The sequence below is a fragment of the Streptomyces cyaneochromogenes genome (assembly GCF_003963535.1).
Taxonomy (GTDB): domain Bacteria; phylum Actinomycetota; class Actinomycetes; order Streptomycetales; family Streptomycetaceae; genus Streptomyces; species Streptomyces shaanxiensis.
Genome location: NZ_CP034539.1, coordinates 5585904 through 5701246 on the forward strand (window position 1 = coordinate 5585904; position 115343 = coordinate 5701246).

At 71.2% G+C, this 115343-nt stretch carries 93 protein-coding genes, 2 tRNA genes and 2 pseudogenes (2 of these 97 cut by a window edge); 59 read left to right on the forward strand and 38 right to left on the reverse strand.

Annotated features, from left to right (window positions below; all coding sequences use genetic code 11):
* The 3 genes from EJ357_RS25400 to EJ357_RS25410 all read left to right on the forward strand — a co-directional run.
* Positions 1-213, forward strand: the 3' portion of a protein-coding gene (locus EJ357_RS25400) for a hypothetical protein (RefSeq protein WP_228472596.1). Its footprint begins 174 nt before the window's first position; 213 of the gene's 387 nt are visible here — the last part of the coding sequence; the start codon falls outside the window, past its left edge; the stop codon is at positions 211-213.
* 436 nt (positions 214-649) lie between these two features.
* Positions 650-1429, forward strand: a complete 780-nt coding sequence (locus EJ357_RS25405) for an esterase/lipase family protein (RefSeq protein WP_175647525.1) — start codon at positions 650-652, stop codon at positions 1427-1429.
* A gap of 256 nt (positions 1430-1685) precedes the next feature.
* Positions 1686-1976, forward strand: a complete 291-nt coding sequence (locus EJ357_RS25410; protein WP_126393908.1) for a DUF3303 family protein — start codon at positions 1686-1688, stop codon at positions 1974-1976.
* A 21-nt stretch (positions 1977-1997) separates the two neighbouring features.
* Here EJ357_RS25410 and EJ357_RS25415 read toward each other — a convergent pair whose 3' ends face one another.
* From EJ357_RS25415 to EJ357_RS25430, 4 genes are all read right to left on the reverse strand, one after another.
* Positions 1998-2648, reverse strand: a complete 651-nt coding sequence (locus EJ357_RS25415; RefSeq protein WP_126393909.1) for a phospholipase D-like domain-containing protein — start codon at positions 2646-2648, stop codon at positions 1998-2000.
* A 27-nt stretch (positions 2649-2675) separates the two neighbouring features.
* Entirely contained in the window at positions 2676-5324 is a 2649-nt protein-coding gene (locus tag EJ357_RS25420) for a dolichyl-phosphate beta-glucosyltransferase (RefSeq protein ID WP_126393910.1), read from the reverse strand.
* On the reverse strand, positions 5321-6022 hold the full coding sequence (locus EJ357_RS25425; RefSeq protein WP_126393911.1) for a GntR family transcriptional regulator: 702 nt from the start codon (positions 6020-6022) through the stop codon (positions 5321-5323). Before EJ357_RS25425 ends, EJ357_RS25420 begins: the two co-directional genes overlap by 4 nt.
* Positions 6023-6222: 200 nt before the next feature.
* On the reverse strand, positions 6223-7578 hold the full coding sequence (locus EJ357_RS25430) for an aspartate aminotransferase family protein (RefSeq protein ID WP_126393912.1): 1356 nt from the start codon (positions 7576-7578) through the stop codon (positions 6223-6225).
* 193 nt (positions 7579-7771) lie between these two features.
* Here EJ357_RS25430 and EJ357_RS25435 point away from each other — a divergent pair, with 193 nt between their 5' ends.
* The 5 genes from EJ357_RS25435 (at position 7772) to EJ357_RS25455 (ending at position 14032) form a co-directional block, all read left to right on the forward strand.
* The gene (locus EJ357_RS25435) at positions 7772-8419 is read left to right on the forward strand and encodes a DJ-1/PfpI family protein (protein ID WP_126393913.1); all 648 of its coding nucleotides are present in this window, start codon (positions 7772-7774) and stop codon (positions 8417-8419) included.
* Positions 8416-8874: a MarR family winged helix-turn-helix transcriptional regulator gene (locus EJ357_RS25440; protein WP_126393914.1), complete on the forward strand. Its 459-nt coding sequence runs from the start codon at positions 8416-8418 to the stop codon at positions 8872-8874. Before EJ357_RS25435 ends, EJ357_RS25440 begins: the two co-directional genes overlap by 4 nt.
* A gap of 92 nt (positions 8875-8966) precedes the next feature.
* Positions 8967-10892: a serine/threonine-protein kinase gene (locus tag EJ357_RS25445; protein ID WP_126399999.1), complete on the forward strand. Its 1926-nt coding sequence runs from the start codon at positions 8967-8969 to the stop codon at positions 10890-10892.
* Positions 10893-10948: 56 nt separating this feature from the next.
* On the forward strand, positions 10949-12487 hold the full coding sequence (locus tag EJ357_RS25450; RefSeq protein ID WP_126393915.1) for a PstS family phosphate ABC transporter substrate-binding protein: 1539 nt from the start codon (positions 10949-10951) through the stop codon (positions 12485-12487).
* Between the two features lie 114 nt (positions 12488-12601).
* The gene (locus EJ357_RS25455; protein WP_126393916.1) at positions 12602-14032 is read left to right on the forward strand and encodes a M28 family metallopeptidase; all 1431 of its coding nucleotides are present in this window, start codon (positions 12602-12604) and stop codon (positions 14030-14032) included.
* Positions 14033-14200: 168 nt separating this feature from the next.
* Here the strand turns inward: EJ357_RS25455 and EJ357_RS25460 are convergent, their stop codons facing one another.
* Positions 14201-14953 carry an SLATT domain-containing protein gene (locus EJ357_RS25460; RefSeq protein ID WP_126393917.1) on the reverse strand — a complete coding sequence of 251 codons (753 nt, stop codon included), beginning with the start codon at positions 14951-14953 and terminating at the stop codon, positions 14201-14203.
* A gap of 341 nt (positions 14954-15294) precedes the next feature.
* On the opposite strand from EJ357_RS25460, the gene EJ357_RS25465 reads away from it, so the two are divergent.
* The 5 genes from EJ357_RS25465 (at position 15295) to EJ357_RS50275 (ending at position 17697) form a co-directional block, all read left to right on the forward strand.
* The gene (locus tag EJ357_RS25465; protein WP_126393918.1) at positions 15295-15639 is read left to right on the forward strand and encodes a YbaB/EbfC family nucleoid-associated protein; all 345 of its coding nucleotides are present in this window, start codon (positions 15295-15297) and stop codon (positions 15637-15639) included.
* 92 nt (positions 15640-15731) lie between these two features.
* Positions 15732-16331 carry a recombination mediator RecR gene (recR, locus tag EJ357_RS25470; protein WP_030053254.1) on the forward strand — a complete coding sequence of 200 codons (600 nt, stop codon included), beginning with the start codon at positions 15732-15734 and terminating at the stop codon, positions 16329-16331.
* On the forward strand, positions 16324-16986 hold the full coding sequence (locus EJ357_RS25475) for a DUF5063 domain-containing protein (protein ID WP_126393919.1): 663 nt from the start codon (positions 16324-16326) through the stop codon (positions 16984-16986). The genes recR and EJ357_RS25475 overlap by 8 nt, the downstream gene beginning before the upstream one ends.
* Before the next feature lie 163 nt (positions 16987-17149).
* Positions 17150-17566, forward strand: coding sequence for an SsgA family sporulation/cell division regulator (locus tag EJ357_RS25480; protein WP_126393920.1), 417 nt, complete (start codon positions 17150-17152; stop codon positions 17564-17566).
* Positions 17563-17697, forward strand: a complete 135-nt coding sequence (locus tag EJ357_RS50275; RefSeq protein ID WP_267132808.1) for a hypothetical protein — start codon at positions 17563-17565, stop codon at positions 17695-17697. Before EJ357_RS25480 ends, EJ357_RS50275 begins: the two co-directional genes overlap by 4 nt.
* A 224-nt stretch (positions 17698-17921) precedes the next feature.
* Here EJ357_RS50275 and EJ357_RS48450 read toward each other — a convergent pair whose 3' ends face one another.
* Entirely contained in the window at positions 17922-18530 is a 609-nt protein-coding gene (locus tag EJ357_RS48450; RefSeq protein ID WP_175647526.1) for a hypothetical protein, read from the reverse strand.
* Positions 18531-18820: 290 nt separating this feature from the next.
* Here EJ357_RS48450 and EJ357_RS25490 point away from each other — a divergent pair, with 290 nt between their 5' ends.
* Entirely contained in the window at positions 18821-19012 is a 192-nt protein-coding gene (locus EJ357_RS25490; RefSeq protein ID WP_126393921.1) for a hypothetical protein, read from the forward strand.
* A 162-nt stretch (positions 19013-19174) separates the two neighbouring features.
* A complete protein-coding gene (locus EJ357_RS25495; RefSeq protein WP_126393922.1) occupies positions 19175-19702 on the forward strand; it encodes an SgcJ/EcaC family oxidoreductase in 528 nt (175 codons plus the stop codon).
* Here the strand turns inward: EJ357_RS25495 and EJ357_RS25500 are convergent.
* The 4 genes from EJ357_RS25500 to EJ357_RS25515 all read right to left on the reverse strand — a co-directional run bounded on the left by EJ357_RS25500 (position 19668) and on the right by EJ357_RS25515 (position 23804).
* Positions 19668-21056 (reverse strand): sensor histidine kinase, encoded by a 1389-nt coding sequence (locus tag EJ357_RS25500; protein WP_126393923.1) that lies wholly within the window; start codon positions 21054-21056, stop codon positions 19668-19670. The genes EJ357_RS25495 and EJ357_RS25500 overlap by 35 nt on opposite strands.
* A complete protein-coding gene (locus EJ357_RS25505; protein WP_175647527.1) occupies positions 21053-21760 on the reverse strand; it encodes a response regulator transcription factor in 708 nt (235 codons plus the stop codon). Before EJ357_RS25505 ends, EJ357_RS25500 begins: the two co-directional genes overlap by 4 nt.
* Before the next feature lie 102 nt (positions 21761-21862).
* The gene (locus EJ357_RS25510; protein WP_126393925.1) at positions 21863-23050 is read right to left on the reverse strand and encodes a cytochrome P450; all 1188 of its coding nucleotides are present in this window, start codon (positions 23048-23050) and stop codon (positions 21863-21865) included.
* Positions 23040-23804: a cyclodityrosine synthase gene (locus tag EJ357_RS25515; RefSeq protein WP_188142311.1), complete on the reverse strand. Its 765-nt coding sequence runs from the start codon at positions 23802-23804 to the stop codon at positions 23040-23042. The genes EJ357_RS25510 and EJ357_RS25515 overlap by 11 nt, the downstream gene beginning before the upstream one ends.
* 277 nt (positions 23805-24081) lie before the next feature.
* Between EJ357_RS25515 and EJ357_RS25520 the strand changes: the two genes are divergently transcribed.
* The 4 genes from EJ357_RS25520 to EJ357_RS25535 all read left to right on the forward strand — a co-directional run bounded on the left by EJ357_RS25520 (position 24082) and on the right by EJ357_RS25535 (position 28689).
* Positions 24082-25359 (forward strand): aspartate kinase, encoded by a 1278-nt coding sequence (locus tag EJ357_RS25520; RefSeq protein ID WP_126393926.1) that lies wholly within the window; start codon positions 24082-24084, stop codon positions 25357-25359.
* The gene (locus tag EJ357_RS25525) at positions 25359-26423 is read left to right on the forward strand and encodes an aspartate-semialdehyde dehydrogenase (protein ID WP_126393927.1); all 1065 of its coding nucleotides are present in this window, start codon (positions 25359-25361) and stop codon (positions 26421-26423) included. Before EJ357_RS25520 ends, EJ357_RS25525 begins: the two co-directional genes overlap by 1 nt.
* A gap of 401 nt (positions 26424-26824) precedes the next feature.
* Positions 26825-27508, forward strand: coding sequence for a SigE family RNA polymerase sigma factor (locus EJ357_RS25530; protein ID WP_175647528.1), 684 nt, complete (start codon positions 26825-26827; stop codon positions 27506-27508).
* A 149-nt stretch (positions 27509-27657) separates the two neighbouring features.
* A complete protein-coding gene (locus EJ357_RS25535) occupies positions 27658-28689 on the forward strand; it encodes a hypothetical protein (protein WP_126393928.1) in 1032 nt (343 codons plus the stop codon).
* Between the two features lie 90 nt (positions 28690-28779).
* On the opposite strand, the gene EJ357_RS25540 is transcribed toward EJ357_RS25535, so the two are convergent.
* The gene (locus EJ357_RS25540; RefSeq protein WP_126393929.1) at positions 28780-29589 is read right to left on the reverse strand and encodes an SURF1 family protein; all 810 of its coding nucleotides are present in this window, start codon (positions 29587-29589) and stop codon (positions 28780-28782) included.
* Positions 29590-29633: 44 nt separating this feature from the next.
* Positions 29634-30008 (reverse strand): nuclear transport factor 2 family protein, encoded by a 375-nt coding sequence (locus EJ357_RS25545; RefSeq protein ID WP_126393930.1) that lies wholly within the window; start codon positions 30006-30008, stop codon positions 29634-29636.
* A 162-nt stretch (positions 30009-30170) separates the two neighbouring features.
* Here EJ357_RS25545 and EJ357_RS25550 point away from each other — a divergent pair, with 162 nt between their 5' ends.
* Positions 30171-31994: a S9 family peptidase gene (locus tag EJ357_RS25550; RefSeq protein WP_126393931.1), complete on the forward strand. Its 1824-nt coding sequence runs from the start codon at positions 30171-30173 to the stop codon at positions 31992-31994.
* 289 nt (positions 31995-32283) lie between these two features.
* On the opposite strand, the gene EJ357_RS25555 is transcribed toward EJ357_RS25550, so the two are convergent.
* Positions 32284-34215 carry an NAD-binding protein gene (locus tag EJ357_RS25555; RefSeq protein ID WP_126393932.1) on the reverse strand — a complete coding sequence of 644 codons (1932 nt, stop codon included), beginning with the start codon at positions 34213-34215 and terminating at the stop codon, positions 32284-32286.
* 204 nt (positions 34216-34419) lie between these two features.
* Here EJ357_RS25555 and EJ357_RS25560 point away from each other — a divergent pair, with 204 nt between their 5' ends.
* From EJ357_RS25560 to EJ357_RS25575, 4 genes are all read left to right on the forward strand, one after another.
* The gene (locus EJ357_RS25560) at positions 34420-35466 is read left to right on the forward strand and encodes a permease (RefSeq protein WP_126393933.1); all 1047 of its coding nucleotides are present in this window, start codon (positions 34420-34422) and stop codon (positions 35464-35466) included.
* The gene (locus tag EJ357_RS25565; RefSeq protein ID WP_126400009.1) at positions 35463-36188 is read left to right on the forward strand and encodes a TIGR03943 family putative permease subunit; all 726 of its coding nucleotides are present in this window, start codon (positions 35463-35465) and stop codon (positions 36186-36188) included. Before EJ357_RS25560 ends, EJ357_RS25565 begins: the two co-directional genes overlap by 4 nt.
* 76 nt (positions 36189-36264) lie before the next feature.
* Complete coding sequence (locus EJ357_RS25570) at positions 36265-37479, forward strand: amidohydrolase family protein (RefSeq protein WP_126393934.1); 1215 nt, start codon at positions 36265-36267, stop codon at positions 37477-37479.
* Positions 37480-37587: 108 nt separating this feature from the next.
* Positions 37588-37788, forward strand: coding sequence for a ferredoxin (locus EJ357_RS25575; RefSeq protein WP_228472597.1), 201 nt, complete (start codon positions 37588-37590; stop codon positions 37786-37788).
* Positions 37789-37791: 3 nt separating this feature from the next.
* Here EJ357_RS25575 and EJ357_RS25580 read toward each other — a convergent pair whose 3' ends face one another.
* The 8 genes and pseudogenes from EJ357_RS25580 to EJ357_RS25620 all read right to left on the reverse strand — a co-directional run bounded on the left by EJ357_RS25580 (position 37792) and on the right by EJ357_RS25620 (position 50079).
* A complete protein-coding gene (locus EJ357_RS25580; RefSeq protein ID WP_126400015.1) occupies positions 37792-38550 on the reverse strand; it encodes a glycosyltransferase family 2 protein in 759 nt (252 codons plus the stop codon).
* A gap of 320 nt (positions 38551-38870) precedes the next feature.
* Positions 38871-43049 carry a WD40 repeat domain-containing protein gene (locus EJ357_RS25585; protein WP_126400017.1) on the reverse strand — a complete coding sequence of 1393 codons (4179 nt, stop codon included), beginning with the start codon at positions 43047-43049 and terminating at the stop codon, positions 38871-38873.
* Between the two features lie 564 nt (positions 43050-43613).
* Positions 43614-45059: an FG-GAP-like repeat-containing protein gene (locus EJ357_RS25590; RefSeq protein ID WP_126393935.1), complete on the reverse strand. Its 1446-nt coding sequence runs from the start codon at positions 45057-45059 to the stop codon at positions 43614-43616.
* 242 nt (positions 45060-45301) lie between these two features.
* Positions 45302-46591, reverse strand: a complete 1290-nt coding sequence (locus EJ357_RS25595; RefSeq protein ID WP_126393936.1) for a TerD family protein — start codon at positions 46589-46591, stop codon at positions 45302-45304.
* 109 nt (positions 46592-46700) lie between these two features.
* Positions 46701-47452, reverse strand: a pseudogene (locus EJ357_RS25600) (beta-galactosidase); the annotation flags it as partial.
* 393 nt (positions 47453-47845) lie between these two features.
* Positions 47846-47919: transfer RNA gene (locus EJ357_RS25610), tRNA-Pro, on the reverse strand.
* Positions 47920-47952: 33 nt separating this feature from the next.
* On the reverse strand, positions 47953-48762 hold the full coding sequence (locus EJ357_RS25615; protein WP_126393937.1) for a Pr6Pr family membrane protein: 810 nt from the start codon (positions 48760-48762) through the stop codon (positions 47953-47955).
* A gap of 390 nt (positions 48763-49152) precedes the next feature.
* Positions 49153-50079 carry a metallophosphoesterase gene (locus tag EJ357_RS25620; RefSeq protein ID WP_126393938.1) on the reverse strand — a complete coding sequence of 309 codons (927 nt, stop codon included), beginning with the start codon at positions 50077-50079 and terminating at the stop codon, positions 49153-49155.
* A gap of 264 nt (positions 50080-50343) precedes the next feature.
* On the opposite strand from EJ357_RS25620, the gene EJ357_RS25625 reads away from it, so the two are divergent.
* Positions 50344-50808 (forward strand): GatB/YqeY domain-containing protein, encoded by a 465-nt coding sequence (locus tag EJ357_RS25625; protein ID WP_126393939.1) that lies wholly within the window; start codon positions 50344-50346, stop codon positions 50806-50808.
* Positions 50809-50985: 177 nt separating this feature from the next.
* Here EJ357_RS25625 and EJ357_RS25630 read toward each other — a convergent pair whose 3' ends face one another.
* A complete protein-coding gene (locus EJ357_RS25630; RefSeq protein WP_126393940.1) occupies positions 50986-53274 on the reverse strand; it encodes a transglycosylase domain-containing protein in 2289 nt (762 codons plus the stop codon).
* A 500-nt stretch (positions 53275-53774) separates the two neighbouring features.
* Between EJ357_RS25630 and wblA the strand changes: the two genes are divergently transcribed.
* Complete coding sequence (gene wblA, locus EJ357_RS25640) at positions 53775-54110, forward strand: transcriptional regulator WblA (RefSeq protein WP_175647529.1); 336 nt, start codon at positions 53775-53777, stop codon at positions 54108-54110.
* 66 nt (positions 54111-54176) lie between these two features.
* Here the strand turns inward: wblA and EJ357_RS25645 are convergent, their stop codons facing one another.
* Together EJ357_RS25645 and EJ357_RS25650 are read right to left on the reverse strand one after the other, a co-directional pair.
* Positions 54177-55574, reverse strand: a complete 1398-nt coding sequence (locus EJ357_RS25645; RefSeq protein WP_126393941.1) for an ArsA family ATPase — start codon at positions 55572-55574, stop codon at positions 54177-54179.
* A gap of 52 nt (positions 55575-55626) precedes the next feature.
* Positions 55627-56604 carry an ArsA-related P-loop ATPase gene (locus tag EJ357_RS25650; protein ID WP_126393942.1) on the reverse strand — a complete coding sequence of 326 codons (978 nt, stop codon included), beginning with the start codon at positions 56602-56604 and terminating at the stop codon, positions 55627-55629.
* A 106-nt stretch (positions 56605-56710) separates the two neighbouring features.
* Between EJ357_RS25650 and EJ357_RS25655 the strand changes: the two genes are divergently transcribed.
* From EJ357_RS25655 to EJ357_RS25665, 3 genes are all read left to right on the forward strand, one after another.
* Positions 56711-56872 (forward strand): DUF4177 domain-containing protein, encoded by a 162-nt coding sequence (locus tag EJ357_RS25655; protein WP_003975360.1) that lies wholly within the window; start codon positions 56711-56713, stop codon positions 56870-56872.
* Positions 56869-57336, forward strand: a complete 468-nt coding sequence (locus EJ357_RS25660; RefSeq protein WP_093908654.1) for a RidA family protein — start codon at positions 56869-56871, stop codon at positions 57334-57336. The genes EJ357_RS25655 and EJ357_RS25660 overlap by 4 nt, the downstream gene beginning before the upstream one ends.
* 82 nt (positions 57337-57418) lie before the next feature.
* Positions 57419-58246 carry a nucleotidyltransferase domain-containing protein gene (locus EJ357_RS25665; protein WP_126393943.1) on the forward strand — a complete coding sequence of 276 codons (828 nt, stop codon included), beginning with the start codon at positions 57419-57421 and terminating at the stop codon, positions 58244-58246.
* Between the two features lie 7 nt (positions 58247-58253).
* On the opposite strand, the gene EJ357_RS25670 is transcribed toward EJ357_RS25665, so the two are convergent.
* The 3 genes from EJ357_RS25670 to EJ357_RS25680 all read right to left on the reverse strand — a co-directional run bounded on the left by EJ357_RS25670 (position 58254) and on the right by EJ357_RS25680 (position 60815).
* On the reverse strand, positions 58254-59084 hold the full coding sequence (locus tag EJ357_RS25670; protein WP_126393944.1) for an MBL fold metallo-hydrolase: 831 nt from the start codon (positions 59082-59084) through the stop codon (positions 58254-58256).
* Between the two features lie 49 nt (positions 59085-59133).
* Positions 59134-60000: an NUDIX hydrolase gene (locus EJ357_RS25675; protein WP_126393945.1), complete on the reverse strand. Its 867-nt coding sequence runs from the start codon at positions 59998-60000 to the stop codon at positions 59134-59136.
* Positions 60001-60140: 140 nt separating this feature from the next.
* Positions 60141-60815: a Crp/Fnr family transcriptional regulator gene (locus tag EJ357_RS25680; RefSeq protein WP_053750087.1), complete on the reverse strand. Its 675-nt coding sequence runs from the start codon at positions 60813-60815 to the stop codon at positions 60141-60143.
* A 252-nt stretch (positions 60816-61067) separates the two neighbouring features.
* Between EJ357_RS25680 and nth the strand changes: the two genes are divergently transcribed.
* From nth to EJ357_RS25695, 3 genes are all read left to right on the forward strand, one after another.
* Complete coding sequence (gene nth, locus EJ357_RS25685) at positions 61068-62117, forward strand: endonuclease III (RefSeq protein ID WP_228472598.1); 1050 nt, start codon at positions 61068-61070, stop codon at positions 62115-62117.
* A gap of 106 nt (positions 62118-62223) precedes the next feature.
* Positions 62224-62919: an NUDIX hydrolase gene (locus EJ357_RS25690; RefSeq protein WP_126400025.1), complete on the forward strand. Its 696-nt coding sequence runs from the start codon at positions 62224-62226 to the stop codon at positions 62917-62919.
* A gap of 90 nt (positions 62920-63009) precedes the next feature.
* The gene (locus EJ357_RS25695; protein ID WP_126393946.1) at positions 63010-64209 is read left to right on the forward strand and encodes a MarP family serine protease; all 1200 of its coding nucleotides are present in this window, start codon (positions 63010-63012) and stop codon (positions 64207-64209) included.
* A gap of 70 nt (positions 64210-64279) precedes the next feature.
* On the opposite strand, the gene EJ357_RS49520 is transcribed toward EJ357_RS25695, so the two are convergent.
* The 6 genes from EJ357_RS49520 to EJ357_RS25725 form a co-directional block, all read right to left on the reverse strand.
* The gene (locus tag EJ357_RS49520; RefSeq protein ID WP_078662374.1) at positions 64280-64462 is read right to left on the reverse strand and encodes a hypothetical protein; all 183 of its coding nucleotides are present in this window, start codon (positions 64460-64462) and stop codon (positions 64280-64282) included.
* 127 nt (positions 64463-64589) lie between these two features.
* A complete protein-coding gene (locus tag EJ357_RS25705) occupies positions 64590-65540 on the reverse strand; it encodes an alpha/beta fold hydrolase (protein ID WP_126393947.1) in 951 nt (316 codons plus the stop codon).
* Positions 65537-66034 carry a phage holin family protein gene (locus EJ357_RS25710; RefSeq protein WP_126393948.1) on the reverse strand — a complete coding sequence of 166 codons (498 nt, stop codon included), beginning with the start codon at positions 66032-66034 and terminating at the stop codon, positions 65537-65539. Before EJ357_RS25710 ends, EJ357_RS25705 begins: the two co-directional genes overlap by 4 nt.
* A 77-nt stretch (positions 66035-66111) precedes the next feature.
* Complete coding sequence (nhaA, locus tag EJ357_RS25715) at positions 66112-67551, reverse strand: Na+/H+ antiporter NhaA (RefSeq protein ID WP_126393949.1); 1440 nt, start codon at positions 67549-67551, stop codon at positions 66112-66114.
* Between the two features lie 247 nt (positions 67552-67798).
* Positions 67799-69757, reverse strand: coding sequence for an acetate--CoA ligase (acs, locus tag EJ357_RS25720; protein WP_126393950.1), 1959 nt, complete (start codon positions 69755-69757; stop codon positions 67799-67801).
* 359 nt (positions 69758-70116) lie between these two features.
* On the reverse strand, positions 70117-72732 hold the full coding sequence (locus tag EJ357_RS25725; RefSeq protein WP_126393951.1) for a bifunctional SulP family inorganic anion transporter/carbonic anhydrase: 2616 nt from the start codon (positions 72730-72732) through the stop codon (positions 70117-70119).
* Positions 72733-73032: 300 nt separating this feature from the next.
* Here EJ357_RS25725 and EJ357_RS25730 point away from each other — a divergent pair, with 300 nt between their 5' ends.
* Positions 73033-74379: a polysaccharide deacetylase family protein gene (locus tag EJ357_RS25730; protein WP_126393952.1), complete on the forward strand. Its 1347-nt coding sequence runs from the start codon at positions 73033-73035 to the stop codon at positions 74377-74379.
* On the opposite strand, the gene EJ357_RS25735 is transcribed toward EJ357_RS25730, so the two are convergent.
* Positions 74369-75379 (reverse strand): ATP-binding protein, encoded by a 1011-nt coding sequence (locus tag EJ357_RS25735; protein ID WP_126393953.1) that lies wholly within the window; start codon positions 75377-75379, stop codon positions 74369-74371. The genes EJ357_RS25730 and EJ357_RS25735 overlap by 11 nt on opposite strands.
* A gap of 147 nt (positions 75380-75526) precedes the next feature.
* On the opposite strand from EJ357_RS25735, the gene EJ357_RS25740 reads away from it, so the two are divergent.
* Positions 75527-76351, forward strand: a complete 825-nt coding sequence (locus tag EJ357_RS25740) for a Fic family protein (protein ID WP_126393954.1) — start codon at positions 75527-75529, stop codon at positions 76349-76351.
* A gap of 426 nt (positions 76352-76777) precedes the next feature.
* Here EJ357_RS25740 and EJ357_RS25745 read toward each other — a convergent pair whose 3' ends face one another.
* On the reverse strand, positions 76778-77611 hold the full coding sequence (locus EJ357_RS25745) for an HAD family hydrolase (protein WP_126393955.1): 834 nt from the start codon (positions 77609-77611) through the stop codon (positions 76778-76780).
* Between the two features lie 582 nt (positions 77612-78193).
* Between EJ357_RS25745 and ssd the strand changes: the two genes are divergently transcribed.
* From ssd to EJ357_RS25780, 7 genes and pseudogenes are all read left to right on the forward strand, one after another.
* On the forward strand, positions 78194-79297 hold the full coding sequence (ssd, locus tag EJ357_RS25750) for a septum site-determining protein Ssd (protein ID WP_228472599.1): 1104 nt from the start codon (positions 78194-78196) through the stop codon (positions 79295-79297).
* Between the two features lie 518 nt (positions 79298-79815).
* The gene (locus tag EJ357_RS25755) at positions 79816-81036 is read left to right on the forward strand and encodes a TadA family conjugal transfer-associated ATPase (protein ID WP_126393956.1); all 1221 of its coding nucleotides are present in this window, start codon (positions 79816-79818) and stop codon (positions 81034-81036) included.
* Positions 81029-81889 carry a type II secretion system F family protein gene (locus EJ357_RS25760; protein ID WP_126393957.1) on the forward strand — a complete coding sequence of 287 codons (861 nt, stop codon included), beginning with the start codon at positions 81029-81031 and terminating at the stop codon, positions 81887-81889. The genes EJ357_RS25755 and EJ357_RS25760 overlap by 8 nt, the downstream gene beginning before the upstream one ends.
* A gap of 69 nt (positions 81890-81958) precedes the next feature.
* The gene (locus tag EJ357_RS25765; protein ID WP_126393958.1) at positions 81959-82747 is read left to right on the forward strand and encodes a type II secretion system F family protein; all 789 of its coding nucleotides are present in this window, start codon (positions 81959-81961) and stop codon (positions 82745-82747) included.
* Positions 82748-82852: 105 nt separating this feature from the next.
* Positions 82853-83062 carry a DUF4244 domain-containing protein gene (locus EJ357_RS25770; RefSeq protein ID WP_126393959.1) on the forward strand — a complete coding sequence of 70 codons (210 nt, stop codon included), beginning with the start codon at positions 82853-82855 and terminating at the stop codon, positions 83060-83062.
* A gap of 109 nt (positions 83063-83171) precedes the next feature.
* Positions 83172-83501: a TadE family type IV pilus minor pilin gene (locus EJ357_RS25775; RefSeq protein ID WP_126393960.1), complete on the forward strand. Its 330-nt coding sequence runs from the start codon at positions 83172-83174 to the stop codon at positions 83499-83501.
* 14 nt (positions 83502-83515) lie between these two features.
* Positions 83516-83935, forward strand: a pseudogene (locus tag EJ357_RS25780) (Rv3654c family TadE-like protein); the annotation flags it as partial.
* Here the strand turns inward: EJ357_RS25780 and EJ357_RS25785 are convergent.
* Positions 83883-86519 carry a DEAD/DEAH box helicase gene (locus EJ357_RS25785; protein ID WP_228472600.1) on the reverse strand — a complete coding sequence of 879 codons (2637 nt, stop codon included), beginning with the start codon at positions 86517-86519 and terminating at the stop codon, positions 83883-83885. The pseudogene EJ357_RS25780 and the gene EJ357_RS25785 overlap by 53 nt on opposite strands.
* A gap of 82 nt (positions 86520-86601) precedes the next feature.
* On the opposite strand from EJ357_RS25785, the gene bldG reads away from it, so the two are divergent.
* The 17 genes from bldG to EJ357_RS25870 all read left to right on the forward strand — a co-directional run bounded on the left by bldG (position 86602) and on the right by EJ357_RS25870 (position 111827).
* A complete protein-coding gene (gene bldG, locus EJ357_RS25790; RefSeq protein WP_003975386.1) occupies positions 86602-86943 on the forward strand; it encodes an anti-sigma factor antagonist BldG in 342 nt (113 codons plus the stop codon).
* A gap of 120 nt (positions 86944-87063) precedes the next feature.
* Entirely contained in the window at positions 87064-87501 is a 438-nt protein-coding gene (locus EJ357_RS25795; RefSeq protein ID WP_126393962.1) for an ATP-binding protein, read from the forward strand.
* A gap of 315 nt (positions 87502-87816) precedes the next feature.
* Entirely contained in the window at positions 87817-90222 is a 2406-nt protein-coding gene (locus EJ357_RS25800) for a sodium-translocating pyrophosphatase (protein WP_126393963.1), read from the forward strand.
* 220 nt (positions 90223-90442) lie between these two features.
* The gene (locus tag EJ357_RS25805) at positions 90443-91027 is read left to right on the forward strand and encodes a small secreted protein (RefSeq protein WP_175647845.1); all 585 of its coding nucleotides are present in this window, start codon (positions 90443-90445) and stop codon (positions 91025-91027) included.
* A gap of 136 nt (positions 91028-91163) precedes the next feature.
* On the forward strand, positions 91164-92768 hold the full coding sequence (locus EJ357_RS25810) for a DUF7059 domain-containing protein (RefSeq protein ID WP_126393965.1): 1605 nt from the start codon (positions 91164-91166) through the stop codon (positions 92766-92768).
* A gap of 128 nt (positions 92769-92896) precedes the next feature.
* On the forward strand, positions 92897-93901 hold the full coding sequence (locus EJ357_RS25815; RefSeq protein ID WP_126393966.1) for an ArsR/SmtB family transcription factor: 1005 nt from the start codon (positions 92897-92899) through the stop codon (positions 93899-93901).
* Positions 93902-94049: 148 nt separating this feature from the next.
* Positions 94050-95075, forward strand: coding sequence for an ABC transporter ATP-binding protein (locus EJ357_RS25820; protein WP_126393967.1), 1026 nt, complete (start codon positions 94050-94052; stop codon positions 95073-95075).
* Complete coding sequence (locus tag EJ357_RS25825; protein WP_175647530.1) at positions 95072-95959, forward strand: ABC transporter permease; 888 nt, start codon at positions 95072-95074, stop codon at positions 95957-95959. Before EJ357_RS25820 ends, EJ357_RS25825 begins: the two co-directional genes overlap by 4 nt.
* A 35-nt stretch (positions 95960-95994) precedes the next feature.
* Complete coding sequence (locus EJ357_RS25830) at positions 95995-96786, forward strand: ABC transporter permease (RefSeq protein ID WP_126393968.1); 792 nt, start codon at positions 95995-95997, stop codon at positions 96784-96786.
* Positions 96787-96970: 184 nt separating this feature from the next.
* Entirely contained in the window at positions 96971-99526 is a 2556-nt protein-coding gene (locus tag EJ357_RS25835) for a serine/threonine-protein kinase (RefSeq protein ID WP_126393969.1), read from the forward strand.
* Positions 99527-99712: 186 nt separating this feature from the next.
* On the forward strand, positions 99713-99910 hold the full coding sequence (locus EJ357_RS25840; protein ID WP_126393970.1) for a hypothetical protein: 198 nt from the start codon (positions 99713-99715) through the stop codon (positions 99908-99910).
* A gap of 250 nt (positions 99911-100160) precedes the next feature.
* Positions 100161-102983 (forward strand): type I DNA topoisomerase, encoded by a 2823-nt coding sequence (gene topA, locus EJ357_RS25845; RefSeq protein ID WP_126393971.1) that lies wholly within the window; start codon positions 100161-100163, stop codon positions 102981-102983.
* Between the two features lie 231 nt (positions 102984-103214).
* Positions 103215-106478, forward strand: a complete 3264-nt coding sequence (gene tmk / locus EJ357_RS25850) for a dTMP kinase (RefSeq protein WP_126393972.1) — start codon at positions 103215-103217, stop codon at positions 106476-106478.
* A gap of 195 nt (positions 106479-106673) precedes the next feature.
* On the forward strand, positions 106674-107879 hold the full coding sequence (locus EJ357_RS25855; protein WP_126393973.1) for a DNA polymerase III subunit delta': 1206 nt from the start codon (positions 106674-106676) through the stop codon (positions 107877-107879).
* A 192-nt stretch (positions 107880-108071) separates the two neighbouring features.
* Complete coding sequence (locus EJ357_RS25860; RefSeq protein ID WP_175647531.1) at positions 108072-109772, forward strand: alpha/beta hydrolase; 1701 nt, start codon at positions 108072-108074, stop codon at positions 109770-109772.
* Positions 109773-109975: 203 nt separating this feature from the next.
* A tRNA-Thr gene (locus EJ357_RS25865) sits at positions 109976-110052 on the forward strand.
* Positions 110053-110417: 365 nt separating this feature from the next.
* Positions 110418-111827 carry a Tat pathway signal sequence domain protein gene (locus EJ357_RS25870; RefSeq protein ID WP_126393974.1) on the forward strand — a complete coding sequence of 470 codons (1410 nt, stop codon included), beginning with the start codon at positions 110418-110420 and terminating at the stop codon, positions 111825-111827.
* Positions 111828-112006: 179 nt separating this feature from the next.
* Here EJ357_RS25870 and EJ357_RS25875 read toward each other — a convergent pair whose 3' ends face one another.
* Entirely contained in the window at positions 112007-114382 is a 2376-nt protein-coding gene (locus EJ357_RS25875) for an ATP-binding SpoIIE family protein phosphatase (RefSeq protein WP_126393975.1), read from the reverse strand.
* A gap of 266 nt (positions 114383-114648) precedes the next feature.
* A complete protein-coding gene (locus EJ357_RS25880; RefSeq protein ID WP_126393976.1) occupies positions 114649-115080 on the reverse strand; it encodes a hypothetical protein in 432 nt (143 codons plus the stop codon).
* A gap of 261 nt (positions 115081-115341) precedes the next feature.
* Here EJ357_RS25880 and EJ357_RS25885 point away from each other — a divergent pair, with 261 nt between their 5' ends.
* Positions 115342-115343, forward strand: partial view of an RNA polymerase sigma factor gene (locus EJ357_RS25885; RefSeq protein ID WP_126393977.1) — a 2-nt sliver only. It continues 631 nt past the right edge of the window; only 2 of the gene's 633 nt are visible here; the start codon is cut by the window's right edge — 2 of its three bases fall inside, at positions 115342-115343; the stop codon falls past the right edge of the window.

A 115343-nucleotide genomic window follows, 5' to 3' on the forward strand; every position in this document is an offset into this window, starting at 1 on the left:
CTGTACCCGTCGGCCGCCAACTGCCCGGACGTGCAGACCACGGTGAGCAACCCGGCCCAGGTGTGGGTGTACTGCCAGGAGGAGGGCGCGCAGAGCGTCGGCGGCAACCCGTACTGGGTGTGGGTGCGAACCCCGAGCGGCCACCACGGCTACATGGCCAGCTACTACATCAGCAACACCACCAACTGGATCGACGGCGTCCCGGACTGCTGACGAGGCCTTCCGGCCCGAACCGCGGGTTCCGTGCCTGCGCAACCCGCGGCGGCACCAACTACCGCAGCCTCCGCACCGCCTGGTGGTGGTAGCCGCTCTGAAGGAACGGCTCGACCGCGACATTCCGGGCCCCGATTTCCGTAATCCGCAATTCCGGTTGGTTCGAAACTCCGTACACGCGGACAGGAAGTTGACAGCCGTCTGAAAGGGTCCGAAAAAATCTCCCCCCGGAGCAACCTGACATGAACACGCGCCCTCATTCATGTCGAGAAGGACACGGGGAGGGCCGCACTGAATTGCGGTCCGCTGCTCATGGGGGAAAGTCTTGTCGCAGAACAGACTTGTTCGTGCCCTGGTCGCCACGGCGACCGCGGGAGTCATGATGGGAATCGCGGCAGGTGAGGCCAGTGCGGCCACTCCGTCCCGTTCCCCGGGCGTGAAGAATGCCGTGTATTTCGTGCACGGGATCAACGCGAAGCATCTCGAAGTCAACAATGCCAAGCAGGACTGCAAGAAGGTCTTCGGCAAGGCGATGTCCGACCTTCGGGCGAAGGGCTGGAAGGGGAAGTTCGTCACCTGGGGGTACTACAAGAAGGACGTCAATTGCACCCGTAAGGTGAACGGGAACCTGGACACCCGAATCCAGGAGCTCGGTCGCCTGCTCGCCTGGGACATCTACAAGAATTACTCCAGGCACGGAAAGAAGGTCGACGTGGTCGGCCATTCCATGGGCGGCCAGGTGATCCGCGCCGCCATCACCGGCGTGAACAAGTACGGCTCATCGAGCAAGTGGCCGGACTACCTCTACGTCGAGGACGTGGTCACCCTCGCCAGCCCGTTCAAGGGCGCCGGCATCGCGCGCTTGTGCTCCCTCCAGTCGCACAAGCAGTGCAGCGACCTGAAGCCGGGCAGCGGCTTCCTCTCGTGGGCCGGGCAGAACCCGCAGTCCAGGATGAAGACGGACTGGACCCTCATCGGCTCCAGTGACGACGACACCGTCCACAGCGGCTCCGCGATCGGCATGAAGGCCAAGCACAAGGTCGTCTACTACAGCGGCCAGGGGCTTGAGCACAACGGCATCCAAAAGGCCGGCGGCAACAAGGTCTACAAGTACAAGTACTCCGACAACAACGGCGCACGCTGGTCGACGAACAGCGAGCGGCGCGCTCCGCTTCGCTACACCTACGAAGCGTTGAGGCACCCCTCGGTCTGGTAGGCCGGTGAGATGAAGGCGGCCCAGGCCCCTTGCCGGAGACGGTGAGGTCTGGGCCGTCGGGGTTCGTGGAGTCACGATGCGGATGGTGGGCGGTCGCGGGTCGTCGCGGACAGCCGCGAGACCCGCCCAGACCGCCCGCCAGGAAACCGCGCCTGCGGCGGCCGGCGGTCCCACCCGATGGAGCTGTGAACGGGCGAAGTGCGCGCGGCGGCCCTAGCGTGAGGTTGCAGGGGGCGATCGGAAGAAGGTGAGTGTCATGCGCGTACTGCTGCAGGCCCATGTCGACACGGAGAAGGCCAACGAGGTCATCCGCAGCGGCAAGATGCCCCAGGTCATGCAGGAGATCATGGAGGCGTTCAAGCCGGAGGCCTCCTACTTCAGCCCGGACAACGGGGTCCGCACGATGTTCCTGGTCTTCGACATGCAGGACTCCGCACAGTTGCCACCGCTCACCGAGCCGCTCTTCGAGAAGTTCGGCGCCAAGGTGGACTACACACCGGTGATGAACCTCGAGGACCTGCAGAAGGGGCTGTCCCAGCTGAAGTAGGGCCGAACCGAACCGCGAACGTCAGCTGAACACGATCATCGACCCCTGCGCCAGACTCCGCGTCGCCGCCGCGTGCAGCCCCAGCCACACATGCCGTTCGCGGGCGAAGGGGCTCGGGTCGTAGGGAGCGGGGACGGCCGGTTCTTCCAGGGCCGTGGGGGCCGCGGGGGCCTGGGGGGCCGCCGGAGGGTTGGCCGGATCGATGCCGATCACCGGGGCCACGAACTCCAGCTCGCGCAGGAGTGACTGCGAGGAACCCAAGGGACCGCCGCCGGCCAGGAGTTCCTCGCTGGAGAGCGGGGCCGGGAAGTCGACGGGGACGTAGGCGCCCGCGTGGTCGTAGTGCCAGACCAGGTGCGACTGCTGGGCCGTCGACTCGAACATCTCCAGCAGCTGCTCGTAGTCTCCGCCCAGGTCGTCGACCGGGGTGACCGCGAGCCCGCAGACCTGGAGCAGGTAGGCGCGGCGCAGAAAGTGCAGGGCGTCGTAGTCGAAGCCCGCGACCGGGGCGACGTCACCGGACAGGCCCGGCATGTACTGGTACACCGGCACCGGCGGCAGCCCGGCCTCGGTCAGCACCTTGTTGTATTGCGCGAGTTCCTCGGCGAAAGGGTTGTCGGGGGTGTGGCACAACACGTCGACGAGCGGCACCAGCCACAGGTCACAGGCCAAAAGAGGGCTCCTCACGTAGCACAGTGGTCAGGGAAGGGTAATCGGTGCGGGTCGGGGACGGACCCCCTGTGCGAGCTCATCGTCCTGATCCGAGCCCTGAGCGAGTCCCTGAGTGAGTCCGTGGGTGGGTACCTGCTGGTGCAGGTCCCATACCCACACTCCGTCGACCCATCTCCCCGGCGCGCCCACCAGCTTCTCCACGGTCTCACGCAGCGCACCGTCGTTCGGCTGCGGAGCCAGCACCAGCACGCCCGCCCGCCAGTACGCCAGATCTGCCCGGGCCTGCTCCCGCCAGGACTCGGCGGCCGGCGGGACCTCGCCCGAGTTGCGCACCTCGCGCAGCAGGCTGGAGGTGAGACGGGGCTCGGCGCCGTAGATGCCGATCCGCTCATCGCCGTAGGGCCCGTTGAAGTAGCCGCCCGCCAGCTTGAAGCCGAGGCCGGCCTCGGTCTGCCAGTGCAGTGCCTCCGCGTCACCGGGGTCGGGCAACGGCACCGGCACGAGCGACTCGCCCTCGCGGACGTACGACTTCCAGGTGCCGTCCGCGATGAACGCGGGCACGTCGACGCGGTCGACCGCCCTCAGCGGGGCCGGGATCAGGGGGAGCAGGGCGAGACCGACGCCCAGCAGGCCGACGTAGCGGGTGTGCGGGGCGCGGGCCGTGAGCAGCCGGTCCACGGCGAGCGCGAGCAGTATGCCCAGCGCGGGGGCGCAGATCATCGCGACCCGGCTCTCGATGACCGCCTCGAACAACGGCTTGTCGGCGAGGAGCTTCCACGGGCCGGGGACGGTGAGGTCCGTCAGCGGGATGCGGAACTCCCGCCCGAGGGACAGAACCGCGGCGGCCACGGCCGTGAACGCCAGCGCCCTGACCAGGGCCCGCTCCCACAGCCGTACGAGGATCGCGAAGGCGAGCAGGACCAGCGGCCAGCCGTAGAAGGCGTTCTGCTCGGTGGTGTTGAAGGCCAGGGCGTTCGCGGTCTCCGCGTCGCCCGCGAGCCAGGAGCGTTCGGCGAAGGAGAGCAGGGCGAGGGGGCTGTTGAAGGAGCGGGGGTTGTGCTCGATGTCGCTGTAGCTCCGCGGTCCGGCGAACTGCCAGACCAGGGGGTACACGACGAGGGGGAGGCAGACGGAGGCGCCGATGAGCAGGCCTCTGAGCAGGGGCCGCCAGGACGTGCGTGCGGTGTCGCGGCGTACGACGGCGTAGGCGGCGGCGAAGAGTGCCATGCCCAGTGCCGCCAGCAGCAGCGCCTCCTCGCCGAGGAAGACCTGGTACGCCGCCATCAGGCCCAGTGCGACCCCGTCCCGGACGACCCGGGTGCCCGTGCACAGACGCAGGGCGCGGTCGATGATCAGCGGGATCATGAACAGGACCACGAAGTTCGGGTGCGCGTGGGCGTGGCTGACCATCGGCGGGGCGAAGGCGGCCAGGGAGGCGCCGGCGAAGGCCGCGATCCGGCCGCGTACGACGTACTTGACGATCAGCCAGTACCAGGCGGCGGCCGTGGCAGCCAGGCCCAGCGTCATGACCAGGCTGAGGGTGACGGCGGGGCCGGCGGTCAGGGTGAGGGGCGTCAGGGGGACGGACAGCCCCGGCATGACCGTGTTGGCCATGAGGTTGACGCCGTCGGGGAAGCCCTGCAGATCGGTGAACAGGGGGTTGCGCAGGTGGGCGACGTTGTCCGCGGTGACCGCGAAGAACCACTCCCACTGGTTCTGGTCGCGCAGGGAGTCGGGGAGGTAGCGGTGGGCCGGGTCGAAGAAGCGGGCGGAGTAGAGGGCCACCGACATGAGGAGGAAGAGGAAGGTGGCGAAGAGGTCGGCCGGGCGCAGGGAGCGGGCGGATATGCGGGTGATCTCGGCGAGGGTGCGGGCGTAGTCGAGGGGGGTGACCTTCGAGCCCGGCCGGTGGGACCAGCGGACGGGGACCTCGGCGATGGGGAGGCCGGCGCGGTGCAGGTGCCGTAGCACCTCGACGTCGATGGCCCAGCCGTGGACGCGGGAGGCGGCGTAGGCCTCGCGGGCGCGGTCGCCGTCGTACAGCTTGAAGCCGCACTGGGTGTCGCGGATGCCGGGGACGGCGGTACGGCGTATGAGGAGGTTCCCCGCGCGGCCCAGCAGTTCGCGCACCCGGTGCTGGCGGTCGCCGATCGTGGCGCCGGGGACCGAACGGGACCCGATCGCCGCGCAGTTGCCCTCGGAGAGGGCCTTGTCGAGCCGTTCCAGTTCCTCGATCGGCGTCGCGAGATCGGCGTCGGTGACCAGCACGCGGCGGCCGCGGGTGGCGGCCACGCCGAGGCGGAGGGCGTGGCCCTTGCCGCGGTTGCGGGGCGCGGTGACGAGGTGGATACGCGGGTCCTGGCGTGCGCGCTCGGCGACGAGGTCGCGGGTGGCGTCGGTGGAGCCGTCGTCGGCGACGACGATCTCCCAGTCGGGCCAGTGGGCGTCGTCGGCGGTGAGGTGGTCGGTGAGGGCGTCGAGGGTGTGGGTGAGGCGCTGTTCCTCGTTGTAGGCGGGGATGACGATGGAGAGGTCGGGGAGGCCGGGGAGGGCGGAGTCGCCGGTGCGGTCGGGGAGGGCGGAGTCGCCGGTGAGGTCGGTGCGGTCGGCTGAGTCGGTGAGGTCGGGGCTCTTGGCGGGGTCGGGGGTCTCCGGCCGCTCCCGCTCCTGGCTCATCCCGACGCCAGCCGCTCGATCAGGGCGAGGGAGTCCGCGTCCTGCGCGGCGATGATCGAGCGGGCCGCGGGCAGGTCGCGGCGCATCAGGGCGTCGACCAGGTCGGTGTGCCGGGACCACAGGTGGCCGCGCAGGTCGTCGAGGCGGCGCAGGTGCTGGACCGCGCAGACCCAGGACTGCACGCGCAGCCGGTGCAGGAAGTCGGCGAGGTAGGGGTTGCCGAAGAGGGCGCCGAGTTCGCGCCAGAAGCGCAGGTCGTAGCCGATCAGTACGGTGAGGTCGCCCGCGGTGGCGGCGCGCTGGGCCTCCTCGGCGCGGCGGCGTACACCGACGACGGCGGCGAGGACGCGGGGGTCGTCCGGGTCGCGGTGGCCGGGGCGGTCGCCGGCGAGGACCTGGAAGATGCCGTCGATGACCAGGCCGCGGGCCTCGATGATGCCGCGGTAGTCCTCGACGGAGTACTCGTGGACGCGGAAGCCGCGGTGCTGGTCGGCTTCCAGCAGGCCCTGCGCGGAGAGATCGACGAGGGCCTCGCGCACGGGGGTCGCGGAGACGCCGTACTGCTCGGCGATCTCCTTGACGGTGAACTCCCGGCCTGCCTGGAGCCGTCCGGCCAGCACCTCGTCCCGCAGGGCGTCCGCGAGCTGCTGCCGCAGGGTGCTCCGGGTCACGGAGCCGTTGCCGCTGGTGCCGGGCATGGTCAGGGCGTCTCCCGTCGTCGCGATGAGGTGGCGTGCGCGTATATGTCTACGAGCACGCCACCTTACGCGTTCGGTTTGCGGGGACGTTTTCTGCGGGGCTCGCCTTTTTCGCCCCCGCCCCAACGGGCTGACATGCCGGGACCGGCGTTGAGAAGGGGAGCCCGAGGGCCTTTTGAGTCCAGCCTCGCGGCCAGTGGCTACTGCGTGAACTCGTCCGCCACAGCCAGCGCGGCGTCCAGCGCCGTCAGGCCCTCCTTCAGCTCGGCCTCGGTCGCGTTGCACGGCGGTACGACGTGGGTGCGGTTCATGTTGATGAACGGCCAGATGCCGGCCGCCTTCGCGGCGGAGCCGAACGCCGCCATGGGGGCGTTCGCCTCGCCGGCCGCGTTGTAGGGGACCAGCGGCTCCCGGGTCTCCCGGTTGCGTACCAGTTCGAGCGCCCAGAACATGCCGACCCCGCGCACGTCGCCCACGCTGGGGTGACGTGCGGCCAGCTCGCGCAGGCCCGGTTCGATCACCTCCGTGCCCAGCCGGGCGGCGTTCTCGACGACGCCCTCCTCGGCCATGACCTCGATCGTCGCGACGGCGGCCGCGCAGGCCAGCGGGTGCCCGGAGTAGGTCAGACCGCCGGGGTACGGGCGCTTGCCGAAGGTCTGCGCGATGGCTCCCGAGATGGCGACACCGCCCAGCGGCACGTACCCGGAGTTCACGCCCTTCGCGAAGGTCATCAGGTCGGGGGTCACGTCGAAGAGGTCCGCCGCGAACCACTCACCGGTCCGCCCGAACCCCGCCATGACCTCGTCCAGGACGAAGACGATCCCGTACTTGTCGCAGATCTCCCGGACCCCGGCGAGGTAACCGGGCGGCGGCACCATGATCCCGGCCGTCCCGGGCACCGTCTCCAGGATGATCGCGGCGACGGTCGACGGCCCCTCGAAGGCGATCGTCGTCTCCAGGTGCTCCAGCGCCCGCGCGCACTCCTGCTCCTCGGTCTCGGAGTAGAAGCGGGAGCGGTAGAGGAAGGGCGCCCAGAAGTGCACGACACCGGCCGCGGCGCTGTCGGACGCCCAGCGGCGCGGGTCACCCGTGATGTTCACGGCCTGCTGGGTGCCGCCGTGGTAGGAGCGGTACGCCGACAGCACCTTCGCGCGGCCCGTGTGCAGCCGCGCCATGCGCACCGCGTGCTCCACGGCGTCCGCGCCGCCGTTGGTGAAGAAGATCTTGTCCAGGTCGCCCGGCGTCCGCTCGGCGATCAGCCGAGCCGCCTCCGACCGCGCCTCGACCGCGAACGCGGGCGCGAAGGTCGTCATCCGCGCGGCCTGCTCCTGTATCGCGGCGACGACCTTCGGGTGCTGGTAGCCGATGTTCGTGAAGACGAGCCCGCTGGTGAGGTCCAGGTAGCGCCTGCCGTCGTAGTCCCAGAAGTACGACCCCTGCGCACCGGCGACGGCGAGCGGGTCGATGAGCTCCTGCGCGGACCAGGAGTGGAACACATGCGCACGGTCCGCGGCCTTCACGGCGGCGCCGACCTCGGGATTTGGCTGAGGGGTCATGCGGGCGAGCGTAGGAGCGGGGGGCGGGGGCGAGATATCGGCGTCATGTCTGTGGTCGGGGGGTTTTAGCGACAGGTTGTCGACAGGGGAGGCGGGCGGATGGGGGTAGGTCCCGCGGGAGCACTCGGCGTCATTGACAGCAAGCTGTCTAAGTGACAGCATATTGTCATCTTCGAGGCGTCCAGGAGGAGCCATGAGCAGCAGCACCGGCACCACCCGCAAACCCGTGTACCTCGCCGTCTACGACACCTACGCCGACTGGGAGACCGGTCACGCCACGGCCTACCTCGCGCGCGCCGGGTACGAGATCCGCACCGTCGGCCCGGTCGGGGACAACGCGCAGGCGCAGGGCGTGCGGAGCATCGGCGGGCTGAGCGTCCGGCCCGACCTCGCCCTGGACGACGTACGGCCCGAGGACGGGGCCCTGCTGATCCTCCCGGGCGCCGACCTCTGGGACACGTCCGACGACCTCGCGCCCTTCGCCCGCAAGGCGCGGGAGTTCCTCGACGCCGGCGTGCCCGTCGCCGCGATCTGCGGGGCCACCGCCGGGCTGGCCCGCGAGGGACTGCTCGACGACCGATCCCACACCAGCGCCGTCTCCTTCTACCTCGCGGCCACCGGCTACGGCGGCGGCGAGCGGTACGTCGAGACCGACGCCGTCACCGACACCGGCGACGGCACGCTGATCACCGCCGGGCCGACCGAGCCCGTCGCCTTCGCCCGGGAGATCTTCCGGGTGCTCGGGGTGTACGAGGGCGAGGTGCTGGACGCCTGGTACCGGCTGTTCCACGACTCCGACGCGGAGGCGTACGCGGTGCTCGAGAAGGCGGGAGCCGCATGAGCCGCGAACGCCAGGACCTGCTCAGCCGCAGCGCGCTCGGTGTCTTCAGGCTCAACGGCCAGTTCCTCGCGGTCGCCGAGGAACTGGCCCGGCCCGCCGGGCTGACGGCGGCCTGGTGGCAGGTCCTGGGCGCGGTGCTCGGTGAACCCCTCCCCGTCTCCGGCATCGCCCGTGCCATGGGCATCACCCGGCAGAGCGTGCAGCGCATCGCCGACCTGCTGGTGGCCAAGGGGCTGGCCGAGTACCGGCCCAACCCCGCCCACCGCCGCGCCAAGCTCCTCGCGCCGACCGAGGAGGGGCGGGCGGCGGTCTCCCGGATCGACCCCGGTCACACGGTCGTCGCGGACAAGCTGGCGGAGGCCTTCGGGGAGGCGGAACTCGCCGATGCCGTACGGGTTCTGGAACGGTTGTCGAAGGTGCTCGACGACCTCGGCGTTCCTGTTACGGAACCGTAGACGCCGACCCGCTCACCTCCCCATATGCCGCACTATCGTGGGGCCGTCGCGTAGGCGGGGGTTTGCGTAGGCGGGGTGGGGGCGTGGGTGCGATGGAGAAGCCGGGGGCCGGGGATCCGACGGGGATCCCTCCGGGTGTTGGGCACCGGGGGCGGATCGGGGCGTACCGGTTGCTGGCGCGGCTGGGCGCGGGAGGCATGGGGGAGGTCTATCTCGCCCGGTCGGATCGCGGCCGTACCGTCGCCGTGAAACTCGTACGGCGCGAGCTGGCCGCCCAGGAGGAGTTCCGGGCCCGCTTCCGGCAGGAGGTGCGGGCCGCGCAGCGGGTCGGCGGGTTCTGGACCGCGCCCGTGCTCGACGCGGACACCGAGGCCGAGGTGCCCTGGGTCGCCACCGGGTATGTCGCCGGGCCCAGCCTCCAGCAGGTCGTGGGACGCGACCACGGGGCGCTGCCCGAGCGTTCGGTACGGATCCTGGCGGCGGGCCTGGCGCACGCCCTCCAGGACATCCATGCCGCCGGGATCGTGCACCGGGACCTGAAACCCTCCAACGTCCTGGTCACCATCGACGGGCCCCGCGTCATCGACTTCGGGATCGCGCGGGCGCTGGAGACGGTCGACGAGAGCGGGCTCACGCGCACCGGCGCGCTCGTCGGGTCACCGGGGTTCATGGCGCCCGAGCAGGTGCGCGGGGATCGGATCACGCCCGCCTGCGACGTGTTCTGCCTGGGCTCGATCCTCGCGTACGCCTGCACCGGCAACCTCCCGTTCGGCTCCGTCGACAGCGGCGCCCACGCCGTGATGTTCCGGATCGCCCAGGAGGAGCCCGATCTGGACGGCGTGCCCGAGGGCATCGCCGAGCTGGTCCGGGACTGTCTGCGCAAGGACCCCGGGGCCAGGCCGACGCTGGAGCGGATCCTGGCGCGTACGGGGGCCGAGGACACCGTCTCGGACGGGCGGTCCCGGGATCCCTGGCTGCCGAGTGCGCTGGTGGCGCAGTTGGGGCGGCATGCGGTGCGGTTGCTGGACGCGGAGGATCCGGTGGGGCCGGGGCCAGGACAGGGGCAAGGTGGTGCGGGTGCGCCGGAGGCGGGCTCCGTGGAGCCGACCCCCGCCGCCTCCCCCGAGCACGCTCCCGCCGCCGGCGCGACACCGCCGGACCAACTCCCCACCATCGCCGCCACACAGAACGGCCGGACCTCCCCGCAACAACACCCGCAGCAGCCGGCGTACGGCTACCCGCCGGCCCCACCGGCCGGCCCGCCCGCGCCGTACGGCCCGAGTCCGTCGTACGGCCCGAACTCGCCGTACGGACCCGCTCCGTCGTTCGGCCCGAACCCTTCGTTCGGCCCGTCTCCGTCGTACGGCCCCACCCCGCCGTACGACCCACCCCGGCCGTACGACCCGACCCCGCCGTACCTCACCACCACCCCACCCGAACCACCGCACCGCAGCGGCCGTTCCACCCTGGCCCTCGTCCTCGTCGCGCTGGTCGTCGCGCTCGCGGCCGGTGGCTCGGTGTACGCCCTCATGAGCGGCGGCGGTGACGACAGGGCGGGCGGTGATCCGACCACCACCCCGACCGTCACGACGACCACCACCGGCGATCCCACCGGCCCCAGCCCGTTGCCCACTCCCACCCCGACCCCCTCGAAGCCGCCGGACGGCGTGATCCCGGCCGACTACCTGGGCACCTGGACGGCGTCGATCGACAACGCGGCCGGTGAGAACACCCGTCGGCTCACCATCCGGCAGGGCGAGGTGGGCGACACCGTCCTCTCCCTCGTCGCCGACGGCCCGGCGGGCACCGGTACCTACCACTGCGAGTTCGAGGCGCCACTGGCCGAAGCGCCGGGCGACGAGGGCCCGGTGGCGATCGGCCCCTCCACCGTGACGGCCGGCGAGCCGGCCACCGCGTGCTCGCCGGGCGAGGCCACCGAGATCACGCTGCTGCCCGACGGCAGGCTGGAGCGCGTGAACCCGAGCAGCGGGGAGAAGCTGACGTACACCCGGCGGTAACCCCAAATGCCCTTGCTTGTAAGGCCGTTGAGGTCAGGCGAGCCTAGTGTGACCCGGTGGAGTGGCTGAGCGCGGAGAACATCGTGGCCGTCGGCACCGCGGTGCTCGGCGTCGTCGCGTCCGGTGTCATGGTCTGGTACGAGCGGAGGGTGCCGCGCAAGAAGCGCATCGGCTACCGCGTCCAGATGGACAACCCCATAGGCGACGACGTGCGTTCGGGCCGGGCCAACGTCCGGCTCGGCCTGTTCGACGCGGACATGGACGACGCGACCCTCGTCCTGCTGCGCGTCGAGAACGACGGCTCGCAGAGCATCGACCGCGACGACTACACCGGCCCCGAACCCCATGGCCTCACCGCGGTGTTCACCGACCGCACCATCCGGGGCGTCTCGGTCACGCAGCCGACCGACATCGACCACCTGATGGACCACTTCACCGCGCAACGGGGCTTCGGCTACGAGGACAACCGGCTGCGCATCCCGCGGGTCCCGCTCAACCCCGGCGACCACTACAAGCTGCTGGTGATGCTCTCCGGCGGCGACGTCGGCCGTGACATCCGGGTGCGCGGCGGTATCCGGGGCGGCGAGGTGCACCCCAACCGCAGCGCGACACCGGACGACAAGGCACCGGTGTTCAGCCTCCCGGCGAGGATCTTCACCGGACTGCTCACGCTCTCCGTCCTCGCGCTCGCGGGCATCGTCGTCTTCCGCGACGGCAATCCGATCGAGTGCGAACAGGGCGAGCTGACGGTGATCGGCTCGACCGCCTTCGAGCCGGTGATCGAGGCGCTGGAGGAGAGTTACGAGCACAAGTGCGCGGGCGCCGAGATCGACGTCGAGACGCGCGGCAGCGAGGCCGGCGTCGCCGAACTCGCCGCTCTGGCCGACCGGTCGAAGCCGGGGGCTCGGTCGGTGATCGCGTTCTCCGACGGCCCGCTGGGCGACCGGCTGGGCCTGAAGGGGAAGAAGGTCGCGCTGTCCGTGTTCACGCTCGTCGTCAACGACGGGATCGACCTCGGGCCGGCCGGTCTGACCGTGCGGCAGGTGCGGGACATCTACCAGGGCAAGTACCGGCGGTGGGGGGAGGTGATCCCCGGGGCCGGCAAGGAGACCGCCGACCTGCCCATCGTCCTCGTCAGCCGGAGCGACAGCTCGGGGACGCGGCAGGTCTTCCAGGACCGGGTGCTCGGGCAGTGGGAGCAGGCGCAGAGCACGTCACTGGACTGCCGGCCGCCCAAGGGCGCGGTCACCGTCGTGACGCGGTGCGAACTCGCCGGCACCAGCGAGGTCCTGGACAAGGTCGCCGAGCAGCCCGGCGCCATCGGGTACAGCGAGCTGGGTGTCGCCGCCCGGCACGAGGGCGTGCGGACGGTGGCGCTCGACGGCGACCGCGCGAACGTGGACGAGATCGAGCGCGGCGACGGCGCCTACCCGTACCGCGACATCGAGTACGCCTACACCTACGGCACACCGCCCGACGACTCCCTCGCGGCCGGGTTCCTCGCCTACCTGGACAAGGAGAGCAGCCGGCAGGTGATCCGCACCCGGGGCCATCTGCCGTGCGGGACTCCGGTAGGGGTACGGCTGTGCAACTGAGGCGCTCTTGCTGTCTGTTGGTGCATCTGTTGTTGTGTCCACAACCATGACGAGCGAACGCATGGGCGGACGGCGGACGGACGCCGGTCGGCATCGGCAGCCTCGGGAGGACACATGCGTCCCAGCCCCACCAGGAGAACGGTTCTGACCACGACGGCGGCGACGAGCGCCGCGGCGTTGGGAGCGGCGGCTCCGGCAGCCGCGGCACCGCGACCGCCGGCCGAGGACCACTCGTCCAGCGACCCCCACCCACCCGCCACCACCCAGCGCCCCACCCGCGAACTGCGCGCCCTCCTCCGCGAGATCGACCCGGCCCGCATCGAGGCCACGACCCGCAAACTGGTCTCCTTCGGCACCCGGCACACCCTCTCCGCCCAGGACGACTCCGCGCGCGGCATCGGCGCGGCCCGCGACTGGCTGGCGGCGGAGCTGAGGTCGTACGCGGCGGCCTCCGGTGGCCGGATGACGGTGGAACTCCAGTCGTACGTCCAGGAACCCGCCCCACGCATCCCTGCCCCGACCCGCATCACGAACGTGATCGCGACACTGCGCGGCGCGGTGACGCCCGACCGCGTCTACGTCGTCTCCGGCCACTACGACTCCCGCGTCAGCGACGTCATGGACGCCACCTCCGACGCGCCGGGCGCGGACGACGACGCGTCGGGCGTGGCCGTCGTACTGGAGCTGGCCCGTGTGCTGGCCAGACGCCGCCCGGCGTCGACGATCGTGTTCGCGGCGGTGGCGGGGGAGGAGCAGGGCCTGTACGGGGCGACGTACATGGCCCAGCGGTTGAAGGCGGCCGGCGCGGACGTCCAGGCCATGTTCACGAACGACATAGTCGGCAGCTCGACTGCGGACGACGGCACCCGCGACCCGTACACGGTCCGCCTGTTCGCCGAAGGCGTCCCCTCCTCCGAAACGCCCGAACAGGCGGCGATCCGCCGCTCGGTGGGCGGCGAGAACGACTCTCCGACACGCCAGCTGGCGCGCTTCGTGAAAGACGTGGCGGAGAACGACGCGACGGCCGCGCACATCCGGATCATCTACCGCAGGGACCGCTACCGCCGGGGCGGCGACCACATCCCCTTCCTCGAACGCGGCTACCCGGCGGCCCGCTTCACCGAACCGGCCGAGGACTTCGCCCACCAGCACCAGGACGTCCGTATCGACGACACCGGCAAGCAGTACGGCGACCTGCCGGAGTTCTGCGACTTCGCCTACACGGCGAGGGTGGCGCGAGTGAACGCGGCGACCCTGTGGACCCTGTCCCAGGCCCCCGGCACCCCCACCGGCACCAAGATCCTCACCACCGACCTCACCAACGCCACCCACCTGACCTGGACGAGAGGCCCGGAACCCGACCTCACCGGCTACGAGATCGTCTGGCGCGAAACGACGTCCCCCCACTGGACCCACGTCCTCCCGGCGGGCGACGTGACGACCCACGAGATCGACCTGTCGAAGGACAACGTGTTCTTCGGGGTGAGAGCGGTGAACCGGGCGGGACTGCGGAGCCCGGTGGCTTTCCCGAGCCCGCAGTCCTGAAACGGGACTTCTCGTTTCCGACCCAGGCAAAGTCAGCCTGTTGGGGGTGCCCCCTCTGGGGGAGTTTGAGGACGAGGCCCGTTCAGGGCCGAAGCGGGGGTCTGGGGGCGGCAGCCCCCAGGGACGGGACGGGTAGGGGCGGCGGGGGCGAGACAAACCCACCTCACCTCATCGCGGCTCGGGCGGCCGCTGCCGGGGCATGTTGGGCCGCGCCCCGTTCCCCGGCGGCACCGAGAACCGCCCCACCCCCACCCCCGCATCCTGCCGCCCCCCACCGGCCACCGCCGACTGAATCCCCATGGGCGCGGACCCGGTCCGGAACTCCACCATCCAGTCCGCCGTCTCCGCCCGCACCAACTCGGTCACGTCTTCCGAGAACCGCCGCAACACCCCCAGGCACCGCTCCGCCGCCTCCCCGGCCGTCCCCTCCGCCGGCCCCAGAACCTCCCGCACGCTCTCCGTCGCCCAGTCGAACTGCAACACCTGCAGCCGCCGCTGCACCGCCTGCGCCGTGGCGACGTCCCTTATCCACCCGGACGTCACGCCGAAGAACCGGTCGACCGCCACACACGCCACCCCCAGCAGCAACGAGAGATACCCCCAGGGCGCCGTCCCGCTCGCCACCCCCGTCAGATCCAGCAGCGGAAGAGCCGCCCCCACGACCGCCCCCACCGCCGCCCCGCCCCGCAACGCCCGGGCCCCCCGCCGCTTCCACACCCGATCCGCGAGATACCACGCGGCCGTGTTCAGCGCCCCCCGCTCCACCCACCGGTACACCTCGTCCAGCCGCATCGCGGGCTCCCCCCAGTCCCCGTGCGGAAACGACCGCCCCGTCAGATCACCCGGCCGCAGTCCGGCCGCCCCTTCGCCGCCCCGCCCGTCCTTCGGCGACCTCTCGGGCTGCATCTCCGGCTGACCCACCCGGCACTCCCTACTGTCACGGAGCGTGACATCCCATGCGGACCACGTGGTGAAATCGACCCCCGCAGTGCACGGAACGTCACGCAACACCTGAGGCTGACGCGCCGGAACCCTTCCTACCGCCCAATGGGTGGCGAAGAGATGCCTTTCGCCACTTTTCCGCCCGGAAGTGGGCCTTGATCAGGTATAGGACGGCCATTCCTCCAGGTTCTCTCTCACTCGAAAGAGTGCTGGGGCGACGGCCGCCCGGACCACGTAGGCTCGTGCTGAACGGCAAGGCCGAGCGGGAATCCCGTACGGACAACCCGTGCAGGCACGCGTAGAGACGCAAGGAGCTGATCGTGATCCCCGGTGGTGGCCAGCCCAACATGCAGCAGCTGCTCCAGCAGGCCCAGAAGATGCAGCAGGACCTGGCGAGGGCGCAGGAGGAACTGGCTCAGACGGAGGTCGAGGGCCAGGCGGGCGGCGGCTTGGTGAAGGCCACCGTGACGGGCTCCGGGGAACTCCGCGGGCTGAAGATCGACCCGAAGGCGGTGGACCCGGAGGACACCGAGACCCTCGCCGACCTGGTCATCGCGGCCGTACAGGCGGCCAACGAGAACGCGCAGACGCTCCAGCAGCAGAAGCTCGGACCGCTCGCCCAGGGCCTGGGCGGCGGCAGCGGCATTCCGGGCCTGCCCTTCTGACGTTCCAGGCGTTCCCCGGCGTGCCTTTCTAAGAGGGGCCGCCGCCAACTACCGTACGTACCGTAAGGAACCCCAGGAAGGACGGCAGTCCGTTGTACGAAGGCGTGGTCCAGGACCTCATCGACGAGCTCGGGCGGCTGCCCGGCGTCGGTCCCAAGAGCGCGCAGCGGATCGCCTTCCACATCCTCCAGGCGGAACCGACGGACGTACGGCGCCTCGCCCAGGCCCTGATGGAGGTCAAGGCGAAGGTCCGCTTCTGCGCGACATGCGGCAACGTCGCGCAGGAAGAGCTGTGCAACATCTGCCGGGACACGCGTCGCGACCCGGCGGTGATCTGCGTGGTCGAGGAGCCCAAGGACGTCGTCGCGATCGAGCGGACCCGCGAGTTCCGCGGCCGCTACCACGTCCTCGGCGGCGCGATCAGCCCGATCGAGGGTGTCGGACCGGACGACCTGCGTATACGAGAACTTCTCGCGCGGTTGGCCGACGGGACGGTCACGGAACTCATCCTGGCCACCGATCCGAATCTCGAGGGCGAGGCCACGGCCACGTACCTCGCGCGCATGATCAAGCCCATGGGCCTGAAGGTCACCCGCCTGGCCAGCGGCCTCCCGGTGGGTGGCGACCTGGAATACGCGGACGAGGTCACCCTCGGCCGCGCCTTCGAGGGGAGACGACTCCTAGATGTCTGACGCCACGCTGCACGCGACCGAGCCGAACCCGGACGACTTCGCGGTCCAGATCTCGGACCAGATCGAGAGTTTCCTGGTCGCCGTCACCGAGGTCGCGAAGGGCGACGAGCCGGGCTCGACCGTGCCCTTCCTCCTCCTGGAGGTCTCCCAACTCCTCCTGGCCGGCGGCCGCCTGGGCGCCCACGAGGACATCGTCCCCGAGGAGCGCTACGAGCCCGACCTGGGTCCGGAGCCGGACGTCGACGAACTCCGCGAGAACCTCGCCCGTCTGCTCGACCCGGTCGACGTCTACTCCGAGGTGTTCGACCCCTACGAGCCGCGCAAGGCCCCGGTCCCGGCCCGTATCTCCGACGACCTGGCCGACGTCATCACCGATCTGCGCCACGGCATGGCCCACTACCGCGCGGGCCGCACCGCGGAGGCGCTGTGGTGGTGGCAGTTCTCCTACTTCTCCAACTGGGGATCGACCGCGTCCGCGACCCTGCGCGCACTGCACTCGGTCCTGGCCCATGTCCGCCTGAACCAGCCCCTGGAGGAGCTGGACGGCCTGGACACGGACCAGGGCGTGATGGGCGACGAGACGCTGGAATTCGAGGCCGGCCGGGTGATGGAGCAGGAGATCGGGGAGCAGTTGGGGCTGCGGCCGGCGAAGTGACCCCGGTGTCCCGTCAGGTCCATGTGGTCCATGTGGTCCGTGTGACGCGGGTTACAGAAAAAGGCTTCTGAAGTGGCGTAATGCTCGGGCCCCTCGGGGGGTCTCACTGGCACACCGGTCGGTCCACCCGCCCGGTGCCCCGCCCCCCGAACGGAGCCCGACCATGTACGTCACCCTGGAGCAGCCGACCGGCGCTCGCCTGATCACCGCCGCGGACCAGGACATCGCGATACCCGCGACCCTCCGCTACACCTCCGCCGACCCGCTGGCCGTGCACATCGTCTTCCCGCCCCACGTCACCCTCGACGGCGAAGGCGCGACGTGGACGTTCGCCCGCACGCTCCTGGGCGAAGGACTGAGCACCTCCGCCGGGCTCGGCAGCGTGCGCGTCCGGCCCTGCGGTGAGTCCCACACGTACGTGGAGTTCCACTCGCCGCCGGGCGCGGCAGTGCTCCGTTTCACCACTGCGGACCTGTACCGCTTCCTGGCCCGCACCTACACCGTGATCGCCCCCGGCGAGGAGACCGTCGGGGCGGAGCTGGACCACGGCCTCGTGGCGCTGTTCGGGGGGCGGGTGTGATCCGCGGCCCGCTGGGCGGGGGTCCGCTAGGGGCCCGTCGGCTGCACGACCTGGAGACCGTGCGCGCCTACGCCCGTGCGCTCGGCACCCGCGTCACGGTGCCCCGCGCCGACCGCGTGCGGCGTCCGTGACCGACGCCGCCACAGTGGCCTCCACCGCCCCCTTTCACGTCCGAACTCCTTCATGATGGAGGCATGGCGACTCGGTCAAAGGCGTTGGTGTGGACGGGAATCGGGCTCTGCGTCGCCGGGGCCGCGGGGTTGGTCACGGGCGGCGTGCTGGATGTCGACGCCGCGGATCCGTGGGCGAGCGTGGCCGGGGGAGCGGGGGGCCTGCTCGGCCTGGCGGTGACGCTCTACGCCCTCCTCGGACCGACGCCCACGCCCACACCGACGCCCACACCCGCAGCCACATCCACGGATGGCGTGACCGCGAGCGGTGCCCGCTCGGTGGCCGCGGGCGGCAGCATCGGGTCGGTCGCGACCGGGGACGGGGCATCCGCCGTACTGCCGCCCACCGCAGTACCGCCGTCCACGCCGCCCGCCTCGCCGTCCCGGCCGTCCCACGGGCCCGTCACCGCGTCGGGGGAACGTTCCGTCGCCGCGGGCGGCAGCATCGGGTCGGTGTCGACGGGGGACGGGGCATCCGCCGTGCCGCCGCCCACTGCCGCACCGCCGGCCACCGCCGTAGCTCCGTCCACGCCGCCCGCCTCGCCCTCGCGGCCCGCGAACGGCAACGTCACCGCCTCCGGGGAGCGTTCCGTCGCGGCCGGGGGTGACATCGGGTCGGTGTCGACGGGGGACGCGTGAGCGGGGTCGGCGAGGGACGCGTGGACGGCGTCGGCGAGGGGCGTGCGGGCGGGGCCGTTGAGGCGTCCGGGGAGCGTGCGATCGCCGCCGCCGGGTCCATCCGGCAGGCGCTCACCGGGGACGGCGCGGTCGCCTACCACGTGGAGAAGTCCCATCGTCCTGCTGCTCCGTGAGGCGGGGGAGCCGCGGCGGGCCCGGGAGCCGGCCCTGCCTCTTCTCGCCGAGCTGGACGAGGCTTTCGACGCCGAGGCCGCCGGCCGGCTGCGCGGGTACCTCGCCCCGCTCTTCACCCCGGACGCCGGGGGTTGAGCGCCGGCTCCCTGGTGTAGCCCGCTACACCCTCCCTTCGGGAGACCGCTCCCTCGTCGCTGACCTCGGGACACGGAATCGTCGATCGCACCAGGTCAACGGCCGCCGCAGCGGCCCCGTCCCGAAGGAAACCCCGATGAAGGCGCTGCTGTCCTCCCGCCCCGTCCTGTGGTTCCTGTTCCTCTTCAACGCCGTCGTCGCCGCGGCCGCCCCTTTCGTCGTCGACGGCACGCAGGGCGTCATGACCGCCGCCGGCATGGGCGTCGTATCGCTCGGGGCCGGGGTCGAACTGGTGCGTGGCCGCGGGAAGAGGGCCGCCGCCGTGTAGTCGGGCGAGTGCACAGCGGGAATTGGCGGCGTGTTGTCCCGGGCCTGTACGTCCGCTGCACGGGCGCTAACCGGCGGAAAGCGAGTCTGGAGTCACTCCCGAAGAGAACACCGCGGACAGAGCGGAGGGAGTCACACCACCTCGACTCGCTTGGAGAATGAGATGACCCGTCGTTCCATACGCAAGCGCGCCGCCCTCGCCACCGTCGCGGCCGTCGCCGCGGTCGGCACCTTCGCCGCCGGTGTCGCAGTCGCCGGAGCGGACACCGGTGCGAAGCCCGCCGCGAAGCACGCCAAGGCGGTCACCAAGGCGCAGGTGCTCGGCCTGTTCGACCAGTGGAACGCGGCTCTGCAGACCGGCGACCCGAAGAAGGTGGCCGACCTGTACGCGAAGGACGCGGTCCTGCTGCCGACCGTCTCCAACAACGTCCGCTCGGACCGGGCCGAGATCGTCGACTACTTCGAGCACTTCCTGCAGAACAAGCCGGTCGGCACGAAGACCGAGTCGCACGTCAACATCCTCGACTCCAACAGCGTGATCGACGCCGGCACCTACGAGTTCGCGCTCACCGACCCCGAGACGGGTGAGAAGAGCACCGTCAAGGCCCGCTACACGTACGCGTACGAGAAGCAGTCCGACGGAAAGTGGCTCATCGTCAACCACCACTCCTCGAAGATGCCCGAAGGCTGATCCGCACCTTCAGCCCGCCCCCGGGAGCGTCCTGCAGCGTCACGCTCCCGCCGTCGTCGGTCACCAGCTGCTTGACGACGGCGAGGCCGAGGCCCGAACCGGACTTCCCGGTCAGGCCCTTGCCGCGCCAGAAGCGGTCGAAGGCCCGGGACTTCTCGGTGTCGGACATGCCGGGGCCCTGGTCGAGAACCGAGAGCACCACCTCGTCGCCCCTCGGCTCCACCTCGACGGTGATCGTGCCGCCGTCCGGTGACACCTCCAGGGCGTTCGAGAGCACGTTGTCCAGCACCTGGTCCAGATGACCCGGGCTGGCCAGCACAAGCAGCCGGCCGTCGGCACTCCCCCCGAGCGCGACGGTGACTCCGCGCTCGTCGGCGGCCGGCCTCCACACGTCCAGCCTCTCGCGCACGATGTCCCGGAGGGAGAGGGGTTCCGCCGCGGTGACCTTCGCCTCCGCCCGCGCCAGCACCAGCAGGCCGCTCACCAGCCGGCTCATCCGGACGACCTCGGCGGTGGCCTGCTCCACGTCCTCCTTGACGAAGTCGTCGTCCACGCCGTCCGCGATGTTGTCCAGCGACAGCCGCAACGCGGTGAGGGGAGTGCGGAGTTGATGGGAGGCGTCGGCCACGAAGATGCGCTGGGCCGCGACCAGTGTGTCCAGGCGTTCCGCGCCCTGGTTGAGGGTGCGCGCCAGCGTCTGGGTCTCCGGAGGGCCCGTCACCGGGGAGCGGGCGGTCAGATCACCGTCGCTGAACTTGCTCGCCATGTCGTTGAGCTGGCGCAACGGCCGGGTGATACGCCGGGCCGCCGCGGCGCCGATCACGACGGCCACGGCGAGAACGGCCACCGCGAGAGCGGCGCGGAAGCCCCAGATCGTCCACAGCCGTGTGGTCAGTCCGGAGGTCGAGTACTCGATGCGTACGGCGCCGACGACCGGTCCCCTGTTGGTGCCGTCGAGGTCGACCTTGCTCTGCTTGGCGGGGACCGTGATCACCAGCTTCGGTCCCCAGATGAAGGGGGAGCCCCAGTCGGTCGTGGTGCCCCCGTCCCGCAGGGCCTTTGTCAGGGCCGCGTCCTGTTCGGGTTCCGACAGTTCGGTGGTGGCGCAGCGCTCGGTCACCTGGACCTCGCCGGGTGTCTCGCCGGCGTACGCCTTGGCCATCTCGTCCAGCGCCGCGCACGAAGGGACGTTCCCGTTGCCGAGCAGCAGAGCCATCGTGTCGGCCTCGCGCTCGACGGAGTCCGCGGTGTCGTCCCGCAACTGGTCCGTGAGCGTGAAGGCGACCGGCACGGTGAACAGGGCGATCGCGACGGCGACGAGCCCGACGTAACTGCGGATGAGCTGACGGATCATGACGTGCCGCTACCGCCGTCGCCCTTGTCGCCGCCCGCGATCTCCAGCCGGAACCCGACCCCCCGCACCGCCTCGATCGTGATCGCCCCGGCCAGCTTGCGCCGCAGCGCCGCCACATGCACGTCCAGCGTCTTCGTCGGCCCGAACCAGTTCGCGTCCCAGACCGCTTCCATGATCTGCTCGCGCGACATCAGCGCCCCCGGCTCCTCGGTGAGGAAGGCCAGCAGGTCGTACTCCTTGGGCGCGAGGGACACCTCGTCGCCGTCCAGGCGGACGCGTGCCGCCTTGCGGTCGATGGTCAGGCGGGCGCCGTAGCGGTCCGGGCCGGCCTCGGCGGCGGCGGACGTACGGGGCTGGATGCGGCGCATCACCGCACGTATCCGCGCGATGACCTCCCGCACCCCGAACGGCTTGGACACGTAGTCGTCGGCACCGAGCTCCAGCCCGACCACCCGGTCCGTCTCGTCGCTGCGGGCGCTGATGACGATGATCGGCACGTCGCCGCGCTCACGCAGCGCCTTGCACACGTCGAGACCGTCGGTGTCGGGCAGGCCGAGATCGAGGAGTACGACGTCGTAGGGATCGGCGTGGCTCAGCGCCGCGGTGCCCGTGCTGACCCAGGCCACCTCGAATCCGTAGCGCAGCAGTCCGCGCCGGAGCGACTCGGCGACCGGTTCGTCGTCTTCCACCAGAAGTACGCGCACAGGCGGAACCATAGTGGTTGAAGTTTAAAGACGACTGGTCGCCGAGCCGCCGGGCGATCAAGGGGCTGTCAAGCGGCGATCAAGAGGCGGACAAAGCGGCTGTCACCACATCGCGGGGAGCCGCTCGGGGATCCGCTTCATGAACCCGGTCCGCCACACCAGCTGCTCGATCGGCACCGCGAGCCGCAGCCGCGGCATCCGCTCCAGCAGCACCTCCAGCGCGATCTCGGCGTGCTTGCGGCCGAGCGCGGTGGCGGGGCAGTAGTGGCGGCCGCCGCCGAAGGAGAGGTGGGCGGTGGCGTTCTCGCGGCCGAGGTCGACGGTGTGCGGGTCGGCGAAGGCGTCCGGGTCGAAGTTCGCGCCCTCGACGAGGACCAGGACGAGCTCGCCCGCCTTCACCTCCACGTCTCCCAGCGTCACGTCCTGCGTCGCCAGCCGCGGCAGACCGTCGCCGATGGAGAGGTTGATGCGCAGGAGCTCGTCCACGGCGGCCGGGATCTTCCCCGGGGCCGCGACCAGTTCGGCCTGCAGGTCCGGGTGCTGGATCAGGGACACCAGCGCCATGGCCAGGAAGCCCGAGGTGGAGATGACACCCGCGCCGAACATCGTCACCCCGACGGTCGCGAGCATCTCGTCGGTGAGATGGGCGTAGTCGGGGTCGGCGCGCAGGGCGGCGAGTTCGGCCATCAGACCGGTCGTCGCCGGATCGTCGAGCCGCTCGGCCATGTACGCGATGTCCCGGTCCCAGTTCAGCCGGGCGCCCGCGACCGGGCAGGCCGAGTTCATGAACGCGATGTCCAGACTCCGCATCAGCCGGGGCGCGTCCGCCTGCGGGATGCCGAGGATGCGGCAGTGCATGCCCGCCGAGTACGGGTCGGCGAAGCCGGCGCGCAGGTCGGCCGGGGCGCCCTCGCCGATCAGCCCGTCGACGAGCTCGGCGGCGCAGGACCGCATCCACTCCACCAGGCCGGGGCTCTTCGGGTTCAGTGCCTTCAGTACGGCCTTGCGCAGCCCGGCGCCGGTGATGTTCCCCATGTTGTTGACGACCTCGGGCGGGATCGTCAGCGCGTACTGGCGGGGGACGCCGGGGGCGGAGGTGTCCTTGAGGCTGAAGCGCGGGTCCTCCAGGACCTGCTTGCACAGGTCGTACGACGACACGAGCCAGGCCTCGTCGCCGGCGATGGTACGGACCCGGCGCACGGGGGTCTTGGTGCGCAACTCCTCGACCTCGTCCGGGAGTTGGTCGCCGCGCCAGGAGAACGGGAAGTCGATGAGGTCTTCAGTGAGCATCGGTGGTCCCCTCGGCCGGTGTGACGATGGCGTGTCCCTGGTTGCGGGAGGCGCGCAGGCCCGCGCCCCGGGCGTAGAGGAGCTCGGCCATCGGCAGGAGCTGGTGGTAGCAGTTGAGGGAGGAGGGGACGCCGAGGATGGCGGGGGTGTCCAGGAAGAGGGGTGCCTCGGCGCAGACGTAGTCCAGGCAGACGTCGCGCTGCGCATCGGTCACCTGCCCCTCCTTGCCGGCGAGGAAGGAGTCGACGAGTTTCTCGCAGGTCGTGCGGAACTCGTCGTCGGTGGCGAGCCGCGCCTTCAGGCGGTCGTGGATCTCGCGGTACGCGGTGTTGCCGCGGAAATCGGACATGGCGTGGGCGTGCAGGCGGGCGCCGCCGGGGTCGAGGGCCTGGACGGCGCCGAGGACCTTGGCCCGTACACCGCGCAGGTTCTTCACCGCCTTGCGGCGCGCGTCGTCGGGCGGATAGCCGGACGCCGCGTACATCTCGGCCACGTACAGGTCCGTGTAGACGAAGTCCACCCGCTCGAACAGGGCGAGGCCCCAGCGGGCGAGGTCGTGCACCCGCCGGGCGGAGAAGTAGCTGTTGCCGGGGGAGACGCCGATGACGGCGTGGTCGCCCGCGGCGCGGATGACTTCGCAGTGCGGGGTGAAGGGCTGGATCTCGAAGAGGTCGGCCGTCTGGCCGGTTCGGATGTCGGCCGCGGTGTCGGCCCGGGTGACGTGCTGGATCTCTGAAGCGGTCGCAGTCGTCAAAGGAGGAGAGTCCTTCGCGTCGCGAGTCCCGATGGGGCCTTGTGCCCCTGGTGTAGCGACGACGACGCGAAGTTAGCGGGCGACTACGGAGAGCGTCAATGGCCTTCTGGCGGCCCGCGGCCGGCCGTAGTGACCTGCCCCACTTTCCGGAGTGCTCCGCTCCCCGCCGGGCAGACACCACCCCGGAGCGTCGGATCTCACCATCTGGGAACCCCAAGGTCGAATTCGGACGCTCGGTAAACTGAGCCGACACACACGGACTGAGCGAGGAGCGCACGTGGGCCTTGTCGTGCAGAAGTACGGAGGCTCCTCCGTAGCCGATGCCGAGGGCATCAAGCGCGTCGCCAAGCGAATCGTCGAAGCGAAGAAGAACGGCCACCAGGTGGTCGTCGTCGTTTCCGCGATGGGCGACACGACGGACGAGCTGATCGATCTGGCCGAGCAGGTATCTCCGATGCCGGCTGGGCGTGAGTTCGACATGCTGCTGACCGCCGGGGAGCGTATCTCCATGGCGCTGCTGGCCATGGCGATCAAAAACCTGGGCCACGAGGCCCAGTCCTTCACCGGCAGCCAGGCAGGCGTCATCACCGACTCGGTCCACAACAAAGCCCGGATCATCGATGTCACGCCGGGCCGGATCCGGGACTCGGTGGACGCGGGCAACATCGCCATCGTCGCCGGGTTCCAGGGCGTCAGCGCGGACAAGAAGGACATCACCACGCTGGGCCGCGGCGGGTCCGACACGACCGCCGTCGCGCTCGCGGCCGCGCTGGACGCCGAGGTGTGCGAGATCTACACCGACGTCGACGGCGTGTTCACCGCCGACCCGCGCGTGGTGAAGAAGGCGAAGAAGATCGACTGGATCTCCTTCGAGGACATGCTGGAGCTGGCCGCGTCCGGCTCGAAGGTGCTGCTCCACCGCTGTGTGGAGTACGCCCGCCGCTACAACATCCCGATCCACGTACGGTCGTCCTTCAGCGGACTTCAGGGCACGTGGGTCAGCAGTGAGCCGATCGAGCAAGGGGACAAGCCGGTGGAGCAGGCCATCATCTCCGGTGTCGCGCACGACACCTCCGAGGCCAAGATCACGGTCGTCGGTGTGCCGGACAAGCCGGGCGAGGCCGCCGCGATCTTCCGTACGATCTCCGACGCCGAGATCAACATCGACATGATCGTGCAGAACGTGTCCGCCGCCTCCACCGGGCTGACGGACATCTCCTTCACGCTCCCCAAGGCCGAGGGCCGCAAGGCCATCGACGCCCTGGAGAAGAACAAGCACGGCATCGGCTTCGACTCGCTGCGCTACGACGACCAGATCGGCAAGATCTCGCTGGTCGGCGCGGGGATGAAGACCAACCCGGGCGTGACGGCCGACTTCTTCACCGCGCTGTCCGACGCCGGCGTGAACATCGAGCTGATCTCCACCTCCGAGATCCGTATCTCGGTCGTCACCCGCGCCGACGACGTCAACGAGGCCGTCCGCGCCGTGCACACGGCCTTCGGGCTCGACTCCGACAGCGACGAGGCCGTCGTGTACGGAGGCACGGGACGCTGATGGCGGGGACGGGCTCCCGCCGGCCGACGCTAGCGGTCGTGGGGGCGACCGGAGCCGTCGGCTCGGTCATGCTCCAGATCCTGTCCCAGCGCGCGGACGTCTGGGGTGAGATCCGTCTGATCGCCTCGCCGCGCTCGGCCGGCCGCAAACTGGCCGTGCGCGGTGAGGAGGTCGAGGTGGTGGCGCTCACCGAGGAGGCCTTCGCCGGGGTCGACATCGCGATGTTCGACGTCCCCGACGAGGTGTCCGCCCGCTGGGCGCCGATCGCCGCCGCCAAGGGCGCGGTGGTGGTGGACAACTCGGGCGCCTTCCGGATGAACCCGGAGGTGCCCCTCGTCGTCCCCGAGGTCAATCCGCACGCCGTACGCATGCGGCCGCGCGGAATCGTCGCCAACCCCAACTGCACGACCCTCTCCATGATCGTGGCGCTGGGCGCGCTGCACGCCGAGTTCGGGCTGCGCGGGCTGGTGGTGTCGTCCTACCAGGCGGTGAGCGGGGCCGGGCGGGCCGGTGTGGAGACGCTGCGGCAGCAGTTGTCCCTGGTCGCCGGTACGGAACTGGGGACCACCCCGGGTGACGTGCGGCGGGCCGTCGGCGACAACACCGGGCCGTTCCCGGAGCCGGTCGCGCTGAACGTCGTGCCGTGGGCGGGATCGCTGCGCGAGGACGGCTGGTCGTCGGAGGAGATGAAGGTGCGGGACGAGTCCCGCAAGATCCTCGGGCTGCCGAAGCTGCCGGTCGCGGTGACCTGTGTGCGGGTGCCGGTGCTGACCGGGCACTCGCTGACCCTGCACGCCCGCTTCGAGGGCGAGGTAACCGTCGCCAAGGCGCGCGAGATCCTGGCCACCGCACCGGGGGTCGTGCTGTTCGACGACCCGGGGGCAGGGGAGTTCCCGACGCCCGCCGACGTGGTGGGCACGGATCCGACCTGGGTCGGCCGGGTGCGGCGCGCGCTCGACGATCCGACGGCGCTCGAACTCTTCGTCTGCGGGGACAACCTGCGCAAGGGCGCGGCGCTCAACACCGCCCAGATCGCGGAGCTCGTGGCGGCGGAGTTTGTGTGAGGTGCCGGTGGTGCCGGAAATATCCCGGGCCTCGGATGAATCGTTTGTAGGATCTATGTGAAGAGTGTGAGCTGATCGATGGTCCGGACCACTTGATCCGGGCCTCGGTGGCAGCAGAAGATTTTCCTCCCCGCCTTGCAACCGCTTGCAGGGCGGGGAGCGTCTTTGCGGTCGCCCTTATGGGCGTGGAGACGCGTTTTTTTCTGGCGTGGGGACGCCGAACGGGCAGGACGTGGGGACGTTCTGCTCATATAAGACATAAGGGAAGAGCGGGTAGGCATGTGGGCGTTTGACGCACGGTCAGCTGTGCTGCCTGGCGCAAGAGGGTCGGTTGCGGGGACGGGCGCAAAAGTGACGTCCGGCACGTACAACCCTCGCGGGGGGACGCGTGTCCAACTGGCGTGGCAGAGGTACTCGACTTCAGTGCGGCGACCCGCGGTACGGCCCTACGGCCGCCCCGCCGGCCCGTCCGACCCCGCATGCCCGGTGCGCCCGGCGGCATGCCGGTGATCGCGCCCATGCCCGCAGCGCGGCCCGCCCGCATTCCCAGTCAGCGCGACGGCGCCGACCACGCCGAGAACGCCGCGGCGGCCGGTACGACCGTCGACCACCTCACCGAGACCTACCGGGCGCACTACCGCTCGCTGCTGGGTCTCGCGGCGCTCCTCCTCGACGACACCGCCTCCTGCGAGGACGTCGTCCAGGAGGCGTTCATCCGCGTCCACTCCGCGCGCAAGCGCGTCCGGGACCCGGAGAAGACGCTGGCGTACCTCCGCCAGACCGTCGTCAACCTGTCCCGCTCCGCCCTGCGCCGCCGCATACTCGGCCTGAAGCTGCTGTCGAAGCCGATGCCCGACATGGCGAGCGCGGAGGAGGGGGCGTACGACCAGCTCGAGCGCGACTCGCTGATCCGGGCCATGAAGGGCCTGCAGCGCCGACAGCGCGAGGTGCTGGTCCTGCGATACTTCGCGGACATGACCGAGGCCCAGGTCGCCGAGACGCTCGGCATCTCGCTGGGCTCGGTGAAGGCGTACGGCTCGCGCGGCATCGCGGCGCTGCGGGTCGCCATGGAGGCGCCGGCATGAGCGAGGACAAGGACGGGCGGCATGCTCCGCGCATCCCCCACCAGCCCTCCGCGGGTCTCCCCACGCCTTTCGGGGCGCGGGGCAGGCACGGTCCGGCCGGGGGGCCGGACGAGCAAGAGCCGAAGCAATCGCACGCTGGGAACGGAACTGTGAACCACGGCCCCGACGACCAGGGCCCCCAAGGGCTCGACTCGGACGAGCTGGCGCTGCGCCGCATGCTGCAGCACGCGGTCGAGGAGATCGAGCCGCGCGACGGCACGCTGGACCATCTGCGGCGGGCGGTGCCCGCGCGGCGGGCGCGCAAGCGGCAGGCGCTCGTCGGCGTGGCGGCCGCGTGCCTCTTCGTCGGCACCGCGGTCCCGGCTCTGGTGCACGTCTCCAACGTCACCGACTCCAGTGTCAACTCGTCCAACGCCGGCCACGGGGAGCAGGCGCAGGGCGGGGCAGGCCAGGGCGAGGTGACGGAGGGCGGCGAGAACACCTCCGGCGGCTCCTCCGGCAAGACCCAGGACGAGGGCAAGGGCAGCGAGAAGGACGAGGACAAGGACACCGGCACCGGTCCCGGTACCGGCTCCGGAAGCCCCGACAACCCTCTGGCGACCAGCCCGGCAGGCGTCGCCGCGTGTACCGCCGACCAGCTCGGCGTGGCGAATCAGAGTGCCGACGTCCCCGACCTGTCGGGCACGGTGTACGGCACCTTCCGCTTCAGCAACATCTCCACCGCCGACTGCACGGTGAACGGCCCCGGCACGCTGGGCTTCACGACGAGCGGAGCGGCGGACGCCACGAAGATCGGCGCGCTCCGGCACGTCGCCGGCGACGCGGCGGCCGGTCTGCCCGACCCGTCCCAGGAACTCACCGGCCTCGTCCTGAAGCCGGGTGACGCGTACGACGTGAAGTTCGCCTGGGTCCCCTCGGAGACCTGCCCCACGACGAGCGACCCCTCACCCGACCCCACGCCCGACCCGACCCCGACCGAGAACACGACCGGCGCCACGGAGGGCACCTCCACCGGCGGCGACACCGGCACCTCCACGCAGCTCATGACGGCGGAGACCACGGCGGACGGCAGCGTCACGATCACCAACACGACGGAGGCGGGCGCGCCGACGGCGATGGTGGTGGTGTCCAACGCGTGCGCGGGGACCATCTACTGGACGGGTGTGCTGGCGGGGGCGTAAGCCGAAGAGCGGCAGCTGTGCCGCTCCCTCGGGGGCTCGGGGCCGTGCCGACGCGCGGCTCCGCCAGTCGTGGCTCTCCCGGCGGAGCGCCTACGTGTTCGCCCGCTCCTGCTGCTGCCCCTCGACCCCGTCGGCCTCACCCTCGGGGACAAGCCCCAGCTCCGCGTCCCGGACGGACTCCACCTCGCGGCGCAGCAGCCGGAACCACATGAAGACCACGAAGCCCGCGAAGACGAACCACTCGCCGGTGTAGCCGAGGTTCTGGAACGCCTTCAGGTCGAGGCCGGTGTCGTTGGCGGCGGTCACCGGCACGGGCTTCATACCGGAGTCGCCCTTGTTGAGGGTGACCCAGGCGTCGTAGACGTCGTACGACACCAGGTTCACCAGTGACGCCGCGCTGATCGCCGCCGTCTGGCCCGTCGGCAGCCCGCCCTGCGAGGGCACGCCGTTCTCGCCCGGCACCTCGGACGCCTGGAGCGCGCCGGTGACCGTGACCTCGCCGCGGGGTGCGGCGGGGGCCTCGGCCCGGCCCGGGTCGCCCGGCAGCCAGCCCCGCACGACCGGCAGGGCCTTGCCGTCGTCGGTGTGCAGCAGCGTCAGGACGTAGTAGCCCCGCTTGCCGTCCAGCTCCCGGTCGGGCACGAGCAGCTGCTCGCCGTACCGTCCGGCGGCGGTGACCTGCCGGCCCACCGTCGCCTTGTCCACGGGCAGCAGCTCGGCGAGCGGACGGGCCGCCTCCTGCTTGTTCTCCGCGGCCTGCTCACCGGCGCCGCGGTGGTCCTCCACCCGCGACTCGAACCGGCCCAGCTGCCACGACCCCATGAACACGCAGAACGGGATGGCGAGCAGCACGAAGACGTTGATCCCCCACCAACGGGGCGTCAGCAGAAACCGGTACACGCCCTCAACGGTACGGTGCGCCCGCGCGGCGCCGGGCCGCGGGGTCAGTACCGCTCGACGAGGTGTTCCCGGCCCGCAGGGGGTTCGTACGGCTCCGGCCAGAAGTCCGTGACCGCGGATATCCGGCCGCTCTCGTCCCCCGTGAAGAAGGAGATGCCGTACATCTCCTCCAGCCCCACCGTGAAGTGCAGCCAGGTCACGACCTGGCCGGGCTCGGCGACGATCCGCTCGACACGCAGATGCCAGTCCGCCGGATACTCCCGGTTGAACCGGACATAGCGCTCCCGGCCGCTGATGCGCTCGCGCGTCTGGGGCAGCGTGTACGTCACGTCCTCGGCCAGGGTGTCCGCGAACGCGTCCCACTCCCCGGCCTCGGCGGTGGCCCAGAACCTCTCGACTGTCTTCCGCAGATCGGTCATGCGAAGCAGTCTGCATCCCGGCACTGACAATCGGTCCTCGCCCGTTGCCGGCCCGTCCGGCGTTCGAGGACGGTGAGGGCGTACGAGTGCGGGGGCGAGAAGTTGTCCACAGGCTGGGGACCTCGGCCGCACATTGTCGGCCGGGCCAGGCACTATGGGGCCATGACTGAGAGCCACGGGTCCGATTCGCGGGATCACCACATGCAGGACAAGGACATGCCGGACTGGGAGAAGCGCTTCCGGGCGCCCCGGGTGTCGCTGCCCGACTGGGCGGAGGACGCCCCGGACCGCTCGTTGTTCGTGTCGAACGCCACGGGCACGTACGAGCTGTACGCATGGGACCGGTCGACGGGTGAGCAGCGCCAGGTGACCGACCGGCCGAACGGCACGACTGACGGCGTGCTCACCCCGGACGGCGCGTGGATCTGGTGGTTCGACGACAAGGACGGCGACGAGTTCGGCGTCTGGCGCCGCCAGCGGTTCGACGGCGGCGAGGACGAGCTCGCGGCACCGGGCCTGGACCCGTCCTACCCCGCCGGCCTCGCCCTCGGCCGCGACGGCCGTACGGCGATCGTGGGCCGCTCCACGGACGAGGACGGTACGACGATCCATCTGGCCCGCACCGGCGAGCCCCCGACGGAGATCTACCGCCACCGCGAGTCCGCGGGCGTCGGCGACCTCTCGCACGACGGCAGGCTGATCGCCATCGAGCACACCGAGCACGGCGACGCGATGCACTCGGCGCTGCGTGTCCTGCGCCCCGACGGCACGGCGGTCGCCGAGCTCGACGACACCAAGGGCGGCGCCGAGGAGCTGGGCCTGGAGGTCCTGGGCTTCGCCCCGGTCGACGGTGACCCGCGCCTGCTCATCGGCCACCAGAGGCGCGGCCGCTGGGAGCCGCTGGTGTGGGACGTGGCGACGGGGGAGGAGACGGACCTCGCGCTGGAACTGCCCGGTGATGTGAGCGCGGAGTGGTATCCCGACGGGACCGGTCTGCTGATCGCGCACAGCTTCGAGGCGCGCAGCGAGCTGTTCCGCTACGACCTGGCCCGGCGTGAACTGGTGCGGATCCCGACCCCGGCGGGCTCGGTGTCCGGGGCGACGGCCCGGCCGGACGGCAGTGTGGAGTACCTGTGGTCGTCGGCGGCGGAGCCGTCGGCGGTGCGGTCGACGACCGGACAGGTCGTGCTGGACCCGCCCGGAATGAAGTCCCCCGGCTCGGTCCCGGTGGAGGACGTGTGGGTGGAGGGCCCCGGCGGCCGCATCCACGCACTGGTGCAGCGACCTGCCGGCACCGAAGGCCCGCTCCCCACGGTGTTCGACATCCACGGCGGCCCGACCTGGCACGACAGCGACGCGTTCGCGGCGGGCCCGGCGGCCTGGGTGGACCACGGCTACGCGGTCGTACGGGTGAACTACCGCGGCTCGACGGGCTACGGCCGCGCCTGGACGGACGCGCTCAAGCACCGGGTCGGACTGATCGAGCTGGAGGACATCGCGGCGGTCCGGGAATGGGCGGTGACGTCCGGCCTGGCCGACCCGTCCCGGATCGTCCTGACCGGCGGTTCGTGGGGCGGCTACCTCACCCTCCTCGGCCTCGGCACCCAGCCGGACGCGTGGACGGTGGGCATCGCGGCGGTCCCGGTCGCCGACTACGTCACCGCGTACCACGACGAGATGGAGTCCCTGAAGGCCCTCGACCGCACCCTCCTCGGCGGCACACCGGAGGAGGTACCGGAGCGCTTCGAGGCATCGTCCCCGCTGACGTACGTCGACCGCGTGCAGGCCCCGGTCTACATCTCGGCCGGCGTGAACGACCCACGCTGCCCGATCCGCCAGATCGACAACTACGTGAAGCGTCTGGAGGCCCGGAGCGCGATCCACGAGGTGTACCGCTACGACGCCGGGCACGGTTCGCTGGTGGTGGACGAGCGGATCAAGCAGGTACGGCTGGAACTGGATTTTGCGGAGCGGCACTTGAAGTAGGCCGGCGACAACGCAGTCACCCGGTCCGGCGTTCGAGGGCAAGGCCGCGCCGTCCCGAGCCCCCACCCACCCGTAGGGGGCGTGATGTGGGCAAGGGCGACTTCGCGGCGCCGGCCCGGGCAATCCAGCCCGTCCGGCGTTTGAGGACGAGGCCCGTTCAGGGCCGAAGCGGGGGTCTGGGGGCGGCAGCCCCCAGAAACGCCCCGGGGTCGAAGGGGCAGAGCCCCTGGAGGACGGGACGGGTAGGGGCGGCGGGGGCGAGAGAACCCGGCGTCGACGCGGCGGAGCCCTACGCCCCGGCCCGCTCCCGAGACCGCCTCCCCAGCAGCTCGGCCAACCCCCTCCGCGTGGCCGCCAGCACCACCCGGTCGTCCTTCTGGAGGACGTAGGAGTCGGGCAGATCCCACACCCACCCCGACCCGTCACCCGCCCGCGCAGCCTCCTCGTACGCCTCCTCGGCCGCCGGTTCCTCCCGGCGATCGTCCCGGCGTTCCTCCCGCAAAGTCCGGTCCAGGGCCAGCACCCGCCAGGCACCCGCCCGGAAGGCCTGCCCGACGGTCCTGTCCTCAAGCTGTGGATGACCGGCCACATCCACCTCCGCGAACAGCAGCACCCGCCGCTCGACAGGAATCGCCCCCAGGATCTGCCGCCCCATCATCGCCCCGGCGAACGCGGGCGCGGCCAGATGGGAAACGCTCCGGCTGCGCGTGGACGCGTGCGGGTGCGCGGCACGCAGGGTGCGATAGACGGCGGTGGCGAAGTCGTCGTCGTACAGGCGCAGGACCACCCGGAGGTCGGGGCGGACGGAGCGGGCGTACAGGGCCGCCTCGAGGTTCGTCGTGTCCGCGCTGGTCACCGCGAGCAGCGCATGCGCCCGATGGATCTTGGCCGCCTCCAGGACACCCTCCTGGGTGACGTCCCCGAGCACCACCGGCACGCGCAGCCGCCGCGCCGTCGCCATCCCGCGCGCCTCGGGGTCGGCCTCGACGCACACCACGGGAATGTGCAGTTCCCGCAGCCGGGTCAGCACCCGGGTGCCGATCTTGCCCAGCCCGAGCAGCACCACATGGCCGCCCAGCCCACGCGGCGGTTTGCGCAGGGCGGTCGTGGAACGGAACGTGCCCAGCGCCTCCAGCACGGCCGCCAGCAGCACCGGAAGCAACAGCAGTCCCATCAGCCCGGACAGGAGTTGGAGGATCTGGCGGGCCATGGACTGGTGCAGCGCGGGTTCGTTGATGGCGAAGAGGTCGAGGAGGGTCATGTAGGTCGCGTACAGCGGGTGTTCGCCGGTCACCACCGTCAGCGCCACGGCGAGCGCCGCCACACACCCCACGAGTCCCGCCAGCGACCACCTCAACCGCCGCGAGAACAGGGATCCGAACGACGGCACGACCCCCCTGCCGGACGGCAGCGACGGCCCCGCGTACGACACCTGCTCCAGGACGACCCGCCCCCGCCCTGTGGCCTCCTGCACCTGCGCCGCGTCCGGCAGCAGCAGCGGACCGTGCTCCCCGTTGCCGTCCGAACCGTCCACTCCGGCCGGGTCGTTGCTGGACAGCACGGCCAGCGTGGCCAGCCCCGACGGCGGCGCCTGCCCGGGCGGCAGCGGCGGGCGCTCCACCGCGCGCAGCAGCAGGCCGTTCGTCTGGACGACCTTGGTGGTGCCGGCGACGGCGGTGGCGGCCAGCGCGGGGGCGGCCGTATCGGCGTCGGACAGCACGGTCGTGGAGGCGTCGAGGCCGGCGTCGCCGATGCCCGTCGCCAACGCGGCGGCCTGGTCGAGGAGTTCCTCGATGTGCTGGCCCAACCGGCGGTTGTACAGGCGCAGGACGAGCCGGAGACGGGGGTTGAGACGGCGGGCGGTGAGGGCGGCGCGGATGTTGGTCTCGTCGTCGTCATAGACGAGGGCGAGCGCGGCGGCCCGTTCCACGCCCGCTTCGGCGAGCTTCTCCTCGGTGGCCTCGGGGGCCTCCACCACCCGGATGCTCCCGGCCGGTTCGCTGCCGCCGGCGGCTCCGCCGGCTCCACCGCCCGCCCGGCTGACGGCCGCGTTCACCATCCGGTCGAACAGAGCCGCCGACGCGGCCCGGGCCCGGCCCACGACCGGCGGCCGCACCGTCCGTTCGGAGGGCGGCACGACGAGCGTGACCTGTTCGCCGTACACCCCGCGCAACTCGGCGGCCAGCCGATGCGCCAGCCCGTCGTCGCCGCACACCACCATGTGCGTGGCGGTGTCACTCGCTAAGCCCTGATTCGGAACGGTCCCCACGAGGGAAAAGACTGCCTCAATGTTGCGGGTGGTTCCAGAAGCGATCACGGATGGTTCCAGAAGCGATCAGCGAAACCCTGAACGCCCGCGCCCCTCCACCCGTACTGAAGGGGAGGGAAACCAGCGCCCTTCCGCACCACCGGAGGTACCTCGCCCGTGGCGATCACCAAAGCGGTCCCCCAGGGGACCGAGGACGGCGACGACCGCGACGGCCACGGCGATCCCCGGGCGCCGAGGGAGCGGACCGAGGAAGGCAGGCACCTCAACTCCCCCCTCCTCCTCACCATGCTCATGCTGGTACTGGTGCTCCTCCAGAGCCCGATCCGCCGCGCGCTCTCCGCACCGGTGATGCAGAGCTGGACGACGGTGTTCGTCGCGGTGATGGTGCAGGCGCTGCCCTTCCTGGTCCTCGGCGTGCTGCTCTCGGCGGCCATCGCGGTGTTCGTCCCGCCGTCCTTCTTCGCCCGCGCCCTGCCCCGCCGTCCCGCCCTCGCCGTCCCGGTCGCCGGAGCGGCGGGCGCGGTGCTGCCCGGCTGCGAGTGCGCGTCCGTGCCGGTGGCCGGGGCGCTGGTCCGACGGGGCGTCACCCCGGCCGCGGCCCTCGCCTTCCTGCTGTCCGCTCCGGCGATCAACCCGATCGTGCTGACGGCGACCGCGGTGGCCTTCCCCGGCAACCCGCAGATGGTCCTCGCCCGCCTGGTCGCGAGCCTGCTCGTGGCCTGCGCGATGGGCTGGCTGTGGCTGCGTCTGGGCCGTACCGACTGGCTGAAGCCGCCGTCCCGTCCGTCCCACGACGCCCAGGGCAAGGGCGAGGCCTTCTGGGGCTCGGTCCGGCACGACGTGATGCACGCGGGCGGCTTCCTGGTGGTCGGCGCGATGGCGGCGGCGACCCTCAAGGCGGTGGCCCCGGAGAGCTGGCTGCGTGCGGCGGCCGACAACCCGGTGCTGGCCGTGCTCGCCCTCGCGATCCTCGCCGTGGTGCTGTCGATCTGCTCGGAGGCGGACGCGTTCGTGGCGGCGTCGCTGTCGCAGTTCTCGCTCACGGCCCGGCTCACCTTCCTCGTCGTGGGCCCGATGATCGACCTGAAGCTCTTCGCGATGCAGGCAGGCACTTTCGGCCGCGCCTTCGCCCTGCGTTTCGCACCGGCCACCTTCGCGCTGGCCGTGACCGTGTCGGTGCTGACCGGATGGGTGATGTTGTGAACCGCCAGGCCCAGTCGGCAGTCCTGTTCCTGCTCGGCGCGTCCCTGCTGCACGCGGGCACCACCGACCTCTACCTGCGCTACGTCAAGCAGGGCCTGCGCCCGCTGGTGCTGGTGGCCGGCGCGGTACTGATCGCGGCGGCGGTGGCGACCATCTGGTACGAGCGCAAGCGGGCCGGGCGGCGCGACCCGGGCGGCGCCCAGGACCATGTCCACCCCGAACCCCGTGTCTCCTGGCTCCTCGTCCTCCCTCTCCTCGCCCTCATCCTGGTCGCCCCGCCCGCCCTCGGCTCGTACAGCGCGACCCGCACCGGCACGGCCCTCCAGGAACCCCTCGCCTACCCGGCGCTCCCGGCCGCCGACCCCCTGCCCCTCAGCGTGGTCGACTACGCGGGCCGCGCCGTCTACGACCACGGCCGCACCCTGCGCGACCGTCGCGTCCGGCTCACCGGCTTCCTCGCCCTGGACCCCGACGGCACCCCCTACCTCGTCCGCATGGCCCTCAACTGCTGCGCCGCCGACGCCCAGCCGGTCAAGGTAGCCCTGACCGGCCAGGTCCCCCCGGTCCTCCAGCCGGACACCTGGCTCCAGGTCACCGGCACCTACACCCCGCGCCGGGCCGAGGACCCGGTCAACGGCGGCCCGATCCCGTTCATCGAGGTCACGGAGGCGAAGCCGGTGGCGGCGCCGAAGGATCCGTACGACGAGAGCTGGAACGGCTGACCCCGCTCTCTCTTGCCGCTCCCCGGGACGCCCTCTACGCTGAATCTGATGGGTCGTCAGATTCGGGAGGCGTGGCGTGGCCAGTACCGAGAGTGGCACCAAAGACCTGCCCAAAGTCATCAGCGTGGACGATCACGTGATCGAGCCCGCCCACCTCTTCGAGACGTGGCTCCCGGCCAAGTACCGGGACCGGGGCCCGAAGCCCCTCACCGCGGGGATCGGTGAACTGGAGTACGTCGGCGGGAAGTACCGGTTCACCACCGATCCGGACGGCCAGATCACCGACTGGTGGGAGTACGAGGGCGACCTCTTCCCGTACAAGCGCATCATCGCGGCCGTCGGCTTCTCCAGGGACGAGATGACCCTCGACGGCATCACGCGCGAGCAGATGCGGCGGGGCTGCTGGGATCCGAAGGCGCGGCTCGCGGACATGGACATCAACCATGTGGAGGCCTCGCTCTGCTTCCCGACCTTCCCGCGTTTTTGCGGGCAGACCTTCGCGGAGGCCAAGGACAAGGAGGTCGGGCTGGCCTGCGTGCGGGCCTACAACGACTGGATGGTCGAGGAGTGGTGCGGTGACAGCGGCGGCCGGCTGATCCCGCTGTGCCTCATCCCGCTGTGGGACATCGACCTCGCCGTCGCGGAGATCCACCGCAACGCCGCACGCGGGGTGCGCGCGGTGACGTTCAGCGAGATCCCGACCTACCTGGGGCTGCCGTCCATCCACTCCGGCTACTGGGACCCGTTCTTCGCGGCCTGCGAGGAGACCGGCACGGTCGTCAACATGCACATCGGCAGCAGCTCCCAGATGCCGGCCGCCTCCCCGGACGCCCCACCCGCGGTCCAGGCGTCCCTGTCCTTCAACAACGCCATGGCGTCGATGATGGACTTCCTGTTCTCCGGGGTCCTGGTGAAGTTCCCGCGGCTCAAACTCGCCTACAGCGAGGGCCAGATGGGCTGGATCCCGTACGCCCTGGAGCGCGCGGACGACGTCTGGGAGGAGCACCGGGCCTGGGGCGGCGTCAAGGACCTGATCCCGGAGCCGCCGTCGACGTACTACTACCGCCAGATCTTCTGCTGCTTCTTCCGGGACAAGCACGGCATCGAGGCGATCGAGACGGTCGGCGTCGACAACGCGACCTTCGAGACGGACTATCCGCACGTCGACTCGACCTGGCCGGAGACGAAGCGGGTGGCCGAGGAGCATGTCGGCGGGCTCCCCGCCGAGGTGGCCTACAAGCTGCTGCGCGGAAACGCGATCCGGATGCTCGAACTTCCCTTTGACCAGTAGGACTTGGCGGAAGGGGCGCCGAGGATCGAACCGAGGATTGAGGGGGCTCACCGGCTGGGCAGTCCAGTCATGAAGGTCATGGCGGGAGTGCGTACGACGGGAGCGCGGATGAAGATGTCCACGAAGGTCTCCATCGACCCGAACCTCTGTTACGGCTCGGGCGAGTGCGTGCACCGCGCCCCGTCGGTCTTCGAGTTCGTGGACGAGTACGGCGTCGTGCGGCCGGGGCGGGCGGACAGCGGGGACGATCCGCGGGTTCAGGAGGCGGCCGAGAAGTGCCCGTCCCAGGCCATCCTCCTCACCGAGTAGCGGTCATCGACCGGTCGGATACCGCCAGCCGAACGCACCCAGCGCCCGCGCCCTGGCCTCCACCACCGCCATGCGCGCCGTCCGCTCCGCGGGGTCCACGTGGGTCGGCTGCCCCGTCATCTGGCCGTCCCACTTCCGGTAGAGCAGCCCCACCTCCGCCGAGAACCAGCCCCGGCTCACCGAGTTGAGCGCGAGCAGCAGGCCGGTGTCCTCCGACGCCGGCAGCGCCATCCAGCCGCCGAGGCCGAGCAGCAGGTCGCGGCGTACGCAGAGGGTCGCCGGGTGGACCTGGGCGCGGAAGTCGTGCGCCCTCCAGAAGTCGAGCACGGCGCCCGGCTCGATCGGCCCGTCGTCGGGGTCGTCCGGGAAGCCGGCCGTCGAGCCGTCCGGCAGCAGGTCCAGGACGCGCGAGGTCGTCCAGCCGACCGAGCCGTCGGCCTCCAGGGCGGCCACGTCACGGGCCAGCGTGCCCGGCGTCAGCCGGTCGTCGGCGTCCAGGATCTTCACGTACTCGCCCTCGGCGTGCGCGAGTGCGATGGTGCGGGCCACGCCGGGGCCCCCGGGCCGGCCCTGGCGGAAGGTCACGCGGGGGTCGTCGGGGACGTACCGGCGGACCTCGTCCGTCCTGCCGTCCTCCTGGATCACCCAGTGCCATTCCCAGCCCGACGGCAGCTCCTGTGCGTCCAGCGAGGCGTGGGCCTCCGGCAGGAACGCCGCCGACGGGCCGTGCACAGCGGTGACGACGATGACGCGTCGGGCCATCGCGGCGCTCACCACCTTTCCGGCTGCGGACATGCAAAGGCCCGATCGCTGGCGACGGGGGATGCACCAGCGATCGGGCTGTCCCCAACAGTAACAAGGCTGCCTGTCCGGCGGGAGTCGACTGATCCGCTACATGGAGGGGTTGTGACGGGGATCACGGAAACCGCTGTCCGGCGAACCCTCGTCATGCCACATGCGTTTCTGCTCCATCACTGAGCGCACCGACTGCTCCATGCGGCCCCCGGACCTCCTTTCGCGCACGGCGCACGGACCTACTTCGTGCACGGCGCGCGGACCTACTTCGTGCACGGCGCACGGACCTACTTCGTGCACGGCGGCTCGTACGACAGCCGAGGCAGGTACTCGTCCCACTTGTCCCGCGTCAGCACGCCCCGCGTGGTCGAGCAGACGCGGTGGATCGCCTGGTCCACGTCCAGGTTCCACAGCCGTACCGTGTCGGTGCCGCTGGAGACGCCGAGCATGTGGCTCGTCGGGCTGAACGACAGGAAGTTGCCCGTCTTGGCGTTCGGGCTCATCGCCTGGCCGATGGCGGAGGCGTCGGAAGGCACGGAGACGTTCCACAGCCGGACCGTGTTGTCGTTGCCGCCGCTGGCCAGATAGCGTCCGCCCTTGCTGAACGTCAGGGACACGACCGCCTCGGTGTGGCCGGTGAGGGGCGAGCCCAGCGAGGCCGCCTCGCCCGGGTCGGTGACGTCCCACAGCCGCACGGTGTCGTCGTCGCTGCCGCTGGCCAGCGTATGGCCGTCCGGGCTGTACTCGAGCGCGTTGACCGGCCCGGTGTGCCCGGTCAGCGGCGCGCCGAACAGGGTCGGCCGGCGGGGGTCGGTCACCTTCCACAGGCGGATCGTGCTGTCCGCGCTGCCGCTGGCCAGCGTGCGGCCGTCCGGGCTGAAGGCCAGGGAGTTGATGTAGCCGGTGTGTCCGGTGACCGGCGTGCCGAGCGGCACGACATGGCCGGGGTCGCCGACGTTCCACAGCCGGATGGTGCGGTCGTCGTAGGCGGTGGCCAGGGTGCGCCCGTCCGGGCTGAACGCCAGCGCGTCGGGGCCCATGAAGCGGGTGCGCAGCGTCAGGGGCGACCCCAGGGAGAGGGGCCGGGCCGGGTCGCCGACGTCCCACAGATGCACCGCCCGGCTGCCGGTCAGCACCGCGAGGGTGCGGCCGTCGGGGGAGAACACCAGGGAGCGCTGGCCGCCGTCGCCGGGCATGAAGGGCTTGTTCAGCAGCACGGGCCGGGCGGGCCGGGCCACGTTCCACAGCCGGACGCTGCCGTCGCGCGCGGCGGTGGCGAGCACCCGCCCGTCCGGCCGGAACGCCCCGCCGCGGCCGATCATGTCCGCCGTCGGGATCGACCACAGGCGAACCTTGCTGTCGCCGCTGCCGGTGGCGAGCGTACGGCCGTCGGGGCTGAACCCGAGCGCGTACATCTCCCCGCTGGCGCCCGCGAGCGGCTCGCCGACCTGGGAGGGATACGCCGGGTCGGTCACGTTCCACAGGCTCGCGGTGCTGTCCGCGCTGGCGGCGGCGAGCATGGTGCCGGCCGGGTTGAAGGCCACCGACCAGATGGGGCCGGTGTGCCCGGTGAGCGGTGCGCCGAGCTGGGTGCCGTGGCGCGGGTCGGAGACGTCCCAGAGCCGGATGGTGTCGTCCGCGCCGCCGCTGGCCAGGGTGCGGCCGTCCGCGCTGAACGCGACGGAGTGCACCAGGTCGGTGTGCCCGCTCAGCGTGGAAAGCGCCTTCGGGCGGCCCGGTCCGGCCACGTCCCACAGCCGGATCCGGTCGTCGTCGCCCCCGGCCGCGAGCGTACGGCCGTCCGGGCTGAACGCCACGGACCGCACGGCGGCCTCGGCACCGGTCAGCGTGGCGAGCGCCGCGGGCCGAGCCGGGTCGGCCACATTCCACAGCCGTACGGTGCGGTCCTCGCTGACGGAGGCGAGCGTACGGCCGTCCGGGCTGAAGGCGACCAGGTAGATCGTGCCCTCGTGCCCCGTCAGGGGCGCACCGAGCGGACGCGGCCGGCTCGGGTCGCGTACGTCCCACAGCCGGACCGTGCCGTCGTCCGCGGCGCTGGCCAGGGTGCGGCCGTCCGGGCTGAAGACCGCGCTGCTCACCCAGCTCTCGTGCCCGGTCAGGGGCTTGCCCAGCGGCTCGGGCCGGGTCCTGTCGGAGACGTCCCACAGGCGTACGGTCCGGTCGTAGCTGGCCGTGGCGAGGAGCCGTCCGTTCGGGCTGAAGGTGGTGAGGTAGACGGCGCCGGTGTGGCCGCGCAGCGGTGTGGCCAGTGGGGCGTTCACGATCGAGATCAGCCGGCTGCTCGTGTCCTCGTCGTCCGGCCGCAGCCGGTGTGCGACCAGATCGAGCTGGGCGGACAGCGACGGGTCCGTGTACTGGAAGCGGTCGGCCTCGGCGAGCACCTGGGCGAACACGGCGTCGTCCCGCTGCTGCCAGGCGACCACCGCCGAGCCGACGGCCAGCATCGCCAGCGCGACCAGCGCCGCGACCGCGCCCCGCATGATCCACACCGTGCGCCGGCGCAGCCGGACCGAGGCGGCCAGGAACTCCACCGCGCTGCGGGTCAGGAACGTGTCCCCGGCGGACCGGGCCCAGCTGTAGGCCTGCCCCAGCCGGGAGCCCCGGTACAACAGGGAGGAATCCCTGTCGGACTCCTCCCAGGCCCGGCCGTCCTCCTCCAGCCGCTGGCGCAGCAGATTGCCCTGCCGGTCGTCGTCGATCCAGTCCCGCAGCCGCGGCCAGGCATGGAGCAGCGCCTCGTGCGTGATCTCCACGGTCTCCGCGTCCAGCGTCACCAGCCGGGCCTGGACCAGCGCCTCCAGCGACTCCTCGGTCTTGCCCGGATCCGTCGACTCGGCCGCCAGCTGCCGCCGGGTCCCGCGCCGCCGGGTGGCCTGGGTGTCCTCGCCGAGCCGGACCAGCCGGAGCAGCAGCAGCCGTGCGGCGGTACGCGCGGCCGGATCGAGCCCCGACCAGGCACGCTCGGCGGTGGCGGCCACGGCACCCTGGATCCCGCCGGCCGCCCGGTACCCGGCGAGCGTCAGCCGCCCCGCCTTGCGCCGCTGCCAGGTGGCGAGCAGCGCGTGCGAGAGCAGCGGCAGCACCCCCGCGTCATGCGTCCCGCGCGGCCCGTCCGCACTCACCTCCCGCACGATCAGCTCCGCCAGCCCCGGCTCCAGCTCCAGCCCCACGGCCTTGGCGGGCCCGGTCACGGCCTCCCGCAACTCCGAGGTCGTGAGCGGTCCGAGCACCATGTGCCGGTGCTGCAGCGCGTCGGCCACCTCGGGGTGGGCCAGGCACTGCTCGTAGAAGTCGGCGCGGATGCCGAGGACGACGAGCACGGGGGCGGAGTCGTCCGCTTCGGCGGGCGTACAGGCGGCGTGGAGGACCTGGACGAAGGTACGGCGGTCCGCCTCGTCGGGGCAGAGGGTGAAGGTCTCCTCGAACTGGTCGACGATGAGAACGGCAGGAGCCGCCGAGGAGGCCTCGCGCTTGGCCCAGGTGCGCACGGCGGCGCGGGTGGCCTGCACGAAGTCGGCGGAGAGCTCGGTTCCGCCGCCGTCCTCGGCGCTGTCCGGGCGGCCGGGTCCGCCCGGGTCCGCCGAGGGGGGTGCGGCGGAGGGCTCTGCGGCTAAGGGGTGCGTCGCTGAGGAGTGTGCGGAGGAGGAGCTCGGGGCGGAGGCGCTTGCGGAGGAAGAGCTCGGGGCGGAGGCGCTTGCGGAGGAGGAGGGCTCTTCCCCCTGGCGGTCGGCCCGGCGGTCGCGCGCTGCCGAGGAGCCGACGACGTCCGCGAGTTCCGGTATACGGCGGATCAGTTCGGCGAGCGGATCATTGCCCGGCACGAGCTGCACGACGGTGCTCACCGGGCCGCCCTCACCGCTCAGGGCGCCGTTGCGGAGGGCGGGCACCAGACCGGCGTTCAACAGGGAGGACTTCCCGGCCCCCGAGGCACCGACGAGCATGACCAGACCGCCGCCGGACTGCTCGACGGTGCGCAACTGGGCCACCAGCGCGTCCGTACTCCGCTCCCGGCCGAAGAACCAGTCGGCGTCCTGCTGCCGGTACGAGGCCAGTCCCCGATACGGACACACCGCGGCGGACACGGCAGGGGCCTCGACCGGAGCCTGCTCCTCCTCTTCCCCGGAGGTCGCCCGCTCCCACAGCCGCTGCCACTGGCCCAGGTCGTACAGTCCGGCGGACACGGGGGTGGGGCGGGCGCGCCGCGCCTGGGGAATCAGGACATGGAGTACGGCCACCAGGGCGGCGAACTGCGCGGGCACGTTCTTGGCCCGCCGCCAGTCGCTGATCCGCTGAGCGGACACCCGCACGGGACGCCCTCGCTCGTCCACCCGCTGCAGCCGGACGACCGCCTCGGCCACGCTCTTGAGCGGCGGGTTGCCGGCCTCCTTGTACAGCAGCGCGAGCCGTTCCGCGAAGGCCGTGCGTGCCCCGGAGTCGAAACTCAAAGCCTCCACGCCTCACTTCCGCCGTGCCTGGTCATCCGGACCGGAAAACTCACTTTATACGGCTGACCTGCGGTTAAGACGTCCTCCGGAGACCGGAACCTCCTCCTTGGCACGCTCGAATGGCAGGATCACGACGCAAGTGCGCAGCTCTCGCGCGTCGCCCGGACAGGCCACCAGCCCAGAGGCCGGAGAGAGAACGCATGGCGCCGCACGTTCTCGGTCACTTTCCACTCGGCCTCGATCGACACCCACTCGGCTCTCACCCACTCGATCCTCACCGACCCGCCACTCGACGCACACGGCCGGTCACTCTGCGGATCGACACGACTCCGCCGTCCGGCACCGGTCCCCACGAGGGGAGGGACCGGTGTCGGACGACGCGGACACGTGAACGGTGGGGCAGGCGCCTGCAACGCCGCCGTAGGGCAGGTGCCCATAACGCACAGCCGTAGGACGGGCGCCCCCAACGCAGCCGAAACGCATCGGGCCCGGCCTCCGTCTCCGGAGACCGGGCCCGACGCGTTGCGAATGTGCGACTGACTGCCGGGGCGCGGGTGGCTGAGGTCAGGAGCCCAGCAGGGTGGTGCCGAACCTCGGGGAGCCGGAGAGGGAGATTCCCACGGACTTGGGGCCGAAGCTCACCGCGCCGGTGGCGCTGACACCCGTGGACGAGCCGCGCAGCACCCACACGGCGCCGTCGGACGTGTTCTCGCCGCCCGCACCGATGGCCAGGTCGGCTCGCCGGTCCTTGTTGAAGTCGGCGATGTGGACGGCGCCGCCGAAGCAGTCCGACGACTCGTTGGCGCCCGGGACGCCGGGGCTGTCCTGGCTGATGGTCTGAGCGCCGGACGCGGTCAGACCGGAGGCACCGCCACGCAGCACCACGACGTTGCCGGTGTGCGAGGCCGAGCCGATGGACTCGAAGACGACGCCGACGGCAAGATCCGGGTAGCCGTCACCGGTGATGTCGCCGGCGGCCACCGAATCGCCGAAGCTGTCGTTCGACTCGTCGGCCCCCGGCACGCCCTCGGTGTCCTGGTGGAACTGGCGGTCACGTGCGGTGTCGATGCCCTGCGCGGCGCCGTAGTGCACGGTGACGTAGCTGCCGGCGGGGGACGGATCGAGGATGTCGGGGGTTTCGTTGCCGACGACGAGGTCGTCGTGACCGTCGCGGTCGAAGTCGGCCACGGTGGCGGCCGTGCCGTCGGCCACCTCGGTCTGCAGCAGCGTGGGGCCGGAGGCAGAGCCCCGGTACACGAGGTTGCCCTGGGCGGACAGCACGACCAGGTCGGACACCCCGTCGTTGTCGAAGTCGCCCGCGGCCAGCTGGTGGGCGCCGTTGGGGTACGTCCCGGACTTGATCTGGGCGTCGAAACGCAGCTTGCCGGCCGCGCCCGAGGACTTGCTGAAGCCGCCCTTGAAGATCCACACGTCCGTGCCGGTGGAGCCGACCGCGAGATCGGTCTTGCCGTCGCCGGTGAAGTCGCCGACCGCGAGGGACTGGCCGAAGAGGTCGTGGCCGGAGGCGTTCGGGTCGCTGATCGCGGTGCCGCCGGAGAGGCCGGAGGAACTTCCCCACAGCACGGTCACCGCGCCACCGTCGGCGTCACCGCCCACGTCCTCGAAGGGCGTGCCCACGACGAGGTCGCCGTAGCCGTCGCCGTTGAGGTCGCCGGACGCCAGCTCCGCGCCGAAGTTGTCGGACGCCTCCGCGGCACCCGGCACACCGGAGGAGTTCTGGGTGACGGTCTTGTGCCGCGAGCCGCTGATGCCGCTGGACGACCCGTAGTTGACGGCCACGGCACCCGCCTTGGCCGCGCCGCTGACGACGGCGTCCGGGGCGACGGTCGCCAGATCACGGTAGCCGTCCCCGTTGAAGTCGTCGGCGAGCCCCGAAGGCGCGGCACTCGCGCCACCGGGCAGCACGACGAGCAGACCGACGGCCAGCGCGGCCGCACTGGCGGTGGCGCCGAGGACGAGGGGGCGCCGGGAGCGCTTGTGGCGCGACATGGGTTCCTTTCGCCAGGAGGTGCGAAGCGGGCTGAGTGGAGACCTTGGGAGGAGTCGAAAGGTTGTACGGAGCGGAGAGGTTTTCTGGGCGGGAAGTCCTTCGCGCCGACTGCGTCCACCAGCCGCCGCTCGTCGAGTGCCTGCGGCGGAGTCTCCCCACCATGGCGCGCACCACCCGGTCGAGGGTGGAGGAGGCCGCACCCCCGGACAACTGCCCACCCCGAACTACCGCCCTGCCCCGCTCAGCGCCGCTTGAACTCCACCGGGCCCGCGTTCATCTCGATCGTGCCGTCGGCGTGGAGGACCGGGCGGCGTTCCGTCATACGGCCGCTGTAGGCCTCGACCTGGTGGATCGCCGCTCCGTCGGGGTGGGTGAAGTCGACGAGGGCGATGGCCACCCAGTAGCGAGTCTTGGTGTTCTCGTAGAGCGGGACCGTGACGGTCGAACCGCGGTCGTCGGTGACTACGACCTTCGCGCCGAAGCTGCGGAAGGAGCCGAAGCCGTTGCTGACCGCGGAGTACGCGCAGAGCAGGACGTAGCCCTGCTGGTCGGGGCGGACGATACGGAGGGTCTCCCGGCCGGGGACCCGGGCGTCGCCGTCGAGGTGGATGAACGGGCGGTTCTTCCGGGAGCCTAGGCGTTTGTAGTACACGACGTCGGCGCCCTTGCCCTTCTTCGCCGTGTCCGTGTCGGGCGCGAGGGCCGAGCGCTTCTTCCCGGAGACGAGGGTGCCGGGCGGCTGCTCGCCGCGGATCGCCTTCGAGGCCGGCACGAACAGGGCGTAGAGGTCCAGGTCGGCGCCCTTCCGGCGGCGCTGCTCGCTACCGCCGTCCCACTCCAGGGTCGCCGTGACCACCAGCTCGCGGTCCGCCTTGTCCAGGCTCATCGAGACCTGGCTGCCCTTTTCGAGGCTGATCTTGCCGAGCGGGGGCTTGCGCAGGCTCATCGGGGGCGAGGGCGGGGCCGCCGCCATCGGCACCGGCACTTTTTCTGCGAGCTCCTCGGTGGGCTCCTCCGCCGCCACCTCTATGCCGAAGTCCGTCGCCAGGCCCGCCAGACCGTTCGCGTACCCCTGGCCGATCGCGCGCAGCTTCCAGCCCTCGCCCCTGCGGTAGAGCTCCATCAGCAGGACGGCGCGCTCGCCGTCGGTGAGGGCAGGTGGCCTGAAGTGGACCGGTTCGGCGCCCAGTTGGGAGGCACGGATCAGGACGTCCTTGACCTCGTGGAAGGTGCGGCCGGGGTCGTCGGGGTCGCAGCTGGCGACCAGGACGACCCGGTCCACGTCCGCCGGGAGCCGGGCCGGGTCCATCTCGATGCGCTCAGCGCCCTCCTCGTCGGCGGCGACGTGCCATACCGCACCGGACTCGGCGGACGACTGGTTGTAGAAGACCAGGTCGTCGTCGGACCTGACCTTGCCGTCCGCCCCCACCAGCAGGGCGCTGAGGTCGAGCGCGGCGCCCACGGCGTGCAGTTCTGCGAACACTGCCCCGTCGCCCACCGCGATGTTCCCGCCCTTGGCCAGCTCCGGCATACCGCCCACCCCTCGAAAAATCCCCAGCGCTCCCCGGTGCTTTCAAGCCACCCTGTCACATCCGTCCCGGTACGAAAGGATGTTCGTGGGGAAGGGGCGTGCCGTCGTCTCAGCGCGGCTCGCGCACCACCGCCGTCTCTCCCGCCGTGACACTGACCGAACTCGGCGTCGGCTTGCCCGTCAGCAGTTCCGTAAGGTCCGGGGCGACCGTGACCTCGGCGGGGCGGTCGGTGTGGTTGATCAGGAAGAGGTAGTCGGCGTCCGGGCCGCGGCGCAGGGCCGCCTCCACGCCCGGTGCCGTCTCGCGCACCGGCTTCACCCCGGCCTCCGCGCGGATGCGGTCCAGCAGCGCGGCCAGGGTCGCCGCGTCGGGCCGTGCCGCGACGTACCAGGCGGCGCCCTCGCCGAGCGAGTTGCGGGTCACCGCCGCGACGCCCGTCCGCGGGCCGCTCGTGTACGACTCGATCGGCTCGGCACCGGTCAGGTGGACCCGCTCCGACCACAGCGTTCCCGTGCCGCCGCCGCTGAGGGCGACCGACTCGCCGGGCAGCAGCGGGAAGAGCTCGCCGGTGCGCACACCGAGCACCTCGCGGAACGCCCGGGGTAACCGCCCAGCCGGACATGGCAGTTATCGTCGACGGCACCGCTGTGGAAGCCGACGGCCAGGGTGCCGCCGGCCGACGCGAAGGACATCAGATTCCGCGCGCCCTCGTCGTCCACCAAGTACGGCGAGGGGGCCGGCACCGCCCGGTGGCCCGAGAGGTCCGCGTCCGGGCGTACGAAGTCCACCGCCACGCCGGACCGCCACAGCGGCTCGTACCAGGCGCGCACCATCGCTGGCGGGCTCGGTGCGGTTTCTGCAGCTCTCGCCGGATATGTGAGCCGGACTTTCGTACGGTCACAGGAAGCGGGCGTACTTCGATCAGATGCTTGAGTTCTCCAGGTACCTCGCGGCCGAGCGGATCATCGCTGACGCGAGCCTCAACTCGGAGCAGCGCGCTGAAGTTCTCAGTGCTCTCGTACAGGTGATGATCTCGGGTGGGTCAGCTACTGCGAGCCCGGACGGACTGTCCAGCGTTCAGCAGAGCGAAGAAGGCCGGGCCTGACGCCCGCTGCGGCACTGAAGGGGGTGGGGATGCCGGGCATGGGGCCCGTATGGACATCTCCGGAATCGCAGTCACTCAGTTAGTCACGCAGACGCGTCAGGGGCCCGACCCGCGATGCGGATCAGGCCCCTGACCTGGTACTTCACTGTCGGGGTGGCGGGATTTGAACCCACGACCTCTTCGTCCCGAACGAAGCGCGCTGCCAAGCTGCGCTACACCCCGATGTCACTGCTTGTCGCGGCGACGACGTTTACTTTAGCCCACTGGTGGCTGGAGACGAAATCCGGTTTTGGTGCGGTGATGGACGCGGCGGCGGATCGGGTTGGGGCGGGCGTGGTCGAGGGCCACCAGGGCGATGGCCAGGGCGTAGATGGCGAGGCCGAGGAGGAGGGCGTTGCCGAGGACGCTCTTGTAGCCGTGCCGGTCCACGTCGAGGAAGGGGTAGAGGTAGCGGCCCGGGGCGCCGGGGGCCAGGAGCTCGCCTCGGACGAGGGCGAACGCCAGGTACGTGAGGGGGTAGAGCATCCAGGTCGCCGCCCGGCGTAGGCGTAGTTGGCCGGGGGCCGTCAGGAGCAGCCAGTCCAGTACGGCCGCGATCGGCGTCGCCGTATGCAGGACCTGGTTGGTGATCGCGTGCCAGCCCGTCGGGGCGGTGGCCGTGCCGGTGAGGACGCCGGGGAGTGCGTAGGCGCTCGCCCCGCTCGCCAGCAGCAGGTGGTAGACGAGGCCCGTGACCACGGCGTACAGGAGGGTGGCGCCTGTCAGGGCCGACGGCAGGGGGCGGCGGGCGGTCCAGGCGCGGCGGGCCGCGAGGACGAAGACCAGGGCCAGCAGGATGTTGCTCTGGATCGCGAAGTGGCTCAGGGAGTGCAGGGGGCTGCCGAGGGTCATCTCGACGGCCACCGCCGCGGCTGCGGTCAGTGCGACCAACAGGCGGTACGCGGCGGCCAGGGGCCGGCAGGCGGGGGTCATCACCGCCGTGGCGGGCACATGGGAAGGCATGAGCACGGGGATGCCCGGTATCGGGGGGAGATCCGGTATGTCCCTGGGTATCGGGGCGGTCATGCCCTCACGCTAAGCAGGGTGGGCGAATCGGGCGATTTTGGGTAATCCGTGCGGGTTACCCGGCCGGCCTTTCTGTTCCGGCCGCTCTGTTGCCTGCTCCGGCTCCGCCTATTACTCCGGGCGGCTGCCCCCGGCTGGGTTTCCCGGCCGCTGCTGCGACCGGTCTGTTCCCGGCTCCCGCTCCGGCAGCCCTGTCCCTGCCCCGCCGCCCGCTCCGGCCGGTTTACCCCCGGCCCGCGCTCCCAGGCCTGCCTAGGCCCCGGTCCTGCACCGGCCCCCGCCCTGCACCGACCGGCCAACCCGGCCCTGCACCAATCAGCCAACCCGGCCCTCGGCCCAGCCAACCCTCAGCCCAGCCACCCCTGGCCCGGCCCCGCGCCCCCGCCCCCGCTACTCCCGCCCCACCAACGTCAGCAACGTAGCCTCCGGCGGGCAAGCGAACCGGAACGGTGTGTAGCGGTTCGTGCCGCAGCCCGCCGAGACGTGGAGGTAGGACGTACGGCCCTCCGCCGTGTGCGTGGACAGGCCCTTCGCGCGGTCCGTGTCCAGGTCGCAGTTGGTGACCAGGGCGCCGTAGAAGGGGACGCGGAGCTGGCCGCCGTGGGTGTGGCCGGCCAGGATCAGGGGGTAGTCGTCGGCCGTGTACGCGTCCAGGACGCGCAGGTACGGCGCGTGGACCACGCCCATCGAGAAGTCGGCGGCGCCCGACGGACCGCCGGCCACCTGCGCGTAGCGGTCCCTCTTGATGTGTGGGTCGTCCAGGCCGGTGAGCTCCACCGACACGCCCTCGATCTTCAGCGTCCCCCGCGTGTTCGTGAGGTTGAGCCAGCCCGCGGCGTCGAAGCCGGCGCGCAGGTCCTCCCAGGGGTTGTGGATCACGCCCACGGCGGGGGCGTTGCCGTTCAGGCCGTGCCGGCCCTGGACCTTCTCCAGCAGGTAGAGGGCGGGGTTGCGCAGCTTCGGGCCGTAGTAGTCGTTCGAGCCGAAGACGTACGCGCCCGGGAACTCCATCAGCGGGCCCAACGAGTCCAGTACCTCCGGCACGCCCTCCGTGTCGGAGAGGTTGTCGCCGGTGTTGATCACGAAGTCGGGGCGCAGGCCCGCCAGCGACCGCAGCCAGCGCTGCTTCTTGCGCTGGCCGCTCACCATGTGGATGTCGGAGACCTGGAGCACCCGCAGCGGGCGCATGCCGGCGGGCAGGACGGGGATCGTCACCCGTCGCAGACGGAAGGAACGGGCCTCGAAACCCGCCGAATACAGCAGACCGGCGGCCCCAACCGCCGTGATGCCCAGGGGTACTCGGTATCGCGCGTGCATACGACCCATCGTGTCAGACCGCGAAAGCGCCCCGCGCCCGGCCGCTCTCGGCTTCGCCCGGCCGCTCTGAGGTGCCCTCGGCCGCCCCTCTGCCGCCCTCAGCTGTCCCCGGCAATCTCCGGCTGCCTCCGGCCGTCCCCTACCGTCCTCGGCCGTCCCCGACCGTCCTCACCCGTGCCCGACCGCTTCCGGTACGGCGCCCCCCGCGCAGGCCCCTTGAAATCAACGGGCGTTCCGCTCCCCACACCTGCGACAATCGACCCCATGACCACGCTCAAGTCGAAGCTGCAGGAAGACCTCAACGCCGCGATCAAGGAGCGCGACGAGCTCCGCTCCTCGACGCTCCGGCTGACGCTCGCCGCGATCACCAAGGAGGAGGTCGCGGGCAAGGAGAAGCGCGAGCTCTCCGACGACGAGGTGCAGAAGGTGATCACCCGCGAGGCGAAGAAGCGCCGTGAGGCGGCCGACGCCTTCGCGCAGGGTGGTCGTCCGGAGCAGGCCGAGCGGGAGAAGGCGGAGGGCGAGGTGCTCGCCGCGTACCTGCCGAAGCAGCTCAGCGACGACGAGCTGAACCAGATCGTCGCCCAGGCCGTCGAGGAGGCCAAGGCGGCCGGTGCCGAGGGCCCGCGTGCCATGGGCGCGGTCATGAAGATCGTGAACCCCAAGGTGGCCGGTCAGGCGGAGGGCGGCCGGGTCGCGGCCGCGGTGAAGAAGCTGCTCGCCGGCTGAGAACGTCGGCTGAGAACGTCGGCTGAGAACCTCGGCTGAAACCGCCGGCTGAGACCGCCGGTGCAGGCGGGCCCGCGAAGCCCGTCGCCCGATCAGGTCCCGCTGCACGACTGAGGGGCCCGGCTTCTGCCGGGCCCCTCAGTCGTCAAACGAATCACCGCATGGGATCAGGCGGCCTCAGCCCCGGCCCCCGTTGCCGTTCCCGTTGGACGTGCCTTGCCACCAGCCCTCCGGGATCGAGAAGGTCGGGCTCGGGGACGTGCCGCCGTCCGTGCCGCCGGTGTTGCCGCCCCCGACCAGGCCGCCGATGAGGTTGTCACCGTTGTCCCCGTCGTTGCCGCCGTTCTGGTTCCCGTTCTCGTCGCCCTCGTCGTCCTCGTCCCGGTCGCGGTCCTTGGCCTTCGGGATGTCGACGAGGTTGAAGTTCTCGACGGGCCGGTTCGCGAGGGCGCCGGTCATGGCGTCCTTCCAGATCGGTCCGGGGACCTCACCACCGAAGACCAGCGGGTGGTACCGGCCGCCGATGGTGATCTTGCGCATCTTGACCTCCTGGGTGGCACTGCCGACCCAGACGGCACCCGAGAGGTTCGGCGTGTAGCCGACGAACCAGGCGTTGCGGCGTTCGTCCGTCGTACCCGTCTTACCGGCGCTCTCGCGATCGCCGAGACCGGCCTGCCTACCCGTACCGGAGTCGACCACACCGCGCAGCAGGGTGTTGATGGTGTCCGCCGTCTTCTCGGACATCGCCCGCGAGCACGTCGACTTCGGCACCTCCAGGGACTTCCGCTGCCCGCCCGCCTTCTGCGTGATCGCCTCGATGGCGATCGGCGTGCAGTACATGCCGCGGGCCGCGAAGCCTGCGTACGCGCTCGCCATGGTGAGCGGCGAGATACCGGTCGAGCCGAGCGTCATCGACGACGGCACCTCGGGGATGCTCTTGCCGTTGCCCTGGCGCACATGCAGCTTGTCGGTCATGTTGACGACCGGGCACATGCCGATGTCCTCGATCATCTGCACGAAGTAGGTGTTGACCGACTTGGCCATGGCGTCCTCGAGCCGGTAGGGACCGACCTCGGACTCGTTCTCGTTCTCCAGCTTGTAATTGTCGTCGTTGACCCAGGGCTTCTCGCAGCCCCGCACGGTCTGCGGATACGGCATCTGGTACGGAGCGGCATACTCCTGCGTCGCGGGCCGCCCCTCCTCCAGCGCGGCCGCCGCCACGAACGGCTTGAACGTCGAACCGGTCGGGAAGCCGAAGTTGGAGCCGCCGTAGGCCGCGTCGACCGAGTAGTTGAGCTCGGTCTCGTTCTTGCCGGAGCCGTACGGCTTCGACTGGCCCATGCCGAGGATCTTGCCGGTGCCGGGCTCGACCAGGGTGGTCGCGGCCTCGACCTTGTCCTTCTGGTAGACGTGCTCCTTGAGCGAGTCCTGGACCGAGTCCTGGGCCTGCGGGTCGAGGGTCGTCGTGATGGTCAGTCCGCCCTGGTTCCAGATCTTGGCGCGGGCCTCGCGGTCCTTGCCGAAGACCGGGTCGCTGAGGATGATCTTCTCGACGTACTTGCAGAAGAAACTGGCGCCCTTGACCGCGGTGATGCAGCCGTTCTTGGGCTTGCTGACCTTCAGGCCCAGCGGAGTGTCCTTGGCCTTGTCGGCCTCCGCCCGGGAGATGTCGCCGACGTCGGCCATGCGCTGCAGGACGATGTTGCGCCGCTTGGTGGCCTCGGCCTCGTCGTTGATCGGGTCGTACCGGCTGGGCGACTGGACGATGCCGGCGAGCAGGGCCGCTTCCTGGACCTTGAGGTTCTTGGCGGACTTGGAGAAGTAACGCTCGGCGGCGGCCTCGACGCCGTACGCCTGCTGGCCGAAGAACGTGATGTTCAGGTAGTTCTCGAGGATCTTCTTCTTGCCGAGCTCCTCCTCCACCTGGATCGCGTACTTCAGCTCCTTGATCTTGCGGCCGATGGTCTGCTGGGTGGCCTGCGCGACCTTCGTCGGGTCGTCACCGGCCTCCTCGACGAAGACGTTCTTGACGTACTGCTGCGTGAGCGTGGACGCGCCCTCGCTGACGCCGCCGCTCTGGGCGTTGCGGTTGAGGGCACGCAGGACGCCCTTCAGGTCGACCGCGCCGTGCTGGTAGAAGCGGGCGTCCTCGATCGCGACGATCGCCTTCTGCATGTACGGCGAGATGTCCTTGAGGTCGACGACCGTGCGGTCACGCGAGTAGACCGTGGCGATCTGACCGCCCTTGGCGTCCAGGATCGTGGTGCGCTGGCTCAGCGGCGGGGTCTTGAGGTTGGCCGGGAGTTCGTCGAAACTCTCGACCGAACCCTTGGCCGCGAGTCCCAGCGCGCCGACGGCCGGCAGGGCGATACCCGCCAGCACGGCTCCCGCGAGCACACTGACACCGAGGAACTTGGCGGCCTGCTGCGTTGGCGACAGACCTCCGCCCGAGCGCTTCTTTGGCATGTGCGAAGCCTAAACCGTAGACATGAGCGAACCGAGGGCCGACCGGTGCGTGAGCACGGTCCGGCGAGGTGACGTATGCCATGGCACGGCAAAGTCAGCCGCTGCCTTCTCATTTCCCGGACAGGCGCACAGGCCTTGGCCTAAGCTGCTCTCAACTGTCACAGCAGTGCGGCCACGTATCAATACGTCCGGCGACCCCGAATCGTTCCGGAGGTTCCCCAACTTTTTTGTTGGGCGCGTGTCCGAATCCGCCTTGTGTGTCATCCGGCGTCCGTTGTGACTCAACGGAACTGTCCCGGTTTGCCGGGAAGGTCACGCATGTCGCCAGCTCACTCCCCCGGGTGATCTGCCGCTTACGCATAGTCCGTTCGGGCCATTCAAGATTGGGCCCGAAGGGGGTGTTGCGCTGTGCCCACCTTCCGTAACGTCCTCAACTGGCGGCGGTGAATATGCCGCTGCCGCCGTGGGGGAGCCTCGATTCGGGAGAGGACGGCGCCGGTATGGGCTGGGTAGTCGACTGGAGTGCGCAGGCGGCCTGCCGCACTACCGATCCGGATGAACTGTTCGTTCAGGGAGCAGCGCAGAACAGGGCCAAGGCGGTGTGCACCGGATGCCCGGTGCGCACGGAGTGCCTGGCCGACGCGCTCGACAATCGCGTCGAGTTCGGCGTGTGGGGAGGAATGACGGAACGGGAGCGCCGCGCACTGCTGCGCAGGCGGCCCACCGTGACTTCTTGGCGCCGGCTCCTGGAGACCGCGCGTACGGAGTACGAGCGAGGGGCGGGCATCCTGCCGCTCGACGACGAGGTGTACGAGAACTACGCGGCGGTGAGCTGAGGGGACCAAAGGGTCTCCACCCAGGCGGATCCAAGGGCCCCTTCACGCGGGCCCCACGGAACTCCCTCAGGCGTCCACCGCGGGATCAGGCAGCTCCGGCCGATGGGCCGCGAGCCGGTTTCCGATGTCCCGCAGCCCCGCGAGGTCATGCACATCGCCGGGCAGCGCGGCCACTTCGGCCACCGCCACCTCGGGGTGGAGCGCGGTGAAGCGATCACGCGTGCGCTGCTCGCGGGAGAGCAGCTGCATACGCTCGGAGTGCAGCCTCAGCAGGCCCGCGGTGAGCTGGTCGACGGACCGCTCCACATGAGGGGCGACGGACCGAGGTTCGTCCGTGGTCGCGGGTCGCTCCGTGTCCGTGGCGGCGGGGGAGCCTTCGTCAGGAGCCGGAGCTTGGGAAGCGGGAGAGTCTGAACTGTCGTACGTGTCGGGGGAGTTACGAAGTCCAGCTTTCCCGCCCTCCTGATCCACAATGCGGGGCTCTTCAAGATTTTCCGCGGCGGCGAGCGCCCGCTCGGCCGACAGCCGGTCGGCGCCGCTGCCGTGGACCCGGTTGAGCACCAGACCGGCGAACGGCATGTCCTCGGCGGCCAGCCGCTCCACGAAGTACGCGGCCTCCCGCAGCGCGTCCCGCTCCGGCGCCGCCACCACCAGGAACGCCGTCCCGGGCGCCTGGAGCAGCTTGTACGTCGCGTCCGCGCGCGTGCGGAACCCGCCGAACATCGAGTCCATCGCGGCGACGAACGTCTGCACGTCCTTCAGCAACTGCCCGCCGAGCAGCTTGCCCAGCGCGCCCGTCATCATCGACATGCCGACGTTCAGGAACTTCATCCCCGCGCGTCCGCCGACCTTCGCCGGGGCCAGCAGCACGCGGATCAGCTTGCCGTCCAGGAACGAGCCGAGCCGCTTGGGCGCGTCCAGGAAGTCCAGCGCCGAACGGGACGGGGGCGTGTCGACGACGATGAGGTCCCACTCGTCCTTGGCCCTCAGCTGGCCCAGCTTCTCCATCGCCATGTACTCCTGCGTGCCCGCGAAGCCCGCCGAGAGCGACTGGTAGAAGGGGTTGCCCAGGATCGCGGCGGCCCGCTCGGGGTCCGCGTGCGCCTCGACGATCTCGTCGAAGGTGCGCTTCATGTCGAGCATCATCGCGTGCAGCTCGCCGTCGCCCTCGACGCCCTTCACCCTGCGCGGGGTGTTGTCGAGGGAGTCGATGCCCATGGACTGGGCGAGTCGGCGGGCCGGGTCGATGGTGAGCACGACCACTTTCCGCCCCCGCTCGGCGGCCCGCAGCCCGAGGGCCGCCGCGGTGGTGGTCTTGCCGACGCCGCCCGAGCCGCAGCACACCACGATGCGGGTCTTCGGGTCGTCCAGCAGCGGGTCGAGGTCGAGGACACGGGTGGGGGAGAGGTGTGGGGGATGGTGGCGTGCGGCGTCGTGCGCGTGGGCCGGTTCCGGACGACTCATGACATCCCCTGCTTCCGACGTACCGCGTACGGCTCCCGACTGGTGAACGAACTCACGACAGACCCTGTTCCCGAAGCTCGCCGGCGAGCTCGTACAGCCCCGCCAGGTCCATGCCCTCGGCCAGCAGGGGCAGTTCGTGCACCGGCAGCCCCAGCCCGCCGAGGACCGCCCGCTGCTCGTGCTCCAGCGCGTGCCGCTCGGCGTACTCGTCGGCCTGCGCCAGCAGCGGGTCCACCAGCCGCTCGGCGTTCCCGCCGCGCCGTGCCCCGCCGAGCCCGGCCGAGGACAGCGCCTTGGCCACGGCGGCGCGCGGAACGCTCCGTACGAGTTCCAGGTCGGCCGCGTCCAACACCTCGGGCCGCACCATGTTCACGATGATCCGCCCCACCGGCAGCCGCGCCGCGCGCAGCTCGGCGATGCCGTCCACGGTCTCCTGGACGGGCATCTCCTCCAGCAGCGACACCAGATGCACGGCCGTCTCCGCCGACTTCAGCACGCGCATCACGGCCTGCGCCTGATTGTGTATCGGCCCGATCCTGGCGAGCCCCGCCACCTCGTCGTTGACGTTCAGGAAGCGGGTGATGCGCCCGGTGGGGGGCGCGTCCATCACCACGTAGTCGTAGACGAACCGCCCGCTCTTGTCCTTGCGCCGCACGGCCTCGCACGCCTTGCCGGTCAGCAGGACGTCTCTGAGACCGGGCGCGATGGTGGTGGCGAAGTCGATGGCGCCGAGCTTCTTCAGGGCCCGGCCGGCGCCGCCCATCTTGTAGAACATCTGGAGGTAGTCCAGAAGGGCCAGTTCGGGGTCGATGGCGAGGGCGTACACCTCCCCGCCCCCTGGAGCGACGGCGATCTTCCGCTCCTCGTAGGGCAGCGCCTCTGTCTCGAAGAGCTGCGCGATGCCCTGCCTGCCCTCGACCTCGACGAGAAGCGTCCGCTTCCCCTCGGTGGCGAGAGCGAGCGCGAGCGCGGCGGCGACCGTGGTCTTTCCGGTCCCGCCCTTGCCGCTGACGACCTGGAGCCTGCTCACGCCTTCGAGCCTAACCAGTCCGTCCGCCGACCACGCGACAGCCTGTGGACAACGTGACCGCGGTCGGCCGCTCGGCGCCCGCCGGGCAACGGATAAAGTCGGCCACATGACCAAGTGGGAATACGCAACCGTGCCGCTGCTCGTCCACGCCACGAAGCAGATTCTGGACACCTGGGGCGAGGACGGCTGGGAGCTCGTCCAGGTCGTGCCCGGGCCGAACAACCCCGAGCAGCTCGTCGCCTACCTGAAGCGGGAGAAGCAGGCATGAGCGCTGTCGAGGCGAAGCTCGCCGAGCTGGGCCTGACGCTTCCGGAGGTCGTGCCTCCGCTCGCCGCGTACCAGCCGGCCGTCCAGTCGGGCGTGTACGTCTACACCGCCGGCCAGCTCCCGATGGTGGAGGGCAAGCTCCCGGTCACCGGCAAGGTGGGCGCGGAGGTCACCCCGGAGGAGGCCAAGGAACTCGCCCGTACCTGCGCCCTGAACGCCCTCGCTGCCGTCAAGTCGGTGGCGGGCGACCTGGACCGCATCGCGCGCGTGGTGAAGGTCGTCGGCTTCGTGGCCTCGGCCTCGGACTTCACCGGCCAGCCCGCCGTCCTCAACGGCGCGAGCGAACTCCTGGGACAGGTTCTCGGCGACAAGGGCGTCCACGCGCGCAGCGCGGTCGGCGTGGCCGTGCTTCCGCTGGACGCGCCGGTCGAGGTCGAGGTCCAGGTGGAGCTGACGGGGGCGTAGGCCTTCGGTGGTGGGGGCGGCGTGTCACGGCCGCAAAAAAAAATGGGCCGCCCCCAACCTCCCCGCAGGGCACAGTGACCCCATGGCCGAAACCGCTCGCCGCAGGGGGCTCGACGCTCAGGGGTACATCGCGCGCGAAGGCTCCCTCGCGCGCGTTCCCGACGCCTTCCGGCCGGTCGTCGCCGCCGCGCGCGACCGGCTGCAGGCCGTGTTCGGGGCACGGATGCACAGCGCCTACCTCTACGGGTCGATTCCGCGCGGCACCGCGCGCGTGGGGCGCAGCGACCTCGATCTGCTGGTCGCCCTGCACGAGGAGCCGACCGAGACGGACCGGGCGGACGCGCGCGTGCTCGACGAGGCGCTGGACACGGAGTTCGCGCAGATCGACGGGGCCGGGACGCTGCTGGACAGCCGCGGACGGCTGCTGAGCGACCTGGAGACGTACGACCTCGGGTGGTTCGTCGCCTGCCTCTGTACGCCCCTGCTGGGGGAGGACCTCGCCGAGCATCTGCCGCGCTACCGCCCCGACACGCTGCTCGCGCGCGAGACCAACGGCGATCTCGGCCTCCTGCTGCCCCGGTGGCGCGAGCGGATCGCCGGCGCCGACGACAGCGCGGACGCACGGCGGCCGCTCGTGCGGTTCATGTCGCGGCGTCTCGTGCGGACCGGGTTCACGCTGGTCATGCCCCGCTGGCGCGGGTGGACCAGCGATCTGGGGGAGATGGCGGAAGCCTTCGCGGCGTACTACCCCGCGCGGGCCGAGCAGATGAGGGTGGCGGCCGCGCTCGGGTACGAGCCGACGGGCGACGCGGGCGTCCTCCGGTCGTACGTCGAGGATCTCGGGCCGTGGCTCGTGGACGAGTACGCGCGCGTGCACGGGGTCAAAGCGCCGCGTCCCCAGGAGGCGTAGGCAGGGCCTAGATGAGGCCGTGCTCCTCCAGGTAGTCCAACTGCGCCCGCACCGACAGCTCGGCCGCCGGCCACAGGGAGCGGTCCACGTCGGCGTACACATGGGCGACGACCTCGGCCGGGGTGCCGTAGCCGTCCTCGACGGCCGTCTCGACCTGGGCGAGGCGGTGGGCGCGGTGGGCGAGGTAGAACTCGACGGCGCCCTGGGCGTCCTCCAGGACGGGGCCGTGGCCTGGCAGGACGGTGTGCACGCCGTCGTCGACCGTGAGGGACCTCAGCCGCCGCAGCGAGTCCAGGTAGTCGCCGAGCCGGCCGTCGGGGTGCGCCACCACGGTCGTGCCGCGGCCCAGGATCGTGTCGCCGGTCAGGACGGCGCGGTCGGCCGGGAGGTGGAAGGAGAGGGAGTCGGCGGTGTGCCCCGGAGTCGGTACGACGCGCAGCTCCAGTCCGCCGACGGCGACCACGTCCCCCGCACCGAGCCCCTCGTCGCCGAGCCGCAACGCCGGGTCGAGGGCACGCACGCGCGTGCCGGTCAGCTCGGCGAAGCGTGCGGCGCCCTCGGCGTGGTCCGGGTGGCCGTGCGTGAGCAGGGTCAGGGCGATGCGCTTGCCGGACTTCTCGGCCATGGCGACGACATTGCGCAGGTGACCGTCGTCCAGCGGGCCCGGGTCGACGACGACGGCCAGGTTCGAGTCCGGCTCGGCGAGGATCCAGGTGTTGGTGCCGTCCAGGGTCATCGCGGAGGGGTTGGGCGCGAGGACGTTGACGGCGCGGGGGGTGGCGGGGCCGGTGAGGACCCCGCCTCGCGGCTGGCCGGGGAGGGCTGCTGCGTCCGTCATACGAGGGGGCCTTCCAGGGCTGCGGGCACTGCGGGCATGGGCGGCGCGGTCATGAGGGGGCTGCGCCCGTCGGGATGTGCTTGGTGAACTCGTCGTGGCCGGGCCAGGAGAGCACGATCTCGCCGTCGTCGAGCCGGGCCTGCGCGAGGACGGCGGAGAGGTCGCGGCCGGGGGCGGCGGCGAGGGCCTCGGCGGCGCTGGCGTAGCCGGTCAGCTGGCGCAGGGTCGCGATCGTGGGCGGCATCATCAGCAGCTCGCCCTTGTCGTACGAGGCGGCCGCGTCCACGGGCCGGATCCACACCGTGCGGTCCGCCTCCGTGGAGGCGTTGCGGGTGCGCTGGCCCTGCGGGAGGGCGGCGACGAAGAACCACGTGTCGTAGCGGCGGGGTTCGAACTCCGGGGTGATCCAGCGGGTCCAGGCGCCCAGGAGATCCGAACGCAGGGCCAGTCCCCGGCGGTCCAGGAACTCGGCGAACGACAGGTCCCGGGCGACCAGGGCCGCGCGGTCGGCCTCCCAGTCCTCGCCGGTCGTATCGCCCACCACGGAGTCGTCGGTGGGCCCGGCGAGCAGGACGCCCGCCTCCTCGTACGTCTCGCGCACGGCCGCGCAGACGATGGCCTGTGCCGCCGCCTCGTCGACGCCGAGCCTTCGCGCCCACCACGCGCGCGTGGGGCCCGCCCAGCGCACCGGATGCTCGTCGCGCGGATCGACGCCGCCGCCGGGATAGGCGTACGCCCCGCCGGCGAAGGCCATGGAGGCACGGCGCCGCAGCATGTGCACGGCAGGCCCGGCCTCGGTGTCCCTGAGCAGCATGACGGTGGCCGCCCGCTTCGGAGCGACGGGGGTCAGGCTTCCGTCCGCGAGCGCACGGATCCGTTCCGGCCACTCCGGTGGGTACCACTGCCCGTTTGCCATGGGCGGAGGCTATCTCTTGGTGCGCGGATGTTCGAGGGGGCCCAGGGCGACGGGGGTGCGAGGGGTGGCCGACGACGACGGGGCCCCGCCTCGCAGTGAGACGGGGCCCCGGAGTCGTACGACTTGGCGTGTCGACCGCTCTAGCGCGACCGCTTGGCCAGTCGCTCCACGTCGAGCAGGATCACCGCACGCGCCTCCAGGCGCAGCCACCCGCGACCGGCGAAGTCGGCCAGCGCCTTGTTGACCGTCTCACGCGACGCGCCGACGAGCTGCGCGAGCTCCTCCTGCGTCAGATCGTGGACGACGTGGATGCCCTCTTCGGACTGCACGCCGAACCGGCGCGAGAGGTCGAGGAGCGCGCGGGCGACACGGCCCGGAACATCCGAGAAGACCAGGTCGGACATCGCGTCGTTGGTGCGGCGCAGCCGACGGGCGACGGCGCGCAGCAGCGCGGTGGCCACCTCGGGGCGGGCGTTCAGCCAGGGCTGGAGGTCGCCGTGGCCCAGGCCCAGCAGTTTGACCTCGGTCAGCGCGGTGGCGGTCGCCGTGCGCGGGCCCGGGTCGAAGAGGGACAGCTCGCCGATGAGCTCGCCGGGGCCGACGACGGCGAGCATGTTCTCGCGGCCGTCGGGCGAGGTGCGGTGGAGCTTGACCTTGCCCTCGGTGACGACGTACAGCCGGTCACCGGGGTCGCCCTCGTGGAACAGGGAGTCACCGCGTGCGAGGGTCACCTCACTCATGGAGGCGCGGAGCTCCGCGGACTGCTCGTCATCGAGCGCCGCGAAGAGCGGGTTGCGCCGCAGAACGTCGTCCACGAGTTCTCTCCTTGTCGACCTGCTCAGGGGATCTTGCTCCCCCTTGGTACCAGGGGACCGTGCTCCCCATTTTGCCGGACGGTCCAAACAGTGTGATCTGTCACAAGGATGCCGCACAGGTGTGCCGAGGTAAGCGGCAGGGGTCCAATTGGGGGCCGATCTTCGAGGTCCGGGGCGGATGTCGGTGCCGGGCTTTAGGCTGGCCGGGTGTCCAAATCGCCGGTGAGAGCACAGGCCAAGGGGGCTGGGCGGGTGGTTGTACGTCGCGATTCCGCTGTGGGCGAACAGGACCCTGGTGGCGGAAGGAAAACGGCAAAGGCGACGAATGGTGCGCCGAATGAGGCGGCTGTGGATGGCGGGAAAGCTGCGGTGAAGACGTCGGCGGCCGGGAAGAAGGCCGCGGCTGCGAAGAAACCGGCGCCTGCGAGGAATGCGGCGCCTGCCAAGAAGACCGCGTCGGTCAAGAAGACCGCGCCTGCCAAGAAGACGGCATCGCCCACCAAGACGGCACCGGCCAAGAAGGCCCCCGCCGAATCCCGTACCGCCCTCGTCCGCCGAGCCCGCCGTATCAACCGCGAGCTCGCCGAGGTCTACCCGTACGCCCATCCCGAGCTGGACTTCGACAACCCCTTCCAGCTGGTGGTCGCCACCGTGCTGTCCGCCCAGACCACCGACCTGCGCGTCAACCAGACGACCCCCGCCCTCTTCGCCAAGTACCCGACCCCCGAGGACCTGGCGGCCGCCAACCCGGAGGAGGTCGAGGAGATCCTCCGCCCGTGCGGGTTCTTCCGGGCCAAGACCAAGTCGGTCATGGGCCTGTCCAAGGCGCTGGTGGAGAACCACGGCGGCGAGGTCCCGGGCCGGCTCGAGGACCTGGTCAAACTGCCCGGCGTCGGTCGCAAGACGGCCTTCGTCGTGCTCGGCAACGCCTTCGGCCGCCCCGGCATCACCGTGGACACCCACTTCCAGCGGCTGGTGCGGCGCTGGCAGTGGACCGAGCAGACGGACCCCGACAAGATCGAGGCCGAGATCGGCGCGCTGTTCCCCAAGAGCGACTGGACCGACCTCTCGCATCACGTGATCTGGCACGGCCGCCGTATCTGCCACGCCCGCAAGCCCGCGTGCGGCGCCTGTCCCGTGGCGCCGCTCTGCCCGGCGTACGGCGAGGGCGAGACGGATCCGGAGAAGGCGAAGAAGCTCCTCAAGTACGAGAAGGGCGGCTTCCCGGGACAGCGGCTCAATCCGCCGCAGGCCTATCTGGACGCGGGCGGCAAGGCCGCCCCGCCGCTGGGGGCCGGATGACGGGGCGTACCGGACGGAGCCGGGCACTGTCTCGCCTCTCTGCCGTCGGACCGGAACGATCTAGGTGCCCTCGGGCGTTGGACTGGGCAGGACGACGGGGGTGGCGATGACTCGGGCGAGCGGTACGCAGGACGGTCCGGTGGTGCTCAGCAAGGAGGGACTGCCCGCCTGGCTGGATCCGGTGGTGCGAGTGGTGGAGACGGTCGAGCCGCTGCAGCTGAGCCGGTTCCTGCCACCGGAGAACGGCGCGGGGCGCCAGTCCGCCGTGCTGATCCTCTTCGGTGAGGGCGAGCGAGGGCCCGAGCTGCTGCTCATGGAGCGGGCCAGTTCCTTGCGGTCGCACGCCGGCCAGCCGTCCTTCCCCGGTGGCGCCCTCGACCCCGAGGACGGCGACCCGCAGGCCGACGGGCCGCTGCGGGCCGCGCTCCGCGAGGCCGAGGAGGAGACCGGGCTCGATCCGGGCGGTGTCCAGCTCTTCGGCGTGCTGCCCAAGCTGTACATCCCGGTCAGCGGCTTCGTGGTCACGTCGGTGCTGGGCTGGTGGCGCGAGCCGAGCCCGGTCGACGTCGTCGATCCGAACGAGACGGCCCGCGTCTTCACCGTCCCCGTGGCGGATCTCACGAACCCGGACAACCGCGCCACGACCGTTCACCCCAGCGGCCACCGAGGCCCGGCATTTCTGGTCGAATCGGCTCTGGTCTGGGGTTTCACCGCCGGAATCATCGACCGCCTGCTGCATTTCTCGGGCTGGGAGCAGCCCTGGGACCGGGGCAAGCAGGTCCCGCTCGACTGGCGGTCATGACAGGGTGTCTGCCGTGCTGTGTCATCCCGGGGGCCGGGGCTCGCGGCCGACCCGTGGTGAGCGAAGAGTGATGAGGCGAGGCTAGAACCGGTGAACGTGCTGGACATCCTGCTGCTGGTCGCCGCCGTGTGGTTCGCGATCGTGGGCTACCGCCAGGGCTTCGTGGTCGGCATCCTGTCGGTGATCGGCTTCCTCGGCGGCGGTCTCGTGGCCGTGTACCTGCTCCCGGTCATCTGGGACGCGCTGACCGACAACGCCGAGGTGAGCACGACCGCCGCCGTCGTCGCGGTCGTCGTCGTGATCGTCTGCGCATCCGTCGGCCAGGCCCTGACCACCCACCTCGGCAACAAGTTGCGCCGGTACATCACCTGGTCCCCGGCCCGCGCCCTCGACGCGACCGGCGGCGCCCTCGTCAACGTCGTCGCGATGCTGCTCGTCGCCTGGTTGATCGGTTCCGCCCTCGCCGGGACGACGCTGCCGACGCTCGGCAAGGAAGTCCGTAACTCCAAGGTGCTGCTCGGGGTGGCACGGGCGCTGCCCGACCAGGCGGACACCTGGTTCGCGGACTTCTCCTCCGTCCTCGCGCAGAACGGCTTCCCGCAGGTCTTCAGCCCGTTCGCGAACGAGCCGATCAACGACGTCCGGCCGCCCGACCCGGCCCTCGCCAACAGCCCGGTGGCCGCCCGCGCGCAGCGCTCCATCGTCAAGGTCATGGGCACGGCGACGAGTTGCGGCAAAGTCCTGGAGGGCACCGGCTTCGTCTTCGCCGACCGCCGCGTCATGACCAACGCGCACGTCGTCGGCGGCGTCGACGAACCCACCGTCCAGATAGGCGGAGAGGGCAGGAAGTACGACGCGACGGTCGTCCTCTACGACTGGGAGCGCGACATCGCCGTACTCGACGTGCCGGACATGAAGGCGCCCGTGCTGCGGTTCTCCACCAGGGACGCGCAGAGCGGCGACGGCGCGATCATCGCGGGCTTCCCGGAGAACGGCGCGTACGACGTGCGTGCCGCACGCGTGCGTGGCCGCCTCCCGGCCAACGGCCCGGACATCTACCATCGCGGCACCGTGCGCCGTGACGTGTACTCGCTGTTCGCGACCGTCCGCCAGGGCAACTCCGGCGGCCCGCTGCTCACGCCCGAAGGCAAGGTGTACGGCGTGGTCTTCGCGAAGTCCCTCGACGACGCCAACACCGGCTACGCGCTCACCGTGGACGAGATCCAGGAGGACATCGTCAAGGGCCGTACCGCCAACCAGCAGGTGGACAGCGACAGCTGCGCGCTGTAGGTCCGTGGCTCCGGTCGGGGCGGTGCCCGTCGGGTGAGGGCCGAGCCCGGTCGTGGAAGGGCGCGGCCGGTCAGCCGCGCGGGTGGCGCAGGCGTACCGAGACCCAGCGGGCCCGGCGGCGCAGAATGCGCGGAATGCCCACCCGTAGGTCGGAACCCGGCATCTGCGGTGCGCTGCCCCGTTGGTGGGAGCTCAGCCCGCCGGCCGAGCGGCGATTGCGTGCTGCGTCACTGTAGTCGTGCGTCCAGCCCATACCCCGACGTCTGCCCCTGCCCCAAGGTCGATAACCGCCTCCGGGGCCCCCAATTGGCCTATGCGCCAGGCAATTGGCTGTTCGTAGGACAGGTGTTCAGTTCCGGATACCGGGCGCATCGGCGCGGTCACCGATCGGGTTCGGGGTCTTTCAGCCAGTTGATCAGTTCGGCCGAGAACGCGACGGGGTCCTCCTCGTGCGGGAAGTGCCCCAGCCCGTCGAACAGCCGCCAGCGGTACGGCGCTTCGACGTACTCGCCCGAGCCGGCCGCGCTGCGCGTGCGCATCACGGGGTCGAGGGAGCCGTGCAGATGCAGCGTCGGCACACGGACCGGCCGCTTCATGCGGCGGTTGAACTGGATGCCGTCGGGGCGGGCCAGCGAGCGCACCATCCAGCGGTACGGCTCGATGGAGCAGTGCGCCGTCGACGGGATGCAGATCGCGCGGCGATACGTCTCCACCGCGTCGTCGTCCGGCAGGCGTGGGCCCGACCAGTCCCGGATGAGCCGGGCGACCAGCGCCCCGTCGTCGGCCGTCAGCTGACGCTCGGGGATCCAGGGCCGCTGAAACCCCCAGATGTAGGAACTCGCACTCGTCTGCTTGACGTCCGAGAGCATGGCCGAGCGCCAGCGCCGGGGGTGCGGCATGGACGAGACCGCGAGCCGCCGTACGAGCTTGGGGCGCATCACGGCCGCCGTCCACGCCAGATAGCCGCCCAGATCGTGCCCGACCAGCGCGGCGTCCGGCTCGCCGAGGGAGCGGATCACGCCGGTGACGTCGAGCGCGAGGTTGGCCGGGTCGTAACCGCGCGGCGTACGGTCGCTGCCGCCCACACCCCTGAGGTCCATCGCCACCGCCCTGAAGCCCGCGTCGGCGAGGGCGACCAGCTGGTGCCGCCAGGTCCACCAGAACTGCGGGAAGCCGTGCAGCAGCAGCACCAGTGGGCCGTCGCCCATCTCCGCGATATGGAAACGCGCACCATTGGCCGCTACGTCCCGGTGTGTCACCTCTTTCCCGCCGGGGACGTCCAGTCGTACGACCGAGGCAGGTTGAGCCGAAGGGGTGGCGGGATCCGTCATGACGATGAGCGTGCCACAGCTTCGATGGCCGCCGGCGCCCGGTCCTCCAGCTCCGGCTGGGGGGCGGGACGCGGATGCGGCTTGGCCTTCTGCAGGACGCCCGCCGACTCCTTCACCGAGGCGGCGACCTTCTGCGGACCCTTGCTCTTCTTGGCCTTCTTCGCGAACACGACGCCGATCAGGACCAGGACGAGCGCGACGACGACGTTCGCCGCGAACGACAGCAGGAAGCAGATCGCGAGGTTCCAGTCGGTCCAGGTCCGAATCCCGTACGCCAGGGCGAAGTTGAGCATCGGCAGGGAGAACACCAGCACCCCGCCGGCCAGCGAGAACGCGCCGCCGCTCGTCGCGCCGCGCTTGACGTCCTGCTTCAGCTGCGCCTTGGCCAGCGCGATCTCGTCGTGCACCAGCGCCGACAATTCGGTCGTCGCCGAGGCGAACAGCTGGCCGATGCTGCGTTCGGCGCCGACCGGGCTGCCGTCGGGTGCGCTCATCGCGGTCTCCCTCGTGGTTACGGTTCCGTCTTCTGCCTGACTGCGTACGGTTCCGTCTTTTGTACCGTCCCGTCAGATCATGCCCGACGCTGCTCCTCCTCGCCTGCCCCGCCCGCCACTTCGGCAAGCGCGTGGCGTGCGGCGTCCTTCTCCAGGGCGATACGGCGGTGCTCGGCGGCCTTGCGCTCGTAGATGGCGGCCAGCCGCAGGTGGTACTCCGGCTCGTCCTCCTCGTAGATGTCCGGGATGCCGTCCGCGTCCTCGTCGCGCTCCTCGTGCTCGACCATGCGGCGGTACTTGGCGTTACGTATCTTCAGCAGCACGGTCGCCAGCGTCGCTGCGGCGAAGGACCCGAGCAGCACGGCGACCTTGACCTCGTCGGTCAACTCGGCGTCACCCGCGAAGGCGAGTTCGTCGATGAGCAGGGAGACGGTGAAGCCGATGCCGGCGAGGGTGGCCACCGCGAACACGTCGGCCCACTCCAGGTCGTCGCTGAGCGAGGCCTTGGTGAACCGTGCCGTCAGCCAGGTCCCGCCGAAGATGCCGAACGTCTTGCCGACGACCAGTCCGAGAACGACCCCGAGCGTCTCCGGCTGGGTGAACACCTCGCCGAGCGCGCCTCCGGAGATGGCCACACCGGCGCTGAACAGGGCGAACAGCGGGACGGCGAGGCCCGCCGACAGGGGGCGTACGAGATGCTCGATGTGCTCGCCGGGGGAGTGCGCCTCGCCCTCACGCCTCGTGCAGCGCAGCATCAGACCCATCGCCACGCCCGCGATGGTGGCGTGGATGCCGCTGTTGTACATCAGCCCCCAGATGACGAGGGCCAGCGGGACATAGACGTACCAGCCGCGTACGCCCTTCCTCAGCAGCAGCCAGAAGACGCCCAGTGCGACGACGGCACCCGCGAGCGCGGCGAAGTTGATCCGGTCGGTGAAGAAGATCGCGATGATCAGGATCGCGAAGAGGTCGTCGACGACGGCGAGTGTGAGCAGGAAGGCGCGCAGGGCGCTCGGCAGGGAGGTGCCGATGACGGCGAGCACGGCGAGCGCGAAGGCGATGTCCGTGGCGGTCGGGACCGCCCAGCCCGCCATCGAGCCGCCCCCGGCGACGTTGGTGAGCGTGTAGACGAGCGCGGGCACCGCCATTCCGCACAGCGCGGCGACGACCGGCAGTACGGCGGCTTTGGGGTCCCTGAGATCGCCGGCCACCAGTTCACGCTTGAGCTCGATCCCGGCGACGAAGAAGAAGATCGCGAGAAGTCCGTCGGCGGCCCAGTGCTCGACGGACAGGTTCAGCCCGAGCGCCTCGGGGCCGAGGTGGAAGTGGCCGACGGTCTCGTAGCTGTCGTGCAGCACGGGCACGTTCGCCCAGATCAGCGCCGTGATCGCGGCGATGAGCAGCAGCACACCACCGACCGTCTCGGTGCGCAGCGCGTCCGCGACGAACCTTCGCTCGGGGAGCGACAGCCGTCCGAGGATCTTGCGGACGGGGGCGGTGGTGCGGGGCGCGGGCACGGGGGAGACCTCCGGTCGGTGGGCAGGGCTGAGCGCATGCCGACCAGACTTCCCGGCGCACCTGAGGCTGACGTTGTTTTTATTAGCTTACCTAAGGTGCCTGTGTTTACCTTGCCTAAGGGGCGGCGGGAGGTGTCCGGTACGTCTCACGTTAGGCAGAAAAGGGCCGCCCGGCGCGCGATGCGCGGGGCGGCCCTTCAGGGTTTTGCGGAGATCAGCGTTCGCGTAGATCAGGGGGCGCGCAGACTCAGTCCTCGCTCGGCGCCGCCGGGAGCTTCGCCTGGATGAGGTCCATGACGGTCGAGTCGGTCAGCGTCGTCACATCACCGAGCTGGCGGTTCTCGGCGACGTCCCGGAGCAGTCGGCGCATGATCTTGCCGGAACGGGTCTTCGGCAGCTCGGCCACCGGCAGGATCCGCTTGGGCTTGGCGATCGGGCCGAGGGTGGCGCCGACGTGGTTGCGCAGTGCGTTGACGAGGCTCTCGTCCTCGGCGTTCGCCGTGCCGCGCAGGATCACGAAGGCGACGATGGCCTGCCCGGTGGTCTCGTCGGCGGCACCGACGACGGCCGCCTCGGCGACGGACGGGTGGGAGACCAGGGCCGACTCGACCTCCGTGGTGGAGATGTTGTGGCCCGACACGAGCATGACGTCGTCGACCCGGCCCAGGAGCCAGATGTCCCCGTCGTCGTCCTTCTTCGCCCCGTCACCGGCGAAGTACTTGCCCTCGAAGCGCGACCAGTACGTGTCGAGGAACCGCTGGTCGTCGCCCCAGATGGTGCGCAGCATCGACGGCCACGGCTCGGTCAGCACCAGGTAGCCGCCACCGCCGTTGGGCACCTCGTTCGCCTCGTCGTCGACGACGGTCGCGGAGATGCCGGGCAGCGGCGTCTGCGCCGAACCGGGCTTGGTCTCGGTGACGCCCGGCAGCGGCGAGATCATCATCGCGCCGGTCTCGGTCTGCCACCAGGTGTCCACGATCGGCGTCCGGTCGGCACCGATGTGCTTGCGGTACCAGATCCACGCCTCGGGGTTGATGGGCTCACCCACGGAGCCGAGGACACGCAGGGAGGACAGGTCGAACTTCGCGGGGATGTCGTCGCCCCACTTCATGAACGTACGGATGGCGGTGGGCGCCGTGTACAGGATGGTCACCCCGTACTTCTGCACGATCTCCCAGAAGCGGCCCTGGTGCGGGGTGTCCGGCGTGCCCTCGTACATCACCTGTGTCACGCCGTTCGCCAGCGGCCCGTACACGATGTACGAGTGCCCGGTGACCCAGCCGACGTCGGCGGTGCACCAGTACACGTCCGTCTCCGGCTTGAGGTCGAAGACGGCGTGGTGGGTGTACGACGCCTGGGTGAGGTAGCCGCCGGAGGTGTGCAGGATTCCCTTCGGCTTACCCGTCGTACCGGACGTGTACAGGATGAACAGCGGGTGCTCGGCCTCGAACGCCTCCGGCGTGTGCTCGGCGCTCTGCCGCTCGACGATCTCGTGCCACCACACGTCGCGGCTGTCGTCCCAGGCGACGTCCTGGCCGGTGCGGCGGACCACGAGGACGTGCTCGACGTTGTCGACCTTGGAGATCGCCTCGTCCACGGCCGGCTTGAGGGCGGACGGCTTACCGCGCCGGTAACCGCCGTCGGAGGTGATGACCACCTTGGCGTCCGCGTCCTGGATACGGGTGGCCAGCGCGTCCGCCGAGAAGCCGCCGAAGACCACGGAGTGCGCGGCGCCGATCCGGGCGCAGGCCAGCATCGCGACCGCCGTCTCCGGGATCATCGGCATGTAGACCGCGACCCGGTCGCCCTTCTGCACCCCGAGTTCCAGCAGGGCGTTGGCGGCCTTGGAGACCTCGTCCTTGAGTTCGGCGTAGGTGATGGCGCGGCTGTCGCCGGGCTCGCCCTCGAAGTGGATGGCGACCCGGTCGCCGTGCCCGGCCTCGACATGCCGGTCGACGCAGTTGTACGCGACGTTGAGCTCGCCGTCCTTGAACCACTTCGCGAACGGCGGGTTCGACCAGTCCAGCGTTTCCGTCGGCTCCTTGGCCCAGGTCAGCCGACGGGCCTGCTCGGCCCAGAAGCCGAGCCTGTCAGCCTTGGCCTGTTCATACGCCTCCGCCGTGACATTGGCGTTGGCAGCCAGGTCGGCGGGGGGTGCGAACCTGCGCTCTTCCTTGAGCAGGTTGGCCAGGCTTTCGTTGCTCACGACATCTCCCTTTCCCAGGGTGTCCGTTGTGTCCCAGGCCACAGCTCATCAGACCCGGGGGGCCGATGACAAGGGTCGACGGAAAATTGGTTTAGACCTGTCGGCGTGGGTGGGTCCGGAGGCGCTTTTCGACACCGGGGTCATCCGTTCCCACGGACGCCGGGCGGACCCGGTTCAGGTCTGTAATCCCTTTCACATTCCGCCCCGGCGCAGGTGAGACACCACCCTCAGGCGAAACGACGCCACCTGGGTGGCAGCGTCAGGCCGCATCGCGCCCGCATGTGATGCGCGGCCCCGCGCAGACCAGGGCCGCACACACTCCCCGCCCCGCGCCGAGGGGCCGCGCATTCCTCCCTGCCTCACGCCGACAGATCCGCCACCCCCACGTCGTCGAACACCTCGTCCCCGTTCCCCTCGGTGAGCAGGTACGCCTGTGCCTCGCCCACGTGGAAGTACATCCCGTGCAGTTCCAGCGCCCCGGCCCGCAGCGCCCGGTCCACCGACTCGTGCGCCCGCAGATGCTCCAACTGCTGGACCACGTTGGTCAGACAGAGCTGCTCCACCATGTCGGCCGGTGCCCGCCCGGCGAGCCTGGCCCACGGCCGGCTCTCGTCGGACACCCGCTCCAGGCTCGGCAGTCCGTGCCGCAGCCACCGCTTGAGCGAGGTCTGCGGACCGCCGGGCTCGGAGTTGAGCAGCGTCTGCATGGCCCCGCACCCGGAGTGCCCGCACACCGTGATCGACCGCACCCGCAGCACGTCCACGGCGTACTCGATCGCCGCCGCCACCGAGTCGTCCCCGCTCTCCTGGCCGGGCAGCGGAACGAGGTTGCCCACGTTGCGCACCACGAACAGGTCGCCGGGACCACTGGACGTGATCATCGACGTGACCACCCGCGAGTCCGCGCAGGTGAGGAACAGCTGCGATGGCTGCTGCCCCTCTCGCGCCAGCCGTGCCAGCTCGCCCCGCACCAGCGGTGCGGTGTTGCGCTGGAACGCGCTGATGCCACGGGCCAGTTGATGGGTGTTCGGTCGGCTTCCGTCGGCTCCGCCGGACCCGTCTGCCCGGCTCGCGCCGGGGCGGGCGGATCCGGCGGGTCCGTCGGCATCGCCGGGCCCGGCCACAGCACCGCCCGACCCCGACCCGTCGTCCGTACCGGGCTCGCCCGGGGTACCGACGGCGTCGGTGGTGAGGGGCGTGCCGGACACGTCGGTGTCGCCCGTCCGGCGTCCGGAGGACCTCGCCGCCTCCGCGGCTGCCTGCGCTTCCTCGGTGCGCCCCTCGCGTCCTGCGTGGGACGGGACGGACTCCGGGATCTCGCACTGGTGGTTGCGCCAGGGCGTCCAGGGGTGGCAACGGCAGTCGGCCGACTCGGCCGCGGCCTGCCCGGCGTCGAGATGGAGGCCGACCGGTGTCGTCGGTTCACCGATCCGGACCCCGGCTCTGCGGCCGACCAGCTCGACGGAGCCGCCGTGCGCGGAGTGGGTGTTCTGCCAGTCCTGCAGTGACTCGTACGCCGCGTGGTCCATGAACGACCCGTCCAGCTCCACGACGGCGTGGGCGCCTTGGGGTACCAGATGCAGGGCCCGGCTGAGCCGTGGCACCGCGAGGAACGTCAACTGGCCTCGTACGTGTACGTGATGGACTCCTTCCTTCTCGTCGTGTGTGATCCGGGTGCGGGTGAGGCGGTGCAGGGCGACGGCGACGGCCATGGCGATCCCCAGGGCGACGCCCTCCAGGACGCCGAAGAACACCACGCCGAGCGTGGTGACGGCGTACACCAGCACCTCTCGGTGGCGGGTCACCGTGCGGATGTGGTGCAGGGACACCATCTGGATGCCGACGGCCATCACCAGGGCGGCGAGCGAGGCGAGCGGGATGAGCTCCAGGATCGGGACCATCAGCAGCGCGGCGACTACTACGAGAACGCCGTGCAGCATCGTGGAGTTCCGGCTGACGGCACCGGCTTGCACATTCGCCGAACTCCGCACGGCCACGCCGGCGACGGGCAGCCCGCCGAGGGTGCCGGAGACGATGTTGGCGGCGCCCTGCCCGAGCAGTTCGCGGTCCAGATGGGAGCGTCCGACGCGGGCGGGCAGGCCGGGGCGCGAGGCCACCATCTTGTCCACGGCGACCGCGCCGAGCAGCGACTGCACGCTGCACACCAGCGTGGTGGTCAGCACGGCCGCGATCAGACCCAGTGCCGGGCCCTCCGGCAGCCCGGCCAGGGCGTGGCTGCTCCAGGACGGCAGGTCGACCTTGGGCAGGACCAGGCCGGCGAGCGAGGCGGCCGAGGTGGCACCGGCGACAGCCACGAGCGCGGCCGGGATCCTCCGCAGGAGACGTCCGGCCCGGCCCGGGATCCGGGGCCAGAGCAGCAGCAGGGCCAGGGTCAGCACGCTCACCGACACGGCGGCGGGCCGCAGCTCGGCCAACTGGGCGGGCAGCGCGCGGAGGTTGTCGAGGACGGAGCTCTGCGGGGTGCCGCCTACGACGATGTGCAGCTGGGCGACGGCGATGGTGACGCCGATGCCGGCGAGCATGCCGTGCACGATGGCGGGGCTCACGGCGAGCGCGCCGCGCGCCACGCGTACGGAACCCAGGACCAGTTGGGCGATCCCGGCGAGGACGGTGATGGCACAGGTCGTCCGCCAGCCGTACTGATGGATGAGGTCGGCGGTGACCACGGTGAGGCCGGCGGCTGGGCCGCTGACCTGGAGCGGGGAACCGCCGAGCCATCCGACGACGAGCCCTCCCACGGCGGCGGCCACGAGGCCTGCCTGGAGGGGGGCGCCGGTGGCGAGGGCGATGCCCAGGGACAGGGGGAGTGCGATCAGGAAGACCGCGATCGATGCCGACAGGTCGGCGCCCGCGATGCGATGGCGGCGAGGGCCGGTCGGCGGTGGACTGTGGGGCTCGTGGGTGCGTTCCGCTCGACTCGGGTCGTCGGCGCGGGTGGGGACGCAGGCGGACATGTTTCCCGTCTTCCTCCGGGGCAGCGCGGTCGCGGATCTGGTGGTCCCCCGCTCTTGGGCGAGGGGTCGGGTCGCGGCCGTGTGGTCACGGCGTGCAGCGGCGGGATCAAGCAACAGTCGGTAAACGGATCGTAATGCAGAGTAAAGGGCTGGAATAGCTTTTCCGAGCAAATGGACTAATAAATCCCCCTGAAGAGTGAAGTGAGTAATTAGTCGGCTTGTCGTACTAATTCCTTCTCGGTCCCATGCGATTTTGGCGGCGCCGTCGGCCCCCGAGAGAAGGAAGAAGGTGGACGGAACATGGCCGCCACCCGCAGGATTGCTGCCTCCCGCAGGACTGCCGCCCCCCGCGGCACTGCTGCGACGCACAGGGTCGTCGGGACGCGCAGGATCGCGGCGGGCACCGCGATCGCCGCTTTCTGCGCCGCGTCACTCGCCGGTTGCGCGACCGGCACCGGCACGACCCGGCAGGGAGCGCCCGGACCCGAGAAGGCGAAGCCGGCGGCGCCCGCACCCCAGAACGTGGTCCGTCTGATCGGTGACGGGTCCACCGCGTACACCGGCGCCCAGCCGCACCTGCTCAGACCCGAGCGGCTCAAGCCCGGTCAGCAGCCCCCGCAGTTCGTGGTGTTCTCCTGGGACGGCGCCGGTGAGGACAGCCAGAAGCTGTTCTCCCACTTCCGCAAGGTCGCCCGGGCGAACAACACCACGATGACGTACTTCCTCAGTGGCGTGTACATGCTGCCGGACCATAAACGTGACCTGTACCGCCCGCCGCGGCACTCCCCGGGCCGCTCCGACATCGGCTTCAACGACGAGGAGGGCATCGCCGCCACCGCGAAGCAGCTGCGCCTGGCCTGGCTGGAGGGAAACGAGATCGGCACCCACTTCAACGGCCACTTCTGCGGCAGCGGCGGCGGAGTCGGCGAATGGTCGGTGGAGGATTGGAAGGACGAGATCGTCCAGGCCAAGAGGTTCGTGAAGTCCTGGAAGACCAACGCGGGCATGGCGACCGCGGCACCCCTGCCCTTCGACTACGACAAGGAGCTCATCGGCGCCCGCACACCCTGTCTGGAGGGCCAGAAGAACTTCGTCAGGGCCGCCCGTGAGATGGGCTTCCGTTACGACTCCAGTGGCGTCAACAACCAGATCTGGCCCGAGAAGAAGGGGGGTCTGTGGGACCTGTCGATGCAACTCGTGCCCTTCCCCGGGCACTCCTACGAGCAGCTCACCATGGACTACAACTTCATGGTCAACCAGTCGGGCACCACGAGCCAGGGCGACCCCGCCAAGCATGACTTCTGGGGCGACCAGATGCGCGACGGCCTGCTCAAGGGCTTCCATCGGGCATACTTCGGCAACCGCGCGCCCCTGATCATCGGCAACCACTTCGAGTCCTGGAACGGCGGCACCTACATGCGCGCCGTCGAGGAGGTCATCGAGGCCGTCTGCAACAAGCCCGACGTGCGCTGCGTCTCCTTCCGGCAGCTCGCCGACTGGCTGGACGCCCAGGACCCGGCGACCCTGAGGAAGCTGCGCACGCTCGGGGTGGGCGAAGCCCCGAAGCAGGGCTGGGCGTCCTTCCTTTCGGGGCGTCCGGCCCCGGCTCCGAAGGGGGTGCCCGGGGCGCCGGCCGTCAAGCGGTAGGAGTCAGACGGGAGTTGCTCGCGGCCAGTGCGGTGGCGCTCTCGCCGAGTACGAATCCGGGGTCGATCTGCGCCGCCAGGTCGGCCCCGGTGCGCTCGTTCCCCCAGGACTGGGCGTTCTTCAGATGGAAGTGCACCATCTGGCTCGTGTAGCGCTCCCAGTCCCGCAGCTCGTGCGTCGCGTCCGCGGCGGTGTGCAGCCGGCGCAGGGCGAGACGGTTGACGCCCTCCAGGAGTTCGAACCGGGGTGGTCGGCCCTTCTCCATGGAGCGCACCCAGTCCGAGTGCCCGACGGTCACCAGCAGGTCGTCCCCGACCTCGGCGCGGAGGAAGTCGAGGTCGTCCTGGCCCTGCACCTTGTTGCCGACGACCTTCAGGACGACCCCGAAGTCGTGGGCGTACTCCTTGTACTGGCGATAGACGGAGACCCCCTTCCGGGTCGGCTCGGCGACGAGGAACGTGATGTCGAATCGGGTGAACATGCCGGAGGCGAAGGAGTCCGAGCCCGCTGTCATGTCGACCACGACGTACTCGCTGGGGCCGTCCACCAGGTGGTTCAGGAACAGCTCCACCGCCCCTGTCTTGGAGTGGTAGCAGGCGACCCCCAGATCGGAGTCCGTGAAGGGGCCGGTGACCATCAAACGGACGGTGCCGCCGTCGAGTTCCACCGGGCGGGCGCATGCGTCGTACACCGGATTGTGCTCGGACACCCGCAGCAGCCGGGAACCCTCGCCGGGCGGCGTCGTCTTGATCATCGTCTCGACGGAGGCGATCCGCGGATTGGAACCGCGCAGATAGTCCTTGATCAGCGGCAGCCGCTCGCCCATCGCGGGCAGCGCGGCGGACTCCGCCTCGTCGAGGCCGAGTGCGGCTCCCAGGTGCTGGTTGATGTCGGCGTCGACGGCGACGACCGGCGCTCCGGTCGCGGCGAGCTGGCGGACGAACAGGGAGGACAGGGTCGTCTTGCCGCTGCCGCCCTTCCCGACGAAAGCAATTTTCATGTTCACGAAGAGTAGTGGTGCAATAGCTGTATGTGGCAGGCGTGTGCGGAGAAGGCCACTCGATCGTGGGGTGCGGGCCGTCGGTCAGGGCGAGGCCCGATGGGGGCTGCGGTGTCGGGTGGCGGGTGGGCGCGTAGTGTCGTACTCATGAGTACGACAGGCGCGACCGCCGATCCGCTCGCGACCCTCGGGTCACTGCCCGGCGTGCCCGAGTCCGTGGAGGCCGTACGCAAGGCCGTTGACCGGGTCTACGGTCACCGCATCATGCGGCGTCGCAGCAACGAGATCACCTCCGAGGCGGCCCTGCGTGGAGCCCGCGGCTCCGCCGCGCTGTCCGGTGCCGACTGGGCGCTCGAAGAGGTCCGCCGGCGTACCGACTTCAGTGGCGACGGCGAGGCTCGCGTCGTGGGCGGGGCCCTGCGGCTGACCGCCGAGGCGGGCCAACTGCTGTCCATCTGGCGGCAGTCGCCGCTGCGGGTACTGGCCCGGCTGCACCTGGTGGCCGCGGCGAGCAACGACGACACGGTCGGGCGCCCGCGCCAGGAGAGCGAGCCGGTCGACGAGCCGCTGATCGAGCTGCCGGCGCCGAGTGCGGCAGAGGTGCACGGGCGCCTGGAGGGGCTGTCCGAGCTGATCATTGCCGGGGGCTCGGCGCCCGCCCTGGTGACGGCTGCCGTCGTGCACGGCGAGCTGCTCGCGCTGCGGCCCTTCACCTCCCACAACGGCCTGGTCGCGCGGGCGGCCGAGCGCATCGTCCTGGTCGGCAGCGGCCTCGACCCGAAGTCCGTCTGCCCGGCCGAGGTCGGCCACGCCGAACTGGGCCGCGCGGCCTATCTGGCAGCCCTGGAGGGCTACGTCTCCGGTACGCCTGAGGGCATGGCCGCCTGGATCGCCCACTGCGGCAAGGCGATCGAGCTCGGCGCGCGTGAGTCGACGGCGGTGTGCGAGGCGCTGCAGCGCGGGGCGGCGTAGGGCACGCGCGCATGGGGCGGCGCGAGAGTCCCAGGGCATGAAAAAAGCCCCGCGCGGGGGGCTCATAAGGGTTGCGGCGGTACGAGGATTCGTACCGCCGCTGGCATGTTCACCGGGTTACCAAGCGTCCTCGATATGTTGCCCATCAGGTCGGGAACTTTGCCCGTCACCTGGTGCGGCTGGCCCGTAATCGACGGGTCGACGTCGCGTGGGTGCCCAATGTTCATGCTCGGTCCGTGGGGCCAAATGCGTATTAAAGGTGATCCTCTCGGATGTCCTTGGTCTCGCGGGCCGTTGAGTCCTTTGTACTCCAGGACCGAACCAAGCGGAAGCCCTCGCTGCAGTTCTTTACTTTTGCTCTCAAAACTGTGTCAAACGGGCGTCGATGGGCCGAATGGGGGTACCCGACACTCGGACTGCGCAGGTTCAGGCGAGTGCCGTGCGGCGTCGACTCGCGTACCAGACCAGGCCCGCGGTGGCCGCGGCGGCTCCTACGGCGGCGACCGCGAGAAGGGCCGGACGCGGCGGCACCGAGAAGGAGGGGATGCGCTGCTTGAGCCGAACGGGGCGGTGGAAGTCGAGAATCGGCCACCCGCGCGCGAGTGCCTCGCGACGCAGCGCGCGGTCGGGGTTCACGGCATGCGGATGGCCGACGCACTGCAGCATCGGCAGATCGGTGGCCGAGTCGCTGTACGCGTAGCAGCGGGAGAGGTCGTAGCCCTCGGACTCGGCCAGCTCCTTGATCGCCTCGGCCTTCGTCGGGCCGTATGCGTAGTACTTCACCTCCCCGGTGAAGCAGCCGTCGTCGCCCACCACCATGCGCGTGGCCACCACGCGGTCCGCCCCGAGCAACTCGCCGATCGGCTCGACCACCTCGGCGCCCGACGTGGACACGATCACCACGTCGCGGCCGGCCGTGTGGTGCTCCTCGATGAGGGAGGCGGCCTCGTCGTAGATGATCGGGTCGATCAGGTCGTGCAGCGTCTCGGCGACGATCTCCTTGACCTGCTGGACGTTCCAGCCGCGCACGAGCGCGGAGAGGTACTCGCGCGTGCGCTCCATCTGGTCATGGTCCATACCGCCGACGCGGAAGACGAACTGGGCATATGCGGTCCGCAAGGCGGCCCTGCGGTTGATCAGGCCGCCTTGGTAGAACGACTTGCTGAACGTGAGCGTGCTCGACTTCGCAATGACCGTCTTGTCCAGGTCAAAGAAGGCGGCTGTGCGGGGCAAGGAGTGGTTTTCCACGACCCTGAGCATAGGCGCAGCCCATTCGGCGTAAGGTGGGCGCGTGGGTTTGCCTGAGAGGGCTCTCGGGTACACCATGGAAGTCACGGATCGTTCGCGACCGTGCTAACCCGGTCCGACTCCTCCCCCCCGAGTCGGCCGTGGAGACGACCCCCGCTCTCCCCCCCGGCGGGGGTCGTCGCATGTCCGGGTGGGTTTTTCATTTTTGAGTGCGGCCGAGGGGCCGTGTCGAGGCGGCTGCGGCCGCCTCCTCGGTGTGCACATGATCCGTGACCCTGTGTAGTCGTCGTGCTGCTCTACGGAAGTCGCACAGGGGTCGGTCCGAGGGTCACCGGTATGGGTGACGGCGATATTCACAACCGCCGAGTTGTCCACAGTTATCGACCAAGATCCACACGATTTCCGGGATCGCTGCACCGTGATTCCAGCGCGCCCCGCTCGAGCCAACTTCATGGCTGGTTCTGGTTAGTCGGGCGTGTTTGGCCGGTTCGTATCGGCCGTTCATATGGAGACCGGTTGCCGGTTCTTCACATGTTTGGGATTCGCGGGGCCGCAGGGCTGCGCGAGTTGATGCAGCGAAGGGGGAAGGAAATCGTGGCCGCAGCCGTCACACACGATCCGCCGCCCACCGCCTCCGGGCGGCCGGGCAAGCCGTTGATCGTCACGGAAGACGACAGACTGCTCGACGACCTGCTGCGCCTGTGCGCGGCGGCCGGCGCCACACCCGAGGTCCACTACGGGGTGCCCGAGCCAAGAGGCAGTTGGGAGGCCGCACCGCTCGTCCTGGTCGGCGACGACGCCGCACGCCGCGTGCGCGGGGCGGGACGCCGGCGTGGAGTGGTCCTGGTCGGCCGGGACCAGGACGACTCCGGGGTCTGGCGTCGGGCCGTGGAGATCGGCGCCGACCATGTCCTGATGCTGCCGGACGGCGAGCAGTGGCTGGTCGACCGCATCGCCGACGTCGCCGAGGGCGTCGGCCGGCCCGCCCTCACCGTCGGGGTCATCGGCGGGCGCGGCGGGGCCGGAGCGTCCACGCTCGCGTGCGCCCTCGCCGTCACCGCCGCGAGTGAGGGGCTGCGCACCCTGCTCGTCGACGCCGATCCGCTGGGTGGCGGACTCGACGTCCTGCTCGGCGGCGAGGCGACCGAGGGCCTGCGCTGGCCCGCGTTCGCCGGCTCACGCGGGCGACTCGGCAGCGGCGCGTTGGAGGAGTCCCTGCCGGAACTCCACTCCCTGCGCGTCCTCAGCTGGGACCGCGGCGACTGCCTCGCGGTGCCTTCGCAGGCGATGCGCGCGGTGCTCGCCGCGGCCCGGCGCCGGGGCGGCGCGGTCGTCGTCGACCTGCCCCGTCGTATCGACGACGGGGTCGCGGAGGCCCTCGCCCAACTCGACGTCGGGATCCTCGTGGTCCCCGCCGAACTGCGCGCCGTCGCCGCGGCCCGGCAGGTGGCCGCCGCGCTCGGGATGGTCCTGCGGGATCTGCGGGTGGCCGTACGCGGGCCGTACGCGCCCGGGCTCGACGACCGCGAGGTGGCCCGCCTGCTGGAACTCCCCCTGGTGGGCGAGGTGCCCATCGAGTCGGGCCTGCTGCGCCCGCACGAGAGCAAGGCACCGCCGGGCGCGGTGGGGCGGGGGCCGCTGGCGAGGTTCTGCCGGGAGTTCTGGGAGCGGGCGTTGCTGGAGGCGAGGGCGGCATGAGTGCGGAGGGTGGCACGGGTGTGGCCGGCGGCCCGCGTGTGGATGGCGGCATGAGTGTGGATTCGGGGCTCGAATGGGTGAACGGCAGCGCGGGCGGTTCGGTGCGGGCGGCTCCTGAGCGGTGGCGGTCGGGCGGGACGGCGGCGCGCAGGGGGCGTAGGGCCACGCCGCGGTGGGCGTTGGACGGTGGTGCGAGTGACGCCGTCGCGCCGCGGGTGCCGGACGGCGTGGTCAGTACGGGTGTTGTGGGGCGGGGGGCTGGCCGTGTGGTGGGTGCGGACGCTGTGCGGTTGGAGACCGGCCGCACGGTGAGTGCGGCCTCTGTGCGGCAGGAACATGGCCGCTCGTTGGGTGCGGACACGGTGCGGCGGGAGGAAGTGGATCGGGCCGGTTCGTCGGCTGTACGGGGGGTGTCGGTCGATCGGGCCGGTTCGTCGGCTGCACGGTGGGGCTCTGCCGAGGGGGCTGGTCTGTCGGCTGCTCGGTGGGCGTCGGGCGCGACGGCGGGCGGGGCCCAGATGTCGGTGGGGTTGCTCGACGGTGTGCGGCAGTGGCTGGCCGAGAGTGGGGCCGAACCGACGCCCGCGCGCGTGGCGCAGGCCCTACGGGAGCAGGGCAGGGTGCTGGGGGACGCCGAAGTCCTCGGGGCAGCCGAGCAGTTGAGGTCCGAGCTGGTCGGGAGCGGGCCGCTGGATCCGCTGCTCGCCGATCCGTCGGTGACGGACGTGCTGGTGTCGGCGCCGGACCGGGTCTGGGTGGACCGGGGTGGCGGCCTGGAGCTGACCTCCGTGTCCTTTCCCGACGCAGCCGCCGTACGACGTCTGGCGCAACGTCTGGCCGCGGTGGCCGGGCGGCGGCTGGACGACGCGCGGCCCTGGGTGGATGCTCGGCTGCCCGACGGGACTCGGCTGCACGCGGTGCTGCCACCGGTCGCCGTCGGCTGCGCCTGCCTGGCGCTGCGGGTCGTACGGCCCCGGGCCTTCACGCTTGAGGAGTTGGTCGCGGCGGGCACCGTGCCGCCGGGCGGTGACCGGATGCTGCGGGCGCTGGTCGACGCGCGGCTGTCCTTCGTCGTCAGCGGTGGAACCGGCAGCGGCAAGACGACTCTGCTGAGCGCGTTGCTCGGGCTGGTCGGACCGGGTGAGCGGATCGTGCTCGCGGAGGACTCGGCGGAGCTCAGGCCGGACCATCCACATGTCGTACGGCTGGAGAGCAGACCCGCCAACCAGGAGGGCGCCGGGCTCGTGACCCTCGAGGACCTGGTGCGGCAGGCGCTGCGGATGCGGCCGGACCGGCTGGTCGTGGGCGAGGTGCGCGGTCCCGAAGTGGTTCACCTGCTGGCCGCGTTGAACACAGGCCACGAGGGAGGCTGCGGCACCGTCCACGCGAATGCGGCGGCCGACGTCCCGGCCCGGCTGGAGGCGCTCGGCACGGCGGCCGGGCTCGACAGGGCCGCGCTGCACAGCCAGTTGGCGGCCGCGCTGTCGGTCGTACTGCACCTGGTGCGTGATCGGACGGGTCGGCGGCGGATCGCCGAGGTCCATGTGCTGGAGCGGGATCCGTCGGGGCTGGTGCGGACGGTGCCGGCGCTGCGGTGGGGCACTGAGGCGTTCGCGTACGAGCGGGGCTGGGAGCGGCTGCGAGGGCTGCTTCGCGGTGAGAGCGGCGAGAGCGGTGAGGGGGCGGACGGCGTCGTGGGACGCGCTGAGCGCGAGGGGGTCGGTGAGCTGCATGGGTGAGATGTCGCTGGGTGCGGCCGTGGTGTGTCTCGGGGCCGCGGTCTGGATGCTGGGCGGGCCGAACTCCGGGGCGCGACGCGCGCAGTTGCTGCTTGCGGGCGGTGGGGTGGCGGGAGCCGGTCCTGCGAACTGGCGGCAGCTGGCCGGTGAACTGCGGCGGCTGCGAGGGCGGTTGCGGGTCGAGTGGTGGGCGCCGGTCGTCGGGCTGGTGCTGGGCGTGCTGGGGTCGTCGGCGCTGCCGGTCGTCGCGGGGGCGGCCGGGGTGCCGTTGCTGAGGGAGGTGCGGCTGGCCCGGGAGGTGCGGCGGGCACGGGAGCGGCGCGGGGACGCGGTGATCGCGCTGTGCGGGTCGATTGCCGGGGAGGTGCGGGCCGGACGGCAGCCGGGTGAGGCGTTGCTGCGGGCGGCGTGGGACTCCGGTGGGCTCGGGGAAGCGCAGGCCGCGGTACTGGCGGCGGCGCGGTTCGGCGGGGATGTGCCGGGCGCGCTCGCCTTAGCGGCACGGCAGCCGGGTGCCGAGGGCCTGTTGGGGCTGGCGGCGTGCTGGCGGGTGGCCGTGGATCAGGGGGCCGGGCTGGCGGCCGGGCTCGAACGACTGGAAGGGGCGTTGCGGTCCCAGCGGGATCAACGCGCCGATCTGCGCGCCCAGTTGGCGGGAGCTCGGTCGACGGTGGTGATGCTCGCCGGGTTGCCGGTCCTGGGGCTGCTGCTCGGTGCCGTCATGGGGGCCGATCCGCTGCGTGTGCTGCTGCATACCGGAGCAGGGCTCGCCTGCCTGGTGGTCGGCGGGGTGTTGGAGGGGCTGGGGATGTGGTGGGCGCGGTGGATCGTGCGGCGGGCGGAGGCGGTGTGAGGACGTGTGCGGGTCAGGGTTCGGGTTCGGGCTGCGGCTGGGCCGGGTTCGTGAGACGGAGGTGATCGTGTGAGTGCGGAACTTTTCCACAGGCTGGGGGTGGCCGTGGGGATCGCGCTGGTCGTCGGGTGGCTTTTGGGGTGGCCTGTGGCGGTGCGGCATGACAGGAGGCTCCGGCGCCGGCTGGCCGCGCTGATGACGGACACCGGCACGGCGTCGAAACGCCGACGGTTCGACGCCCTGCAGGGCCTGCGGCAAGGGCTGCCCATGGCGGCGGTCATGGGCGCCGGTTGGGTCCTGGTCGGTGGTGTCGCCGGGTTCGTGGCGGGGCTTGTCGTGGCGGCCGGGTTGTGGCTGTGGCGGCGTCGGCAGGGAGCCGTTGGTGCCGAGGAAGAGATCGATGCCGCCGAGGTGGCCCGGCAACTTCCGCTCGCAGCCGATCTGTTGGCGGCCTGCGTCGCGGCGGGAGCCGGTCCAGTGGTCGCCGCGCAGGCCGTGGGGGAGGCCCTGGGCGGCCCCGTCGGGGACGGGCTGGCACGGGGCGCCGCGGAGGTGCGGCTCGGTGGCGAACCGGGTGCGGCGTGGCAGCGGCTGGCCTCGATGCCGGGGGCCGGCGCGTTGGCGCGGTTGCTGGAGCGGGCCGATGTGTCGGGGCTGCCGGCGGCCGGACCGGTCGCGCGACTCGCCGCGGAGGCTCGCGCCGACGGGGCGCGCACCGCGACGGAACGGGCCAGGCGGGCGGCCGTCATGGTCTCCGCGCCGGTGGGGCTGTGCTTTCTGCCCGCGTTCATCGCGGTCGGCGTCGCGCCGGTGGTGATCGGGCTTGCGGGTGGGGTGCTGGGAGGGGGCGGCGGATGAGGGGGTGAGGGGCGGCGACGGCGACAACGGGCGTTCAGCAGCGGTCGGTCGACCACCGACGTTCAACAGATGGTTTCAACAGGACTGATCCTTACGGGGGTTGAGATGTACAAGGCAGTACGGAAGCGGATGCTCGGGCTGGTGTGCAGGGTGCGTGGGGCGCGGAGTGACGCGGGGATGGTCACCTCCGAGTACGCGATGGGGATCGTCGCGGCGGTGGCGTTCGCCGTGGTGCTCTACAAGGTTGTGACCAGCGGGCAGGTCAGCAATGAACTGCAGGCCATCGTGAAGCAGGCGCTCGATGCGCGGATGTGAGCGGGAGAGGGAGCGGGAACGAGGGCAGGGCCGGGGGCATGGCCGTTGGGGCCAGAGATCTGGCCTTGGGACCGATCGGGCTACGGCCAGGGCGTCGGACCAGGGGTTCGTGACGGCGGAGTCGGCTGTCGTCCTGCCCGTACTGGTGATGTTCGCGATGGCGTTGGTGTGGGGGCTGCTCGTGGTGGCCGCGCAGATCCAGTGCGTGGACGCGGCCCGGACGGGCGCCCGCGCGGCAGCCCGGCAGGATCCGGCCGACGCGGTCGTCGAGGTGACCCGCGAAGCGGCACCGCGCGGCGCGACGGTCACGGTCGGCCGGGAGGGGGACGAGGTCCGCGTGGTCGTCGTGGCCAAGCCGCCCTTGCTGCGCGGGCTCCCCTTCGAGGTGCGGGAGGAGGCCGTGGCGTTGGCGGAGGAGACGGTGGGGGCGGGGACATGAGAGGGGTTTGCGCAATGGGCCCTGGGTCTGTCCAACTGCTTCTCACCGGCCGACGCTCTGGCCGAAGGCTCGCCCCCGACCTGCGCTCCGACCGCGGTTCCGCCACCGTCTGGAGCGTCGGTGCCATCGCCGTGCTCTGCGTTGTCTTCGGCGTCGTACTCGCCCTGGGCCAGGCCGTCGTGGCCCGGCACCAAGCGGCAGGTGGCGCGGATCTGGCGGCGCTTGCGGCGGCCGACCGATGGGCGGAGGGCGGTACGGCGGCCTGTGCTCGTGCGGAGCGGGTGGCTCGGGCGCAGGGCGTGCGGCTCGTGCGCTGCGAGGTGGTGGGCGAGGTCTCGGACGTGACGGCGGCGTCGGGCCGGGGGCCGTTCGCCGCGGAGGTCAGGGCGCGGGCGGGACCTGCGAACCCGTCCCCGCTGACGGAACCGTCCCCTCCGAGGGGCCGGTCGTTGCCGACGGAGCGCCCGCCCTCGCCTCTGCCCCTGCCTCCGCCGTCCGGCCCTGCGGCGAGGGGCCGGCCGACTCCGGCTCCCTGACCGGCACCCCGCCCGGCCCAGCCTCCTCCTTCTCCTCCGGCGCCCCCCGCAACAGCACGGTCAGCAACCGCACAGCCCCCCTCTTGTGCAGCGGATCGTTCCCGTTGCCGCACTTGGGGGACTGGATGCAGGACGGGCAGCCGGCGTCGCACTCGCAGGAGGCGATGGCCTGGCGGGTGGCGGTGAGCCAGGAGCGGGCCGTGTGGAAGGCGCGCTCGGCGAAGCCCGCGCCGCCGGGGTGGCCGTCGTAGACGAAGACCGTGGGCAGGAGCGTGTCGGGGTGGAGCGGGATCGAGACACCGCCGATGTCCCAGCGGTCACAGGTCGCGAAGAGGGGGAGCAGACCGATCGAGGCGTGCTCGGCGGCGTGCAGGGCGCCGCCGAGGATCTCCGGGTTGATCCGGGCCTCGTCCAGCTGGTCCTCGGTGACCGTCCACCACACCGCGCGCGTGCGCAGCGTACGAGGAGGGAGGTCGAGTTTCGTCTCGCCCAGGACTTCGCCGGTGATCAGCCGGCGGCGCAGGAAGGAGACCACCTGGTTGGTGACCTCGACGGAGCCGTAGCACAGGCGGCCGTCGCCCCAGGGGACCTCGACGTCCGTCTCCAGGACGGAGATCGACGTGGTGTCGCGGGCGACCGTCGAATACGGCGGGGCGGCCTCCTCGACCAGGGCGACCGAGTCCTCCAGGTCGAGGGTGCGGACGAGATAGGTGCGGCCCTGGTGCAGGTGGACCGCGCCCTCGTGCACCGTCGTGTGCGCGGCGCCCGCGTCGACCGTGCCGAGCAGCCGTCCCGTCCCGGCCTCGACGACTTGGATGGGGCGTCCGCCCCCGCCGCGGATGTCGGTGAGGTCGGCGGCCCGCTCCCGGCGCGTCCAGTGCCAGGCCTTCGTACGGCGGCGCAGCAGCTTCGCGGCCTCCAGTTGCGGCAGCAGCCCCTCGGTCTCCGGGCCGAACAGCGCCAGGTCCTCGTCGGTGAGCGGGATCTCCGCGGCGGCCGCGCACAGGTGCGGGGCCAGGACGTACGGGTTGTCGGGGTCGAGGACGGTCGACTCCACCGGCCGGTCGAAGAGGGCCTCGGGGTGGTGGACGAGGAAGGTGTCCAGCGGGTCGTCGCGGGCGACCAGGACGGCCAGCGCGCCCTGGCCGGAGCGGCCGGCCCGGCCCGCCTGCTGCCACAGGGAGGCGCGCGTGCCCGGGTAGCCGGCGATCAGTACGGCGTCCAGGCCGGAGACGTCGATGCCGAGTTCGAGGGCGGTGGTGGCGGCGAGGCCGAGGAGTTCGCCGGAGTGGAGGGCCTGTTCCAGGGCGCGCCGCTCCTCGGGGAGGTAGCCGCCCCGATACGCCGCGACACGCCGGGCGAGGGAGCGGTCCACCTCGGCGAGTCGTTCCTGGGCGATGACCGAGATCAGTTCGGCGCCGCGCCGGGAGCGTACGAAGGCGACCGAGCGCACGCCCTGCACGGCGAGGTCGGTCAGGAGGTCGGCGGTCTCGGCGGTGGCCGTACGGCGCACCGGGGCGCCCTTCTCGCCCTGCATCTCGGTGAGCGGGGGCTCCCACAGGGCGAAGACGAGTTCGCCGCGTGGGGAGGCGTCGTCGGCGACCTCCACGACCGGCAGACCGGTCAGACGTCCGGCTGCGACCGCGGGCTCGGCGGCGGTCGCGGAGGCCAGCAGGAAGACGGGAGAGGCGCCGTAGCGGGCGCACAGGCGGCGCAGCCGGCGCAGCACCTGGGCGACGTGGGAGCCGAAAACGCCGCGATAGGTGTGGCACTCGTCGATGACGACGTACTTCAGCGACTTGAGGAAGGAGGACCAGCGGGGGTGGGACGGGAGTATGCCGCGATGCAGCATGTCGGGGTTGGTCAGGACGTAGTTGGCGTACTGGCGGATCCACTCGCGTTCCTCGAACGGAGTATCGCCGTCATACACAGCTGGGCGTACGGAATTGCCCAGCGGATGTGAAAGTTCCTTCACCGAGCGGCACTGATCCGCCGCAAGGGCCTTGGTGGGAGCCAGGTAGAGCGCGGTGGCGCCGCGGCCGTTCGGGGCCTCGGAGCCCTCCAGGAGCGTCGACAGGACCGGCACGAGGTAGGCCAGGGACTTGCCGGACGCCGTGCCCGTGGCGACGACGACGCAGTCGCCGTCCAGGGCGTGCTCGGCGGCTCGTGCCTGGTGAGCCCAGGGATGTTCGATTCCCGCGGCCCGCACCGCGGCGATGATCTCCGCGCGGATCCGGTCCGGCCAGACGGCATGGCGACCCTCGCGCGGGGGCACATGCTCCGTATGAGTGATGCGCGAAGCCCGACTCGGCCCCGAGGCGAGTCGGCCCAGCACCGCGCCCGGGTCCACCCGGGAAGCGGTGCCCGTCGGGGATCGATCGGATCGGTGATTCTTGGCCATCGGCACCGAGTGTGTCACTGGCGTGACGGACAATGGGACCAAGGCGTCGTGCACGCCTGCCGGTAAGTGATTGAATGCCATCGCGGCTGGCGAACCGTCCTGGGGGCTTCAAGCCGAGGTGTCCCGAGGGGCGACCGCTCGATAGCAAGGTGCTGGAGGATCCGTGGACCTGTCCCTGTCGACCCGTACCGTCGGCGATCGTACGGTCGTCGAGGTCGGTGGCGAAATCGACGTATATACCGCGCCAAAGTTGCGCGAGCAGTTGGTCGAGCTGGTGAACGACGGGAGTTTCCACCTCGTCGTCGACATGGAGGGCGTGGACTTCCTCGACTCCACCGGGCTCGGCGTACTGGTCGGCGGCCTGAAGCGCGTGCGTGCCCATGAGGGCTCCCTGCGCCTGGTCTGCAACCAGGAGCGCATTCTCAAGATCTTCCGCATCACCGGCCTCACCAAGGTGTTCCCGATCCACACCTCGGTCGAGGAAGCGGTGGCGGCGACCGACTGATCACCGACCAGGGCTCGCCCGAGTGCGGGTCCGGGACGGCAGAAGTTGAAAGAGAAGGGGGACCGGGCTTTCGGCGGCCCGGTCCTCCGGACAGCACGCCCGTAGTTCGGAGGGGGATGCATGGCCACCGTTGAACTCCGCTTCAGCGCGCTGCCCGAGCACGTCAGGACCGCCCGACTGGTGGCGGCAGCGGTGGCGCGCAGGGCCGGAGTGGACGAGGCCGTCCTGGACGAGGTGAGACTCGCCGTCGGCGAGGCCTGCACCCGTGCCGTCGGACTGCACCAGAGCGTCGGCATCACGGCGCCGGTGAAGGTGGCGCTGATCGAGGAGGAGAAACAGTTCTCCATCGAGGTCGGGGACGAAGCGCCGCGCTCCGCCCCCGGCGAGCGTGCATCCGGCGCCGCGGGCGGCGACGGCGAGGTGGATGCCGAGGAGGACGAGATGGGCCTCGCGGTCATCAGCGGCCTCGTTGACGACGTGGAGGTCTCCGCCGATGCGCACGGCGGGCTGATCCGTATGACCTGGCCGACCACACCGCCGGCCGCGGTGCTCTCCTGAACGACCCGCCGAACCGTCCTCATCCCGAAGGGGCCCTGCTGAGCAGGGCCCCTTCGTGTTTTTGCCGAAGCGCCGCGGAATTCGTGAAGGAATTCACGATCAATGAGCCGATAATTCGATCAAGTGGCAATGCGTCCACCTGCGTCCGTCAACGGGTCAAGGGCATTAGCACTTTCGGGTTCGGTGGCGTGACGTCGATCATTTGCTGAACGGCATGTGAAGGCTAATTCCGTTTGCCGCGCTCTGTTTTGATCAGGTTCCGGTACCTAGAATCCGTCCACATCTTGAGCTCAGCCCAAGCGTCAAGGAGGACGAATGGCGGGGCTTTCTACCCCTCATCAGCTAGACCACCCCACAACCCTCGCAGCGGCAGTGCTGACAGACGACAACCGGATCCTCATCACGGTCATCGGGGTCGTCGCGCTGGCCGCTCTCGTGGTCGCCGGAGTCCTGGTGCGCCAGGTGCTGGCGGCCGGCGAGGGCACCGACAGCATGAAGAAGATCGCGGCAGCGGTCCAGGAGGGCGCCAACGCCTATCTGGCCCGGCAACTGCGCACACTCGGCGTATTCGCCGTCGTCGTGTTCTTCCTGCTCATGCTGCTGCCCGCGGACGACTGGAATCAGCGCATCGGCCGATCGATCTTCTTCTTGATCGGCGCCGCGTTCTCGGCGGCCACCGGCTATATCGGCATGTGGCTGGCCGTGCGCAGCAATGTGCGCGTTGCCGCGGCCGCACGAGAAGCCACCCCGGCGCCGGGAGAGCCGGAAAAGGATCTCACCGCCGTCTCGCACAAAGCCATGAAGATCGCTTTCCGCACGGGCGGCGTCGTCGGCATGTTCACGGTGGGGCTCGGTCTGCTGGGCGCCTCCTGTGTGGTGCTGGTGTACGCGGCCGACGCGCCGAAGGTGCTCGAAGGATTCGGACTCGGTGCCGCGCTGATCGCGATGTTCATGCGTGTCGGCGGCGGCATCTTCACCAAGGCCGCCGACGTTGGCGCCGACCTGGTCGGAAAGGTCGAGCAGGGCATTCCGGAGGACGACCCGCGCAATGCCGCGACCATCGCCGACAACGTGGGCGACAACGTCGGCGACTGCGCGGGCATGGCGGCCGACCTGTTCGAGTCGTACGCCGTCACGCTCGTCGCCGCGCTGATCCTCGGCTCGGCCGCGTTCGGTGACGCCGGGCTCGGCTTCCCGTTGCTCGTGCCGGCGATCGGCGTGATCACGGCCATGATCGGGATCTTCGCGGTGGCGCCGCGCCGGTCCGACCGCAGCGGGATGACGGCGATCAACCGCGGGTTCTTCATCTCCGCGGTGATCTCGCTCGTGCTGGTCGCGATCGCCGTCTTCGTCTACCTGCCGTCGTCGTACGCCGACCTCGACGGCGTCACCGACGCGGCGATCGCGGGCAAGGACGGCGACCCGCGGATCCTCGCGCTCGTAGCCGTGGCGATCGGCATCCTGCTGGCCGCCGTCATCCAGCAGCTGACCGGCTACTTCACCGAGACGAACCGGCGTCCTGTCATGGACATCGGCAAGACCTCGCTCACCGGTCCCGCGACCGTCGTCCTCGCCGGTATCTCCGTCGGTCTGGAGTCGGCCGTCTACACCGCCCTGCTGATCGGCCTCGGCGTGTACGGGGCGTTCCTGCTCGGCGGTACGTCGATCATGCTCGCGCTGTTCGCGGTCGCTCTGGCCGGCACCGGGCTGCTCACCACGGTCGGCGTGATCGTCGCGATGGACACCTTCGGTCCGGTCTCCGACAACGCGCAGGGCATCGCCGAGATGTCCGGCGACGTCGAGGGCGCGGGCGCCCAGGTGCTCACCAACCTGGACGCGGTCGGCAACACCACCAAGGCCATCACCAAGGGCATCGCCATCGCCACCGCCGTCCTGGCGGCAGCGGCGCTCTTCGGGTCGTACCGCGACGCCATCACCACCGGCGCGCGGGACGTGGGCGAGAAACTCAGCGGCGACGGTGCGCCGATGAGCCTGATGATGGACATCTCGCAGCCCAACAACCTCGTCGGCCTCATCGCGGGCGCGGCGGTCGTCTTCCTCTTCTCGGGGCTCGCCATCAACGCCGTGTCGCGGTCGGCGGGCTCCGTGGTGTACGAGGTGCGGCGGCAGTTCCGCGAGAAGCCCGGGATCATGGACTACAGCGAGACGCCGGAGTACGGCAAGGTCGTCGACATCTGCACCAAGGACGCGCTCCGGGAGCTCGCGACGCCCGGTCTGCTCGCCGTGATGGCGCCGATCTTCATCGGGTTCACGCTCGGCGTCGGTGCCCTCGGCGCCTATCTCGCCGGCGCGATCGGCACGGGCACGCTGATGGCGGTGTTCCTGGCCAACTCCGGCGGCGCCTGGGACAACGCCAAGAAGCTCGTCGAGGACGGTCACCACGGCGGCAAGGGCAGCGAGGCCCACGCCGCGACGGTGATCGGTGACACGGTCGGCGACCCCTTCAAGGACACCGCCGGCCCCGCGATCAACCCGCTGCTGAAGGTGATGAACCTGGTCGCGCTGCTCATCGCGCCCGCGGTCATCCAGTTCAGCTACGGCGAGGACAAGAACGTCGGCGTACGGGTCACGATCGCCGTGCTGTCGCTCCTCGTGATCGTCGCCGCGGTCTACGTCTCCAAGCGGCGCGGCATCGCCATGGGTGACGAAGGCAACGCGGACCGGGTGGCCAAACCGGTCGATCCCGCGGTGGTGTCGTAGGCGGTCCTACGGCAGCCCAGTTCAAGGGGCGGGCGGGTGGCGCGTGTTGACGCGCCACCCGCCCGCTTCGTGCTTGTTCACGCCCTTGCCGTGACGCTTCTCTCACATGGTGCAAAGAGCATGAAAGCGGCATAGGAGAGACATGTGGCGCGCTGTCGTCTCGTGCCTGCCGTGTAGGGTCCGTGGGCCGAGAGCCACGGAAGGGACCAAACCGGTGAACATGAAGCTCGCGGCCGCACTGTCCGGCGGTGCGGTGTTGGCACTGGCACTGACGGGATGCACGAGCGACGAGGGCAACCCGGAGCTGGACGCCTGGGCCAAGAAGATATGTGACACGGCGCCCGCGCAGAACGCGAAGATCGCGGCGGCCGACGCCGCGATCACCAAGGCCGCCAAGGACAGCCCGCCCAAGGAGCTCCAGAAGGTCGACGCCCAGGCGTTCCAGGACCTCGCCGAAGGCTTCAAGGCACGCGCGACCCTCCTCCAGCAGGCCGGGCCGCCCCCGGGCGTCGAGGACGGCGCGAAGAAGCAGCAGGACGCCATCAAGAAGCTCACCGCGGTCTCCACGAGCTACGCCGAGCTGAAGAAGCAGACGGACGAGCTGAACACGAAGGACCAGGCGAAGTTCGCGTCCGGGCTGCGCAAGGTCGGCGAAGAGATGCGGGACGTGGTCGCCCAGCGCAAGAGCGCCCTCGACGCTCTGAAGAAGCTGGAATCGGGCGGCGACACCAAGAACGCGCTGCTCAAGCAGGAGGGCTGCAAGGAGGCGGCTGCCGCGGCGTCCGCGGAGGCCTCCCGCAGCTGAGGCCGGATGGGGCGGGCGGCCGAGATCTGACCGGGCGCGCGGCCGATACCGCAGGCGGGCGCATCGAGGCGTCACGGGGGCGCGCGGCCGATTCCTTACGGGGCGGGCCGGGCCGCGCGCGGGTCACAATGAGGGCGTGAGTGACTCCAGTCTGTCCGCCCTGCCCGCCTCCGATCGCCCCGACGTCGCCGCCCGGCTGCGGGATGCCCTGCTCGGGGCCTCCTTCACCGCCGACGGGCTGCTCGAACTGCTCGGCGCGCCCGCGTACGCGGCGCTCGCGCGCAGCGAGACCGTACCCGCGCTCCGGGCGACCCGCGGAGACACGCCGCTGGAGGCCCTCGTACGGCTGTTCCTGCTGCAGCAACCCGTGCCGCACGCGCGCGTGGCGGGCGTTCTGCCCGTCGACGCCTGCCTGGAGAGCGGATGGCTGGTACGGGTCGGCGGCAACTCCGGCGCATCCGGCGCATCCGCCGCATCCGCCGCATCCGCCGAATCCGGCGAGTCCGGCGGCTCCGGCGACGACCTCGCCGCGACCGTGGACGTACGCCCCTACGGCGGGCCCGGCGGCGAGGACTGGTTCATCGTGTCCGACCTGGGGTGTGCGGTCGGCGGGGCGGGCGGCATCGGGAACAAGGACGAGGGGGTCGTCCTCGGCGTCGGCGGCGCCTCCACGACGCTCGCCGGCATCACGGTCCGCACGCCCGTCGCCTCCGCCCTCGACCTCGGCACCGGCTCCGGTGTCCAGGCGCTGCATGCCGCGCAGCACGCCACGCGCGTGACGGCGACCGACCTCAACCCGCGCGCCCTGCACATCACCGCGCTGACGCTCGCGTTGTCCGGCGCGCCGGCCGCGGACCTGCGGGAGGGCTCGCTGTTCGAGCCGCTCAAGAACGGGGAGACGTACGACCTCATCGTGTCGAACCCGCCCTTCGTGATCTCCCCGGGCGCGCGGCTGACGTACCGCGACGGCGGGATGGGCGGGGACGATCTGTGCCGCTCGATCGTTCAGGGGGCGGGGGAGCGGCTGAACGAGGGCGGGTTCGCGCAGTTCCTCGCCAACTGGCAGCACGTGGAAGGGGAGGACTGGCAGGACCGGCTGCGGTCATGGGTGCCGCGCGGGTGCGACGCCTGGATCGTGCAGCGCGAGGTCCAGGACGTCACTCAGTACGCCGAGCTGTGGCTCAGGGACGCCGGTGACCACCGGGGTGACGCGGCCGAGTACCAGGCGCGGTACGACGCGTGGCTGGACGAGTTCGAGGCGCGCAAGGTGAAGGCCGTGGGGTTCGGCTGGATCACCCTGCGGAAGGCGTCCGCCGCCGTGCCCTCGATCACGGTCGAGGAGTGGTCGCATCCGGTCGAGCAGCCGCTCGGCGACACGGTCCGGGCGCACTTCGAGCGGCTCGACTACCTGCGCGCCCGCGATGACGCCGCCCTGCTGGAGGACCACTTCAGGCTCGTCACCGAGGTCGTGCAGGAGCAGATCGGGCTGCCCGGTGCCGAGGACCCTGAGCACGTCGTGCTGCGCCAGCACCGCGGTATGCGCCGGGCCACCCAGGTGGACACGGTCGGGGCGGGCTTCGCGGGCGTGTGCGACGGTTCGCTGAGCGCGGGCCGCATTCTGGACGCGATCGCCCAACTGATGGGCGAGGACCCGGTGTTGCTGCGCGACCGCACGCCCGCGCAGATCCGGCTGCTGGTGGAGCAGGGGTTCCTGGAGCCGGCCGGTGAGGGCGCACGCTGACGGTGGCGGTTGGGGAGGGGGACTGCGATGACGGTGGCGGCTGGGGAAAGGGGGGCCTGCGGTGACGGTGATTGTCAGGGCAGGCAGAGGGACGCGGTGACGGGTGTGAGCGGGGAGAGCCGGTCCCGGTGATCCGCATCGAGCTCGACGAGGCCGCGCTGGGGGCGACCCGTATCGCCGTCAGCCCGCTGTGGGACGCGTTCTGCAGCCTGCACCTGGCGATGCCGCACCGCAGCCCCTCCTGGCCGTACCAGAAGTGGGTCGTGCGCGCGCGTGAGGTGATCCGGGAGGACGACCGGATCGCCCCGCTGCGCGCGCTCATGGAAGGTCCGCTGCACTTCCCCGACTTCATGCTCCCCCAGCCGATCGGTACGACCTCGATCGAGCAGGAGCTGGAGATCGTGCGCCGTACACCGCCGGAGGTGGTGCGGGCCCAGCTGACCGAGCACTACCCCGGCATGGACGACCATCCGCTCGTACGGCCTTACCTGGAGGACCCGGAGGCCTCCTGTGCCGCCCTCGCCGACGCGTACGCCGCGTACTGGGAGGGCGCCTTCGCCGACCTGTGGCCGGTCATGCGGCGGCTCGTCGAGGACGAAGTCCTGGTCCGGGCGCGGACCTTCGCCACCGAGGGCGTGGACGCGCTCTTCGCCGGTCTGGAGACGCGTGCGAAGTGGACACCGCCCGTACTGGAGCTGACCAAGCACATCGACGCCGAGTACCACGCGGGTGAGCGCCGGCTGCTGCTCGTGCCGCTGGTCTTCGCCGAGGGATGCCGGCTGTACTCGACGGACGACCCCGAGGTGCTCACCGTCTCCTTCCAGGCGCGGGGCGCGGCCGTACTGCGTGAACGGCAGGAGGAACCGGCGGCCGGGGACCGGCTCGGTCTGCTGCTGGGGCGTGGGCGGGCGGCGGTCCTGCGCGAGCTCGGTGGGCCGCTCACCACCGCGGGCATCGCGGACCGGCTCGGCCTGGCTCCCAGCACCGTCTCCGAGTACCTGTCGGTGCTCGCCGAGTCCGGGGTGGTCACCCGGCACCGGGTCGGCCGCAGCGTGTACTACCAGCTCACCGACACGGGGCGCGCCCTGCTGGCGTTGCTGTCCGGGGAGGATGTGTTGCGGGCGGTGGTCTGAGGGGCGCGGGCCGTGGGGGAAGCGTGCGTGGGCGTGGGAAGTGCACGCACGCGTGGGCGCCGGAAAGCCCGCACGCACGCGTGGGCGACGATTCGGTAGCCGCCGAATTCGTCGACCGCTGCCGAGCGGCCCGCCTACCGTCCGGCGCATGCTTGCCATCGAGGCGCACGGACTGCGCCGCACCTACACGTCGCGTACCGGCTGGCTGCGGCCCCGGCGCACCACCACCGAAGCTGTACGAGGGGTCAGCTTCGAGGTGGCGTCGGGCGAGCTGTTCGGGCTGCTCGGACCCAACGGGGCCGGCAAGACGACCACGATCAAGATGCTCAACACCCTGCTGCTGCCCACCTCGGGCACGGCCAGGGTGTTCGGGCACGACGTGGTCCGTGACCCGGTCGCCGTACGACGACGGATCGGCTACGTCTTCGGCGGCGACCGGGGCCTGTACGAGCGGCTCTCCGCCCTCGACAACCTGCGCTACTTCGCCGAGTTGTACGAGGTCGAGCCGTGCGAGCAGCGGCGCCGGATCGCCGAACTGCTGGAGCTCGTCGGTCTGGACGGGCGCGAGCGCGAGCGCGTCGAGGGCTACTCGCGCGGCATGCGGCAGCGGCTGCACATCGCGCGCGGCCTGCTCCACCGGCCCGACGTGCTCTTCCTGGACGAGCCGTCGATCGGCGTCGACCCGGTCGCCGCACGGGATCTGCGCCGCACCGTCGCCGATCTGGCGGACGCGGGGACGACGGTGGTGCTCACCACGCACTACATGGCCGAGGCCGATGAACTGTGCGACCGCATCGCCGTCATCGCGGGCGGGGAGATACGGGCCCTCGGCACGCCCGGGGCCCTCAAGGCCCGCGTCCAGGAACGCGACGTCCTCGAAGTCGAGGCCCGCGGCGTCTCGGAGACGGAGCTGGACCGAGTGCGCGCGCTGCCGGGTGTCCGGGACGCGGCGGTCGACGACCGCGGTTCCGTACAGCTCCTGACCGTCCAGAGCGACCGCGGAACCGAGCTCCACGCGCGCGTGCTCGCCGCGCTGGACGGCGTACGCCTGGGGCGCGTCACCACGCGCGAGCCGACGCTCGAGGACGCCTACGTCGCGATCGTCGCGGAAGCGGAACGCGCCACCGCCGGGTCGGTCGGGTCGGCGGCCGCATCGACGGAGGTCCCGGCATGAGCAGGCCCGAGCGGGGCGCCCCCGCATCGAGGGGGACGAAGCCGAGTGCCTCCGAGTTGAGGGGGACGAAGCCGAGTGCCCCCGCGACGAGCCTGACGAAGCAGCGCGCCGTGAAGCGCTGGCCGCGGCTCGTCGCCGTAGGGGTGCGCACGCACGTCACCTACATGTCGCGCTCGCCCCTGGAAATCACCTTCGCGGTGCTGGTGCCGCTCGTCTACGCGACCCTCGCCGTCTACCTCTTCCGCGCCGCCGGCGACCCGGACCGGCTGCTCACCGCGTCGGTGGGCGCGGGCCTGATGGGCATCTGGTCGTCGGTGCTGTTCGGGTCGGGCGGGGCGGTGCAGAACCAGCGCTGGCTCGGCACCCTGGAATGCCTGGTCGTCGCGCCGACGCGGCTGCCGCTGGTACTGCTGCCGATCACGCTGGCCACGTCCGTCGTAGGGACGTACTCGATGGTCGCGACCGTCGCCTGGGGATGGCTGCTGTTCGGCGTGCCGCTGCACTTCGCGCACCCCGTGCTCTTCCTGCTGGCGGTCCCGGGCTGTGTCCTCGCCCTCGGGGCCATGGGTCTGCTGCTGGCCGCCACGTTCGTCCTGATGCGCAACGCCAACGCACTGGCCAACGCGCTGGACGCGCCGGTGTGGCTGCTGTCCGGGATGCTCGTCCCGGTCACCGTGCTGCCCGCGTGGACCCACCCGCTGTCCTGGGCGCTGCCCACCACCTGGGGCGCCCGAGCCGTGCACGCCGCGGCCTCCGGCGGGCCCGTGGCCGCTCCCCTGGGGCTCGCGCTCGGCCTCGGTGCGCTCTACGCGCTGCTGGCCGTCGCCGTGCTCGGCCGGGTCGAGGCACGCGCGCGTGCCGCCGCCACCCTCGCCCTCACCTGACCGCCCACCGCCGCACCCCGTCCCGAGGACTCCCCATGCGTCAACTCGTCCGTACCGCACGCCTTGTCGTCATCGGCGGCGGCATCTCCTACCGGGCGCTGTTCAACTGGACCACGCCCTCGATGTTCATCGGCACCCTGCTGGTGGGCCCGGTTCTCCAGCTCCTCTTCTTCGTCTACCTCGGCCGTCAACTCCACGTCGCCGACGACCGCTTCTACGTGCTGGGCAACGCCGTCCTCGCCTCCTCCACGGCCTGCGTGTACGGCGGCACCATGGCCGTCGCCAACGAGCGGCGCTACGGCACGCTCGGCGCGGTGCTGCTCAGCCCTCGCCGCCGGGCGCCGCTGTGGTTCGGGCGGGCCCTGCCGTACGTCCTGAACGGCCTGCTCGTCAGCGGGTTCACGCTCGCGGTGGCCGCGCTGGTGCTGGGTCTGCCGGTGCCGGCGGACAGCGTGCCGCAGATCGCCGCCGTCCTGGTCGCCGCCGCGGCCGCCTGCTCCGCGTTCGGGCTCGCGCTGGGCGCGCTGGGGCTCCGCTTCCGGGACGTGTTCCTGGTGTCGAACGTGGCCGCCTCCGTGCTGCTCCTGCTGACTGGCGCGAACGTGCCGCGCGCGACCCTGCCGCCCTGGATGCAGGCCGTCGGCGAGGCCCTTCCCCTCACGCACGCGGCCGCCGCGGCCCGGCGGGCGGCAGCCGGGCAGGGCCTGGACACGGGCCTGCTGGGCGCGGAACTCGCGGTCGGCGCCGGGTACTTGGTCCTCGCCGTGCTGCTGCTGAGCCTCTTCGAACGCGGCAGCAGGCGGCGCGCGACCCTCGACGTGCTGTAGCCGCCCCGCAGCCGCTGGGACGGAGCGGCACGCACGGGTCAGGAGTGTCCGGTCCGGTCTGATTGGCCACGAAAAGCTACAGAAAGGCCTCCTGTCAGTGGCAGGTGCGAAGCTACCTTCGAGAGACAGACTCGACGCGTCCTCGGGGGAGGCGCGCTGTCTCTCGGGTCCGGGGGGAGGCGTGATGGCGGGGGAGACGCCGGATCAGGGCGAAGGCAGGGTCATCCACGGGCGGTACCGCCTGCTGCGGACGCTCGGTGCGGGCGGTATGGGCCGCGTGTGGCTCGCGTACGACGAGGAGTTGGCCTGCGACGTCGCGCTGAAGGAGATCGCGCTCCCGGACGGACCGACGGACGCGAGCGAGACCTCGCAGCGCATCGCCCGCGCCCGCAGCGAGGCCCGGCACGCCGCGCGGCTGCGGGGGCATCCGCACGTGGCGACGGTGCACGACGTGGTGGTGCACGAGGGCCTGCCGTGGATCGTCATGGAGTACGTGCCGGACGCCGTGGACCTCCAGGCGGTCGTACGGAGTTCGGGGCCGCTGACGCCCGTTCAGGCGGCCCGCGTCGGACTCGCCGTGCTCGACGCGCTGACCGCCGGGCACCGGATCGGCATCCTCCACAGGGATGTGAAACCGGCCAACATCCTTCTGGCACCGGGCGCCTCGGGCGACCCCCACGCGCGCGTGCTGCTCACCGACTACGGCATCGCCCTCCGGCCCGAGTCCCGCGAGCCCCGGCTCACGGCCACCGCGGGCATCCTCGGCACACCCGGCTACCTCGCCCCGGAACGCGCGCGCGGCGAGCCGCCCACCCCGGCCGCCGACCTGTTCTCCCTCGGCGCCACGCTGTACGCGGCCGTGGAGGGCCGCGGCCCCTTCGACCGCCACGGCGACTACGCGACGCTGACGGCCCTGCTGGGCGATGACCCGACGCCGCCGGTCCGGGCGGGGGAACTGGTGCCGGTGCTGCAGGGGTTGCTGGTCAAGGACCCCGTGCGGCGGTCGGCGCCGGAGGTGGTGGCGCGGGGGCTGGAGCGGGTGGTGCAGGGGGCCGCGGGTGCGTCGGGTGCGTCGGGTGCGTCGGGTGGGGAGCTCGGGGTGCCGCCGGGGAGCGGCGGGGCGTTCGGGGCCGGCGCCGGGCTTGGAGGGTTCGGTCCGCCGCCAGGGGGCTTCGGGCCGGTGCCGGGTGCTCCGGGGACGCCGGGTGGTTTCGGGCCGGCTGCCGGATTCCCGCGGGCGCCGGGTGGTGTCGGACCGGCCTCCGGTACCCCGCAGACGCCGGGTGCGGCCTCGACCCCGAACACCCCGCAGACACCGCACACTCCGGCGGGTGCGACCGGTGGTCCTGCAGCCGGGGGTCTTGCGGCCGATGGACCTGGGGCTGACGGTTCCGCCCCGCCCGGGCAGACGCCCGCATCGACGCCGTATGACATCTGGCGGCAGCCCGCCCTGCCGCCCTTCGATCCCGCGAACCCTTATGCGCAGGGAGCGGGCGCCACGTCTGCGGACGGCGGTGGGCAGACGCCCCACCCCGGGAGCGGCGGGTGGGCGCCGTATGAGAGTGGGGCCGCGCGGTCGCCGTATGCGGGAAGCTCCACGCCACCGTCGTACGCCGGAAGCTCCACGCCACCGCCCTACGCGGGAGGCTCACCCCCACCGCCGTACACCGCGAGCCCTCCACCACCGCCATACGCCGGAGGCGCCGCCCCGTCGCCGTATGCGGGCGGCACCCATGGTGACCCCGGTGGCCCCGGCACCCCCGGCGGCCCCTGGAGCAGCGGTGCGCCCACCGTCGCCGGAGCGGGTGGGGGCGGCCTTGGACCGGGCCCGGGTTCCGGTGCCAGGAAGCGCGCCGCGCTCGTCGCGCTCGTCGTCGGAGTCCTGCTCGTCGTCGTCGGCGGGACATGGGCCGCTGTATCGCTGACCAGCGGTGACGGCGGGGGGAAGAAGAACTCCGCGACGAAGAGCTCGCCTTCGGCGGGCGGGTCGCAGGGCTCGGCGTCGCCGACCGGGCCGGTGTATCCGTACGGCGATGTCGTGGGGCTGACCGAGCCGCTGGAGACCGGGGACTGCGTGCAGGCGGTGTGGTCCGGGACGCCGTTCGAGTCGATGCCGAACCTCGGTGTCGTGGACTGCGACGACGACTGGCCGGACGGCCAGGTCGTGGCGGTCGACACGGCCACCGACTTCGCCGACGCCCGCGCGCAGGGCGCGCGGCGCTGTGCGAACCAGAGCAGGGCGATCGCCGAAGCGCTGCCGGACGCGGCCGGCTACGCCGTCGTACCGACGAAGAACGGGTTCACCGCGGCCAACAGCGGTACGGCCTGTCTCGTACTCGGGCGGCATGCCGCGATAGGCGGCGAGGTGGGCCGGTTCCGCGACGACGGCGAGAACCTGTGGGTCGGGCAGATGAGCGTCGGCGACTGCTGGGTCTACGAGGAAGAGGCCGAGGGTTACAACGCCCCGTTGATCGACTGCGCCAAACCGCACACCGACCAGGTCATAGGCACTGTTCGGGCGCCAGGCGAAATGAGCCACAAGAACGGCTCCGACAACGCCACCAAGCTGTGCGGCAACAAATTCGAGTCGGTCTGGGCGCCGGGTCCGGAGCGGACTGTCTATGGCTGGATCGCGGACGAGGAGGACTGGGAAGAGGGCTTCGACAAGGTCGTGTGCACGGTCAGCAGGTCCGACGACGAGAAGACGACCGGAAAGATACCCGCGCCCGGTGAGGTCTGAGGCGGGTGTGGCCCATGAGTGCGGCGGGGCTGCTGGGGCTGCGGTGCCGCCCGGGCCCGCGGGGCGCTGAGAGTCCACAGCCGCGTCGGCCCCGCGTTCACCTGAGGTTCGCCTGTGCGCCGCCCACGCGTGTCAACCTCGCCGGGCTGGGCAGTCGTGGACGGGAGAAAAGGGGCAAGCGGAACCATGGAGAGGGGACCGGCGATCTTCGCTGGGGTGGTGTTCGCCCTGTTCGGAAGCGGGCTGCTGGTGTGGACGGCGGTGCGGGTACGACAGCGCCAGCCGGTCGCTCAGGGTGTGAGCCCCGTCGCATCGGTGGCGCTGGCCGGCCTTGTCTCGGTGATCGCGCTGACCCTCGGAACGTGGTGCTTCTCCCGCCTCTGAGAACGGCCCATGAGCTGCGCGGCCGATAATTGGGAGGCCGACTTCCGGAAAGGCTCGAAAAGGCCGGTGGGCACTCCGGGCGGCAGGAATGGCGGAAGTCGGGTTACCGTTCGAGTGGCCGTTGCGGGCTTTTCCCGTTTGACAACCGGGCGGGATGTACCGTCACACTCCGCAGCGTCACCACCACCCGACCCCGGGACCTGAGCGACCCTGGGAAGGCCCCCAGCGTCGACCGGAGAGAAGAGCGAAGTTGTCCCCGACCAGCGAGACCGCACAGGGCGGCCGCCGACTCGTCATCGTCGAGTCGCCTGCCAAGGCGAAGACGATCAAGGGCTACCTGGGCCCCGGCTACGTAGTCGAAGCGAGCGTCGGGCACATCCGCGACCTCCCCAACGGCGCCGCGGAGGTGCCGGAGAAGTACACCGGCGAGGTCCGCCGCCTCGGTGTGGACGTCGAACACGACTTTGAGCCGATCTATGTGGTCAACGCCGACAAGCGTGCCCAGGTCAAGAAGCTCAAGGACCTGTTGAAGGAGTCCGACGAGCTCTTCCTCGCCACCGATGAGGACCGCGAGGGCGAGGCCATCGCGTGGCACCTCCAGGAGGTGCTCAAGCCCAAGGTCCCGGTCAAGCGGATGGTCTTCCACGAGATCACCAAGGCCGCGATCCAGGCCGCCGTCGCCAACCCGCGCGAGCTGAACCAGAGGCTGGTCGACGCCCAGGAGACCCGCCGGATCCTCGACCGCCTCTACGGCTACGAGGTCTCGCCGGTGCTGTGGAAGAAGGTCATGCCGCGTCTGTCGGCGGGCCGTGTCCAGTCCGTCGCCACCCGCCTCGTCGTGGAGCGGGAACGCGAGCGCATCGCGTTTCGTTCTGCCGAGTACTGGGACCTGACGGGCACCTTCGCGACCGGCCGCGCGGGCGACCCGTCGGACCCGTCGTCGCTGGTCGCCCGCCTGCAGTCCGTCGACGGCAGGCGGGTCGCGCAGGGCCGCGACTTCGACTCCCTGGGACAACTCAAGAGCGCGAACACCCTCCACCTCGACGAGGCGAACGCCCGCGCCCTCGCCGCCGCCCTGGAGAACACGCGGTTCGCGGTGCGGTCCGTCGAGTCCAAGCCGTACCGCCGCTCGCCGTACGCCCCGTTCCGTACGACGACGCTGCAGCAGGAGGCGAGCCGCAAGCTCGGCTTCGGCGCGAAGGCCACGATGCAGGTCGCGCAGAAGCTGTACGAGAACGGCTACATCACGTACATGCGTACGGACTCCACGACGCTGAGCGACACCGCCGTAGCGGCCGCCCGTGCCCAGGTCACGCACCTGTACGGCGCCGACTACCTGCCGCCCCAGCCGCGGACGTACGCCGGCAAGGTCAAGAACGCGCAGGAGGCGCACGAGGCGATCCGCCCCTCCGGCGACCGCTTCCGCACGCCTGCCGAGACCGGGCTGACCGGCGACCAGTTCAAGCTCTACGAGCTGATCTGGAAGCGGACGGTCGCCTCCCAGATGAAGGACGCGACCGGTAACTCGGTCACGGTCAAGATCGGCGGCGCGGCGGCCGACGGGCGGGACGTCGAGTTCACCGCCTCCGGAAAGACGATCACCTTCCACGGCTTCCTGAAGGCCTACGTCGAGGGCGCCGACGACCCGAACGCCGAGCTGGACGACCGCGAGCGCCGGCTGCCGCAGGTCAACGAGGGCGACCCGCTGAGCGCCCAGGAGATCACGGTCGACGGGCACGCCACCAAGCCCCCGGCCCGCTACACCGAGGCGTCGCTGGTCAAGGAGCTGGAAGAGCGCGAGATCGGCCGCCCGTCGACGTACGCGTCGATCATCGGCACGATCCTCGACCGCGGCTATGTCTTCAAGAAGGGCACGGCACTCGTCCCGTCCTTCCTGTCCTTCGCCGTGGTCAACCTCCTGGAGAAGCACTTCGGGCGGCTCGTCGACTACGACTTCACCGCCAAGATGGAGGACGACCTCGACCGCATCGCGCGCGGCGAGGCGCAGGCCGTGCCGTGGCTGAAGCGGTTCTACTTCGGCGAGGGCACTGGTGAGGGCGGTGCCGCGGACGCCGGCAACGGCGACGGGGACCACCTCGGCGGCCTCAAGGAGCTGGTGACCGACCTGGGCGCGATCGACGCGCGCGAGGTGTCGTCGTTCCCGGTCGGCAGCGGCATCGTGCTGCGGGTCGGCCGCTACGGCCCGTACATCGAGCGCGGCGAGAAGGACTCCGAGGGCCACCAGCGCGCGGACATCCCCGAGGACCTGGCGCCGGACGAGCTGTCCGTCGAGCTCGCCGAGGAACTGCTCGCCAAGCCGAGCGGTGACTTCGAGCTGGGCGCCGACCCGGTCACCGGCCACCAGATCGTCGCCAAGGACGGCCGCTACGGCCCGTACGTCACCGAGGTGCTCCCCGAGGGCACCCCGAAGACCGGCAAGAACGCCGTGAAGCCGCGTACGGCCTCGCTGTTCAAGTCGATGTCGCTGGACACGGTGACGCTGGAGGACGCGCTGAAGCTGATGTCGCTGCCGCGTGTCGTCGGCGCCGACGCCGAGGGCCAGGAGATCACCGCGCAGAACGGCCGCTACGGGCCGTATCTGAAGAAGGGCACGGACTCGCGCTCGCTGCAGTCCGAGGAGCAGCTCTTCACGATCACCCTCGAAGAGGCGCTGGCGATCTACGCGCAGCCCAAGCAGCGGGGCCGCGCGGCCGCGAAGCCGCCGCTGAAGGAGCTGGGCACGGACCCCGTCAGCGAGAAGCCGGTCGTCGTCAAGGACGGTCGCTTCGGGCCGTACGTCACCGACGGGGAGACCAACGCGACCCTGCGCTCCGGCGACAGCGTCGAGACGATCACCCCGGAGCGCGGCTTCGAGCTGCTCGCAGAGAAGCGTGCGAAGGGGCCCGCCAAGAAGACGGCGAAGAAGGCCCCCGCGAAGAAGGCGACCGCCAAGAAGGCCGCCCCGGCCAAGAAGACGGCCGCCAAGAAGACCGCGGCGAAGAAGACCACGACGGCCGCCAAGAAGACGACGGCGAAGAAGACGGCGGCTTCCAAGACGGCGACGGACGACTGACCCGCCCTCGTCGAACGACCGAACCGCCCCTTCGAGACGCCTGAACCGCTCTCTCGAGAGGGCCGACCGGTCTCCGTGATGACCAAACCGGTTCCCGCGGAGGCCGGTTGACGGTCCGGTTCTTCACGTCCGGTTCGCAAAACGAACGCCTCGGCATCAGTTTGGTGTCGGGTCGTGCGTGCGTTCGGGCGTGCGCGTCGGGCTGTCAGTGCGTCCCGATAGGCTGAAAGCATGACGCCAGCCGAGCAGCCAACGGCCCTCCACACGGCCCCCGACGACACCCTGGTCGCGGACTCCCGCGAGCGTGCCGTCCGTGCCCTGCTGCGCCGACCGCAGCTCAAGCGACTGTGGAGCGCGCAGTTGGTGGGCGGTGTCGGCGACATCCTCGCGCTTTTGGTGCTGGTGCTGCTGGCCCTTCAGGCGGCGATCGCCGAGGGGGCGTTCGGCGGTGGCTACCGGGGCGTGGCGTTCGCAGTGGCGACCGTCTTCGGCGTACGCATCCTGGCGACGCTGCTCTTCGGCGCCGTACTCCTCGGTCCGCTGACGTCCCTCACCTCCCAGGAGGGCCCGCTCGACCGGCGCTGGACCATGGTCGGCGCGGACGGTCTGCGGGCCGCCATGCTGATCGTCGCGCCCCTGTGGATCGACTGGACGCCGGACAACGCGCTGGCACTCCTGCTGGTCACCGTCTTCGTGACCGGCGTGGCCGAGCGCTTCTGGACGGTGTGCCGGGAGAGCGCGGCGCCCGCGCTGCTGCCGCCCCCGCCGCCGGAGGGCGCGACGGTACGACCGCTGCCGGACCACATGGACGCCCTGCGCCGCCTGTCGCTGCGCACGGGCTTCGTGGCGATCCCGCTGGCCGCCGCCGCACTCGTCGTCGCCGCCCTGCTCAACAACCTGCTCGGTGCCGGACTCGACTGGTTCGAGCAGCACCAGGCGGCCCTCGCGTCGTATGTCGCGGCCGGTCTGTTCGCCGCGTCCCTGTCCGTGCTGACGTTCCTGGAGCTGCCCGACACGCGCACTCCGCGCGCGCGGTCGCCGCTCGAGGGGCTGCGCCGGCCGAAGACCGGCTCGGGCGTCGACAAGGGCCGCACCGGTGCGATCCCGCTGCTGGTGACGGCGTGCGCGGCCGTCGCCGGGGCGGTGTCCGCCGCGGTCGCCGTGGCCGTGCTGCACGCCAAGGACCTGGGCGGCGGGCCGGTGCTCTACGGCCTGCTGGTGCTCGCGCTGACCGGCGGCGTGGTCGTCGGCATCCGCACGGCGCCCTCCGTGCTGCCCGCGCTCTCGCGGCGCCGGCTGCTGGCACTGGCGATCGCCTTCACCGGCATCGCGCTGCTGGCCGCGGGACTCGTCCCGGACGTCACCACCGTGCTGCTGATCGCCGCACTGGCCGGGATCGGCGCGGGCGTGGCCGCCAACACCGGGCACACCCTGCTCGACCAGGAGGCCGAGGAATTCCGGCGGCCGCGGACGACGGAGCATCTGCACGCCGTCGCACGGGTCAGCGTCGCACTCGGCGCGGTGATCGCGCCGCTGGTGGCCGCGCTCATCGGGCCGCACCGGCTGGAGAGCGGCAAGTTCGTCTTCGCACACGGCGGCGCGGCGTTCACGCTGATGCTCGTCGGGGCGCTGCTGCTGCCCGTGGCCGCGCTCGTGCTGGCCAAGGTCGACGACCGCTCCGGCGTGCCGCTGCGGCAGGACCTGCGCGACGCCGTCCTCGGCGGGGACGACCCGGAGCAGGTGCCCGCGACGTCCGGTTTCTTCATCGCCCTGGAGGGCGGCGACGGCGCCGGGAAGTCCACGCAGGCCGAGGCGCTCGCCGAGTGGATCAGGGGCAAGGGCCACGAGGTCGTGGTCACGCGCGAGCCGGGGGCCACGCCGGTCGGCAAGCGGCTGCGCTCCATCCTGCTGGACGTGTCGAGCGCGGGGCTGTCGCACCGGGCGGAGGCGCTGCTGTACGCGGCGGACCGTGCGGAGCACGTCGACACGGTGGTCCGGCCCGCGCTGGAGCGCGGTGCGGTCGTGATCTCGGACCGGTACGTCGACTCCTCGGTCGCCTACCAGGGGGCGGGCCGTGACCTGTCCCCGACGGAGATCGCCCGTATCAACCGCTGGGCGACGAACGGGCTCGCTCCGCATCTGACGGTGCTGCTGGACGTCGCGCCGGAGGTCGCCCGCGAGAGGTTCACCGAGGCGCCGGACCGGCTGGAGTCGGAGCCCGCCGAGTTCCACGCGCGCGTGCGGTCCGGATTCCTGACGCTGGCCGCGGCTGACCCCGGCCGGTATCTGGTGGTGGACGCGGGTCAGGAGCCGGAAGCCGTGACGACGGTCATCCGGCACCGGCTCGACCAGGCACTGCCGCTGTCCGAGGCCGAGATCCAGGCGCAGGAGGAAGCGCGCCGCAAGGCCGAGGAGGAGGCCCGCCGCAAGGCCGAGGAAGAGGCCGCCCGCAAGGCCGAGGAAGAGCGCCTGGAGCGCGAGCGCCAGGAGCAGCTCGCCCGGCTGCGCGCCGAGGAGGAGGAGCGCAAGCGGCGCGAGCTGGAGGAGGCGCAGCGGCGCGAGGCCGAACGGCAGGCGGAGGAGGCCCGGCAGCGAGCCGAGGAAGCACGTCGGCGTGCCGAGGAGGAGCGTCAGCGGCTCCTCGCGGAGGAGAAGGCGCGCGCCGAGGAAGAAGCGCGCCGCAAGGCCGAGGAGGAACGGCGCCGCAAGCAGGCCGAGGAAGAGGCCCGCATCCATGCCGAGGCCGAGGCACGACGCCTGGAGAAGCAGCGCAAGGCCGAAGAGGCTCTGCTGCGGGCCGAGGAGGCACGGCGACTGGCGGAGCAGGCCGCGGCCGCGGCGGAGGCGGGCCCGAGGCCGACGGGACCCGGTGCCGGGGCCGCCGCCGGTGATGCGGTGACCGTTCCTACGCCGGTGGTGAAGCCGGGGTCGGTACCGGGCGGGGCATCGGACGAGACGACCGTGCTGCGGCCGGTGCGGGACGAGGAGCCGGGCGGTACGGGTGGTGCGCGGGCTTCCGCCGGTGACCGGTCGCCCGGCCGGGGCGCCGGGGAGTCCGAGTCCGAGGTGACGGCGAAGCTGCCGCAGCCGCCGGCGCCTTCGGGTGCGGCGGACGAGACGGCTGTGCTGCCGCCGGTGGTGCCCGGTGCGGCTGATGAGACGGCTGTGCTGCCACCTGTGACGCCGGGTGCGGCTGATGAGACTGCTGTGCTGCCGCCGGTGCCTCCGGGTGCCGCGGACGAGACGGCCGTACTGCCTCCCGTGCCGGGCGGGGAGCCCGGGGACCGGGTTCCGCCCGGGTACTTCCGGGACGAGGAACGCACGCGTGAGCTGCCTCAGGTCGACGAGGCGGGGGCGCCGCGGCGGAGGGCTCGGTCCGACTGGGCCGAGGAGACGCCGCTGGACGATCTGCCGACGTTGGCGGACGAGCTGCTCGGGCCGCGTGAGGACGAGTACGACGACGAGGGCGGCCAGGGGCGGGGCCGGCGGCGCTGAAGAGCGCGACCGGACCTGCCTGAGGGGCGGGGGCTGTGCGCAAACCGTGGCTACCGCCGCATGGGCGCGAACGGTCCCCGTCGGTCCGCAGCCGTCGCACGACTGCCCAGGGCCGCCCAACCCGGCTCCCGTTGTCAGTGCCGCCCCGCACAATGGATCGCGCAAGACGAAGCGTGACGAAAGGCGGCGTGACCCATGACCGTGTGGGACGACCTGGTGGGGCAGGAGCGGGTGAGCGAGCAGCTGGGCGCTGCCGCTCGGGATGCCGACGCCCTCGTCACCGCCGCCGCTGCCGACGCGCCGCCTCCCGAGGCGTCCAAGATGACGCACGCGTGGTTGTTCACGGGACCGCCCGGCGCGGGCCGGAACCAGGCGGCGCGGGCCTTCGCCGCCGCGTTGCAGTGCGTCAGCCCTGACCGGGCACTGGGCGGTGCTCCCGGATGCGGGTTCTGCGACGGCTGTCATACGGCACTCGTCGGCACGCACGCCGACGTCACCACCGTCGCCGCGGTCGGCACCCAGATCCTCGCCGACGACATGCGGGACACCGTCCGCAAGTCGTTCACCTCGCCGGCGAACGGCCGTTGGCAGATCATCCTCGTCGAGGACGCCGAGCGGCTGAACGAGAAGTCGGCCAACGCCGTGCTGAAGGCCGTCGAGGAGCCCGCCCCCCGCACGGTCTGGCTGCTCTGCGCCCCCTCCATCGAGGACGTCCTGCCCACCATCCGCTCGCGCTGCCGCCACCTGAACCTGAGCACGCCCTCGGTCGACGCCGTCGCCGACATGCTCGTACGGCGGGAGGGCATCGAGCCCGACGTCGCAGCCGCGGCGGCCCGCGCCACCCAGGGCCACGTCGACCGGGCCCGCCGCCTGGCCACCGATCCGTCCGCCCGCGAGCGCCGGGCCTCCGTCCTCAAGCTGCCGCTCCGGCTCGGCGAGGTCGGCGGCTGTCTCAAGGCCGCCCAGGAACTCGTCGACGCCGCCGCCGAGGACGCCAAGCAGCTTGCCGAGGAGCTCGACACCAAGGAGACGGAGGAGCTGAAGGCGGCGCTGGGCGCGGCCCAGGGCGGCAGGATGCCGCGCGGTACGGCGGGCGTGATGAAGGAGCTGGAGGACAAGCAGAAGCGGCGCCGTACGCGGACGCAGCGCGACAGCCTCGACCTCGCGCTGACCGACCTGACCGCCTTCTACCGCGACGTCCTCGCCCTCCAGCTCGGCTCCCGTATCGCCCTCGCCAACACGGACGCCGAGGACGCCTTGGAGCGCCTCGCCCGCGACAGCGCCCCGGAAGCCACGCTTCGCCGCATCGAGGCGATCGCCGCCTGCCGCGACGCCCTCGACCGCAATGTGGCGCCGCTGCTGGCGGTGGAGGCGATGACGATGGCGCTCAGAGCGGGCTGAGCCACTAGATGTATTAAGGGCGGGCTGAAGACGTATTAAAGGGTGGACTGAGGCACTCGGAGCGGACTGAAGCGCCGCCGCCGCCGTCGCCTCTCCGCCTGAGTGATCAACAGGAAATTGACCATGTAACTCGTACGAGCCGCGATGTGCACACAGGGCATCCAAACCACTGCGCAGAGTTACGCTCGCCTGATGTACACCAGGCGCAGCTCTCCAGTAAGCCCGGACCCGAGCCCGGCTGGGCTCGGCCGCCGAAACAGCGACCGCAGCGACCGCAGCGAACGAAGCAATCGCGGTGACTGGGGCGACGGGGGTGGCCGGGGCGACCGGAGTGGCCGCTCAAGCTCCCGGCGCACCCGCGCCTTCGGCGCCCTCTTCGCCGCGGCCACGCTGCTCGCCTCCGCCTGCACCTCCGGCGGGTCGACGAACTCGGGACGCCCGGCGGCCGAGGCGGCCCTGGCCGCGCTGCCGCGATCGACGCCGGCCGCGCTCGCGCCGTACTACGGGCAAAGGCTGACCTGGCGCGACTGCGGGGCGCCCGGCTTCCAGTGCGCCACGATGAGGGCACCGCTCGACTACACGAAGCCGGACGACGGGAGCATCCGGCTCGCCGTGGCCCGCAAGAAGGCGACGGGTCCGGGCGAGCGGCTCGGCTCGCTGCTCGTGAACCCGGGCGGCCCGGGCGGCTCGGCGATCGGCTACCTCCAGCAGTACGCGGGGATCGGCTACCCGTCCGACGTGCGCGCCCGCTACGACATCGTCGCGGTCGACCCGCGTGGCGTTGCCCGCAGCGAGCCGGTCGAATGCCTCGACGGACAGGCGATGGACAGGTACACGCAGGCGGACTTCACGCCCGACGACGAGAAGGAGACCGAAGAACTGGTCGGCGCGTACAAGAGGTTCGCGGAGGGGTGCGGGGCGGACTCGCCGGATGTGCTGCGCCATCTCTCCACCGCCGAGGCGGCCCGGGACATGGACATCCTGCGGGCGACGCTGGGGGACCCGAAGCTGACGTACGTGGGGGCGTCGTACGGCACCTTCCTAGGGGCGACGTATGCCGGGCTCTTCCCGAACCGGGTGGGCAGGCTGGTCCTGGACGGCGCGATGGATCCCTCCCTGCCCGCTCGCCGGATGAACCTCGACCAGACGGCGGGCTTCGAGACGGCGTTCCAGGCGTTCGCGCGGGACTGCGTGCGGCAGCGGGAGTGTCCGCTGGGCACGAAGGCCGGCGAGGTCGGCAAGAACCTCAAGTCCTTCTTCCGCAAGCTCGACGCGAAGCCCATCCCGACCGGCGATCCGGACGGCCGTCGGCTCGGCGAATCCCTCGCCACCACCGGCGTGATCGCGGCGATGTACGACGAGGGGGCCTGGGGACATCTGCGCGACGCGCTGTCCGCGGCGATGGAGGAGAACGACGGCGCGGGTCTCCTCGGCCTCTCCGACAGCTACTACGAGCGCGACGCCGACGGCGGCTACACCAACCTGATGTTCGCCAACGCGGCCGTGAACTGCCTGGACCTCCCGCCGGCCTTCGCCACCCCCGACGAGGTCCGCGCATCCCTCCCCGCCTTCGAGAAGGCGTCCCCCGTCTTCGGCGAAGGCCTCGCCTGGGCCACCCTGAACTGCGCGTACTGGCCAGTGGCCCCGACCGGCGAGCCGCACCGCATCGAGGCGAAGGGCGCGGCCCCGATCGTGGTGGTCGGCACCACCCGCGACCCGGCGACCCCGTACCGCTGGGCCCAGGCCCTCTCCCGCCAGCTCTCCTCGGCCCGCCTCCTCACCTATGAAGGGGACGGCCACACGGCGTACGGGCGGGGCAGCAAGTGCGTCGACAACACGATCAACGCGTATCTCCTGCGGGGGACGCCGCCCAGTCGGGAGAAGCGCTGCTGACGACGTACGGTGCGGCGGACGGCCCCGGAGGGTGGGATTCCGGGGCCGGGGCGGGGGCTGGAGTGGGTGGCGGAAGGCCTGCACAGGGCCCTCACAGGGCCTCCGTGGAGCCTCCGGAGGGCCGGTCAGGGGTTGGTACGGAGCACTCCAGAAACTGTGTAGACTTACCGACGTTGCTGATCGCACCATAGTGCGGACAGCGCGCCGCCTTAGCTCAGATGGCCAGAGCAACGCACTCGTAATGCGTAGGTCTCGGGTTCGAATCCCGAAGGCGGCTCCATCAAACCCCAGGCCGGATTAGATCCGACCTGGGGTTTTGTCGTTCAGCGGACGCGGCGACGCCCGGCGTGCTCCGCACGGGTGTCGGTGGCGTCGGATGGCGTCCGTCGACAGGAGATCGGCCCTTTACGTACCGGTGGGCCTGGCTGATCTTGGTGTGCCGCAGGATCTCGTGATCCCAACTGCCGAGCATCGAGTTGAACAAGAGCCCGACCCGGCCCACCCGCAAACCCCAGTCGCCGCCTCGTGCCCTGTCGCGCCGTCTCGCCAATTGCTCCTCCCGCCAAGGCCGTTGACCCCTCCCACCCGCACCAGCAGAATGAGCGCGCATCCGTGAGAGCGCTCTCAAAACCGAGGGAGACCCCCATGACCGGCACAACCGACAGGCACGGCCAGGTGCCCACCCGTCGCACGCTCATCGGGGCCGGTCTCGGACTCGCGGTCGGGCTCGGTGCCGCGGGCTTCACGGCGGTCGGTTCCGGTGTTGCGCACGCCGCCGTGGACGGAAGCCGCGCCACCCCCGCCACCTACCGCGCCCAGGCCTTCCTGGCCGCCGCAATGGACGCCTACCCCGACCACGGCACCGTCCGCCTCGCCCAGAGCTACAGCGACCAGGCCGGTCTCTTCAGTACCGCCTTCACCTACGACAACGCCCTCGCGGCCCTCGCTCACCTCGCCACCCGCACCGCGGACGGGCGGGAGCGGGCCGTCGTGCTCGGGGACGCGCTGCTGTACGCGCAGCAGCACGACCCGGTCCATGGCGACGGGCGGCTGCGGCAGGCCTACAACGTCGGGCCGTACACCTTCTACGACGGCTCGCTGCAGCCGGACGGGTTCGTGCGTGCGGACGGGAGCGTCAACGTCGGGACGCAGTTCGGGTTCACGGGTACGGCCGTGGGGGACATGGCGTGGGCCGGGATCGCGCTCAGTGCGCTGGCCCGGCGGACGGGGGAGCGGCGGTTCCTCGACGGTGCCGTGCGGATCGGGGAGTGGATCGAGCGGAACGGGCGGACCGATGAGCCTCTTGGGGGGTACAAGTTCGGGGTGAACGGGGCCAACGAGAAGCTGCCCTTCACCTCCACCGAGCACAACACCGACCTGGTCTGTCTGTTCGGGCGGCTCGCCCGGCTCACGAAGGACGGCGTGTGGCTGGAGCGGCGTGACCGCGCGCGGGACTTCGTCCGGAGGATGTGGGAGGCGGACGGCGGGTTCTTCTATACCGGGACCAATGACGGGGTCGTCATCAACACCTCCCCCGTTCCCGAGGACACCCAGACCTGGACCCACCTCGCCCTCGACTCCCGTGCCCACGCCTCGTCGCTGGACTGGGCCGCGCGTGAGCTGGCCGTTCTCGACCACGCCGAGCGGCCCAACAGCACGGTGCCGGCGGGGCAGTCGTACGAAGGTGTCACCTTCAGTTCGGCCAGTCTGCTCGCGAACGAGGACGCCCCGATCGCCGACGGTCAGCCCAAGCCGGACCGCAACGGTGTGTGGTTCGAGGGGACCGCTCATCTCGCGCTCGCCCTGCGGGAGCGGCAGGGTCGGGGGGACGCGGCGCGGGCGCGGCGGCTGGTCGCGTCCATCGAGCGGGCCCAGGATCTGCTCGGGGACGGACAGAGTGTCGGAGGACGGGCGCTGCCCGCGCGCTCCGGGGTCGTGTCGGCCAGCAGTCCGCTCGACACCGGGTTCGGGTTCGGCTACTACCCGTACCGGCACCTCGGTGCGACGGCCTGGTATGTGATGGCGGCCGCGCGCTTCAACCCGCTGCGGGCCTGAACCGGCACGCGCACCGAAGGCGTCGGTCGCGGCCCGCTCACAGTGGAGCCCTGTCCTCGGGGAACAGCGTGATGGCGCGCAACCTCCGTCGGCCGGTCCTGCGTCGGCCGGACCTCCGTCGGCCGGATCTCCGGCGGTCTGCGGTGTCGTCGGGTCGCCGCCCGGACGCCCGGTCATGGTCAGCCGACCGGGAGGGGCTGTTCGGCCCAGATCGTCTTGCCGGTCGGGGTCTGCCGGGTGCCCCAGCCCTGGGTGAGCTGGGCGACCATGTGCAGTCCGCGGCCGCCCTCGTCGTAGGTGCGGGCGCGCCGCAGATGGGGCGCCGTACTGCTGGCGTCGGACACCTCGCAGATCAGGGTGCGGTCCCGGATCAGGCGCAGCCCGATGGGTACGTCGCCGTACCGGATGGCGTTGGTGACCAGCTCACTCACCACCAGCTCGGTGACGAACGCCGCCTCCTGCAGACCCCATGCCGCGAGCTGCCGGGAGGCCTGCGCGCGGGCGTCGGCCACGATCGCCGGGTCGGACGGCAGCGCCCACGCGGCGACCTGGTCGGCGTGCAGGGCCCGGGTGCGGGCGAGGAGGAGGGCCACGTCGTCGGCGGGGCTCTCGGGGAGCAGGTCCTTGAGGATGGAGTCGCAGGTGGTCTCCAGCGACGGCACCGGAGAGGCGAGGGCCTCGCAGAGCTGTTCCAGGCCGAGGCCGACGTCGCGTTCGCGGGAGATCAGGCCGTCCGTGCAGAAGGCCAGCAGGCTGCCCTCGGGCAGCTCCAGCTCGGTCGACTCGAAGGGCAGCCCGCCGACGCCGAGCACGGGGCCGGGCGTGAGATGGACGATGCCGACCGTGCCGTCGGGCAGGAGCAGGGCGGGCGGGACATGGCCGGCACTGGCCAGGGTGCAGATCCGGGAGACCGGGTCGTAGACGGCGTACAGGCAGGTCGCGCCGATCCCGCCGGTGTACGGCAGCTCCCGGACGATGCTGTCGTCGTCCGAGGTGAGGTGGGTGACCAGGTCGTCGAGGTGGGTGAGCAGCTCGTCCGGGGGCAGGTCCACGTCGGCGAGGGTGCGTACGGCGGTGCGCAGCCGCCCCATGGTGGCGGAGGCGTGGATGCCGTGCCCGACGACATCGCCGACGACCAGCGCGACCCGGGTACCCGAGAGCGGCACGACATCGAACCAGTCGCCGCCCACGCCGGCGCCCGTGCCGGCGGGCAGATAGCGGTACGCCACCTCGACGGCCGCCTGCTTCGGCAGGTCGCGGGGCAGCAGGCTGCGCTGGAGGGTGAGGGCGTTGGTGCGCTCGCGCGTGTACCGCCGGGCGTTGTCCACACCCACGGCGGCCCGCCCCGCGAGTTCCTCGGCGAGGATCAGATCGTCCTGCTGGAAGGGCGGGGACCTCTTCCCGCGTACGAAGACCGCGACGCCGAGGGTGATGCCGCGGGCCCGCAGCGGGGCGGCCATGACCGAGTGGAGTCCGTGCTCCTGGACGACGGTGGCCCGCGCGTCGTGCTCGGTGACCCAGCGGACGAAGTCGGGGTCGCTCGCGCCGCTGAGCACCGGGCGGCCGCTGGTCAGGGAACGGGCGGGGGGCGAGAACGGAGGATACGTGTCGACCCCGCCCAGGTCGACGGCAGCCTCCGGCACGCCCCCGCCCTCGGTGGCCGACTGATGGGCGACCCGGCGCAGCACCACGGCGGCGTCGACCGGCCCCGGCACCGGCTCCTCCCCGCGCATCACCGAGTCGAGCAGGTCCACGCTGGTGAAGTCGGCGAGCCGGGGGACGGCCAGATCGGCCAGCTCCTGGGCGGTGCGGTTCACGTCGAGGGTGGTGCCGATACGGGTGCCCGCCTCGTTCAGCAGGGCCAGCCGCTGCCGGGCGGCGTACTGCTCGCTGCTGTCGAAGGCGGCGGTGCCGACCCCGGCCACCGTGCCGGAGGCGGGGTCCCGGACGGGCCACAGCTCCACGATCCAGGAGCGCTGCCGGCCGGCGTCGGCGGGCGGTGCCGGGGCGAACCCCTCGTATCGCATCGGCATGGCCTCCTCGGCGACCCGCCGCACACACCGGAGAAACCCTTCGTCGGACCGGGCCTCCCCGAGCGGATCGGCCTCCGCGCCCGCGTTCAGCCGCCACGAGCCCGACGCGGGGCTGTAGGTGGACAGGGCGATCGAGGACTGGGCGAAGGCCCACTCCACCATCCGCCGGTCGCGCTCCGAGTCGGCGGTTCCGGTGGTGGCGGTGACGACGAACGCCTGTGTCGCGCCGGCACTGTCCAGCGAGGGATGGGCATGCAGGGTCAGCTCGACCCGACGGCCGTCCCGATGCCTGAGCACCGCCGTACCGCTCCACTCCTGGGAGCCGACGGGGGAGAAGCCGGTCGCCTCCCGGTCCACGAGAAGGTCGGCCGCGGCCCGCCCCACCACCTCGGAGGCCCGGTACCCCAGCAGCCGCCGAGCACCCTCGCTCCACCCCGTGACGACGCCTTCCAGGCCGATGGTGGCCGTCGCGGCATCTACTGACCACCCGCTGTGACCGAAGTTCTGATCAAAAGTGGCCATTACTGCTCAATTCGCGCTGGTGATGTTACTCACGGTTCCAGCGTGCGCGTCGCGGGAGGATCGGACAAGTCGGATTCCCGCGCATGAGATTCCTGTGCATGGAGATGGGGTGCAGGGGGCTGACTCTCGTGGCGGTCGGATGTCCGCTCTCCACCGCCCGGCGTACCCTGTGCACGCAAGGGGCGTTCCCCGGAGCTGACTTCCGGGGAACGCCCTTTGTGCTCACCGCGTCAACTGTGGCTCAGTTGTAGGTGGTTGTCGGCCGTTCAGCAGTTGTTCACGCCGTCGAAGCGGCGCGGCTGGATGGCGACCTTGGAGGTGGCCTCCCAGCCCGGGTCGAGCGAGGTGCAGGTGCCGTCCGCGCCGAAGGCCCAGACGATCTTCACGCGCACGCGGTAGCTGCAGTCGTTACGGGCGTGGCCGGTCTGCGTGATCGTGCCACGGTCGACCCAGCCGGCGACACAGGTGGGTGCCGTGCCTTTGGCGCCGACGGTGGCGGCGGCCGCCGGGGAGGCGCCGACGGTGGCCGTCAGCGCCGCTGCGGAAAGCATCACCGCGGCCGTGCGCTTGAGGGTGGTTGAGGTACGCAAAGGATTTCCCCCTTTGTTCGGGTACAGCGAGTCGTCCCGTTCGGAGATCTGGTCAGGTATCTCCTGGGACGCGGTCGGTTGGAAGCTATGTCCGCGCTTGATCGGCACACAAGTACCTTGCAAAACACATGAGTTGGGGCCGTGTCCGAAAGTGTGCGCGATTCCGGAAAGGGGAGGGATGTCCTCCGTTCGCGCTTGATGGTGTCCAGTCAGGGACGTTCGTGTCCCCGGACGCCTTCGTGGCCGGATTCCGATCGGATGGGCCTTCGCCATGTGGCGTGAATTGGGCGGGCGGCCTCCCTCGAATGTGACGAGGGTCACTTCGGGTCCGTGAACCGTCGGCGCGGGCCCTTACGACGAAGGGGTGTGAT

Excerpts from the sequence above, each read along its gene's own strand:
- EJ357_RS25410 (WP_126393908.1), top strand. The coding sequence starts at position 1,686 with ATGCGCGTACTGCTGCAGGCCCATGTCGACACGGAGAAGGCCAACGAG.
- EJ357_RS25420 (WP_126393910.1), bottom strand. The coding sequence starts at position 5,324 with ATGAGCCAGGAGCGGGAGCGGCCGGAGACCCCCGACCCCGCCAAGAGC.
- EJ357_RS25425 (WP_126393911.1), bottom strand. The coding sequence starts at position 6,022 with ATGCCCGGCACCAGCGGCAACGGCTCCGTGACCCGGAGCACCCTGCGG.
- EJ357_RS25430 (WP_126393912.1), bottom strand. The coding sequence starts at position 7,578 with ATGACCCCTCAGCCAAATCCCGAGGTCGGCGCCGCCGTGAAGGCCGCG.
- EJ357_RS25435 (WP_126393913.1), top strand. The coding sequence starts at position 7,772 with ATGAGCAGCAGCACCGGCACCACCCGCAAACCCGTGTACCTCGCCGTC.
- EJ357_RS25440 (WP_126393914.1), top strand. The coding sequence starts at position 8,416 with ATGAGCCGCGAACGCCAGGACCTGCTCAGCCGCAGCGCGCTCGGTGTC.
- EJ357_RS25445 (WP_126399999.1), top strand. The coding sequence starts at position 8,967 with ATGGAGAAGCCGGGGGCCGGGGATCCGACGGGGATCCCTCCGGGTGTT.
- EJ357_RS25455 (WP_126393916.1), top strand. The coding sequence starts at position 12,602 with ATGCGTCCCAGCCCCACCAGGAGAACGGTTCTGACCACGACGGCGGCG.
- EJ357_RS25475 (WP_126393919.1), top strand. The coding sequence starts at position 16,324 with ATGTCTGACGCCACGCTGCACGCGACCGAGCCGAACCCGGACGACTTC.
- EJ357_RS25480 (WP_126393920.1), top strand. The coding sequence starts at position 17,150 with ATGTACGTCACCCTGGAGCAGCCGACCGGCGCTCGCCTGATCACCGCC.
- EJ357_RS48450 (WP_175647526.1), bottom strand. The coding sequence starts at position 18,530 with ATGGGACTTCTCCACGTGGTAGGCGACCGCGCCGTCCCCGGTGAGCGC.
- EJ357_RS25490 (WP_126393921.1), top strand. The coding sequence starts at position 18,821 with ATGAAGGCGCTGCTGTCCTCCCGCCCCGTCCTGTGGTTCCTGTTCCTC.
- EJ357_RS25495 (WP_126393922.1), top strand. The coding sequence starts at position 19,175 with ATGACCCGTCGTTCCATACGCAAGCGCGCCGCCCTCGCCACCGTCGCG.
- EJ357_RS25500 (WP_126393923.1), bottom strand. The coding sequence starts at position 21,056 with ATGATCCGTCAGCTCATCCGCAGTTACGTCGGGCTCGTCGCCGTCGCG.
- EJ357_RS25510 (WP_126393925.1), bottom strand. The coding sequence starts at position 23,050 with ATGCTCACTGAAGACCTCATCGACTTCCCGTTCTCCTGGCGCGGCGAC.
- EJ357_RS25525 (WP_126393927.1), top strand. The coding sequence starts at position 25,359 with ATGGCGGGGACGGGCTCCCGCCGGCCGACGCTAGCGGTCGTGGGGGCG.
- EJ357_RS25545 (WP_126393930.1), bottom strand. The coding sequence starts at position 30,008 with ATGACCGATCTGCGGAAGACAGTCGAGAGGTTCTGGGCCACCGCCGAG.
- EJ357_RS25550 (WP_126393931.1), top strand. The coding sequence starts at position 30,171 with ATGACTGAGAGCCACGGGTCCGATTCGCGGGATCACCACATGCAGGAC.
- EJ357_RS25555 (WP_126393932.1), bottom strand. The coding sequence starts at position 34,215 with ATGGTGGTGTGCGGCGACGACGGGCTGGCGCATCGGCTGGCCGCCGAG.
- EJ357_RS25575 (WP_228472597.1), top strand. The coding sequence starts at position 37,588 with ATGAAGATGTCCACGAAGGTCTCCATCGACCCGAACCTCTGTTACGGC.
- EJ357_RS25580 (WP_126400015.1), bottom strand. The coding sequence starts at position 38,550 with ATGGCCCGACGCGTCATCGTCGTCACCGCTGTGCACGGCCCGTCGGCG.
- EJ357_RS25590 (WP_126393935.1), bottom strand. The coding sequence starts at position 45,059 with ATGTCGCGCCACAAGCGCTCCCGGCGCCCCCTCGTCCTCGGCGCCACC.
- EJ357_RS25595 (WP_126393936.1), bottom strand. The coding sequence starts at position 46,591 with ATGCCGGAGCTGGCCAAGGGCGGGAACATCGCGGTGGGCGACGGGGCA.
- EJ357_RS25615 (WP_126393937.1), bottom strand. The coding sequence starts at position 48,762 with ATGACCGCCCCGATACCCAGGGACATACCGGATCTCCCCCCGATACCG.
- EJ357_RS25620 (WP_126393938.1), bottom strand. The coding sequence starts at position 50,079 with ATGCACGCGCGATACCGAGTACCCCTGGGCATCACGGCGGTTGGGGCC.
- EJ357_RS25625 (WP_126393939.1), top strand. The coding sequence starts at position 50,344 with ATGACCACGCTCAAGTCGAAGCTGCAGGAAGACCTCAACGCCGCGATC.
- EJ357_RS25630 (WP_126393940.1), bottom strand. The coding sequence starts at position 53,274 with ATGCCAAAGAAGCGCTCGGGCGGAGGTCTGTCGCCAACGCAGCAGGCC.
- wblA (WP_175647529.1), top strand. The coding sequence starts at position 53,775 with ATGGGCTGGGTAGTCGACTGGAGTGCGCAGGCGGCCTGCCGCACTACC.
- EJ357_RS25645 (WP_126393941.1), bottom strand. The coding sequence starts at position 55,574 with ATGAGTCGTCCGGAACCGGCCCACGCGCACGACGCCGCACGCCACCAT.
- EJ357_RS25655 (WP_003975360.1), top strand. The coding sequence starts at position 56,711 with ATGACCAAGTGGGAATACGCAACCGTGCCGCTGCTCGTCCACGCCACG.
- EJ357_RS25660 (WP_093908654.1), top strand. The coding sequence starts at position 56,869 with ATGAGCGCTGTCGAGGCGAAGCTCGCCGAGCTGGGCCTGACGCTTCCG.
- EJ357_RS25665 (WP_126393943.1), top strand. The coding sequence starts at position 57,419 with ATGGCCGAAACCGCTCGCCGCAGGGGGCTCGACGCTCAGGGGTACATC.
- EJ357_RS25670 (WP_126393944.1), bottom strand. The coding sequence starts at position 59,084 with ATGACGGACGCAGCAGCCCTCCCCGGCCAGCCGCGAGGCGGGGTCCTC.
- EJ357_RS25675 (WP_126393945.1), bottom strand. The coding sequence starts at position 60,000 with ATGGCAAACGGGCAGTGGTACCCACCGGAGTGGCCGGAACGGATCCGT.
- EJ357_RS25690 (WP_126400025.1), top strand. The coding sequence starts at position 62,224 with ATGACTCGGGCGAGCGGTACGCAGGACGGTCCGGTGGTGCTCAGCAAG.
- EJ357_RS49520 (WP_078662374.1), bottom strand. The coding sequence starts at position 64,462 with ATGGGCTGGACGCACGACTACAGTGACGCAGCACGCAATCGCCGCTCG.
- EJ357_RS25705 (WP_126393947.1), bottom strand. The coding sequence starts at position 65,540 with ATGACGGATCCCGCCACCCCTTCGGCTCAACCTGCCTCGGTCGTACGA.
- EJ357_RS25710 (WP_126393948.1), bottom strand. The coding sequence starts at position 66,034 with ATGAGCGCACCCGACGGCAGCCCGGTCGGCGCCGAACGCAGCATCGGC.
- EJ357_RS25725 (WP_126393951.1), bottom strand. The coding sequence starts at position 72,732 with ATGTCCGCCTGCGTCCCCACCCGCGCCGACGACCCGAGTCGAGCGGAA.
- EJ357_RS25730 (WP_126393952.1), top strand. The coding sequence starts at position 73,033 with ATGGCCGCCACCCGCAGGATTGCTGCCTCCCGCAGGACTGCCGCCCCC.
- EJ357_RS25735 (WP_126393953.1), bottom strand. The coding sequence starts at position 75,379 with ATGAAAATTGCTTTCGTCGGGAAGGGCGGCAGCGGCAAGACGACCCTG.
- EJ357_RS25740 (WP_126393954.1), top strand. The coding sequence starts at position 75,527 with ATGAGTACGACAGGCGCGACCGCCGATCCGCTCGCGACCCTCGGGTCA.
- EJ357_RS25745 (WP_126393955.1), bottom strand. The coding sequence starts at position 77,611 with ATGCTCAGGGTCGTGGAAAACCACTCCTTGCCCCGCACAGCCGCCTTC.
- EJ357_RS25755 (WP_126393956.1), top strand. The coding sequence starts at position 79,816 with ATGTCGGTGGGGTTGCTCGACGGTGTGCGGCAGTGGCTGGCCGAGAGT.
- EJ357_RS25760 (WP_126393957.1), top strand. The coding sequence starts at position 81,029 with ATGGGTGAGATGTCGCTGGGTGCGGCCGTGGTGTGTCTCGGGGCCGCG.
- EJ357_RS25770 (WP_126393959.1), top strand. The coding sequence starts at position 82,853 with ATGTACAAGGCAGTACGGAAGCGGATGCTCGGGCTGGTGTGCAGGGTG.
- EJ357_RS25785 (WP_228472600.1), bottom strand. The coding sequence starts at position 86,519 with ATGGCATTCAATCACTTACCGGCAGGCGTGCACGACGCCTTGGTCCCA.
- EJ357_RS25795 (WP_126393962.1), top strand. The coding sequence starts at position 87,064 with ATGGCCACCGTTGAACTCCGCTTCAGCGCGCTGCCCGAGCACGTCAGG.
- EJ357_RS25800 (WP_126393963.1), top strand. The coding sequence starts at position 87,817 with ATGGCGGGGCTTTCTACCCCTCATCAGCTAGACCACCCCACAACCCTC.
- EJ357_RS25805 (WP_175647845.1), top strand. The coding sequence starts at position 90,443 with ATGAAGCTCGCGGCCGCACTGTCCGGCGGTGCGGTGTTGGCACTGGCA.
- EJ357_RS25820 (WP_126393967.1), top strand. The coding sequence starts at position 94,050 with ATGCTTGCCATCGAGGCGCACGGACTGCGCCGCACCTACACGTCGCGT.
- EJ357_RS25825 (WP_175647530.1), top strand. The coding sequence starts at position 95,072 with ATGAGCAGGCCCGAGCGGGGCGCCCCCGCATCGAGGGGGACGAAGCCG.
- EJ357_RS25830 (WP_126393968.1), top strand. The coding sequence starts at position 95,995 with ATGCGTCAACTCGTCCGTACCGCACGCCTTGTCGTCATCGGCGGCGGC.
- EJ357_RS25835 (WP_126393969.1), top strand. The coding sequence starts at position 96,971 with ATGGCGGGGGAGACGCCGGATCAGGGCGAAGGCAGGGTCATCCACGGG.
- EJ357_RS25840 (WP_126393970.1), top strand. The coding sequence starts at position 99,713 with ATGGAGAGGGGACCGGCGATCTTCGCTGGGGTGGTGTTCGCCCTGTTC.
- tmk (WP_126393972.1), top strand. The coding sequence starts at position 103,215 with ATGACGCCAGCCGAGCAGCCAACGGCCCTCCACACGGCCCCCGACGAC.
- EJ357_RS25855 (WP_126393973.1), top strand. The coding sequence starts at position 106,674 with ATGACCGTGTGGGACGACCTGGTGGGGCAGGAGCGGGTGAGCGAGCAG.
- EJ357_RS25860 (WP_175647531.1), top strand. The coding sequence starts at position 108,072 with ATGTACACCAGGCGCAGCTCTCCAGTAAGCCCGGACCCGAGCCCGGCT.
- EJ357_RS25870 (WP_126393974.1), top strand. The coding sequence starts at position 110,418 with ATGACCGGCACAACCGACAGGCACGGCCAGGTGCCCACCCGTCGCACG.
- EJ357_RS25875 (WP_126393975.1), bottom strand. The coding sequence starts at position 114,382 with ATGGCCACTTTTGATCAGAACTTCGGTCACAGCGGGTGGTCAGTAGAT.